The sequence below is a fragment of the Flavobacterium sp. CFBP9031 genome (assembly GCF_034044945.1).
Classification (GTDB): Bacteria; Bacteroidota; Bacteroidia; order Flavobacteriales; family Flavobacteriaceae; genus Flavobacterium.
Genome location: NZ_JAXCWF010000008.1, coordinates 173014 through 278646 on the forward strand (window position 1 = coordinate 173014; position 105633 = coordinate 278646).

Annotated in this window: 102 protein-coding genes (1 of these 102 only partly in view); 32 read left to right on the plus strand and 70 right to left on the minus strand. The window is 32.7% G+C overall.

Features of this window, described 5'->3' with window-relative positions; translation table 11 throughout:
- From SOM12_RS14815 to SOM12_RS14825, 3 genes are all read left to right on the plus strand, one after another.
- Positions 1-778, plus strand: partial view of a valine--tRNA ligase gene (locus tag SOM12_RS14815; RefSeq protein WP_320493988.1) — the end only. It extends 1856 nt beyond the left edge of the window; the window shows 778 of its 2634 coding nt (coding positions 1857-2634); its start codon lies beyond the left edge, outside the window; it ends in the stop codon at positions 776-778.
- A 177-nt stretch (positions 779-955) separates the two neighbouring features.
- On the plus strand, positions 956-1981 hold the full coding sequence (locus SOM12_RS14820) for a hypothetical protein (RefSeq protein ID WP_320493989.1): 1026 nt from the start codon (positions 956-958) through the stop codon (positions 1979-1981).
- On the plus strand, positions 1941-4292 hold the full coding sequence (locus tag SOM12_RS14825) for a hypothetical protein (protein ID WP_320493991.1): 2352 nt from the start codon (positions 1941-1943) through the stop codon (positions 4290-4292). Before SOM12_RS14820 ends, SOM12_RS14825 begins: the two co-directional genes overlap by 41 nt.
- A 56-nt stretch (positions 4293-4348) precedes the next feature.
- Here the strand turns inward: SOM12_RS14825 and SOM12_RS14830 are convergent, their stop codons facing one another.
- From SOM12_RS14830 to SOM12_RS14845, 4 genes are all read right to left on the minus strand, one after another.
- Positions 4349-5659, minus strand: a complete 1311-nt coding sequence (locus SOM12_RS14830; RefSeq protein WP_320493993.1) for an APC family permease — start codon at positions 5657-5659, stop codon at positions 4349-4351.
- Positions 5660-5799: 140 nt separating this feature from the next.
- Positions 5800-8028, minus strand: coding sequence for a TonB-dependent siderophore receptor (locus SOM12_RS14835; RefSeq protein ID WP_320493994.1), 2229 nt, complete (start codon positions 8026-8028; stop codon positions 5800-5802).
- A 285-nt stretch (positions 8029-8313) separates the two neighbouring features.
- The gene (locus SOM12_RS14840) at positions 8314-9039 is read right to left on the minus strand and encodes a DUF4198 domain-containing protein (RefSeq protein ID WP_320493996.1); all 726 of its coding nucleotides are present in this window, start codon (positions 9037-9039) and stop codon (positions 8314-8316) included.
- A gap of 144 nt (positions 9040-9183) precedes the next feature.
- Positions 9184-11502, minus strand: coding sequence for a TonB-dependent receptor (locus SOM12_RS14845; RefSeq protein WP_320493997.1), 2319 nt, complete (start codon positions 11500-11502; stop codon positions 9184-9186).
- A gap of 218 nt (positions 11503-11720) precedes the next feature.
- Here SOM12_RS14845 and SOM12_RS14850 point away from each other — a divergent pair, with 218 nt between their 5' ends.
- Positions 11721-12881 carry an MFS transporter gene (locus SOM12_RS14850; protein ID WP_095929814.1) on the plus strand — a complete coding sequence of 387 codons (1161 nt, stop codon included), beginning with the start codon at positions 11721-11723 and terminating at the stop codon, positions 12879-12881.
- 38 nt (positions 12882-12919) lie between these two features.
- Here SOM12_RS14850 and SOM12_RS14855 read toward each other — a convergent pair whose 3' ends face one another.
- The 7 genes from SOM12_RS14855 to SOM12_RS14885 all read right to left on the minus strand — a co-directional run bounded on the left by SOM12_RS14855 (position 12920) and on the right by SOM12_RS14885 (position 20576).
- The gene (locus tag SOM12_RS14855) at positions 12920-13573 is read right to left on the minus strand and encodes a hypothetical protein (protein ID WP_320493998.1); all 654 of its coding nucleotides are present in this window, start codon (positions 13571-13573) and stop codon (positions 12920-12922) included.
- 16 nt (positions 13574-13589) lie between these two features.
- A complete protein-coding gene (locus SOM12_RS14860) occupies positions 13590-14066 on the minus strand; it encodes a DUF6265 family protein (protein ID WP_095929816.1) in 477 nt (158 codons plus the stop codon).
- Between the two features lie 435 nt (positions 14067-14501).
- Entirely contained in the window at positions 14502-16811 is a 2310-nt protein-coding gene (locus SOM12_RS14865; RefSeq protein WP_320494001.1) for a DNA topoisomerase 3, read from the minus strand.
- 165 nt (positions 16812-16976) lie between these two features.
- Entirely contained in the window at positions 16977-17384 is a 408-nt protein-coding gene (locus tag SOM12_RS14870) for a DUF3592 domain-containing protein (protein ID WP_320494003.1), read from the minus strand.
- Positions 17385-17559: 175 nt separating this feature from the next.
- Positions 17560-17988, minus strand: a complete 429-nt coding sequence (locus tag SOM12_RS14875) for a copper resistance protein NlpE N-terminal domain-containing protein (RefSeq protein WP_320494004.1) — start codon at positions 17986-17988, stop codon at positions 17560-17562.
- 32 nt (positions 17989-18020) lie between these two features.
- Positions 18021-18515 carry an SRPBCC domain-containing protein gene (locus tag SOM12_RS14880; protein WP_320494006.1) on the minus strand — a complete coding sequence of 165 codons (495 nt, stop codon included), beginning with the start codon at positions 18513-18515 and terminating at the stop codon, positions 18021-18023.
- 153 nt (positions 18516-18668) lie between these two features.
- On the minus strand, positions 18669-20576 hold the full coding sequence (locus SOM12_RS14885; protein WP_320494007.1) for a S9 family peptidase: 1908 nt from the start codon (positions 20574-20576) through the stop codon (positions 18669-18671).
- A 514-nt stretch (positions 20577-21090) separates the two neighbouring features.
- Between SOM12_RS14885 and SOM12_RS14890 the strand changes: the two genes are divergently transcribed.
- Positions 21091-21462, plus strand: a complete 372-nt coding sequence (locus SOM12_RS14890) for a GreA/GreB family elongation factor (RefSeq protein ID WP_320494008.1) — start codon at positions 21091-21093, stop codon at positions 21460-21462.
- 88 nt (positions 21463-21550) lie between these two features.
- Here the strand turns inward: SOM12_RS14890 and SOM12_RS14895 are convergent, their stop codons facing one another.
- The 6 genes from SOM12_RS14895 to SOM12_RS14920 form a co-directional block, all read right to left on the minus strand.
- Complete coding sequence (locus SOM12_RS14895; RefSeq protein ID WP_320494009.1) at positions 21551-21823, minus strand: hypothetical protein; 273 nt, start codon at positions 21821-21823, stop codon at positions 21551-21553.
- 315 nt (positions 21824-22138) lie between these two features.
- The gene (locus SOM12_RS14900) at positions 22139-23233 is read right to left on the minus strand and encodes a serine hydrolase domain-containing protein (RefSeq protein WP_320494010.1); all 1095 of its coding nucleotides are present in this window, start codon (positions 23231-23233) and stop codon (positions 22139-22141) included.
- 388 nt (positions 23234-23621) lie between these two features.
- Positions 23622-24218: a hypothetical protein gene (locus tag SOM12_RS14905; protein ID WP_320494011.1), complete on the minus strand. Its 597-nt coding sequence runs from the start codon at positions 24216-24218 to the stop codon at positions 23622-23624.
- A 203-nt stretch (positions 24219-24421) separates the two neighbouring features.
- Positions 24422-24949, minus strand: coding sequence for a hypothetical protein (locus tag SOM12_RS14910; protein ID WP_320494012.1), 528 nt, complete (start codon positions 24947-24949; stop codon positions 24422-24424).
- 6 nt (positions 24950-24955) lie between these two features.
- Positions 24956-25372 carry a hypothetical protein gene (locus tag SOM12_RS14915; protein WP_320494013.1) on the minus strand — a complete coding sequence of 139 codons (417 nt, stop codon included), beginning with the start codon at positions 25370-25372 and terminating at the stop codon, positions 24956-24958.
- Positions 25373-25385: 13 nt separating this feature from the next.
- The gene (locus tag SOM12_RS14920) at positions 25386-25622 is read right to left on the minus strand and encodes a helix-turn-helix domain-containing protein (protein ID WP_111283324.1); all 237 of its coding nucleotides are present in this window, start codon (positions 25620-25622) and stop codon (positions 25386-25388) included.
- Between the two features lie 106 nt (positions 25623-25728).
- On the opposite strand from SOM12_RS14920, the gene SOM12_RS14925 reads away from it, so the two are divergent.
- Positions 25729-26058 (plus strand): hypothetical protein, encoded by a 330-nt coding sequence (locus SOM12_RS14925; RefSeq protein WP_320494015.1) that lies wholly within the window; start codon positions 25729-25731, stop codon positions 26056-26058.
- Positions 26059-26279: 221 nt separating this feature from the next.
- On the opposite strand, the gene SOM12_RS14930 is transcribed toward SOM12_RS14925, so the two are convergent.
- The 5 genes from SOM12_RS14930 to SOM12_RS14950 all read right to left on the minus strand — a co-directional run bounded on the left by SOM12_RS14930 (position 26280) and on the right by SOM12_RS14950 (position 29832).
- The gene (locus SOM12_RS14930) at positions 26280-27044 is read right to left on the minus strand and encodes a hypothetical protein (RefSeq protein ID WP_320494016.1); all 765 of its coding nucleotides are present in this window, start codon (positions 27042-27044) and stop codon (positions 26280-26282) included.
- Positions 27045-27803: 759 nt separating this feature from the next.
- The gene (locus tag SOM12_RS14935) at positions 27804-28058 is read right to left on the minus strand and encodes a hypothetical protein (protein WP_320494018.1); all 255 of its coding nucleotides are present in this window, start codon (positions 28056-28058) and stop codon (positions 27804-27806) included.
- Positions 28059-28218: 160 nt separating this feature from the next.
- Positions 28219-28806 carry a Swt1 family HEPN domain-containing protein gene (locus SOM12_RS14940; RefSeq protein ID WP_320494019.1) on the minus strand — a complete coding sequence of 196 codons (588 nt, stop codon included), beginning with the start codon at positions 28804-28806 and terminating at the stop codon, positions 28219-28221.
- Positions 28799-29410, minus strand: a complete 612-nt coding sequence (locus SOM12_RS14945) for a DUF5343 domain-containing protein (protein ID WP_320494020.1) — start codon at positions 29408-29410, stop codon at positions 28799-28801. The genes SOM12_RS14940 and SOM12_RS14945 overlap by 8 nt, the downstream gene beginning before the upstream one ends.
- A gap of 71 nt (positions 29411-29481) precedes the next feature.
- Positions 29482-29832, minus strand: a complete 351-nt coding sequence (locus tag SOM12_RS14950; protein WP_320494021.1) for a hypothetical protein — start codon at positions 29830-29832, stop codon at positions 29482-29484.
- A 291-nt stretch (positions 29833-30123) separates the two neighbouring features.
- Here SOM12_RS14950 and prfA point away from each other — a divergent pair, with 291 nt between their 5' ends.
- On the plus strand, positions 30124-31200 hold the full coding sequence (gene prfA / locus SOM12_RS14955; RefSeq protein ID WP_320494022.1) for a peptide chain release factor 1: 1077 nt from the start codon (positions 30124-30126) through the stop codon (positions 31198-31200).
- A gap of 543 nt (positions 31201-31743) precedes the next feature.
- Positions 31744-33075: a DUF5723 family protein gene (locus tag SOM12_RS14960; protein WP_320494023.1), complete on the plus strand. Its 1332-nt coding sequence runs from the start codon at positions 31744-31746 to the stop codon at positions 33073-33075.
- Positions 33076-33486: 411 nt separating this feature from the next.
- On the opposite strand, the gene SOM12_RS14965 is transcribed toward SOM12_RS14960, so the two are convergent.
- The 11 genes from SOM12_RS14965 to SOM12_RS15015 all read right to left on the minus strand — a co-directional run bounded on the left by SOM12_RS14965 (position 33487) and on the right by SOM12_RS15015 (position 40085).
- Positions 33487-33864, minus strand: a complete 378-nt coding sequence (locus SOM12_RS14965; RefSeq protein ID WP_095929839.1) for a hypothetical protein — start codon at positions 33862-33864, stop codon at positions 33487-33489.
- A gap of 29 nt (positions 33865-33893) precedes the next feature.
- Positions 33894-34253, minus strand: coding sequence for a hypothetical protein (locus tag SOM12_RS14970; RefSeq protein ID WP_008462338.1), 360 nt, complete (start codon positions 34251-34253; stop codon positions 33894-33896).
- 47 nt (positions 34254-34300) lie between these two features.
- A complete protein-coding gene (locus SOM12_RS14975) occupies positions 34301-34585 on the minus strand; it encodes a YtxH domain-containing protein (RefSeq protein ID WP_198856936.1) in 285 nt (94 codons plus the stop codon).
- Positions 34586-34643: 58 nt separating this feature from the next.
- Positions 34644-34796 (minus strand): lmo0937 family membrane protein, encoded by a 153-nt coding sequence (locus tag SOM12_RS14980; protein WP_141248143.1) that lies wholly within the window; start codon positions 34794-34796, stop codon positions 34644-34646.
- A 37-nt stretch (positions 34797-34833) separates the two neighbouring features.
- Positions 34834-35481, minus strand: coding sequence for a porin family protein (locus SOM12_RS14985; RefSeq protein ID WP_095929841.1), 648 nt, complete (start codon positions 35479-35481; stop codon positions 34834-34836).
- 34 nt (positions 35482-35515) lie between these two features.
- Positions 35516-36085: a DUF4142 domain-containing protein gene (locus SOM12_RS14990; protein WP_095929842.1), complete on the minus strand. Its 570-nt coding sequence runs from the start codon at positions 36083-36085 to the stop codon at positions 35516-35518.
- Between the two features lie 249 nt (positions 36086-36334).
- Positions 36335-38122, minus strand: coding sequence for a sensor histidine kinase (locus SOM12_RS14995; protein WP_095929843.1), 1788 nt, complete (start codon positions 38120-38122; stop codon positions 36335-36337).
- Positions 38123-38135: 13 nt separating this feature from the next.
- Positions 38136-38585 carry a response regulator gene (locus SOM12_RS15000; RefSeq protein WP_095929844.1) on the minus strand — a complete coding sequence of 150 codons (450 nt, stop codon included), beginning with the start codon at positions 38583-38585 and terminating at the stop codon, positions 38136-38138.
- Between the two features lie 21 nt (positions 38586-38606).
- Positions 38607-39158, minus strand: a complete 552-nt coding sequence (locus SOM12_RS15005) for a helix-turn-helix domain-containing protein (protein ID WP_095929845.1) — start codon at positions 39156-39158, stop codon at positions 38607-38609.
- 159 nt (positions 39159-39317) lie between these two features.
- On the minus strand, positions 39318-39503 hold the full coding sequence (locus tag SOM12_RS15010; protein WP_095929846.1) for a CsbD family protein: 186 nt from the start codon (positions 39501-39503) through the stop codon (positions 39318-39320).
- A 108-nt stretch (positions 39504-39611) separates the two neighbouring features.
- Positions 39612-40085 carry a Dps family protein gene (locus tag SOM12_RS15015; protein WP_095929847.1) on the minus strand — a complete coding sequence of 158 codons (474 nt, stop codon included), beginning with the start codon at positions 40083-40085 and terminating at the stop codon, positions 39612-39614.
- A gap of 152 nt (positions 40086-40237) precedes the next feature.
- Here SOM12_RS15015 and SOM12_RS15020 point away from each other — a divergent pair, with 152 nt between their 5' ends.
- The 3 genes from SOM12_RS15020 to SOM12_RS15030 all read left to right on the plus strand — a co-directional run bounded on the left by SOM12_RS15020 (position 40238) and on the right by SOM12_RS15030 (position 44326).
- The gene (locus SOM12_RS15020; RefSeq protein ID WP_320494027.1) at positions 40238-42421 is read left to right on the plus strand and encodes a DUF5723 family protein; all 2184 of its coding nucleotides are present in this window, start codon (positions 40238-40240) and stop codon (positions 42419-42421) included.
- Between the two features lie 112 nt (positions 42422-42533).
- Entirely contained in the window at positions 42534-43361 is an 828-nt protein-coding gene (gene pyrF / locus SOM12_RS15025; protein ID WP_320494028.1) for an orotidine-5'-phosphate decarboxylase, read from the plus strand.
- 164 nt (positions 43362-43525) lie between these two features.
- Positions 43526-44326: a helical backbone metal receptor gene (locus SOM12_RS15030; RefSeq protein WP_320494030.1), complete on the plus strand. Its 801-nt coding sequence runs from the start codon at positions 43526-43528 to the stop codon at positions 44324-44326.
- Here the strand turns inward: SOM12_RS15030 and SOM12_RS15035 are convergent.
- Together SOM12_RS15035 and SOM12_RS15040 are read right to left on the minus strand one after the other, a co-directional pair.
- Positions 44323-45243: a helix-turn-helix transcriptional regulator gene (locus SOM12_RS15035; RefSeq protein ID WP_320494032.1), complete on the minus strand. Its 921-nt coding sequence runs from the start codon at positions 45241-45243 to the stop codon at positions 44323-44325. The two genes, SOM12_RS15030 and SOM12_RS15035, sit on opposite strands and share 4 nt — an antisense overlap.
- A gap of 69 nt (positions 45244-45312) precedes the next feature.
- The gene (locus SOM12_RS15040; protein WP_320494034.1) at positions 45313-46323 is read right to left on the minus strand and encodes an aldo/keto reductase; all 1011 of its coding nucleotides are present in this window, start codon (positions 46321-46323) and stop codon (positions 45313-45315) included.
- Between the two features lie 973 nt (positions 46324-47296).
- Between SOM12_RS15040 and SOM12_RS15045 the strand changes: the two genes are divergently transcribed.
- On the plus strand, positions 47297-48790 hold the full coding sequence (locus SOM12_RS15045; protein ID WP_320494035.1) for a catalase: 1494 nt from the start codon (positions 47297-47299) through the stop codon (positions 48788-48790).
- A 174-nt stretch (positions 48791-48964) separates the two neighbouring features.
- Here SOM12_RS15045 and purU read toward each other — a convergent pair whose 3' ends face one another.
- The 8 genes from purU to SOM12_RS15085 form a co-directional block, all read right to left on the minus strand.
- Entirely contained in the window at positions 48965-49819 is an 855-nt protein-coding gene (gene purU, locus SOM12_RS15050) for a formyltetrahydrofolate deformylase (protein ID WP_095929854.1), read from the minus strand.
- Positions 49820-49910: 91 nt separating this feature from the next.
- Positions 49911-50630 carry a DUF4197 domain-containing protein gene (locus SOM12_RS15055; protein ID WP_095929855.1) on the minus strand — a complete coding sequence of 240 codons (720 nt, stop codon included), beginning with the start codon at positions 50628-50630 and terminating at the stop codon, positions 49911-49913.
- A 118-nt stretch (positions 50631-50748) separates the two neighbouring features.
- The gene (locus SOM12_RS15060; protein ID WP_320494036.1) at positions 50749-51312 is read right to left on the minus strand and encodes a hypothetical protein; all 564 of its coding nucleotides are present in this window, start codon (positions 51310-51312) and stop codon (positions 50749-50751) included.
- Between the two features lie 30 nt (positions 51313-51342).
- Positions 51343-51765 carry a cytochrome c oxidase assembly factor Coa1 family protein gene (locus tag SOM12_RS15065; protein ID WP_095929857.1) on the minus strand — a complete coding sequence of 141 codons (423 nt, stop codon included), beginning with the start codon at positions 51763-51765 and terminating at the stop codon, positions 51343-51345.
- Between the two features lie 135 nt (positions 51766-51900).
- Positions 51901-52776, minus strand: a complete 876-nt coding sequence (locus tag SOM12_RS15070; RefSeq protein ID WP_320494038.1) for a hypothetical protein — start codon at positions 52774-52776, stop codon at positions 51901-51903.
- Between the two features lie 172 nt (positions 52777-52948).
- Positions 52949-53818 carry a hypothetical protein gene (locus SOM12_RS15075; protein ID WP_320494039.1) on the minus strand — a complete coding sequence of 290 codons (870 nt, stop codon included), beginning with the start codon at positions 53816-53818 and terminating at the stop codon, positions 52949-52951.
- A gap of 247 nt (positions 53819-54065) precedes the next feature.
- Positions 54066-54407, minus strand: a complete 342-nt coding sequence (locus SOM12_RS15080) for a hypothetical protein (protein ID WP_320494040.1) — start codon at positions 54405-54407, stop codon at positions 54066-54068.
- A gap of 180 nt (positions 54408-54587) precedes the next feature.
- Complete coding sequence (locus SOM12_RS15085; RefSeq protein WP_320494041.1) at positions 54588-56150, minus strand: L,D-transpeptidase family protein; 1563 nt, start codon at positions 56148-56150, stop codon at positions 54588-54590.
- Between the two features lie 294 nt (positions 56151-56444).
- Between SOM12_RS15085 and SOM12_RS15090 the strand changes: the two genes are divergently transcribed.
- Positions 56445-59885 carry a methylmalonyl-CoA mutase family protein gene (locus tag SOM12_RS15090; RefSeq protein WP_320494042.1) on the plus strand — a complete coding sequence of 1147 codons (3441 nt, stop codon included), beginning with the start codon at positions 56445-56447 and terminating at the stop codon, positions 59883-59885.
- 145 nt (positions 59886-60030) lie between these two features.
- Here SOM12_RS15090 and SOM12_RS15095 read toward each other — a convergent pair whose 3' ends face one another.
- The 3 genes from SOM12_RS15095 to SOM12_RS15105 form a co-directional block, all read right to left on the minus strand.
- Positions 60031-61200, minus strand: coding sequence for a hypothetical protein (locus SOM12_RS15095; RefSeq protein ID WP_095953128.1), 1170 nt, complete (start codon positions 61198-61200; stop codon positions 60031-60033).
- Positions 61200-61577, minus strand: a complete 378-nt coding sequence (locus tag SOM12_RS15100) for a hypothetical protein (protein WP_095953129.1) — start codon at positions 61575-61577, stop codon at positions 61200-61202. Before SOM12_RS15100 ends, SOM12_RS15095 begins: the two co-directional genes overlap by 1 nt.
- 251 nt (positions 61578-61828) lie before the next feature.
- Positions 61829-62149 carry a hypothetical protein gene (locus SOM12_RS15105; protein ID WP_320494045.1) on the minus strand — a complete coding sequence of 107 codons (321 nt, stop codon included), beginning with the start codon at positions 62147-62149 and terminating at the stop codon, positions 61829-61831.
- Positions 62150-62333: 184 nt separating this feature from the next.
- Here SOM12_RS15105 and SOM12_RS15110 point away from each other — a divergent pair, with 184 nt between their 5' ends.
- From SOM12_RS15110 to SOM12_RS15120, 3 genes are all read left to right on the plus strand, one after another.
- Positions 62334-62744, plus strand: coding sequence for a helix-turn-helix transcriptional regulator (locus SOM12_RS15110; protein WP_320494047.1), 411 nt, complete (start codon positions 62334-62336; stop codon positions 62742-62744).
- Between the two features lie 206 nt (positions 62745-62950).
- Positions 62951-63394 (plus strand): hypothetical protein, encoded by a 444-nt coding sequence (locus tag SOM12_RS15115; RefSeq protein ID WP_320494048.1) that lies wholly within the window; start codon positions 62951-62953, stop codon positions 63392-63394.
- A 142-nt stretch (positions 63395-63536) separates the two neighbouring features.
- On the plus strand, positions 63537-65126 hold the full coding sequence (locus tag SOM12_RS15120; protein ID WP_320494049.1) for a T9SS type A sorting domain-containing protein: 1590 nt from the start codon (positions 63537-63539) through the stop codon (positions 65124-65126).
- Positions 65127-65218: 92 nt separating this feature from the next.
- Here the strand turns inward: SOM12_RS15120 and SOM12_RS15125 are convergent, their stop codons facing one another.
- The 5 genes from SOM12_RS15125 to SOM12_RS15145 all read right to left on the minus strand — a co-directional run bounded on the left by SOM12_RS15125 (position 65219) and on the right by SOM12_RS15145 (position 69657).
- Positions 65219-65605 carry a flagellar motor protein MotB gene (locus SOM12_RS15125; RefSeq protein ID WP_095929868.1) on the minus strand — a complete coding sequence of 129 codons (387 nt, stop codon included), beginning with the start codon at positions 65603-65605 and terminating at the stop codon, positions 65219-65221.
- 842 nt (positions 65606-66447) lie between these two features.
- Complete coding sequence (locus SOM12_RS15130) at positions 66448-66834, minus strand: secretion protein (RefSeq protein WP_111375919.1); 387 nt, start codon at positions 66832-66834, stop codon at positions 66448-66450.
- A gap of 363 nt (positions 66835-67197) precedes the next feature.
- Complete coding sequence (locus SOM12_RS15135; RefSeq protein WP_095929872.1) at positions 67198-67599, minus strand: DUF3244 domain-containing protein; 402 nt, start codon at positions 67597-67599, stop codon at positions 67198-67200.
- Between the two features lie 473 nt (positions 67600-68072).
- Positions 68073-68477 (minus strand): T9SS type A sorting domain-containing protein, encoded by a 405-nt coding sequence (locus SOM12_RS15140; protein ID WP_320494053.1) that lies wholly within the window; start codon positions 68475-68477, stop codon positions 68073-68075.
- Between the two features lie 814 nt (positions 68478-69291).
- Positions 69292-69657, minus strand: coding sequence for a DUF3244 domain-containing protein (locus tag SOM12_RS15145; RefSeq protein WP_095929874.1), 366 nt, complete (start codon positions 69655-69657; stop codon positions 69292-69294).
- A 450-nt stretch (positions 69658-70107) separates the two neighbouring features.
- Between SOM12_RS15145 and SOM12_RS15150 the strand changes: the two genes are divergently transcribed.
- The 3 genes from SOM12_RS15150 to SOM12_RS15160 all read left to right on the plus strand — a co-directional run bounded on the left by SOM12_RS15150 (position 70108) and on the right by SOM12_RS15160 (position 72625).
- Positions 70108-70980: an AraC family transcriptional regulator gene (locus tag SOM12_RS15150; RefSeq protein WP_095929875.1), complete on the plus strand. Its 873-nt coding sequence runs from the start codon at positions 70108-70110 to the stop codon at positions 70978-70980.
- A 165-nt stretch (positions 70981-71145) separates the two neighbouring features.
- Positions 71146-72015 carry an alpha/beta hydrolase gene (locus SOM12_RS15155; RefSeq protein WP_320494054.1) on the plus strand — a complete coding sequence of 290 codons (870 nt, stop codon included), beginning with the start codon at positions 71146-71148 and terminating at the stop codon, positions 72013-72015.
- Between the two features lie 88 nt (positions 72016-72103).
- Positions 72104-72625, plus strand: a complete 522-nt coding sequence (locus tag SOM12_RS15160; RefSeq protein ID WP_320494055.1) for a hypothetical protein — start codon at positions 72104-72106, stop codon at positions 72623-72625.
- A 65-nt stretch (positions 72626-72690) separates the two neighbouring features.
- On the opposite strand, the gene SOM12_RS15165 is transcribed toward SOM12_RS15160, so the two are convergent.
- The 3 genes from SOM12_RS15165 to SOM12_RS15175 all read right to left on the minus strand — a co-directional run bounded on the left by SOM12_RS15165 (position 72691) and on the right by SOM12_RS15175 (position 76924).
- On the minus strand, positions 72691-74466 hold the full coding sequence (locus tag SOM12_RS15165) for a T9SS type A sorting domain-containing protein (RefSeq protein WP_320494056.1): 1776 nt from the start codon (positions 74464-74466) through the stop codon (positions 72691-72693).
- Between the two features lie 160 nt (positions 74467-74626).
- Complete coding sequence (locus tag SOM12_RS15170) at positions 74627-75598, minus strand: TerC family protein (protein WP_320494058.1); 972 nt, start codon at positions 75596-75598, stop codon at positions 74627-74629.
- Between the two features lie 309 nt (positions 75599-75907).
- Positions 75908-76924, minus strand: coding sequence for a glutamine synthetase beta-grasp domain-containing protein (locus tag SOM12_RS15175; RefSeq protein ID WP_012024410.1), 1017 nt, complete (start codon positions 76922-76924; stop codon positions 75908-75910).
- Between the two features lie 429 nt (positions 76925-77353).
- On the opposite strand from SOM12_RS15175, the gene SOM12_RS15180 reads away from it, so the two are divergent.
- The 10 genes from SOM12_RS15180 (at position 77354) to SOM12_RS15225 (ending at position 87402) form a co-directional block, all read left to right on the plus strand.
- On the plus strand, positions 77354-79543 hold the full coding sequence (locus SOM12_RS15180; RefSeq protein ID WP_095929881.1) for a glutamine synthetase III: 2190 nt from the start codon (positions 77354-77356) through the stop codon (positions 79541-79543).
- 407 nt (positions 79544-79950) lie between these two features.
- Positions 79951-80832, plus strand: a complete 882-nt coding sequence (locus tag SOM12_RS15185; protein ID WP_095929882.1) for a hypothetical protein — start codon at positions 79951-79953, stop codon at positions 80830-80832.
- 113 nt (positions 80833-80945) lie between these two features.
- Positions 80946-81467: a hypothetical protein gene (locus SOM12_RS15190; protein ID WP_095929883.1), complete on the plus strand. Its 522-nt coding sequence runs from the start codon at positions 80946-80948 to the stop codon at positions 81465-81467.
- An 8-nt stretch (positions 81468-81475) separates the two neighbouring features.
- On the plus strand, positions 81476-81886 hold the full coding sequence (gene csgH, locus SOM12_RS15195; RefSeq protein ID WP_095929884.1) for a curli-like amyloid fiber formation chaperone CsgH: 411 nt from the start codon (positions 81476-81478) through the stop codon (positions 81884-81886).
- Positions 81887-81921: 35 nt separating this feature from the next.
- On the plus strand, positions 81922-82209 hold the full coding sequence (locus tag SOM12_RS15200; protein ID WP_320494072.1) for a CsgE family curli-type amyloid fiber assembly protein: 288 nt from the start codon (positions 81922-81924) through the stop codon (positions 82207-82209).
- Between the two features lie 16 nt (positions 82210-82225).
- Positions 82226-82630, plus strand: a complete 405-nt coding sequence (locus SOM12_RS15205) for a curli production assembly/transport component CsgF (protein WP_095929886.1) — start codon at positions 82226-82228, stop codon at positions 82628-82630.
- A 1-nt stretch (position 82631) separates the two neighbouring features.
- A complete protein-coding gene (locus SOM12_RS15210; protein ID WP_095929887.1) occupies positions 82632-83993 on the plus strand; it encodes a CsgG/HfaB family protein in 1362 nt (453 codons plus the stop codon).
- A 60-nt stretch (positions 83994-84053) separates the two neighbouring features.
- A complete protein-coding gene (locus SOM12_RS15215) occupies positions 84054-85550 on the plus strand; it encodes a carboxypeptidase regulatory-like domain-containing protein (protein ID WP_320494061.1) in 1497 nt (498 codons plus the stop codon).
- 154 nt (positions 85551-85704) lie between these two features.
- Positions 85705-86883, plus strand: coding sequence for an AIR synthase related protein (locus tag SOM12_RS15220; protein WP_320494062.1), 1179 nt, complete (start codon positions 85705-85707; stop codon positions 86881-86883).
- 162 nt (positions 86884-87045) lie between these two features.
- Positions 87046-87402 carry a hypothetical protein gene (locus SOM12_RS15225; RefSeq protein ID WP_095929890.1) on the plus strand — a complete coding sequence of 119 codons (357 nt, stop codon included), beginning with the start codon at positions 87046-87048 and terminating at the stop codon, positions 87400-87402.
- Between the two features lie 87 nt (positions 87403-87489).
- On the opposite strand, the gene SOM12_RS15230 is transcribed toward SOM12_RS15225, so the two are convergent.
- Positions 87490-88113, minus strand: coding sequence for a M949_RS01915 family surface polysaccharide biosynthesis protein (locus tag SOM12_RS15230; RefSeq protein WP_320494063.1), 624 nt, complete (start codon positions 88111-88113; stop codon positions 87490-87492).
- A gap of 137 nt (positions 88114-88250) precedes the next feature.
- On the opposite strand from SOM12_RS15230, the gene SOM12_RS15235 reads away from it, so the two are divergent.
- Positions 88251-90587, plus strand: a complete 2337-nt coding sequence (locus SOM12_RS15235) for a GH92 family glycosyl hydrolase (protein WP_320494064.1) — start codon at positions 88251-88253, stop codon at positions 90585-90587.
- A gap of 170 nt (positions 90588-90757) precedes the next feature.
- Positions 90758-91201, plus strand: a complete 444-nt coding sequence (locus SOM12_RS15240; protein ID WP_095929892.1) for a hypothetical protein — start codon at positions 90758-90760, stop codon at positions 91199-91201.
- A 166-nt stretch (positions 91202-91367) separates the two neighbouring features.
- On the opposite strand, the gene SOM12_RS15245 is transcribed toward SOM12_RS15240, so the two are convergent.
- The 15 genes from SOM12_RS15245 to SOM12_RS15315 form a co-directional block, all read right to left on the minus strand.
- Complete coding sequence (locus SOM12_RS15245) at positions 91368-93224, minus strand: peptidase M61 (protein WP_320494065.1); 1857 nt, start codon at positions 93222-93224, stop codon at positions 91368-91370.
- A 109-nt stretch (positions 93225-93333) separates the two neighbouring features.
- On the minus strand, positions 93334-93612 hold the full coding sequence (locus SOM12_RS15250; RefSeq protein ID WP_008462445.1) for a DUF2805 domain-containing protein: 279 nt from the start codon (positions 93610-93612) through the stop codon (positions 93334-93336).
- Positions 93613-93733: 121 nt separating this feature from the next.
- Positions 93734-94561: a sterol desaturase family protein gene (locus tag SOM12_RS15255; RefSeq protein ID WP_320494066.1), complete on the minus strand. Its 828-nt coding sequence runs from the start codon at positions 94559-94561 to the stop codon at positions 93734-93736.
- A 114-nt stretch (positions 94562-94675) separates the two neighbouring features.
- A complete protein-coding gene (locus SOM12_RS15260) occupies positions 94676-94915 on the minus strand; it encodes a GlsB/YeaQ/YmgE family stress response membrane protein (protein ID WP_095929896.1) in 240 nt (79 codons plus the stop codon).
- 43 nt (positions 94916-94958) lie between these two features.
- Positions 94959-95666 (minus strand): aquaporin Z, encoded by a 708-nt coding sequence (aqpZ, locus tag SOM12_RS15265; RefSeq protein WP_250835351.1) that lies wholly within the window; start codon positions 95664-95666, stop codon positions 94959-94961.
- A gap of 25 nt (positions 95667-95691) precedes the next feature.
- Positions 95692-96048 (minus strand): DoxX family protein, encoded by a 357-nt coding sequence (locus tag SOM12_RS15270; RefSeq protein ID WP_095929898.1) that lies wholly within the window; start codon positions 96046-96048, stop codon positions 95692-95694.
- Positions 96049-96135: 87 nt separating this feature from the next.
- Complete coding sequence (locus SOM12_RS15275; RefSeq protein WP_320494067.1) at positions 96136-97038, minus strand: EamA family transporter; 903 nt, start codon at positions 97036-97038, stop codon at positions 96136-96138.
- 222 nt (positions 97039-97260) lie between these two features.
- Entirely contained in the window at positions 97261-98385 is a 1125-nt protein-coding gene (locus SOM12_RS15280) for a peptidylprolyl isomerase (RefSeq protein WP_320494068.1), read from the minus strand.
- Between the two features lie 30 nt (positions 98386-98415).
- Complete coding sequence (locus tag SOM12_RS15285) at positions 98416-99492, minus strand: peptidylprolyl isomerase (RefSeq protein WP_095929901.1); 1077 nt, start codon at positions 99490-99492, stop codon at positions 98416-98418.
- 23 nt (positions 99493-99515) lie between these two features.
- Complete coding sequence (gene gldI, locus SOM12_RS15290; RefSeq protein WP_095929902.1) at positions 99516-100166, minus strand: gliding motility-associated peptidyl-prolyl isomerase GldI; 651 nt, start codon at positions 100164-100166, stop codon at positions 99516-99518.
- Positions 100167-100174: 8 nt separating this feature from the next.
- Positions 100175-101179 (minus strand): DHH family phosphoesterase, encoded by a 1005-nt coding sequence (locus SOM12_RS15295; protein WP_095929903.1) that lies wholly within the window; start codon positions 101177-101179, stop codon positions 100175-100177.
- A 130-nt stretch (positions 101180-101309) separates the two neighbouring features.
- Positions 101310-102554 (minus strand): voltage-gated chloride channel family protein, encoded by a 1245-nt coding sequence (locus tag SOM12_RS15300; RefSeq protein WP_320494069.1) that lies wholly within the window; start codon positions 102552-102554, stop codon positions 101310-101312.
- A 134-nt stretch (positions 102555-102688) separates the two neighbouring features.
- Complete coding sequence (locus tag SOM12_RS15305) at positions 102689-103072, minus strand: RidA family protein (RefSeq protein WP_095929905.1); 384 nt, start codon at positions 103070-103072, stop codon at positions 102689-102691.
- A gap of 150 nt (positions 103073-103222) precedes the next feature.
- The gene (locus SOM12_RS15310; protein ID WP_095929906.1) at positions 103223-103528 is read right to left on the minus strand and encodes a chaperone modulator CbpM; all 306 of its coding nucleotides are present in this window, start codon (positions 103526-103528) and stop codon (positions 103223-103225) included.
- The gene (locus SOM12_RS15315) at positions 103525-104445 is read right to left on the minus strand and encodes a DnaJ C-terminal domain-containing protein (protein ID WP_095929907.1); all 921 of its coding nucleotides are present in this window, start codon (positions 104443-104445) and stop codon (positions 103525-103527) included. The genes SOM12_RS15310 and SOM12_RS15315 overlap by 4 nt, the downstream gene beginning before the upstream one ends.
- A 294-nt stretch (positions 104446-104739) precedes the next feature.
- Between SOM12_RS15315 and SOM12_RS15320 the strand changes: the two genes are divergently transcribed.
- Positions 104740-105453, plus strand: a complete 714-nt coding sequence (locus SOM12_RS15320) for a hypothetical protein (protein WP_320494070.1) — start codon at positions 104740-104742, stop codon at positions 105451-105453.
- Positions 105454-105633: the final 180 nt, after the last annotated feature.

A 105633-nucleotide genomic window follows, 5' to 3' on the forward strand; every position in this document is an offset into this window, starting at 1 on the left:
AGCGAAATTACAGCAGACTTTAGTTGACATCGAAGATAATTTTGAGAAATACAGAATTTCAGATTCTCTTATGGCAATTTATAAATTGGTTTGGGACGATTTCTGTTCTTGGTTCTTAGAAATGATCAAACCTGCATACCAACAGCCAATTGACAGCGTAACTTTCGCGAAAGCGATCGAAATGTTAGAAAACAACTTGAAGTTATTGCATCCGTTTATGCCTTTCTTAACAGAGGAAATTTGGCAGTTAATTGCAGAAAGAACTCCAGAAGAAGCTTTAATTGTTTCGACTTGGCCAGAAGTTAAACCGTTTGACGCAAAATTAATTGCTGATTTTGAAAACTCAATTGAAGTAATTTCTGGAATTAGAACAATTAGAAAAGACAAAAATATTCCGTTTAAAGATGCCATCGAATTAAAAGGAATCAACAGCGAAAATGTTTCTACTTATTTTGATTCAATCATAACGAAACTAGGAAACGTTTCTGCATTCGAATATGTTTCAGAAAAAGTAGACGGAGCATTGTCTTTCCGTGTAAAATCAAATGAATATTTCATTCCGATTACGGGAAACATTGATGTTGAGGCTGAAATTGCAAAACTGACAGAAGAATTAAATTATACTAAAGGATTCTTGAAATCTGTTGAAGCAAAACTTTCAAACGAGAAATTCGTAAACGGAGCTCCAGAGAAAGTCCTTAATTTAGAAAAACAAAAACAAGCTGATGCTCTAGCAAAAATTGCTACAATTGAGCAGAGTTTGGCTGGTTTGAAGTAAGAAATCAAACTTAGTTTTAATACTAAACCCGACAGATTTTTAAAATTTGTCGGGTTTTATTTTGGTGTAAATCACATCAATTTTTTTATAAAAAATAAATCGGACTTTTATGATTTTTGTATTTCAAAAAGGTATAAATTTAATACGATTTTTCACTACCTAAATTTTCTTTTTCAAATGAAAAAAATCTTATTTTTTGCATCCATTTTGACTCTTTTTTTCTCTTGCTCCAACAAAATTGAGAATGTTGAGAAATCTTTTTATTACTGGAAAAGTAACAACTGGAGTTTGAATTCAAAGGAAAGTCAGGTTTTAAAAGATTTAGAAGTCAAGAAATTGTACATTAAGTTTTTTGAGATTGATCATAATGAAGCTTATGGAGATTTTCCTGTTTCCAAAACGTCTTTACATTTTTATCAAAAGGAAGCTTTTTTAATTGTTCCAACGGTATATATTAAAAATGAGGTTTTTAAAGATACGAATAGAGAAAGGATAGATACACTTGCCAAGAATGTTGCTTTTTTGATTAATAAATATATAAATGAAAGATTTGAAGGTGCTATTGCGGCAAAAGAATTTCAAATGGATTGTGATTGGACTTTGACAACAAAGGATAATTATTTTTATTTTTTGAAGAAATTAAAGGCAGTTTCAAAAAAAGAAATTAGCTGCACATTGAGATTATATCCTTATAAATATCCTGAAAAAATGGGTATTCCTCCAGTTGATAAAGCTACTTTAATGTGTTATAATTTGATAAACCCATTAGCGAATCATTCTAAAAACTCCATTCTAGATATAGAAGAATTAAAACTTTATCTCAATAAGAAAAGAAAATATCCACTCCACTTAGATATTGCGCTGCCCACTTATTCTTGGATGCAGGTATATAAAAATGATCATTTCTACAAAGTGATTTATGAGGGACAGAAAGAGGTTTTAAAATCTTTAAAAGAAATTAAACCTTTATGGTATGAGGTTACAAAAGATACGGTCGTCGATAATTTTTATTTAAGAATTGGAGACAAGATTAAATACGAAAATTTAACCTCAAAGAAAATTAATGAGGCAATTGAAGTCATCAAAAAGAATGTCGACTTTGACGCCAATACAACAGTAACATTATTTCATTTAGACGAAGAACAATTAAGTAATTATAGCAATGAAGAACTTTCTAGTTTTTATAGCAATTTTAGTAAGTAATAGCATTTTTGCTTGTGGGTTTTATCCGTTTGGGGAAGAAATCCGATATTCATTTTTTAACCCTTCGAATTTTAATTACTATTCTTATTCAGAATTTAATTATTCTTATAATTCATTCTATCCAAATATTGACGGAGTGTACCCGCAAGGTTCAATCGATGAGAATGAAAACCTTTGGATGAAATATTGTCGAAGTAAAGTTTCTATCGAAGCTATACGAAGCATTTTATATGATTTTAATGAAGAGGATATTAATGAAAAATCTTCGAATGAAATGCTTCTGTATTTTTATAAAACTAAAAATATAGAAGCCATAAATTATTTGAAATTTGCTAAAACCTGTGAATCTCTTAATGGAATGTATGGCGATCCATGGGAAAAAAAGGAAGGAGCTACAATGCCAAAGAGAAAAAATCTTATAGATAAAGCCATAAAAATTTCTAATAAGGTTAAAGATAAAGAAATCAAATTACGATATACTTTTTTGGCTATTAGACTAGCCTATTATAATAATGATTTGGAACAAATCAAATCATTGTATGATACTATTTTTAAAAACCAAAAAAAGAAAGATATACTTAATTACTGGAGTTTATATTTTAGGACATTTGCCGAAACCGATAAAGCCTTAGCAAATTTTTATGCGGCACAGGTTTTTGTAAAAGCTCCAGATAAGCGCTTTATGATTTCTCAGGTATTTAACTCTAAAATTTCATTGGAAGATGTTTTAAAGTATGCTAAAAATGATGAAGAAAGGGCCAATGTTTATTTTTTAGCAGGTGTAAAAAAGAGCGATCAAGCCTTGTTTTGTTTAGAGAAAGTCTATCAGTACTATCCGAAATTTGAAGGTCTTTCTTTTTTGCTTCTTAGAGAAATTCATAAAATTGAGGATTGGGTTTTTACACCTTATTATTCTTTATTTAACCCAGCAGTTTCAAAATATGACTATTGGTCAGAAGATGCAAATAATTCGATAAAAGATGTTTTAAATAGGGTAGAAAATGATAGGATTTACGCTGGCAAAGTGTTGCAATTTGTAAGCAACGTAAAACTTAAAAAAATTAATGACCCAATTTTATGGAAGTTAGGAAAGTCTTATTTATCATTTGTAACAAAAGACAACCAGAGCTGTTTGAATGAAATTGCCATTATAGAAAAGGAAATTCCGAAAACAGGTCCCCTTTATAATCAAATAAAAATTATAAAAGCATTAGCCTTAACTGCCAATCAGGAAAAAGGAAAAGCTGTCATTTTGGATGCAGTAAAACCAATTCTTCTTGAAAATAAAAAAAATAGAAAATTTTTATTTGCTATTGGAAGGGAATTAGAATACAAGCAGAATACATTGGATGCCGCTTTTTTATATTCAAAACTTAATGAAGTTGTGACAGAGCCTGCTGATTATTCTGAAAATAATACAGCAGTTTGGAAAACTTTAAAAAACAAAAGCAATTCATACAGGGATTTTTATTCTAATTACTTTGAATACATTGATGTGATTTATTCGCCAGAACAAGTGCGGGAAATAGTAGAAAGGATTGAAAATAAAAGAGAGAAGCTAGATTCGTTTTCAGAATGGAAACAAAGTTATCTTAAAAAAGAAATTCCAAGATTATACGATTTGATTGGAACAAAATACATTCGTCAAAACAATCTCAAACTAGCCTCTGACTATTTTGGTAAATTGGATATTGACGAAATTGCCAGTTATGCAGATTGTCTTTGGGAAAAACCAAATTGCAAAGAATCAGATATGTTTGATGTAAATCCGTTTTTTGTCCTTAAGTATACTCCTGAGTTTATTAAGCAAGAAAAGTCCTTTAGATTAAATAAAAGAAGCATTACGGAACATTTAATATCATATCTTAAAAAGGCTTCTAATCCGAAAGAAGTCAATAAGGACTATTATTATTTTTTAGCAGGGAATGCTTATTATAACATGACACAAAATGGAAATTCATGGATGATGCGCCGTTACAATTGGCATCATTATGTTGATGATACTCCATTTGAAGATGAGAAAGAATATTTTCAAGGTAATTTAGCACAGCAATATTATCTTTTAGCGTTAAAGCATGCTAAAACAGAGAAGTTTAAAGCTTTATGCTTGAGAATGATAGGAAGGTGCGAAAAAAACAAACTACAATATCAATACCCTGATGATTACAATAGCCAAATTGAAAATTACGATGATTTTCTTTTAAGTAAAAATAAATACTATCAGGATTTAAAATCGAAATATGCAGATGATTATGTTGATCTAATGTCTGACTGCAGTTCTTTTGAAGAATATTTTAAGGCGAGAAGGTAAAAAACAAAATCCCAATATTGAATTTCAGTATTGGGATTTTGTTTTGTTATAATATTTTACTTCTTCTTCAAAAACAAAAACAAAGGATAAGAAACTATCGTAATCGCAACAATAATAATAAAACTTTTAGGGTCACTGTAAATAAATCCTCCAAGTAATGCAATAGAAAATATAATCGCAATTATAGTTGTCCAAGGATACCAGAAAGAACGGTAAGGTCTTGGCAAATCAGGTTCAGAAGTTCTTAGTTTTAAAAGCGAATAATAAGCCAATCCCCAAACGATTATAGAGATAAAGGCAGCGAAAGAAAATAATACTTCAAAAGAGCCAATGCAAATTAAAAACAAACTGAAAAGAGAGGAAACCAATAGCGCAACAATTGGAGTTCCACCTTTGTTTACTGTTGTTCCTTTTTCGATAAAGAAACCGTCACGGCTTAATCCGTAAAGGATTCTTGGCGGAATCATCATAAAGGCATTCAAAATACTAATTAAAGAGAAGATCGAAATTACGGTTACAATTTTTGCACCACTTTCTCCAAAAAGAATTTTGGCAACATCGGCAGCAGCTAGATTAGATTTGGCTAAAGTTTCGATTGGCAAAACATGAAAAAATGCTGCGTTTACCAAAATATAAATGGCCACAACTAGTAAAACACCACTGTATAAAGATTTCGGAATATTTTTACTTGGATTATCATTTTCTTCTGCAAAAAAGCAAACGGCATTCCAACCATTATAAGTTCCAATAATGAGTTGTAATGATTTAAAAAATCCAAAAATAAGCCCGATTTGAAAAATAGAACTATCCGTTTTTATCGCTGGAACTTCAACTCCAGAATACATAAAACAAGCCACAACCAAAGCCACAAAGCAAATGACTTTTAGTAAACTGGTAATCTGCTGAATTACACTTCCGTTTTTTACGCCGCTTAAGTGCAGCAAAACAAATGCAACCAATAAAGAAATAGACAATACTGTCGAATAATTGGCTAATTGCGGAAATAAAATAATCGTGTATTCGCTAATTACGATGCAATAAAACGCGGGCGGAATAGCGTTTACAATATAATCGTACCAGCCAGAAAGAAAACCGGCATACTCGCCCAAAGCTCTTTTAATATAATTGTACGATCCACCGGCTTTTGGCAGCATTGTAGCCAATTCTGAATACGAATTTGCTCCTAATAAAACATACAAACCTCCAAAGAGCCAAGAAGCAAGAATAAGCCAGTAATTATTCAACATTTCTGCAATAGTTCCTGGCGTTCTTAAAATTCCAACACCAATTGTTCCGCCAATTAAAACGGCAATATTAAAACTAAGGCCTAAACTTTTTTGTAATTGGTTTTTTGTAGAATCCGACATTCTTGAATTGGGTTTTAAGTATGATAATTTCAAGCAAAAATAGTATTAATTGAATTAGTATTGAGCTTAAAATAAAAATCCCAAGATTTTCGAGTGAAACTGAAAACCTTGGGATAAAATCAAAACTCTAATTCAATATTTTAGAACTTGTAGCGCAAGCTAGTCATAACTTGACGAGGCGCTATTGGGTTCACACTATAATTTTCGTGAACGGTGTAATTTAATTCGTTTGTAATGTTTGATAATTTACAAAGGATTGAGAATTTTCTCCAAGTATATCCAACAGAGGCATCAATTGTAACATAACCTTCTAACGGAATTTCTCTATGGTAGATTCCATCAGGATATTTAGTAAGATCTGTACTGTATTGGTCATTCCAGCCTCCTAAACGATCACCGATGTAGTTTCCAACAGCTCCAACAGATAAATTTTTAAATAAACCTTCTTGTACCGTATAAAAGAAACTTAAGTTTGCTGTATTTGCTGGAGTTCTAACAAGACGATCGCCTTCAATAAAACTTCCGTTTAAACCAGATGTTTTAGTATAACGCATATCGTTGTAGCTGTAACCTGCAATTATGCTAAGTCCATCAATTGGTCTTGCAGTAACATCCACTTCAACACCTTTACTTTTAGTTTCGCCACTTAAAACTTTTACGTTTGTGTCTGTGTTTAAACTTCCATCAGCTTTAAATTCTGCAGTTTGAGCCAAGTTGCTGTTTGTAATTTGATATACCGTAATATTTGTGCTTAACAATCCTTGTAGGAAATCGGTTTTAATACCAGCTTCATATTGATCAATAATAGAAGGCTCAATTGGTTTTAAATCTGCTGTAGTTCCTGTGTTTGGAGTAAACGAAGTAGAGTAGCTACCAAAGATAGAAACCTCTTTTCTAGGCTGATAAATTAATCCAAATTTTGGAGAAAATGCATTGTCTAATTTTTTAGCGCCTACTGTAGGAACTGCATTTTCAGGCGTAACAGTTTGTTTTCCTCCAGCAAAAGTTTCTTTGTAAGTTGTAACTTCGGCTTCTTGCCAAGACCAACGTACACCTGCTAATACTTTAAACTTCTCTGTAATCGAAATTAAATCCTGAAAATAGACACCAAAACGGTTGGTTTCTGTTTTTGCAATTTGAGTTGCTCTAGCATCTGGAATATCATTTCTTTGTGTTGACGGATCAAAGTTGAATAGATTGATGGTATCATAATTTGCAGGATTAAATGCAAAAGTATAGGCTGTTGCAAACGAGTTTTCCCAGTCTGCACCTGTAAAAATTTGATGTTTTACAGATCCTGTATTAAAGTTTCCTTGAAGACTTAATTGATCTCCTAAAATTTGTTCTGAGTTGTCATTTTGAACCAAAGGTCTTGTCCAGTCTCCATTGTCTTTTACAGAAGATAATTGTGCTGTAGATTTCGAAGCTCTATCATAATTCTGGAAAGAAGAATTAAAGTTTAATTTCCAGTTTTTATTGAAATCGTGATTTAAGAGTACAGATGCACTAGCCGATTTTGTGTTACCATTAGACCAAAGTGCTCCATAAAAAGTATTTCTAGGCAAATCAAGAATTTGCGTGCCAATGATTCCAGTTCCAAAATCAGGTGTCCAATCTGCACTTAAATAATCTCCTTGTAGTGTAATTTGAGTTTTAGGATTAATGATAAAAAGCAACGATGGATTTACATATACACGTTTGTTTTTTACAACATCTCTAAAGCTTTCAGAATTCTCGTAAGAACCGTTAATTCTAAATGCGATTGATTTAGTAAGACCTCCGTATAAATCAAATGCTGGCTTATAATAAGAGTAGCTTCCAATTTGCATTGAAACTTCTCCGCCACTTTTAAATTGAGGTGTTTTGGTTACTAAATTAAGAATTCCTCCTGGCGCTACGTTTCCAAATAGTAATGCTGAACCACCTTTTAAGAATTCTACTTTATCTAAGCCAGAAACATCTGGAATTGATCCTGCATTATAACGGAATCCGTTTTTAAACATATTGTTTGCAGACATGTCATAACCTCTAGAGAAAAAAGATTCCTGCGCACCACCACGAGCAGAACCAACGTAAACACCGTTAGCGTTTTTAAGAACTTCGCTTAATCTAATTGCTTGCTGTTGTTCGATAATTTCAGAACCAATAACTTGTATGCTTTGTGGATTATCCATTGGTTTTAATCCAGAGCGAACCGCTGTTACGGGTTTTGGTTCTTTGGTTTTAGTAACAACTACTTCATTTAAAATTTCCCCTTTTTTATTCTTAACGGTATCGTTTACTGAAGAAGTAGATTCGGCGCTTGAATAATCTTGCGCATAAGAGGCAAAACTCAATAATCCTAATACAAATAGTAAATTATATTTCATGGTATTTATTTAGATTCAATAAAAATTATCGAATGCAAATATAAATAGACATATTCTTTAACAGGAAATTATGAACTGGATTTCTTACTTAAACCTTTCTTAGTCTTTTCTTAAGATTTGCTTAAGAATTTTCTAATGTTATTTTAATTTTGTATTTAAAATGAATTAAAATCCATCATAGGATGTTCTACAAAGGCATTTTTACAAAAAAAAACAGGGCTGGCTCATTTTTGAGTCAGCCCTGTTTCAATTGAAATTAAAACCTAAGAATGAGATTTCCTGAAGTTATTTTACAGCAATTTGGTAAGTTGCCATTTTCCAGATTTCATCGTATTTTTTTCCGTTATGTTCACCCGCAGATTTCTCTGTATGAGCATATTCTACCATATAGTTTCCAGACCAGATAGGAGTAAAAGAAAATTCTCCTTTATCATTTGTCCATAATTCTTTTTCCCACCCGTTCGGAGCGATAACTTTAATTTTTGTTTCTTTTGCGATAGCTCCATCATAAGAAGCTACTCCCGTGATTTTAGTATCTTTTTTTGCAACATCTGCTTGTTCTGAGAAGACAGCAATTTTATTTGTGTTAGATGTAATATTGTTTCCCGCAGCTTTATTTCCAACAACAACCGTTGCGCTAGAATTGTAGTCTAATTTCATTGTTCCGTAAACATCTCCAACGGTATGGTGCATTACGATGGTATAAACTCCGTCTTCGTCTGGTGTAAAGAAAGCTTGGTATTTATTGTCTAAAGCTTTAGAAGTTAATTTAGTTTCTTTTTTTGAAGGAGAAATTACAACTAACGAGAAATCCTTTAAATCAGAAAACCATTTATCAGCTTTTGTAATATCATTATCAGAGAATTCTCCAAAATAAACAGAAATTTCCTGAGCTTTTCCTTTCGTTCCAGTTGCTTTGGTTTCAATCCATAAAGCATGAGCAAAAAGCTGAGGTGCAGCAAAAAGCATTAGAAATAAAAAGCTTAGTGTTTTTAAAGTATTTGATTTCATAAGATCAAGTTTAAATTATTAGATGATATTTTTTACAAACATAAGTCTTATTTAGAATAATTAAAAATAAAACACAAAAAAACCTCGAAATTCATTCCATATTGAACAGATTTCGAGGTTTTAGAAATTATTTGAATAAGAAAACTAAAGTCTTACAGTTAGGTTTACTAAGAAGTTTGCTGGAGTTTGAGCCATTCCATAAGAATCCCAATATTTTGTGTTGGTCAGGTTGTTGAATTTAACTCCAAGTCTCCAAACGGGTCTGTCGTAAAATACTGTTGCACTATAAATAGAATAAGAAGGAGCATAAAAGCTTTCGTCTTCAAATTTATATTGTTTGTCTACATAATTTCCTCCAAAACCAAAGCCTAAATTTTTTAGTGTGTTTTGAAGTTTGTACGAAACCCAAAAATTCAGCACATTTTCTGGTGCGCCGCTAGCCTTGTTGCCTTCAATTAAAGGGTCAGACGATTTAACGATACGATTGTCATTATAAGCATAACCAGCCGTCATGTTTAAACCGTTTATCGGATTGGCAATGAATTCAAAATCAATTCCTTTACTTACTTGTTTTCCATCCTGAACATTATATCCGTCCGGTTTTGTTCTTGTAGCATTATCAATGGTAATGTTATAATAGCTTAGTGTTGTGCTTAATTTTTTATTGAAAGCTTCTACTTTTACACCACCTTCGTATTGATTGGCATAAACTGGTTTTAAGATTAATATTGATCCATCTGGCTGATTTACTGGACCCGAATTTTGAAAACCATTCATATAATTTCCAAATAAAGAAACCTGATCTTTAACTACTTCATAAACCAAACCTAATTTTGGAGACAAAGCAGTTTGGTTGTAACCCTCTGTATCTTCGATTTTTTTCTGAACAAAGTTATCCAAACGAAGACTAAGCATTACAGATAAGCGATCTGTAAAGCTAACTACATCTGAAGCATAAACACTAAAAGTCTGCTCATTTGGAACGCCAAATTGCATTTCTTTCAATTTTGGGTCTACATCGCTTTTTCGAATTGGTTCGAAATCTGTTGTTACATCAATTTCATCTAATACTTGTGTGGTAGCATATTTAAATGTTCCTTTTGTAAATCTGTAATTAATACCTGTTAAGAGTTTATGTTTGATGCTTCCTGTAGAAAATTCACCATTAATATTTTCTTGAAAATTGGTAAAATTATTATGAATTGGCCCAAAACGGGATACCATTCTTTGAACTTCTGTCGGCGATTTCCATGCAGTGTAGTACTGATAACTATGATCGACACGTTCGTCTACCAATGAGAATAGTGTGGTAGATTTCCAGTTGTCAGAAAGTTTATATTCTGCCTGAGCAAATATTTTAGGAGAACTTGTTTTAGCATCAAGATCATCTGCAAATAAGCTTGTTCTGTAATCTACTTTTAGGTCTGTTGGGTTGGTAAGTCCTGCCGCATACGAACGTCCGTAAGTCGGACGTGTGTTGTTGGTATTGAAAATCTCGGTGTCTAGACTCAGCGTTAACCTATCGGTTGCTTTATAAATAATGCTCGGTGCAAATAAGACCGTTTTATTAAAACCATAATTTAAGAAGCTGTTTTCAGTATTTGCCGAAGCGTTCATTCTAAACAAAACTTTTTTGTCCTGAGTCAAAGGCATATTAAAATCAACCGCAACGCGCTGTAGTCCAAAGCTTCCTCCTGTATAAGATATCTCTGTTTTGCTAGTTTCAAAAGGCTTTTTGGTAACCAAGTTTACAACTCCTCCAAATGAAGAAACAGAAGAACCAAACAAAGTTCCAGAAGGCCCTTTTAGCACCTCAATTCGTTCGGCATTATCAATTGAGATTGAGCTTCTCCCAGAAAGAGTCTCCATACCGTTTCGTGCATTTACACCCGTGCTGAATCCTCTAAAACTAATTTCAAGTCCGCCAGAAGGATATATTTTTGAGATTGCGCCCGTAGCATTTTGAACCGCGCTTCTTATGTCTACCGCAATTTGCTCTTGTAATAGTTCTTTGTGAATAACATTATAAACCTGAGGATTTTCCAGGTTCTTAAGTGGCATTCTGGCAACATAATCGGTTTTTTTTGATAAGTTGCTTTTCTTGCCATTTACGATAACTTCATTTAATTCCTTATTAGAAACCTTAAGCTTTAAATTAATTGTTGAGGTTTCATTTTCTGTTACTGTAACTTCAGTTTCTGCGGTTTCGTAACCTGCCAAAGATACTTGAAGTGTATAAGAATTGGCTCTTACTTTATTAAAATCAAAAGTACCATCGTCATTAGAAACAGTACCATATTTAGAGTTTTTAAGAATAATATTTACACCTGCAGCAGCATCGCCGTCTGAGGTAGTTATGGTTCCTTTAATTTTTCCGTGGTTTTGTGCAAAAACCGATAAGAATGAAAATAAAAAACTGATAGAAAATAGAAAACGTGTAGTTTTCAAACTGAGGTAATTCATTGCTATTTATTAATTGGTTTATAAATAATATTTATTTAGAATAAATAAAAACAATGCAAATGTAAAAATTAAAATAACTTTGACAATTTTATTTTTTGTCGTTTAGTTTTGAAATTGTTAAATGTTGATTATTGAGATAATTAAAATGAAATTCTTAGTTGATGTTTTAACGAGATAAAGTTTTAAAGCCTTAATTTTGCAATCTGAAAAATGACTTCATGATTTTACCATTCTTTAAAAAGATTCAAAATACGCCTAGAGGATATCGTATTGCCAATACTGTTTTTTTCTTCCTTTCTGGTTTTGGATATTCTTCGTGGGTTTCAAGAATTCCACATATACAAGCCCAATTAAAATTGTCTGAGGCCGAATTTGGTGCAGTTTTATTTGCTTTTCCGATAGGTTTAATGCTAACAATGCCTTTTACAGGAAAACTATTAAATAAATACAGCAGCCGTTATATCATGCTTCTTGGTGCGGTTATGTTCAATATTGCACTGTCTTTGCCTGGTTTGGCGGCATTTGTTTGGCAGTTGGTTATTATACTTTTATTCTTTGGGGCTTCTCGTAATATTTTCAATTTATCTATAAATGCACAGTCTCTAGAAGTGCAGAAACTATATCCGAAATCTATTATTACGCGTTTTCATGCCGTTTGGAGTATTGCCGTTTTCTCGGGTGCGGGATTAGGTTATGTAATGGTGACGCAGAAAATTGCACCATCGCATCATTTATTGGGAGTAAGTATTTTTATGCTGGCGCTAACGGCTTGTTTTTATCCGATGAGTATTCACAATGAACCTGTTCCAGTTAAAAAGAAGTTCTTCTCGATGCCGGAAAAAAATCTGGTAAAATTCTCTCTAATTTGTTTCGTTTCAATGGCTTGTGAAAATACCATGTACGACTGGAGCGGAATTTATTTCGAAAATATATTGAAAGCTTCTCCAAAATTAACCAGTGCAGCATTCGTGTTTTTTGCTTCGGCAGTAACGTTAGGACGTATATTTGGAGATTATGGCGTAATGAAATTTGGAACTAAAAAAATCTTGCTTTATAGCGGAATTTTAATCACAGCTGGTTTCGGTGTTTGTTTTATTTTGCCGTATGCCTACCCAACAATTTTCGGTTATGTTTTAATCGGATTTGGGGTTTCTTGCGTGGTTCCGTTAGTATTTAGTATTGCCGGAAGATCTTCAAAATTAAGCAGTGGTTCTGCTTTAACTTCGATATCAACAATTGGTTACCTCGGATTTTTATTGGTTCCGCCAATGGTTGGTTTTATCTCCGAGTATTTAAGTATGAAATGGGCGTTTCTTGTTATGGCGCTTCTTGGTATTCTGATGATTTTTATGGTGAATAAGATCGGCGAGAATGAGTAGTTTTTGTTTTTAGTTGTGAGAAGATTTAAAGATTATATTTAATGGTTTGTTGCTTTTGGAGCAAATTTAAAGAGTAAATATATAAAAGAGCCTTGAATTAGAATGTTTATTATATAATTTATAATCCAAGAACCATCCCAAATTTTTGGAATTAAACTGCATAGCCAAAACAAAAATATTCCAATACCAGCAAACATCAAACTTAAGATAAGCCCCATTGCGATTCTCTGTGAAAAAGAAGAGGTTCTATCTAAAAAGAACATCATAGGAATCATTATAATAGCTAAAAAATAAAATAAGATTGATGAGGTTAAATGGAATGCTGAATTTCTAGATTCAATTACATTTACTTTAACGTTATCATTTCTAGATTTATTTATAATGGTTTTATTTGAAGAAAAACTTGAGATATATTCTGAGAAGATCTCTATGATGTTTTTACGATTAACAACTTCATCTCTTAACTTTAGCATACTACCTTTTGTGGCATCATCGGCTTTAGTATCCAAAATTATTAAATTCAATTTCTGAATTTGTTCTATTTTATTACTGATTTTGTAATTATACGAAAATCCAACTAAGTTATCTACAAGTAAAATTCCCAAAAGGGAGAGTGTAATGATGGCTGCCTTCGAAGAGATTTTTTTTCTCTCATCAAAAACAAAGTCAATTAATTTATCAAAGAAAATCATAAATTAAGTAAAAAAATTATTTCTTCGTCATAACAAACTTCTCAGAACTTGGTTTTCCATTCAAATTCCCAGAAATTTCAGCTGTCAAAGTATTATTTACACCTTTTGTATACGTGATTTTTTGAGGATAATCGTGTTTCGGATTTTCAAAAATCAATTGTTGCTCTGTTTCTGAAGTAGAAGGGAAGAAGACCGGTTTGTCTTCGTTTTGCCCTTTTACTGTTGCTTTGTAAGTAAGGGTTTCGCCTAGCTGAGCCAAAACAATAGTTTCAAAATGCAAAGTGTCTTTCCCTTTTATAAAATAAGAAGAAGCACTGAAAGTACTGTCGTTTAGTTTTTGCCAATTTTCAGATAAAATGCCTTCAGGAGTTTTGTTTTCCCAGTTTCCAATTAACCAGTCGGCTTTTTTGATTTTATCTTTTTCTACGGTTTCTTTTTTCTGACATGAAACTGCGGCTAATACAAGAGCTAAAAGAGTAATTTTCTGAAACATATTTATGAGGTTTTTGATAGCACTAATGTATGAAAAAAATGTTTGCCACAAATTTCACAAATTTTCGCGATTTTTTTTTATATCTGCCACAGATTAAAAGGATTAAAATGATTTTTTTTACTGTGTGTTTTGCACAAGTTCTCTTTTTTTTATTTCACGCAGATTTAAAAAAGATTTAAGCTGATCCACGCAGATTTAGATAAATAAAAATCTAATTAATCTGCACAAATCTGCAAAATCTGCGTGAAATAAATTAGTGTAAATTTGCATAATTACTACGTCAGTCCCTTCGGTCGAGTCGTGGCAAAAAAAATAATCTGTACTAATCATTTTAATCTGTGGCAAATAATATAGATACAGTAATTTTCAAAAAAAAATCGTGGAAATTCGTGAATTGCTTCGCCTGTCCCTTCGGTCGAGTCGTGGCTAAAAAAACTAAACACTTGCACTCAAAATCGAGTAAACCAATTCCTTAGTTGGTTTTTGATCTTTTAGTTTTTCGCGAACTTCGTCAAAAGTCACTTTAAAATCACAGCCCGATTTATATTCTGCGCAACCATAAGCCGTTTTGCCTTTTAGGATTGTTCCTTTTTTACATTTCGGACAAACCAATGCATCTGAATTTTCTTTGGGTTCGGCTTTTTTATCGGTTTTCTTAGGTTCCAATTTTAGTTTGTAATTTTCTTCAAAACGAATTAAGCCTTCCACAGTTCCAGAATCGGTTTTAAAGCCTTTTATGTTTACTGTAGAACCTTTTTGAACCAATCGTAAATATTGACTTTCTGTGATTTTTTTATCATGAAAAACAAAAGGCAGTACAAAATCACAACCCGATTTATATTCGCTGCAGCCAAAGGCCGATTTTCCTTTCAGTATCTTTCCTTTTTGGCATTTCGGACAAGTTTCTGCTGAAATTCCAGAGGCTTTCTTTTTCTCTTTTTCTGCTTTCACAACAGGTTTCTGAATCGTTGCCGCATGCGAAATATTGGCGTGCTTGGTTTCGCTTCGAACTTCATAAACCAAAGCTTCAACCATACGTTTCATGTTTCTGATGAAGGCCGCTGCGGTGAAAGTCCCTTTTTCAATATCTTTCAATTGTTTTTCCCAAGTTCCTGTAAGTTCGGCCGATTTTACCAATTCGTTCTGAATCGTATCAATTAACTGAATTCCAGTCAAAGTGGGTAAAACTTGTTTTTTGTTTCGAACAATATATTGGCGTTTGAAAAGCGTCTCAATAATATTCGCACGCGTTGACGGACGACCGATTCCGTTTTCTTTCATTAATTCGCGTAAATCTTCGTCATCAACCTGTTTTCCTGCGGTTTCCATGGCACGCAATAAAGTCGCCTCTGTAAACTGATTAGGCGGTTTGGTTTCTTTTTGAAGAAATGAAGGTTCGTGTGGACCTTTTTCGCCCACAACAAAACTTGGCAGTAAATCGGGTTCTTTTTCCTTTGCATTCGGATCTTCAAAAACAACGCGGAAACCTTTCTTCAAGATTTCTTTTCCGGTCGCTTTAAAAGTCACATCGGCAGCTTTTCCAATAACTGTGGTATTGGCCACCAAACAGTCATCATAAAAAACAGCAATAAAACGTCTGGTAATAATATCATAAACCTGCTGCTGATTATGAGGCAGATTATTTTGAACTCCCGTTGGAATAATCGCGTGGTGATCGGTTACTTTTTTATCATTGAAAACCTTTGGCGATTTTTTGATTTTTTTTCCTAAAAGAGGCTGAGTCAATTCGGCATAATTGGTTAATTTCTGCAGAATTCCAGGCACTTTCGGATATATATCACCTGGTAAAAAAGTCGTATCAACTCTGGGATATGTAATCACTTTCTGTTCGTACAAAGTCTGTGCAATCTTCAATGTTTCTTCGGCAGAAAATCCAAATTTTTGATTGCAATAAACTTGTAGACCCGTTAAGTCGAAAAGCTTTGGAGCATATTCATTTCCGTTCTTCTTATCAACAGAGACGATTTCGAAATCACTTTCCTTGACTTTGGCTGCGATAACTTGTCCATCTTCTTGGTTTAGGAAACGTCCTTCTTCGTAACTAAAAAGCGTTTCTCTGTATAAAGTCTGCAATTCCCAATACGGCTGCGGTTTAAAGTTTTCGATTTCTCTAAAACGCTCTACAACCATCGCCAACGTTGGCGTTTGTACACGACCGATAGACAAAACTTGTTTGTAGCCGCCATGTTTTACAGTGTACAAACGTGTGGCATTCATTCCTAAAAGCCAATCGCCGATAGCTCTAGAAAATCCGGCGTAGAATAAATTATCGTAGTTGGCAGAGGGTTTTAAGTTTTCAAAACCTTCTTTAATGGCTTCTGTGGTAAGAGATGAAATCCATAATCGCTGAATTTCGCCCTTGTAATGCGCTTCGTTCATCACCCAGCGCTGAATCAATTCTCCTTCTTGTCCAGCATCCCCGCAGTTTATAACGACTTCGGCTTTGTCAAAAAGACTTTTAATGATTTTAAACTGCTTTTGAATTCCTGAGTTCTGAACCACTTTGGTTTCAAATTTTTCGGGAAGCATAGGGAGATTATTCAAATCCCAGCTTTTCCAATGCGGTTTATAATCGTTGGGTTCTTTTAAAGTGCATAAATGTCCAAAAGTGTAGGTTACAGCATAACCATTGCCTTCGTAATAGCCATCGTGTTTGGTATTGGCACCCAAAACAGATGCAATTTCACGCGCTACACTTGGTTTCTCAGCAATACAGACCTTCATTTTTTCTTTTCTAGTTGGACATGCGAAAGTACGGATTTTATGGGAAAGGGGCAAAGGTTATTAGAATGAAAGGATCAAAGGCTCATAAGAGCAAAGAGGCATAGGTTTCTTTTGGATTATTGCTTTTTTAATAATTTTATACTAATTAATTCAATCGAGAAAGGTCTAAAAAATATCATTATAGCCTAAAAGATTTCCTATTGAAATAGCAAGAAATACCAAGCCAATAACAGTTACTAAAATTACTGTACAACCATTAGACTGGTCTTTTATTATAAAATTTTCGGGTTCTTTAAAATTGTATTGAATTTTAATATTCTTGTTTATGTTTTCTTTATATGTTTTAAATTTATCTAAATCTGATGACGAATGGATAAAAGGTTTTCCTCTAAATGTTTTTCCATCAGAAGTTTCAAATTCAATGAGAGGTGTTTTAAAACCTTCACTATCACTTTCGTAAGAAACAATTTTACCAAAACACTCAATTTTATTTTTATTTAATTTGTTTAAAACTAAAAGAGTGTGAATAGAATAATAGGTGCATGCAATACCAAGCAATAAAAAACAAAGCACAGGTTTAAAAAACATGCAAATAACGAAAAGGATAAAAAAAGGCAAAGAAATTTGATTTTTCGGATCAAGTGTCATTTTGAGAAATACTTATTTTATTTGTAATTTTTCTGATTGTAATATTTTGATTTAAAATTACATACTTGTTTCTAAAATCCATTCTGTTTTCATAAATCGGCTAAACTTTAAAAATATCGATACTCTTCATCCAAAAAATTTGCGATTCTAAAAATTGAAGTTTGGTTTTAACAACCTTATTGCTTTTATCTCTCGGATTTTTAGCAATAAATCTAGCGGTTGAATTATTGAAATCTAAAGTATATTTTGAGTCGAAATCTTCTTTTTTGTTTGTTGAAAATGTAATCAGATTTTCTTTTGCACTCCATTTTCCTTTTCCGTATTTATTGTCTTCTGCTGAATTTCCGCCTTGGATTTTCGAATACGAATGAAACAGAAAAGTTCCGTCTGGGTTTAAAGTCAGTTTATATTCGATTGTATGTTTCTCTTTTTCAGAAAGTGAACGAGAATATTCGCCAACAAATTGATTGGATTGTGCGGATAAAGTTAAGGTGAGAATTAAAAGAAAAGAGGTAATTAGTGGTTTCATTGGTTTGGTTTTATTGGTTGTTATGCATTTTTTTAATTGTTAATCATCGGATCCAAATTAAGATCCTTATTTCTCAAATCTAATCCACCTTCGTAAACCGATTTTAGATTTGTGAGATAAAAATGCCAACCGTTGGAACAGCCCAATCTAATGTATTGTTTCGAATGATCATCTGTTGGAATGTTATAATGGCGAAGTTCTACAATCGTGTAATCGTCTTTCTGGCTTAGATTTATATCTACAAGACAGTTTCCTTCAAAAGTAAATTGCAATTGATCTATTCCATTGGCAGAAACGATTTTTCCTGACATAGTATCATCATACAAATACCAAAGCCATTCGTACGTATTATCCTTTTCTGCGTTTTTGTCTTTGCTTATAGATTCCTGATTAGCTCCAAAAAAAGATACTTTTTCGAGAAACCATTTTTCTAACTCATTCGCTTTTGTCCACGCATCATAAATGTCTGAAAGTTGAGCTTTAACGGCTATTTTTTTGGTGAAAGAAGTCCAATCGAAGTTTTCCATGATGGTTTATAGTATTTTGCGGTTAGCGAAAAGAGATCTAAAATTATAACATTGATTAAAACAAATGTAAGCTATTTCTTCTTACTTTTTATTTCAGAAAAAAAGCTGCAGAAAATGTTTCTCTGCAGCTTTTAATTTTACGCTTGATATTATTTATTTCTTTTGTTTCAAATGTTTGTCTAGGAATTTTTCCATGGCGCCATAAAAATCAAAACGATTGTCTTGATTTCTAAAACCATGTCCTTCATCATTTTTAACCATGTATTCTACAACGACACCACGTTTTTTCAGCGCTTCAACCATTTGGTCGCTTTCAGCTTTATTTACTCTTGGATCGTTTGCTCCTTGTGCAATAAACAAAGGCGTTTTTATTTTGTCTGCGTGTAATGCAGGCGATGCAGAGGCCAGCAACAAACTATCTTTTTTAGGATCGCCCACCATTTCATGAAACTGATCTAGATAAGGTGTCCAATAAGGCGGAATCGTATTCATGAAAGTAAACAAATTGCTCACGCCCACATAATCTACAGCCGCGGCATACAAATCGGGTGTAAAAGTGATTCCGGCAAGTGTTGCATAACCACCGTAACTACCGCCATAAATAGCAATTCTATTTGGGTCTGCAATGCCTTCTTTTTTCAGCCATTCGACACCATCGGTAATGTCGTCTTGCATTTTTTTACCCCATTGTTTAAAACTAGATTGCCAAAATTCCTTTCCATAACCGGTGCTTCCTCTGTAGTTCATCTGTAAGACAGCGTAACCACGATTTGCCAAGAACTGAACTTCTGGATTATAATACCAGCCATCTCTTGCCCACGGACCGCCATGAGGGTTAATAATGACAGGCAGATTTTTAGGTTCAACTCCCAACGGAAGCGTTAAATAGCCGTGAATTTCAAGACCATCTCTCGATTTATACGTAATAGGTTTAATATGGCTCATGTGTTTCTCTTCGATCCAAGGAAACGGATTCGCAACTTCTTTAACTTTTGTAGTTTTGAAATCGTATATATAGTATTTTCCTGGAGTTCTATCGTTTCCAGCCCAAACAATAGCTTTGGTTCTTGCATCGTCGTAGTTTACAATTTCAGTTTCGTAACCTTCAATCTGCTTTTTCAGATTGTTTTTGATTGCTTCCCATTCTTTATCAAAAAAATGTTCTTCTTGTTTTTCGGCTTCCCAAGTTACAGAAGTCAAGACTTGTTTTTTTCGATCGTAATTAACCGCATCTAAATCATATTTAGGGTCAGCAAACAATTCTTTTACATTTTTTTTGCCAATTGGGTCATATTCAACCAAAACCACTTTATCCTTGCCAATATTACTCAAAGCATAAATGTTTTTATTGTCTTTGTCAAAAGAAGCAGGAGAAAAGAAATCTTTGAAAGTTGTGGTAATAAGAGGCGTAAAAGGTTCTTTATCAGAATTTCGATAATTCCAAGTAATGTTTACACCGTCCGTTTTTGAAGCAAGACGGATAACGCCATTATTGTCTGTAACCCATCCGTCAAAATTTTCCTTGTTGTCGTAAAGAAGTGTCAGAGTTCCAGTTTCGACATTTAAAAGATAAGGATCAAAGTATTCTTTTACCCTTTTGTTGATTTGTACAATTAGTTCTTTTTCTTTGCCTGGAACATCAATTAGAGCGTCTATAATGTCACTTCTAACACCCGGAAAAGGTGTTAATGCTTTTAAATCGGTTCCATCTGTTTTTACCGAAAAGAGTTGGAAATTCTCGTCTCCGCCTACGTCTTGCGCATAAATAATTCGGTCACCTTTCCAGAAATAATTGAAAATGCTTCGCAAAGTGTCGTTTGTTACGCGAACCGCTTTGGTGTCGTTTACTTTCTGAACAAAAACGTTGGTTTTTCCTTTATAATCGGCACGATAGCTAAAGTAATTTCCGTCGGGCGAAATTTTGAAAGAGCTTTTTTCTCCATTCTTGAAGAAGGTCTTTACATCAATTAATGGGGCAGGTGTTTCTTTTGGTTCCTGTTTGCAGGAATTTAAAGTGATTGCCAAAAGAACTAAAATGGATAAAATGGATTTTTTAATCATGTTTGGTTTGTTTTTGGTGATTGATGAATTATAAAACTACTCTGGGAATATATTGTAATGGTATTGATAATCTGTTTTTTATCAACTCAAAAATAGGAAAAAGTTTGCAATATAAATGGAGTTAAATTATTTTGCTGCTTTATTGGATCGCACTAGAAAAATTAAAGGAAGTTCTCTAGACGCTTCATTTTTTTGTAAGATAAAAAAGGCGTATATTGCCAAAATAATTTGATATTATAATGGTCACTGCAAATTTTTATTTAATAAACAGTTCTTTAATGTGCTTAATGTGCACGTTATTGTATTTGCATGACGATACTTTCTTAAAAAACTCAAAAGAGTTTATTTCTTTAGCCCTGTCACAACTCTAGACAGGGGGATATTTTAGTATTTAATTTTTATTATTTAATCTCATTTTTATTCCGGATAGGATATCACTGAGTAGTTCGTTTTGCGTGCTATTCACTGAAGAGTTGTGTCCTATTTTAGAGAAAATGAAACCAACAAGAAAGTCATGTCACAAAATATAATTTTAACAACAGGAACATACGATTTAATTAAAGATCACGTAAGAAGAAAAAAAGTAACCGTACAAGAAGAAGAGCTTTTATTAGGCCAGCTAAAACATGCTACGCAAGTATTGCGAAAAAATCTGCCTGAAGATGTAGTTTCGATAGATCGAAAAGTTACTTACAAAGATCATATCAATAACGAAGAAAAAACAATTCTTCTAGTAGGTCCAGATAAAGCGAAAGCAAGTAAAAACAAAATTTCGGTTCTTTCAGACGAAGGGATTGCAATGGTGGGTTACAAAGAAGGTGATATTGTTGAATGGCCTGCTAAAAAAGGAAATCTCAAATTAGAGATTTTAAAAGTAGAGGAGTAGGTTTACTATCGTTTCGTTTTAAGTTTAGTAAAATCCCAAAAGAGTTTTTCTTTTGGGATTTTTTTTATGGATACTATTTTAGAATAATCTATTTCATTCCAGTTTCGAGATAATCTTCAAAACCTCCGTTGTATATTTTTTCGACCCATTTTTTAAAATCTGCCGTATTTTCAATTACATACGTTTTAGTATATTCTTTGCCAATATTTTCAATGATTTTGATAGTTTCTCCGTTTTTAATCCTTTCGTTTATTCTGTAAAGATTATTTACGCAGAATTTAAAAACTGACAAAGTATCGTATTCGCTAGAATTATTGAGGTATAAAATCTCTGTTTCAGCATTATAAAAATTGTATCCCATTTTAATTGAATGGTTTTTGAATTACGTATTAAAGAGAATGAGCAGCATTATGAAACCGCCTAAAAAAAGAACCCCAATCATATGATTTCGATTACTATTATCATCTTTTTTCTGGTTACTTCCGCTTGGTGACCAGAAACTTGAAAATGTTCTGAAATCATTGTCGTTGGAAAGAGTCCATAAATTATAACCAAGAAATCTCGCTGAAGCGCCCAAAAAACTCCAGAATAATTCGTCCTACTATTATTTGTTCAAAATCCATTTTAAGCGTTTCAGTCGAAGTTTTCCATGATTTGTTTTTTATTAATCCAACATTTAAAGCTGCATTTTTTTAGTGTTATTTGAAGCAATCTTTTTCTTAAAGACCTGCTCGTAATTGGCATCCATTAATTCTCCAATTAATTGAGGACTGTTGTGGTTGAGTAAAATTACCATTCCCCAATTTGATTTTTTATCGTAGGCAAATATGGTAGCACATCCCATTGTGTTTCCTGTTTTATAAAAATAAACATCGTCGGCAACTCGTTCCATCTGCTGCCCAAAACCTACTTCTCTTTCTGTATTTTTAAAAAACGTGGTTTCGGCAATTGCTGTTGCTTTTGAGATTTCACCATTATTGGACAAAATAGTTTTTAGCAATTTTGTCAAATCTGAAGTATTCGATTTTACAAGACCTGCGGGAGCGATTAAATAATTCCAGTTAAAAAAATCCTGCGGAACTCCATTAAATTCATAACCTGTAACTTTATTTTTTACATTAAAATTACTAGTCAGCGTATTTTCCATTTTAAGAGGTAGAAGCATTTTTTCTTTCAATATATCTTCAAAACTCTTTGCGTAGACTTTCTCCAATATCATTCCCATTAACGTATAACTGATATTAGAATAACGATAACTTCCGTAATCTATTAGTTTTGTATTTTCGTTTATTAGAGCATGAACACTCTCTTTGGTTATATCTAATGGCTGTTTTGGATTTATTTCCATTAGTTTTCTAAAATCAAAATTAGGCAGACCAGATTGGTGTGAAGCCAAATCTGAGATTTTGATCTTGCCTTTTATTTCGTTTGATAAGACATATTCTTTTGGCAGATAATCGTCTATAAAATCATCAATTTTAAGTTTGCCTTCGTTGTGGGCTTGCGCTACTAAATTTCCTGTAAGAAGTTTGGTAATCGAGCCAATCTCATAAATAGTATTTTCGTTTACAGCCTGTTTACTTTCTTTACTGATTTTTCCGTAGTTGAAAAAAGTAGTATTACCATTTTCTACAAATCCTACGCTCATCGCTATTTCTGGATTATAAGTAGCAATCGAACGAAAAATCGAATCAATTTTTTTTGCAGCTGTTTGTCCAAAAGTAGTTTGGGAAATAAGTAATAGCGTAAAAATACTGGTGGTTACTTTCATTGGTTTTTTTGAGATTAGTTTTATTTTTTAAGATTGTACAAAGGTTATTTTTGAACTTGTAAAGTAGTTATATTTTTCGAAATATAAGAGAATTCTGCAGCGAGTTAGTAAATTTGTTTTTGGTATTTTCTAATTTATAAATTTCTTGATAAAATACTGATTTAATGAGGGTTGTTTTTTGTTTATCCGCACAGTTTTGTCATTTCGACGTTAGGAGAAATCACACTAGTTTATCTACAAAGATTGGCAAATATACTTTGCGAAGTTTCTAGTGTGATTTCTCGTTCCTCGAAAGGACAAAACTAGAAGGAAATAGAATGAGAAAATAGATTTACTGAGTAAATTGCGTTCACGAGAGAAACGCTCGCGCTAGCAAGGGTTTTTAAGTTTAGTGCCCTAGATTTTTCTGAATCAATGAAAAGATTAATCCAACAGTCAAAATAATGATAAAGATAAGCCATCCATATCCTTGATAGCTTTTTATACTTTTATTTCCTGTATGTAATTTAAAATAGGATTTCGTGACGTTTTTTAAATTTTGTGCTAGTATTTCGTAATTCGATACTTCAAAAGAAGTAATTGTTATTTTCTTTAGTTCAAAAAATTCAACCGTAATTTGTCGGCCATTGTAAACTTCAATTCTACTAGAATCATGTGAAGAATTTATTTGGTGATTGCCTTCAGAAACCTTTTTTATATCGTCTAGTGAAACTTTTTTAGTTTTAAAAAGTAAAGGATATTCAATCGATAAAAATTCGTTTGTCAGTTCTACTTTTTTTGAACATAATAACATATATAAGCAACCTAGCGAGAAGAAGCAAAAGAGTGAAATTATAGTCCACATTGCTCCATAATCTGCTTTCTGATAAGATTCGACTTCAGGATTATATGCTAAATAAGCCAATGATAAAAAAAATAGCATTCCAAATATGCTGAATCCAATTTGAAGAAAACTTGGATTTGCAATTATTTTATTGTTATTCATTTTTAAATATGATGTTTAATTTTATCAAATACATGGAGTTTGTCATTTCGAGGAACGAGAAATCACACTCGTTTATCTACAAAGATTGACAAATATACTTTACAGAGTTTCTAGTGTGATTTCTCCTTACGTCGAAATGACAAAAGTAGAAGGAAAGAGAATGAAAAAATAGATTTCTTACGTAGGTTGTATGCATGCTCGCGCTAGTTTGGGGAATTTGTAATTTTTGATTTCAAAATAGAATATACTTCTTTAACCTTTAAGATGTTATATAATACAATGTCATTTTCACTAAGATTTAAACGTGATGATCCTAAAAATACAGGTTCTTTTTCTCCAATTACTAAGTAACCATTTCCATATGCATTTTCTTCAAAATTTAAAGTAGGAAAACAATTAAAATAAAAAGAATGTTCGATTAAATTTTTATGGTTTTTAATAATTAATCTTTGATTTGTAACGATATATTCCCATTTATAAGCAACTAAAAACCTTTTGTAAAAATTAACTATTAAAATAATAAGAACACTTGACATCATTACTAAAGGAATTAAATCAGTTATTGAGAACTGTTTATTAAACCTTTTTATATCATAAAAGATTTGACTAACAAAAAAAGAAAACATTACGATAATTATTAATTTTAATAAATCTTCAACTTTAAAAGGAAGATATTTATTTTTCTGTATCGAAAAATCGATATATTCGTCAGAATTTAGCTTAATTTCCATGTCTTATTACAATACAATTTTTCGCCACAATTTAATTGATACAGTAAACAATAGACCCAAAATAAAAAATAATAAAAAGAAAATAAGAAAGAAATCCCATTCTATTTTTCTTTGAAATAAATTTATTAGGATTAAAATTCCAATATAAAAAAGGGCATAAGTAAGACTGTTTAACAAACCTAGAACGAAACTATTTTTATCTTGCTTAAGAATAAAATTGCCAATAGAAATTTGGTAAAAACTAGTAAAAGCGATTATTATTAAGGCATATGTTAAGTAAGTTGTATTACTCAGCTGATAAGTTTCGCAAGCTATATTTGGTTCAGTAAAGAAGATTTGATTAATGAAAAAGAATCCCATAACAATTAGTGTTGTAATCGCTATCGGAATAATGGTTCCTAATATAGTTTTAGATGTATTCATTAATTTTTCGTGATTACAAATCCTTAATCAATTCACTTGGATGAATTTTTAGAGCTTGTGCAATTTTAAACAAAGTGCTTACTTTCATTTCTTGCGAGCCTTTTATATATTTTCTTAGACTTTCAACATCCATTTCTGCATCATGAGCAACCTCTCGTCTCTTGAATTTCTTTTCTTCAATTATATCTTTAATCTTGATTCCTAGGTCTTTTACAACTTCTGGAATTTCACTTTTTCTTTCTCTTTTCATAGAAATGAAATTACAAGTAATCGATTGTTTTTAAGTGAATGTAAAAAAGGGGTTGTATGTTACTGATTTTTTATATATTTGTTTTTAATTGTGAAATAAATCTTACATGAAAATAGAAATAGAAAATAAAGAAAGAGCCGCAGAATTGTTAGAATTAATAAATAAAGGAAGCTACTTCAGCAAACTAAAACCAGTTCCAAAAGAAACCAACTCGTATACAATACCGCTAAAAGTTTCTTCTTATAACGAATTAAATCTAATGGTTTCAGATTTGCTAAAAGCAAGTATTATTTTGCTTAATCCAGATGCAAACAGTTTGTCGAGTTTTACAAAAGACAATAATGTCAATGTAATGACTTTGCTTGAAATTGCCTTGCAATTATTGCCTGAGGATGAAATGGAGTTGTTGGATGATTTGTGTAAGGCGCAGTTGTGATTTTTTGAAATAAAAAAGCGCAATAAGTTTTTTAGACTTTTGCGCATATTTTTTATTTTAGAATAAAATCAAGTAAGTTATCTATGAAAATTTTGAGCCAATTTTTCTTTTTTTGTTTAGTCTCGTTCATTTTTAGAAATTATTACGAATTAATTTTTGATTTTGGTTTGATCTTGCGCACAAGCGAGAGCAAATTTTCAATTTAGAATATTTGAAACACGCTAAGATTCGTCTACAATCCAAGATGGATATTCATCTACATACACCCATTTATTATTTTCTTTTTTAATGAAAATAAAACTTCTACAAATCTTATTTTGACTGCAGTAAAAAGAAAATAAATAGCACCCTTTAGTTTTATTGTTGTTTAAAACCAATCGATATATTTTGGAACCTCGTGTACTGAATTCGTCTTTAGAGGTAAGATTTTCTTTTTCATATTTATAATAAGAATGATCTAGCTCGGATCTTAAAAATGTTTTGTCTTCACCTTTATAGTACACTTGTTTTTTAATCAAATCGATATATTCTTCACCAATGATTGTATCCATTCGTGCCAACTCATTGTATTTAAAATCAGAAAGTAAATATTGGTAGTTTTGTTTCCAATCGGTTTCATTCTTTAGATTGTTAGCAGTGGGAATATATTTGTAAGCAAATAAAGTATCGCTAATAAACACTTTTATTTTTTTTGTTTTTAAAACATTTGAAATAGAATCAGAAAAGTAATTTAAATGATTTAGATCTTTTTTAAGATCTTCTCTTTTTAGCGAATCTTCTTCCATTGCAATTCCCATTTCGAGCCCAAAAGCAGTAAGCTTATAGCCTTTTCGCCCTTTAAAAAAACTAGCGATAGAGTTTGGATTTGTGTCTAAATATTGACTAAGGGTTTGTTTAATAATTTCTTTTTCAGTCGTAAAGTCAATGGTTTGCGAATACGAAAAGTTGAAAAGAAAAATAAAAAACAAAAAGGAAAGTAGTTTCATTTAATTTTATTGAGTTATGAGTATCAGATTAGAAACTGTGCCTTTAAAGATTGGCTTATTTTTTCGTAAATATAAAAAAAAAGCTACATAATTTCTTGTAGCTCTTGTATTTGAGAATTGTTTTATTTCATACTGTTGCAAGCACGGATTGCAAATCTGCAATATCGGGTTTAGAACTTTGATTTGTTTTTTTCGACGCTGCGCAAATGTCTCCGACTTTGTGCCATTTTTGCTATCATTATATTTGAAAACAGAAACGTCTCAAAGTCTCTGACTTTAATATTATTAATGATTTAAATTAATTATTTTTAGAACAATAAGTAAAAAGTCGGGAGACTTTTGAGTGGGTTTACGATTTATAAGAAGCAAAAAAAACGCAAAGTCGGAGACATTTGCGTAGCGTTTTAGTTGAAGACTTCGTGGAGCGGGGAAATAAAGGTTTATCCTGTTTTACAAAAGATAATAATGTCAATGTAATGACTTTGCTTGAAATTGCTTTGCAATTATTGCTAGAAGATGAAATGGAGTTGTTGGATGATTTGTGTAAGGCGCAGTTGTGATTTTTTGAAATAAAAAAGCGCAATAAGTTTTTTAGACTTTTGCGCTTATTTTTTACTTTAGAATAAAATCAAGTAAGTTATCTATGAAAATTTTGAGCCAATTTTTCTTTTTTGGTTTGGTTTCTTCCATTTTTTCTATAACATGTTAAATATAGAATTTTGATTTTATTTGGATTGCAAATCAGTGCTATCGGGTTTTTTACAATGTGCCTTCTGAAAAATCTACTCTCGTCAGAATGGTACCATTTTCATCCTTCTCAAAATGTGCTACACCAATTAGCTCGGGAAAATCAGATGTCCAACAAGGAACTGAAACAATTTCGTCTTTACCAATTTCAATAGTTTTTGCTAATTCCATTGCTTTTTCCTCACACATTTTTTGCAACTTTGAGTAATCGTCGGTTGTTTTTCCACAACTTATTGAAATTCCATTACTACGATTTTCTTTCTTCATAATTTCTAATATTAGTTATAATTTTTCCTTTATTTAAATTCAAATTTTCCTCTGCTATGGCGAGCGTCTCGCTCGTGCCAATACAGTTTTTGAAATTGATTAAGATTGCGTTCACGAGCTGGACGCTCGCGCAAGCGGAGGGAGTAAGAATAACAAAATATTATAAGCCAATCACTCTATTCCAATCCGCTATATACATATATATTCTTTGAAACTCAGATGGCAATAACATTCTATTGTGTGCGATAAAATTTCGGGCTTTTTCGAGCTCTTCCATCCTTTGTTTTAGCCAATGTTGTGATGGAATTATGTTATCAAAATACATCCATTTTTCGATAATTATTGAAGCTAGCATTCCAAAATCTATGAATCCAAGTAAATCGCTTTTTTCTCCTTCAAGCCAAGAGTCAGCTAGAGCAGTTTTTTGTCTATTTTCTGCATGAGATCTCATCTTGACCGGAATTTTGTCCCACCAATCAATACCATCATTTTCAGATAAGGTACTTCTAATATATTCTCTAATTTCGTTTTCAAAACAATGTAAAACAGAATATAATCTCGACATTTCTAAAGCATCATTTCGACGAGAAATGCTAAAAGGTGATAATGCTTCAGAAAGTAATTGTTCTTCAGTATATTTAGAGTCTGCACCTATTTGAATTCCTGCACTTTGAAATTTTGTTGCTTCTGATTCAAACATCAAACCTCTAAAAAAAAAGTCTCGAATGTCTTTATGTTTATTACTCAACTAAATGTTCTTTAAGTGATTTAAAAATTGCATTGTAGACTTCAACATCTTTAGTTGCTGGAAGATGTATTTGAATATTATAGTGAAGTCCAAATGAAGATGATTTTACTACTGGAGATTCATTATTTTTTACTGGTTCATTATAAACTTCTTCAATTTTAATTTTTTCATTTTTTGGCTTTTCAAATTCTAAATCTGCAATTCCAAGTAATGAAAAAAAAGTTTTGGTCATCAACGCAGCTACAGGATCTTTAGCATTGTGAAAACTTTTAAATTTTCCTTGTATCAACTCCTTATCCTTTGCTGTGGGATGAGATTTGATAAGAAATATGTCTGAATAAGCTTCTTTTATTGCCTCCCCCATAATAGATCTTGATAATGAATGATTTCTATAATCATGATATCTTTTCGTTGGGGAACCATCAGATGAGAGAAAGCCTAATGCTTTCATAAGAGGAATAAAAGGTCTATGATTATTTGATTTATATCCTAAATCTTTAAGAATAGTGTTTGTAAATTTTTCTGGAGCTTGGGCATCGCGTATGTGATTGAAGAAATCAGGTAGAGTAGCATATGAATTGGTATAGGTAGATGGTAATCCCATGTTTTTATTATTTACATTTCTAAAAAGAAACAATTAATTAAATAGAAGAATCTGAGTATATTGATTTTAATTTATTCTTCATATATAGTAATTGTTTCATCAATATCGAGATCAGAATCTTTATCGTATTCCTCATAAATTATTACATGAAATCGCTTGAATAGTTCAAAAAAATCGTCTTTTGTTATTTCAAAACTTAAAGAAACAATGTGTGGTTTAGTACTAGTCGATTTCTCTTTATCACGACATATGATTTTTGCCGAAAAAAAATCGCTGTAACCAGAATAAAAACCAGCACCGAAAGGCTCATATTTTTCGGTATCAACTTTTTTTGAAGTTAGAAATTCTTTTAAATCTGTGTGGTCACTAATATCAGCTGCTGAAGTTCCAACGAAATCATTATATTGTACACTTGCTTTCATTACCTATTTTTATGTTAGTTTATTTTAAGTTTTTTCAAATTTAATTCCTTTAATATTATTTTACTTACGGAAAACCGTAATTAAAATGATAAATAAAAGATTCTGAGTTTAGACAAAATTTTAAAATATAAAAAACAAACATCGTATAAAATCTAAATCTAACACTACGTAAAAACCCCTGTTTTTCAAAAACAAAAAGAATATAATCCCCTTTAAATCCCTCAAAAAATAACCACTAGAAAAATCAATAAAAATTTTGTAATTTTGCCGTCCAATAAAAGGAATTAGAAAATGTTAGATAGACTTCAATATGTAAAGCAGCGTTTCGATGAGATTTCGGATTTGATTATTCAGCCGGATGTTATTGCAGATCAGAAACGTTATGTGCAGCTTAACCAGGAATACAAAAGTATTAAAGCGCTGGTTGATAAGAGAGAAGAATACATTCTTGTTTTAGCCAATATTGATGAGGCCAACGAAATTATTGCAGACGGAAGTGATGCAGATATGGTTGAAATGGCTAAAATGCAATTGGATGAAGCGAAAGAACGTTTGCCAGAACTTGAGGAGGAAATCAAATTTATGTTGATTCCTAAAGATCCTGAAGATGCTAAAAACGTAATGGTGGAGATTCGCGCAGGAACGGGTGGAGATGAAGCGAGTATTTTTGCGGGAGATTTATTTAGAATGTATACCAAATACTGTGAGTCACAAGGATGGAGAACATCTGTTGTAGATATGAACGAGGGTACTTCGGGAGGTTTCAAAGAGGTTATTTTTGAGGTTTCGGGAGAAGACGTTTATGGAACTTTGAAGTTTGAAGCGGGTGTTCACCGTGTACAGCGTGTTCCGCAGACAGAAACTCAAGGTCGTGTGCATACGTCGGCTGCTACGGTTATGGTTTTGCCAGAAGCTGAGGAGTTTGATGTTCAGATAGATATGAATGAGGTTCGTGTAGATTTCTTCTGTTCGTCTGGACCTGGTGGACAGTCGGTAAATACAACGAAATCTGCAGTACGTTTAACGCACATTCCGACAGGATTGGTGGCGCAATGTCAGGATCAGAAATCGCAGCATAAAAATAAAGACAAAGCCTTAATCGTATTACGTTCTCGTTTGTACGAAATGGAATTGGCTAAAAAGCAAGAAGAAGATGCTTCTAAACGTAGTTCACAGGTTAGTTCTGGTGACCGTTCGGCAAAAATTCGTACGTACAATTATGCGCAAGGTCGTGTAACTGATCACCGTATTGGTTTAACGCTTTACGATTTAGGAAATATTATGAATGGTGATATTCAGAAAATTGTTTCTGAGCTTCAGTTAGTTAACAATATGGAGAAATTGAAGGAAGCTTCGGAGGTTTACTAAATTTCTGAGATGCTAAGATACTAAGATTCTAAGATGCTAAGATTCTGAGTTGCTAAGGCTCTGAGTTTTTTCTTTTTGAACATAAAATATATTTAAAGCCGAACATTTGTTCGGCTTTTTTTATGGAAAAAATACCAAAGATTGGAAAACTTAAAACCTTAGTACTTCAGAATCTTAGCACAAAAAAAACATAGCCAGCGGTTTCAACCGCAGGAACGCAAAGAATTGGTTAAAGTTGCTAAGATTCTAAGTTTTTCTCTTTGAACTCAATTTATTTAAAGCCGAATATTTTGTTCGGCTTTTTTTATCGAAAAAATACCAAAGATTGGAAAAACCTTAGAATCTTAACATCTCAGAATCTTAGAACCTTAAAAAAATAAAGACCAATACTACACAAGAATCTTACGAAGTAAGATTTATAATACTAGTTTGTAAAACTTAGAACCTTAGTGGCTTAGCACCTTAGCAACTTTAGAAAAAATCTATTTTTTTAATTTTTTTGCCTCATATTTGCCCTATTAACCAACCAACTAACATTAATTTATGAAGAGAACTTTACTTTTATTTTGCTTCTTTGGAAGCTTTTTTTATGCGCGATCGCAATCGTATTTCGGATTCAGGGATGATAATTATGCCGGAATTCAGTCTGCATTATTTAATCCGTCCAATATTGTAGATTCGAAATACAAAGCCGACGTTACGTTTGCATCTGCCAGCGGAACGGGACAAAACGATTTGTACGGAATAAATATTATGGATGTATTAGACGGCGGTTACAATCTGGAGACCGACGCAAGCAAAAATTTTAAATCGAACAATAGAGGAAATTTCAATGTAGACATTATTGGGCCTTCAGTAATGCTTAATATTACGCCTGTACATAGTGTAGCGCTTTTTACGCGTGTGCGAAGTGTTACGAGTCTAGTGGGCATAAACGGACAACTAATTGATGAGGTGAATAAAGATGTAGATGTTTCCAATAGTTTTTTAATTACGGGCGGAAACCCGAACGCTGTTTCGAATTCTTGGGCGGAGATAGGAGCGAGTTATGCTACGGTTCTGTTCGATCGTGATGATCATTTTGTAAAAGGTGGTATTACTTTAAAGTATTTAATGGCAGGAGTAAACGGCTACATTAACGGAAATGATTTAAGCGTGGCTTTCAATAAAAACGATGCCAATCCTTTGTTGAGCGAATATTATTCGACAGGAACTATAAGAACAGCGGCAAGTTATGATTATGCTAACGGAAATGATCCTAAGTTTGATGCCGCTTCGGCTGGAGTAGGAGTAGATTTAGGTTTTACCTACGAATATCGTACAAACTGCCATTCTTGCGCAGGAAACCGTTACAAGTTTAAAGCTGCGGCTTCTATAACCGATATTGGAAAACTAAACTATAATAATATTGTCGAGAATACTTATAATATTACAGGAAGGGTAACACAGCAAGATATCGAAGATGCAGACGACATTTTTGAGTTTTTTGATTCGAACTATACTAAAGTATCTTCGAGAAAAGGGGTAAAAGCAAATCTTCCTACGGCTTTGCACACCAATTTGGACTGGAACATCGATCAGAGATTTTATGTGAATTTAAGCGGTGATTTCAATTTAGTAGATGCCAAAAAAGTAAACGGAACCGCAATTGCCAATTCGGTTACTTTTACGCCGAGATATGAAACCAGACAATTTAGTTTCTACGTGCCTGTAACCTATATGCAATACAGCGGAACTCAAATAGGAGCGGGTTTTAGAGCGGGTCCAATATTTATTGGTTCTGGAACTCTTTTCTCCAATATGTTTTCAAACAACTCAAAAGGCTGTAATATTTATGCTGGTCTAAAATTGCCTATTTATCAGGATTATAGATAGAGGTTCTGAGGTGCTAAGATACTAAGATACTAAGATACTAAGATTCTGAGATTCCGAGATACTAAGATTCTGAGATGCTAAGTTTCTTAGTTTATGAAATTGAAGACATAAAAAAACAGCATCTACAAAGTAGATGCTGTTTTTTTTATTTAAGATTAGTAAGATAGGATTATAAAATCTAAATATAAAACTTAGAACCTTAGAATCTTAGCAACTTAGTATCTTAAAAAAATATATATTGAAGGTCTTCACTCCATCAACCGTTTCCCCAAACACGTATGATGGAGTTAGACGCCTAAAAATACTCTCGTATATTCAAAACATTTATATAGATTCGAGTAAACGTATACTCCATTTTTTATCATTATTTCGCTAAACTTTTCCATAATAATTTAAATTAAGTTAAACAAATTACTCTCTAGATGATTCGTATTGTGATGATTCTTCTTCTTCTTCAGAAGAATCATGATGAGGTTTCGAAACCAGATTGGTTACAATAAGCTGAACAATCGAGCCTAAAACACCTTTAAACATTGAGTCGCCTTTACCGACAATAAATCTTTTGGCTAAATAACCAATTCCGATACTGATGGCAGATTGAGCGATGTGGCTTTTAAAACCAACCGTTTCGTTGATTTCTTCCACCGTGTTTCGAATGAGGTTAATGGGCTTTAAATTGTCTTTAATTTCATTAATCTCGTCTTTTATAGCACACCATTCTGTGTCCTGGCGAATTTCTAGTTCCTCAATTTTTTGATTTAACTGATCAATAGTGTAAATAGCCTCCATAGTTTTTTCGGTTTTTTAGGTTAATTAAATCAGTTTTTTGTTTCTTTTAGAATACTTGAAATGATAGTATTTCCAATAGGAGTTTTTATCAGTTTATGATGTGATTTTACAACCACAATTACCAAAATAAGATAAAATAGTGCCATGATAAAAAAGCCATAGTAATACTCTCCAAGTTCTTTACCAATCCATAAACTAATCCCGATATTTAGGAACAAAGTAAAAAATGCAACAACAATACCAATCGCTATCTTTGAAGCCAATGATGAAGCACCATCAGCAACAGAACACACTGTTTTTAGTTTAAGTAATTCTAAACTTGTTTTAGCATAGTTTTCTGCTTTTTCATAAAGATTTAAATTCTCGTTTGTTGTTGCATTTGGTTCCATGATATAGGGTTTTATGGTTTGAAAATTTCACTAATTAATTCTACTTATTAATAGTTTGATTTTACTGTTTTAACATCGTCTTTTAGCGTGTTGTAATCTTCTTTAACTTGGTTAAGTTTCGATTTTCCTTCTTCGATAATTTCTTTACCGTTTGAAGTAATCGTGTTTACAATGCCATCAAATTTTGTTTTTAGATTATCACCGTAATCTTTTGATTTATCTTTGATTTTTTTTCTTGTGTTTGATCCTTTGTCTGGTGCAAATAAAACACCTATGAATGCTCCCGCCGCTGCGGCTCCTAAAATTCCTAAAATTGTGCTACTAGTTTTCATAATAAATAATTTAATGGATTAATATTTAATAATTTGTTGATTTAATAAATTGTGATTTTTAAATTTCTCGACCTTTAATTAGTCGAAGCAGTACGGCAATAATGGCAATTACTAACAGAATATGGATTATGCTTCCGAAACTGTAAACAAAGAACCCAAGAGCCCAAAGTATCACCAGAATCACTGCGAGTGTATATAATAAGTTTGACATGGTTTTTTATTTTAGTGGTTAATAATCAGTTTTTCTTTTAGTTTAACTTATAAGAAAGGTATAAAGTCAAGTTGCTGTTTTTTGCATCAGGAAACGTGTATGTAGTTCCTGCAACTGTTCTTTCTTTACCTACAGTAGTTAAACCGTAATTGTAACGTAATCCAACGCTGATTGGGTTAAAATCTACCCCGACACCAGCAGAAAGACCTGCATCAAATTTGGCTAGATCATCTGTGTCAATGTCTTGGTCAAAATCAAAACTTCCGTCTCCGCTTACTTTAGAGCTTACTAAATAAGAAGCGTAACCACCGGCATGAATGTTGAAATTTTTAGTAACATTTACTCTAACCAAAAGTGGCACTTCTATGTAGTTCAATCTAAATTTTGCATTTCCAGATGCAAAAGCATTGTTGTATTCTAATTCTGAACCTTTTGTTGTAAACAAAATCTCTGGCTGAATTGCTACAAAGTCTGAAATAGGAAGTGTAGCATAAACACCGGCATTAAATCCGTATAAGATATTATTATCATCTACATCGTCTCCGCTTCCATATAAGTTAGACATGTTGAATCCTCCTTTTACACCGAATTCGGTATTTACATTATTGTCCTGAGCGTGCAGCATTCCAAATGATGCTGATAAAAAAAGTGTTAAGGCGCATAAAAAATTGGCTTGTAATTTCATAGTAAAAAATAATTAGTTAATAGATAATAGGCGTTTATTCATTTTGTTTTTTTATTCTTTCAGTCTCTCGTAAGAGTTTATATTGTTCTGGCAAAAATCTAAGAACGAGTTCCAAAATTTGTTTATCATTTGTTTCTCTAGAAATAGTCTCAAATAACTCAATCTGGTCGCATATGGCTTCTGTCATGGCGTTTAAATAGATATTGTTAAAATCATTATTGCTTGCGTCTATGAGGTTGTACAGGTCTCGTTTGTGCGTGGCGTTTATTTCAGTAATAACAATGAGCTTTGATGTGGCCAATTTGGCTATTTGATCCAACAATTGATTCTCTTGGAGTTCAATTCTTTTACTTAATTCCTGAACAATAACATCTGAACTTTTTTGTTGTGCAATTTGACTTTTTGAAATAATAGATTTGCTAATATTCGCCGTAGAAATAAAAAAGTAGACTTCTGTTTCTTCTCTTTCATTTTTTGCAAAAGCTTGATTCTTCAAAGTATTTTCAATCGGATTAATTTTTCTGCAAGATGTGATGCATAGTACCAATAAGATTAAGAAAAAGACTTTAAAATATGTCGCCTTCATGGGGGAAATTACTTTCATTATTACTTCTTAAAGTATTACATTACAAAGATGCTAACGAATGAAAGATTTTGCTTTACAGCATAAAAATGAATCGTTATATAATTCCCATAATAGATTTTTTTCAAGGGTTTATCCTTTTAAAATCAATGGTTTGTGAAGTTTGGGTTTGGTATAAAAAAAAAGAAATTATAGGTTTTTCTATAATTTCTTTTTCTGTTTTTCGATATAATGTAGGAGATTTTTTTTCTTACAAATAAAAATAAAATTTTAATCTGGTAGAAAGACCGTAAAGATAGAGCCTTTGCCCAAAGTGCTGTCGGCTACAATATGTCCTTTATGGTTCTCGACAATCTTCTTGCAGATTGCTAATCCGATTCCGGTTCCTGGATAATCTGTTTTAGAATGGAGACGCTGAAAGAGAATAAAAATGGTTTCTTTAAACTGTGGGTCAAATCCCATTCCGTTGTCTGTAAAAGTAATTTTATGAAATTTCTTTACCGACTGTTCTAATATTTCTGGATATTCTGAAGAACTTACTTTTTCGCTAGAAATAGATATTTCAGGTTCAACATCGGGCTGACTGTATTTTAATGAATTTCCAATTAAATTGATAAACAGCTGTTCGATCTGATACGGAATTACCGCAAGCTTCGGAAGTTTTCCAATGCGCTGAATAACGGCTTTCTTTTCTTCGATAGTTTCAGCCAGTTCAGATTCGGCATTATCCAAAAGTTCATTCAGATTCATTTTAATGAATTCCTTTTTGGTTGTATTCGTTCTGGAGAATAAAAGAAGATCGTCTATTAAAACACGCATTCTTTTTGCCGAACTTTCTATTTTGGTAATGTAATTTTTACCGCTTTCAGACATAACTTCTTTGTCGGCACTTGAAACTCTTGAAATAAAGGTTTGTATTTTTCGAAGAGGTTCTTGCAAATCGTGACTAGCAACATGGTTGAAAGAAGCCAATTCTTTATTGCTTTTTTCCAACTCTTTATTTCTTTCCTGCAATTCGATATTAAGAAGATGCTCGTCTGTAATGTCAAAGTTAATTCCGAGCAAGATTTTACTGCCTTGCTGATCGGTTACTAATTTACCCGTTGTTTTAAAGTAGCGCACTTCAAAATCTGGACGTATAATTTTGTAATATACAAACGGAAGATGTTTCTTTTCTATAATTCCGTCAATAGCTTTTGCTACTGCTTCCTTATCATCTGGATGAACATATTTTAAAAGTGTTGCTTTGTTAGGAGCAAAAGATTTTGGCTCAAGCCCTAATAATCGGAACTGGTTGTCTGAAAAATCTATTTTATCAGAATCCAGATCCCATTGCCAAGTGCTGAATTTACCAATATTTTCAGATTCAGAAATTAAACCTGTCGAAATAAGAAGTTTTTTATTGAATACTTTCAGTCGTTCAAAATCACGGCTAATTTGACGATAAGCCAGTAAAATAAAGCTCAAAGCGACTAGAAATAAAGAAATAGAAAACAGCGGACTTAAAGAAATCTCCGAATCGTAAATCTTTAGTCTTTTCTTTAGGAAATCCTTTTCAATGTCGTTCATTTCGTCCACCTTAAAACGGATATTTTCCATTAAAATACGGCCGCCAAACATATGATTGTCCAATTTTCTTTTATCGTATGTTTTTGGATCGCTGTATTTTAGGCAATTTTCAAAAGAAACAAATCGTTGGGTAATGAGTTTGAAAAGTTTCTGGAGATTTTCCTGCTGTCTCGGATTATCGGCAGTGAGTTTTTTTAAGGTAATAAATGAAGTATTTACCTTGTCTCGGGAATATATGTACGGAGTCAAAAAACGGGCATTGCGAGTGATAATGTACCCTCGCTGGCCCGTTTCTGCATCTTTTATAGCCGACATTAATCGTTCGAGCTGAATGTTGATTTCGTAAGTATGCATAACCAGTTTGCTTGATTCATTCAAGTCCTGATTATGTTTGTAAGCAATTGAAGAAAGAAATAACAGAATGAAAACTGCGATTACAAAAATAACTCTCAAAGAGTTTGAAGAATTAAAATTTGGTATCCACTTCATTATTGGAATGCTTTTATTTTAGTCGCAGCAAGAAATTATCACGGTTTAAACCAGAAGTATGATAATGCCAGTTTACGGTCACGACTTCATTAATTATTTTTTTCAGCGTATTGAAATCGCTTGGCTTTTTGATGTAAATATTGGCGCCTTGAATAAAGGTATCTTCAATATCTTCTTCGGAAGAAGAAGTAGAATAAATCGCAATGATTATATCTTTTAAATGGTCCGTTTTTTTGATTTCAATCAAACATTCTTTACCTGTTTTCTTAGGCATGTTTAAATCTAGAAACAAAATATCTGGAAGTTTATTGTCTTTATTCATTAAATGATCCATAAGCTGCATCCCGTCATGAACAAAATTTACATTCGTTTGTATCTTTATTTCTTCAAATGCATCTTTAAAGAAAAGACGGTCATCTTCATCATCATCGGCCAATAAAATGTGTAATGCGTTTTTTTGCATTTTAATGTGGTATTTGGGTTTTTATTTTAAATTTTCTCTTCGTTTCTTAATAATTCTCTGAAAAGCAGACGGAGTAATTCCGGTTGTGTTTTTAAACTGCGTACTCAAATGCGCGACACTCGAATAGTTTAGTAAAAAAGCAATTTCGGTCAAACTCATTTCGTTGATAATAATCAACTGTTTTGCTCTTTCAATTTTCTGTAAAATAATAAAGTTTTCAATAGAAGAATACGTTACTTCTGAGAAAACATTAGATAAATAACCGTAACTGTGGTTTAACTTTTCTGCCAAAAATACAGAACTTTTATAATTATTGTTGTCATCCATGAAAACAAGTTCGATGATTGCATCTTTTATTTTTTGGACTAATACACTTTTTTGATTTTCAACTACTTCAAAACCACACGGAGCCAATTTAGTTTTTAAATTATCCAATGCTTCAGCATCAAGATTGTCTTCAATCTCAATTTCGCCAAAACCCAGAGTTGTAAAATTTATGTTGTTTTGTTCCAGATTTTGTTTTAAATAAAGAGAGCAAATAGTATTGATGTCGAACTTTATAAATAGTTTCATTTTATAGAAATTTGGTTAAAGATACTTATTTTTTTTGGTGTTTTTGCTTTTAAATGGTATAGAATTACACGAAAATGTGATTTTAAAATAAATTTTTCAAAAAAATACCGTCTAATATTTTCTTACTAGACGGTATTTCCCTGATTGAGTTGCAAGGATTTACAATTCTGACAGGATCTGATGAAATTCTTCTTTTGTTTTTCCCAGTTTTTGCTGAAGTCTTCCGTACATTTCGTCTTCTTTTCCTTCAGCGAACATCAAATCATCATCTGTTAGAGTTGCAAACTTTTGTTTCAGTTTACCTTTCAGCTCATTCCAGTTTCCTTTTATTTCGGTAGTATTCATGATATCTCTTTTTATATATTATTGTATTGTAAAATTGCAAATTATCAATCGGCTTTATGTTACATTTATTTTTCTGACTGTTGCATAATTTTCATTTTTTTGTCTTTGTTACTCCTGATATCTTCTCAGAATCCAAGCCATTTTTTCGTGTTGTTGCAACAGTCCTGTTACAAAATCGGCAGAACCTACATCATTGGTTTCGTTTTCAAAAACCGGAATATAATCTCTAAATTCGGTTACCAGCTGTTCATGGTTTTCTAAAAGTTCAGACAACATAGTTTTTTGTGAAGCATATTCTTTTGGAGATTCTTTTAAAGTAGAATTATCTATAAACTCTTTCATTGTCCCGATTGTTTTTTCGCCCAACTGATTAATGCGTTCTGCAACTTCATCAATATTGGCTTCCAGAATTCTATATTGTTCTTCAAACAATTTATGCAATTCCATGAAGCTATTTCCAGAAATATTCCAGTGAAATTTTCTGGTTTTTACATATAATGTCATTTCGTTAGATAAAATTGTTGCTAAAATAGACGCGCTCTTTTTTAAATTTTTTGGTGTAATTCCAATATTTGGGCTCATAATTATCTGTATATTAGGTTATTCTCAAAGATACTTTTACAACCCCATCTTTTCTTATATAATTTATCAGAGAAATTACATGAATTCAATGTTTTTTTAACCCTTTTAGGTTTTAATTATTGTAGTTTTGCGCCCATCTAAAACTAAATTTAATGAGAAAACATTTACCAATTTTACTTTTTTTAATTATTTCTTTTACCGCAAAATCACAATCCTACCTAGGCTATTTTCATGACAACTATGCGGGAGTTCAAAGTGTTTTGTTCAATCCAGCTTCAATTGCAGATTCACGTTTTAAAACAGACATTAATTTATTTTCAATTAGTGGTGCTGTAGAAAATGACTTATATGGAGTTAAACTATTTGATGTTTACAAAGACGGATATGATTTTGAAAGCCAATCAAAAGTTTCTGCAAAAAATGCCAACAATGGATTGGCAAATTTTGATATTATGGGGCCTTCTTTTATGTTTAATATTGCGCCAAAACATTCTTTGGCTGTTTTTACAAGAGCAAGATCTGTTTCTAATATCAGAAAAATTAACGGATACCTTATCGACCAGGTAAAAGATGGATTAGATCAGTCTGATAGTTTCAATTATAATTTAGGAAGTCCAAATGCAGCATCTCATTCTTGGGGAGAACTTGGAATTTCATATGCCGCAGTTTTGTTTCAAAAAGACCAGCATTTTTTAAAAGGAGGTTTAACGGCTAAATATCTTCAAGGTGGTGTAAATGCCTATGTTCACGGAAAAAATGTGAATGTTGCTTATGTTGAAAACTCTGCAGATCCAAAAGAAGGTTCTTTAATTTCAAATGGAGAAGTTACGGTTGGAGGAAGTCAAGATTGGGAAGCAAACGATGATTACGAATTTGATTCAAAATCACGCGGATTTGGTTTTGATTTTGGATTGGTTTACGAATGGAGACCTGACTATGATCAATATGATCTTAAAAAAGCAAAACCAGCAGATAATAATTTTAGGGATTTAAATAAATACAAATTGCGTTTCGGTTTATCGGTAACAGATATCGGATCTATCAATTATAAAAACTCAAAAGTTGACACTTACAATGTAAACGGAGTAGTGACGCAACAAATGATTGATGATGCTGAAGATTTGTATGATTTCTTAAATGAACATTATACCAAAACTTCAACTTCAAAAGGAGTAAAAACAAATCTACCAACTGCTATTCGAGCAGATGCAGATTGGAATATGTACAATAAATTCTATTTGAACCTTAACGGAGATATTAATCTTGTTTCTGGCAGTAAACTGAATGGTTACGGAATTGCAGATCGAGTTACATTGACGCCACGTTACGAAAGTAGATGGTTTAGTTTTTATTTGCCAATGACTTACATGGAATATAGCGGTATGCAGGCTGGAGCAGGATTGCGTGCAGGAGTATTCTTCATTGGTTCTGGTTCTATTTTGAGTAATTTAGCTTCTAGCAACTCTAAAGGAGCTGATTTTCACTTAGGAATGAAGATTCCAGTTTACGAAAAACAATTTAAAGATACAGACGGTGATGGTGTAATTGATAAAGAAGATGCTTGTAGAAAAGTTGCGGGTCCTGCTGAAAATGGTGGTTGCCCTTGGCCAGATACAGATAAAGATGGTGTTTTTGACAAAGATGATGCTTGTGTAGATGTGGCTGGACCAAAAGAAAATAAAGGTTGTCCTTGGAAAGATAGTGACGGAGATACTTTATTGGATAATGTAGATGCATGTCCTACAATTGCTGGTCCTGTAGAAAATAAAGGATGTCCATGGCCAGATACTGATGGAGATGGGGTTTTGGATAAAGATGATGCTTGCCCGAACGAAGCAGGTGCAGCAGAAAATAAAGGCTGTCCAGAATTAGACGCAGATAAGGATGGCGTTTTGGATAAAGATGATGCTTGTCCAACAGTTGCTGGTCCAGCAGATAATAAAGGTTGTCCAAAAGTGACTAAAGAAACTTTAGCGCAGCTAAAAGTAGAAGCAAGATCTATTTTCTTTACAACTGGAAAAGCAACTTTAAACGATGCTAAAAAAGGAGAAACTTCTGGAAGATTAGATGCGATAAAAGAAATCTTAAGAAATTATCCAAATGCAAAATTTACTATTAACGGACATACAGATAATGTTGGGAATGCAAAAGCAAATCAAAAATTATCTGAAGCTAGGGCAAAAGTAGTGATGGATCTTTTAATCGAAAAAGGTGTAAATCCAGAGAATTTAACTTCTAAAGGTTATGGTTCGACAAAACCTGTAAAATCAAATAAAACAGCTGCAGGAAGAGCAGAAAACAGAAGAACAGAAATTGTTTATTTAGGCAATTTGTAAACGCTTCTGAAGATAAAAGTAAAAAGCCATTCTTAATTGAGTGGCTTTTTTTATTTTTGCATACTTTTTAAAAAGAATTAATTCTTTGAAATAGAAGAACTAAAAATACAATATGACAACACAACAACTACACGAACAAATTCTTCAAAAAAAATCATTTTTATGCGTTGGTTTAGATCCTGATCTGGCTAAAATTCCGCAGCATTTATTAGAAACCGAAGATCCTATTTTCGAATTTAATAAAGCGATAATCGATGCAACGCACAATCTAACGGTTGGATACAAACCAAACACCGCTTTTTTTGAAGCATACGGAATAAAAGGATGGATGTCTTTGCAGAAAACAATCAATTATATCAACGAAAATTATCCTGATATTTTTACAATTGCAGATGCAAAGCGTGGAGATATCGGAAACACTTCTAGCATGTATGCGAAAGCTTTTTTTGAAGATCTGAATTTTGATAGTGTAACTGTTGCCCCGTACATGGGAAAAGATTCTGTAGAGCCTTTTCTGGCATTCGAAAATAAACATACTATTATGTTGGCTTTAACTTCTAATGAAGGTGCTTTCGATTTCCAGACTTTAAATACTAATGGAAAAGAATTGTACAAACAAGTTCTAGAGACTTCTAAAACTTGGAAAAACAGCGAGAACCTGATGTATGTTGTCGGTGCAACAAAAGCAGAATATTTTACTGAAATCAGAAAAATTGTTCCAGACAGTTTCCTACTAGTTCCAGGAATTGGCGCTCAAGGCGGAAGCTTATCTGAAGTATGCAAATATGGAATGAATGATAAAGTTGGTCTTTTGGTAAACTCTGCAAGAGCTATTATCTACGCTTCAAAAGGAACCGATTTTGCTGAAAAGGCTAGAGAAGAGGCTTTGAAAGTACAGCAGGAAATGGCTGAGATTATTGGTTTAAAGTTTCAGGTTTAAAGTTTCAAGTTTACTTTGAACATAATTTAACCGCAAAGTTCGCTAAGATTTACGCCATGAACGCAAAGTTATTTTCTTTGCGTGCCTTTGCGAAAAACCTTTGCGAACTTTGCGGTTAAATACACAACAACAACTTTAAACGTAAAACCTGAAACAAATAAAAAATGAAACAGTTAAAAGATCAAATAGGAAACGTTCATACTTTTGAAACTGCTCCAAAGCGTATCATTTCGCTAGTTCCATCGCAAACCGAATTATTGTATGATTTAGGTTTAGAAGAGAAAATTATCGGAATAACGAAGTTTTGTGTTCATCCGTTTCATTTTAAGTCGATTAAAAAGATTGTTGGAGGAACCAAGAAAATTCACTTTGAAAAAATAAAGCTTTTAGAGCCGGATATTATTATCTGCAATAAAGAAGAAAACACACTGGAGATTGTAGAACAGTTAAGTGTAATTTGTCCTGTGTGGGTTACCAATATTGTTACTGTCGAAGATAATTTCCAGATGATTTCAGATTTCGGGCAGTTATTCAATTGCAGAACCGAAGCGCAGAAATGGAATGACAAATTGACTTTCGCTTTAAGCGATTTTAAAAATTATATTCAGGATATAAAAGAAAAAAAAGCAGCCTATTTTATTTGGAAAAATCCATACATGGTTGCAGGAAAAGATACCTATATAAATGAGTTGCTAAAACTAAATCATTTTAAAAATATCTACGAAGACAAAGGTCGTTATCCTGAAATCGAATTAAAGAAAATGCGTTTAGAAGGCGATCCTGATATTGTTTTTCTTTCATCAGAGCCATATCCTTTTAAAGAAGAAGATGCTTTCGAAATAGGAAGGTTTACACATCACGCCAAAACCATTTTCGTTGACGGCGAAATGTTCTCTTGGCACGGCAGCAGATTGTTAAAGGCTTTCCCTTATTTTAAATTACTGCACGAAAGATTGAAGAATTAGTTAAATGAATTTCTAAACTCTAAAGGTGAAACTGTGGTTTTACTTTTGAAAAGCTTATTAAAAGATTGAGGATGTTCGAAACCTAATTTATAAGCAGTTTCACTTACACTCAAGGTAGTTGTGGTAAGAAGTTCTTTGGCCTTTTCAATAATTTTATTATGAATATGATGTTGTGTGCTTTGTCCTGTCAGCGAGCGCAGCATATCGCTCAGATAATTTGGCGTAACATTTAATTGTTCTGAAATATACGCGACAGTTGGTAATCCTAATTGCTGTACTTTGTCACTTTCAAAATATTCAGAGAGAAGAAGTTCCAGTTTAGTTAAAAGAGTATTGTTTGCATTTTTTCGGGTAATAAACTGTCGGTTATAAAAACGATTGCAATAATTAAGAAGCAGTTCAATATGCGAAATCATTACATCTTGGCTGAAAGCATCAATAGAAGACAGATATTCTTGTTCGATATTCTGCATAATTCCTGTAATCATCGTTTCTTCTTTTTCTGAAAGATGCAATGCTTCATTAACAGCATAAGAGAAATAACCATACTCTTTTATTTTTTTTGCCAAAGCATAACTCTGAATAAAATCAGGATGAATGACTAACATTGAGCCATATACAGAAGAATCCATTGGAACTTCTGTCGAAATAATTTGGCCCGGCCCCATAAATGTCATGACACCTTCATCAAAATCATAATAATTTTGACCGTATCTCATTTTTCCTTTAAATCCTCTTTTAATTGAAATTGTATAGAAGTTATAAATGACACTTTTTAGATTATTATCAAAATGACAACTTATATCTCTCAGATTTACAAAGCTTACCAAAGGATGATCTGGCTTTGGAATTCGTAATAATTGATGTAATTCTGAAATAGAGGTAATGTTATACGGAGTATGATCTTCTTTCTTCATGGCTTTAGGTTTAATACAGGAAAAGCTGTCATAAAGATAACTTTTCCTGTAGATTTTTTTTCTGATTTCTTATAGATTAACAGATTTCATTCCAGATTCATCATAACGATTTCCGGTAATTGTTCCAAGAGGAATAATGTTTTCTAATCTGTTCAATTCTTCAGTAGTCAGGATAAGCTGAGAAGCCTCAATATTTTGCTCTACATATTTTACTCGCTTTGTACCCGGAATGGCTAAAAATCCTTTAGATGCAATCCATGCCAAAGCCAATTGCGAAGCAGTAATTTTTCTTTCGTCGGCGATAAGTTTTATTTCATTTAAAAGTTCAATGTTTTTATAAAATTGTTCTCCTTGAAAACGAGGAATTGATCTTCTAAAATCATTTTCGGCTAAGTCTTGCGGATGTTGTATTTCTCCCGAAATAAAACCTCTTCCTAGAGGTGAATAAGCTACTACACCAATTTGAAGTTCTTCTAATGTTTTTATAATTCCGTCTTCTTCAATGCTTCTTTCAAAAAGGGAATATTCACTTTGAACTGCCGTCAGAGGGTGAATGTTGTGTGCTTTTCTTATGGTTTCAGAAGAAGCTTCAGAAAGGCCAATATAGCCAACCTTTCCTTCTTTTACCAAATCAGACATTGCCTGAACTGTTTCCTCTATTGGAGTATTAGGATCAACGCGGTGCAGGTAATATAAATCGATATAATCTGTTCCAAGATTTTTAAGAGAACGTTCTACTGCCTTTTTTACATATTCTTTTTTGCCATTAAACTGCCAGGTAAGTTCTTCGTTGTCATTAATTTCAAAACCAAATTTTGTAGCAATTATGTAAGCGTCACGATTTCCTTTTATAGCTTTTGAAATCAATCTTTCATTTGCCAATGGACCATATAAATCGGCCGTATCTAAAAAATTACCGCCTAATTCAAGTGAACGATGTATTGTTTGTATAGATTCAGTTTCGTCTGCTTTACCGTAAATATCATTTCCTGCAATCTGGCTCATTCCCATGCAACCTAAACCAATATTAGGAACAACAAGTCCCTGATTTCCTAAATTAACTTTTTTGATAGTACTCATAATTACTGTTTTAATTTTAAATCAAAATTGATTTAGCAAAGATCCGTCAGTATTGCTTTTATAAAGTATCTAAATCTCGTGTAGTTGTATCCAAAATGAGCCAATGTTTAAAAGATTGTGTTTTTTACCGCAAAGCACACAAAGAATTACGCAAAGTTCGCAAAGTTTTTAAGGCAAAGCTTTGCGAACTTTGCGTTTTATACTAAACCTCTTGAGTAAAAAAGCTTAGCGCTCTTTGCGTTAAAATATGCTCAAAGTAAAGCAACCTGAAACAAAAGAAAACATGAAACCTGAAACTAAACTTATATAAAAAAAAGAATGCCGACATCTCGAAGACGCCGGCATTATTTAACTAACCAAAACCAAAATAATAAATAACCAGTTTATTACATTACAAATGTCCGACATAAATCAATTTTATGCTGTTAAGATCTTGTTATTACTTTGTTGGATATAAGTTAATGTTGAAAAGATTGAGTTTTTTTTAACCGCAATCCCGATAGCTATCGGGGAGCAAAGAATTACGCAAAGTTCGCAAAGTTTTTTTTTACAAAGCTTTGCGAACTTTGCGTTTTACAAAAAACCTCTTAAGTAAAAAACTTTGCGCACTTTGCGTTAAAATTATACTCAAAGTAAAGCAACCTGAAACAAAGAAAACATGAAACCTGAAACAAAACTTATATAAAAAAGAATGCCGGCATCTCGAAGACGCCGGCATCATTTAACTAACCAAAACCAAAATAATAAATAACCAGTTTATTACATTACAAATGTCCGACATATATCAATCTTATGCTGTTAAGGTTTTGTTATTACTTTGTTGACCATACGTTAAGATTTGTCAAACCGCTGTTTTGAGCTTTCTGCACTGTTAAATAAAATTTGATTATTAAAATATAATAACAATCAATTTTGCTTATGAATATGGTAAAGATAAGTTTGTATATTTGATAAAACATTAAAAATCAGCAATATGGAATCAAGCAAAAAATTAACAACTGCAACAGGAACACCCGTTCCAGACAATCAAAACATTCAAACAGCTGGCCCTCGCGGCCCCGTTTTATTACAAGATTTTTGGTTCTTAGAAAAAATGGCTCATTTTGATCGAGAAGTAATTCCCGAAAGAAGAATGCATGCCAAAGGATCTGGGGCTTACGGAACTTTTACTGTTACGCACGATATTACTAAATACTCAAAAGCAGATTTGTTTTCTGAAATTGGTAAAAAGACAGAAATGTTTGTGCGGTTTTCAACTGTTGCAGGAGAAAGAGGCGCTGCTGACGCCGAAAGAGACATCCGTGGTTTTGCCATGAAATTTTACACAAACGAAGGAAATTGGGATTTGGTAGGAAATAATACGCCAGTTTTCTTTTTTCGTGATCCAATGAAATTTCCTGACTTGAACCATGCTGTAAAACGTGATCCAAAAACCAATTTAAGAAGTGCTGATAACAATTGGGATTTTTGGACTTTACTGCCAGAGGCTCTCCACCAAGTTACGATAGTAATGAGTGACCGTGGAATTCCGAGATCGTATAGAGAAATGCACGGTTTTGGAAGCCATACTTTTAGTTTCATCAATGCGCAAAACGAGAGACATTGGGTAAAATTCCATTTAGTTTCGCAACAGGGAATCGAAAATCTCTCTGATGAAGAAGCTGCTAAATTGGTGGGTGGAGACAGAGAAAGCCATCAAAGGGATTTGTTTAATGCAATTGAAGAAGGTAATTTCCCGAAATGGAAAATGTTTGTTCAGATTATGTCAGAAGAACAGGCGAGAACATATCGTTTTCATCCATTCGATTTGACTAAAGTTTGGTTAAAAGGAGATTTTCCGTTAATTCCAGTCGGAGAATTCGAATTGAATAAAAATCCAGAAAATTATTTTGCAGAAGTAGAACAGGCAGCATTTAATCCAGCTCACGTAGTTCCAGGAATTGGTTTTTCTCCAGACAAAATGCTTCAAGGACGTTTATTCTCTTACGGAGATGCGCACCGTTACCGTCTAGGAGTAAACAATTACCAGATTCCGGTAAACGCTTCTAGATGTCCGTATAACAGTTTCCACAGAGATGGAGCAATGCGTGTTGATGGAAATTATGGCGGAAGAAAGCATTACGAGCCAAATAGTTTTGGCGAATGGCAGGATCAGCCAGAAGTAAAAGAACCGCCATTGGCAATTTATGGTGATGCTTATGCACATAATTTTAGAGAAGACGATAACGATTATTTTACTCAGCCAGGACTTTTATTCAACTTGCTTACAGAAGAGAAAAAACAGCTTTTGTTTAAAAATACAGCGGGTCAAGTAGGAGGAGCGCAGAAATTTATTCAAGTGCGCCATATTAGAAATTGTTACCAAGCCGATCCAGCTTATGGTGCAGGTGTAGCAAACGCTCTAGGAATGACAATGGATGAAGTAAATGCTTTTGATGATCCTAGATTGGCGATTAAAGCAAGATAAGTTTTTTTTTTAGGTTCTAAGCTTCTAAGATGCTAAGCTTCTAAGTTGCCAATCTTTGAGCCTATTATAAAGTAAAAGAAAACCCGACAGGTTTTAAACCTGTCGGGTTTGTTATTTCACACAAAGATTATAAACTTAGAACCTTAGAACCTTAGTAGCTTAGCATCTTAGAATCTAAGAAAAAACCACCGTCTTATTACTGTAAACCATTGTTTTTCTTTCAGCATGCAGTTTAATTGCTCTTGCTAAAACGATGCGTTCCAAATCACGTCCTTTCATGATAAAATCTTCTACAGAGTGAATATGAGAAACCCTTGCAATATCTTGTTCAATGATCGGACCTTCGTCTAATTCTTCTGTTACGTAATGGCTTGTTGCACCAATAATTTTTACCCCACGTTTAAAAGCCGAATGATACGGTTTCGCACCTGGAAAAGCAGGTAAAAACGAATGGTGAATATTGATGATTTTATTTTCGTAAAGCGAAATCAATTTTGGAGTCACGATCTGCATGTAACGCGCCAAAACAATAAAATTGATTTGATATCTTTTCAAAAGTTCTATTTGTCTTGCTTCTCCTTCTTCTTTGTTGTCTTTTGTGAAAGGAACATAGTGAAAAGGAATATCAAAACGCTCTGCAATTGAACGTAAATCGTTATGATTGCTAATAATCATAGGGATTTCGACCCCTAATTCATCAGCACTATAACGACCCAAAATGTCAAACAAGCAATGATCGTATTTAGAAACAAATAAAGCCATTTTAGGTTTTTGCTCCTGATTGTACAAATCCCAAGACATGTCAAATTTGACAGCAAGAGTTTTGTTAAAGTCTTCTTTAAAACTTTCAACTGTGATAGTCGAATTTTCGAATTCACATTCCAGACGCATAAAAAACACATTTTGTTCTACGTCCACATGCTGGTCGATATAAGTAATATTTCCTCCGACCTTAGCAATAAAAGTAGTAACTGAAGCAATAATATTCTTCTGATCTTTGCAATGAATGAGTATGGTAATTTTTTGCATTTCGTTTTTTGGTTAATCGGTTAATCGATAATTTGTTTAACCGTTTGTTCGATTACACGAATAAACGATTAAACATTTAAACAGAATAAAACTATTTTCCATCTTGCAGAGCAAAAACCTTTTGTAATAAAGGTGTTGTTCTTGCAGAAATATTGTTTCTAATTTCTTTTTCTTCAACAGCAATCATTTTAAAAACACCAGTAAGAGCTTGATTGGTTGTGTAATCAGTCAAATCTGGATTTACTTTTTTTACTAATGGAATTGTGTTGTATTTGTTTATAATTTTTGTCCAGACAGCATCGGCTCCTACTTTTTCGAAAGAGCTTTTAATTACAGGATTAAATTTGGCATATAATGAAGTTGTTGTGCTTCCTTGTAAATAATTTGTTGCTGCGTTGTCGCTTCCTAAAAGAATGTTTTTAGCATCTGTAAAACTCATGTTTTTTACTGCTGTAACAAAAATTGGGGTAGCTTCCTTTACGGCATCTTCTGCAGCGCGGTTCAGCATTTTGATTCCTTCATCTGCAAGAGAGCTTAAACCTACTTTACGCAGGGTTGCATCTACTTTTTGTAATTCTTCTGGCATTAAAATTTTTACAGCTTCATTTTTATAAAAACCATCTACTGCGGTTAATTTACTCACTTGTTGTGTAATTCCTTTATTTAGCGCTTCTTTTAAACCTGAAGCAATATCAACAGTTCCTGAACTTGGAATCTGAGATGCAATTTGAGGCAGTTGATTTAGGGTCTGTTGTACCTGTGCACAAGAAGTAAGCGAAAATGTAACGGCTAATAGTAAAATCTTTTTCATTTAGGGTTTTTGTTTAAGTTTCAAAAATACTACTTATTCAAAAACAACGCCACAATTTTATTTAAAGCAAAGTAACATTTTGTTGTAAACTTAACATAAGCGAAATTAGGTCTCAAAATTACGGCCAAGACATTCGAATATTAAACTCCCAATAGGTTTTGCTCGAAATGTAAATAGGTTTAGGCTGTTCTATAGGTGCATTATTGGCATTAAAGTAACGAACACGAATAATTTTTTCGCTAGAGTCATCTTTCATGCTAATGTTTCCTTCTGCATCATCAATGAGTTTTTTCTTTTTTAGATACAAGTCTGGTTTTTCAATTGTATATTCTGTGATAGCTTCACCGTTCAGTTTTAAAAGACATCCAATTAGATTTCCATTTTTGTCAAACGATTCAATTCTTTTTAGAAAATTGTTTTCATAATAATATATTTCAAAAGCGATACTGCAAGATCCTTGCTGTAGCTTATTATTATGCAATCGGAAACGAAGTATTTGGTTTTTAGCATTTGTAAATTCAACATATCCATCTCCATGTGCGTCAATATTCTTATTCAATATTCTCGAAGGTTTTGAGAATTGTTTGATTTGATTGGCGTAAACTTGGTAATTTTTGGCAGATTGTGCAAAAGAAGAGATACAAACTAAAAAGAATATGAATAGACTAAAAAAAGATTTCATTTAATAAATTTTACTTGGTCAAATCTATTTTTATTTTTTCAATAAATCTATTTTCTCATCTGTATTTTTAATATAAACCGACATTTCAGAGTATTTCCAAGTACCTCTTTTTTCGCCTACAATAAATAAAGTTCCCTTGCCTTTCGGACCTTTCAACGGAACCTGTACATCGCAAGTTCGTACCTCATTATGTGAAGTGACGGTTCCAGAAACCATTCCGTCTGTTTCGACAGGCGAACCGAGTTTTTCCACTACGAGTTTATTATTCTCTACAGCTATCATAGATTCTTTATAGGCTTCCGAATCTTTAAGAACCGAAGTTACTTCATAGAAAATTCCTCCAATAAATAAAGCCGCTAATACTAAAAGCGTCAAACATCCGCTGGGAATAAACCATTTCCAGTTTCTGTTTAGCCAGCTCTGTCTTTGTACTAACTCGTTTGAATCTTCCATAAATTTAGTTTTAGGTGAAATTGATAAAGCTAAAATAAGAATAAATTTAATTGATATTCAGTGTTTTATATTAAATAAAAAATCACCTTATAAATTTTACAAGGTGATTTTTTTAAATTACTATTATTTAAAAACTTATCTGTTACTAAAAGCAATTTCTTCTAAAGCTTTTGGATTACTAATTGCTTTGCTGACATCTTGTTTTTTCATGTCATCATTATCTCCAGTTCCAGTACATAAAGTAAGTTCTTTTGGCATTATCGGTTTCTTATCGAATATTGTTGCAAAAAGCAATGCTCCTTGCAAATAACCGCCATCATTTAAAAGATGTAATGTGTTTTCTCCGTAACGGAGGTTATCTTTATTCCCAACTAGATATTTATAATCGTTTTTACCATTATATGCATCATTGACTGCATCGCCCACTCTTAGCAAACCTGAGTTTTTTGTTGTTTCCACAACAGCAATTGCATTTTTACGAATTTCGTCGAAATAATCTTTGTATTCTGAATCGGTAATAGGCAGTGGAGACATTCCTTCATAGATATAAAATGCAGCATCAGGACTGTTTTTGCGTATTTTATCTGTAATCATTTTTACATTTGCCTGATATTTATCTAGTTCAGCCAAAGCTACAGGAGTAGATTCCTGAATAACTACATAATCATAATAGTTGCCATCTTTGTCGGTTTTGGCAAAGTTTTCATCGGCTTGTTTTTTATGATCTGCATAAATTTTTTCAACAGAAACGCCCATAGTAACCAATTGATCAATGATCATTGGCTGATTGTTCGCTTTACAAATTTCACCAAACAATACTGGAGAACTTACAAAAAAATCAGTATGGCTGTTTCCGATAAATAATATTCTTGGACTTCCTTCTGCTTTTGGAGCTTTAGGATGTGCCATTTTCTCTGAAGTTGCTGTCGAATTTTCAGTAGAAGTCGTTTTGTTATTGCAAGCTGAAAAAAGGATTGCAACAATACCAAATACTAAAAAGTGTTTTTTCATTGTAATTTTAATTAAAAAGGTTCACTATTTTTTTAGATAAAAAAAATTTTGGCAAATCTCTTTTTAATCGACAACAATTAGGACCTTGATAAGTTTTAAAAGTGTTAGTTTAGGACATTAAATTGTGCATTGAGAATTTGATATGAAATCCAATAAGCAGATTTAAGCTAATTTATCTATTACTAAAAGCAATTTCCTCCAGAGCCTTAGGATTGGTCACTGCTTTTGCTACTTCTTGCTTTCTCATATTGTCATTATCACCAGTTCCCGTACTTAAAAGAAGTTTTTTAGGGATAATTGGTGTTTTATCAAATATTGTAGAATATATTAAAACGGCCTGTAAAAAACCGCCATCGTTTATAAAATGAAGAGTGTTTTTGCCGTCACGGAGATTGTCTTTATTACCTGTTAGATACTTATAACCGCTTTGGCCTTCATATGCATCTTTAACAGCGTCACCTACTCTTAATACACCTGCATTTTTAATAAAAGCGGCAGCTAGAATGGTATTTTTACGTAGTTCTGTATAATAATTATTGTATTCTGAGTTTGCATAAGATAAGGGAGACATATTTTGATAAACATAAATTGCGGCATCTGGGCTGTTCTTATGTATTTTTTCTGCAAATAATTTCAAGTTGTCTCTATACTTAGAAAGGTTTGTTAGTGCAATTGGTGTCGATTCCTGAATTATAACATAATCATAATAGTTTCCATCCTTATCTATATTGGAAAAATTTTGGTCGGCCTCTGTTTTATTAGTGAAATAAACTTTATTGAGCGGAACACCTATTGTTATCAGCTGCTGAATATTTATATTTTGATTATTGGCATTACATAATTCCTGAAATAGAGTGGGACTGCTTACAAAATATTCCATATGACTATTTCCAATAAATAATATACGTGGAGGACCTACGGCCTTTGGCGGTTTAGGTTTGCTGATACCGTCGGAAGTAATTGAGCTTTCTGATTTGAAATTATTACATGAAATAAGGAGAATTGAGACAATAAGACTAGAAATTAAAATGTATTTTTTCATTGTTGATTTTCTATTAAAAAAGATTTGCAAATCTCTCTTTAACGCATAATCATACCAGTCTCAATAGGTTTTAAAAATAATAGAATAAGACAAAAAAATCACCTTATAATAAATATAAGATGATTTTAAATTTTGTACTAATAAGCATTAGAATCATTTTGTTCTCAGGATGTAGGCTTTCCTGTTACTCTGATACTTTTTTATTTTCAAATTGTACAATTAAAAATTTATGGGACAAAAAAGGTGTTTAAACGTACTGTACACAGTATAAATTGGGGTTATTGATTGGATTAATCTGTTTTAAATTGGCTAAAATATACTGAGTGCAATCTTTACCGCCAAATGTCAAATAGAATAAGGATTTTGAAATGTAAGATGGCCTTAACAGAAGTGCGCGCCAGCCAAGCGTTATATTTTTAAAGAAATGTTTTAATGCGTATTTAATTGTTTTTTCGTCAGGACGAATAAAATAAATAGTGTAGCCTTTAAGTTTTGTCATCAGATTTGGAAACATTACAAATCTTCCGCCTTGTTGTATCAATAAATTTATTTCAAACAATGATAAACCTTCAATATTTTCTGTTTTCATGATCTATTGTTTTTAATTTAATGCTAGTGGTAGTATTACGATGCAAAGTTGCGACAGAAATAAAAATATAAAAGGCTTTAAAAGTTTTAAAACTAATAACTTAAGACATTTTTTAAATAAAAAAATCGGAAACTCAACTGAATGAATTCCCGATTATTATTTTATGTATGTCGTTTTGTATTAATTTACAGTAAGAGACAATTGATTATTTAATTCTGCATCTTTTTCGTAAACATCTTGAAAGAAACCAATTTCTCCGTTTTCATTTACCAATGAAGTAAAATAAGTAATGAAAATTGGTACTTTTTTAGATAGTTTAAAACTGTTTTCTACTTTACCCGCCATCGCTTTGTCAATTTTTGCCTGATTCCATTCTGGATAATCTTTCAGCATGGCAACAGCCAATTCTTTTGCCATTTTTACATTAATACATCCGTGGCTGAAAGTTCTTTTTTCAAAATCGAACAGAGTTTTAGATGGCGTATCGTGCATATAAATATCATCTGGATTTGGGAACATAAATTTTACCAATCCTAAAGAATTATCTGGACCTGGTTTTTGTCGTACTTGACCATTAACCATTTCCATGTTTTTCTCTGCAAGATAATTTGGATCTGCAGCAATTTTAGATCTCAACTCGTTTTGTACAATACTTTGTGGTACTGTCCAGTAAGGGCTAAATACGATTCGGTCAATTTCTCCATTAAAAATGGTTGTTTTGGTAAGAGGAGCTCCAACAAAAACACTCGATTTCAATACTACTTTTCCGTTCTTAACATAAAACAATTCATAAGAAGGAACATTAACCAAAACATATTCATCTGTGGCAGCAATTTTGTCCGAAATCTCACGACATCTTTCCATGTTAAGTTTTAAAGTTGCCACTTTATCTTCAAGCGGAATATTCATTTCATTAATATGCTCTTCTGCTAGAATATAATTGGGTTTAAATCCGTTACGAACTTTGTATTTCATCACAGCATCCATCAATTCACGATCATAAACATCACTTTTAGAATCTGTTTTCAAATCTCCTAATAAATACAAACGAGTTCTAACTTGCGAAATAGTGTTTGAAACCGCATCTGGACGTAACTCTTTATAAGGAGACTCTGCCGGAACAATAGGTTTGTATTTGCTAGATTTTTCTAATCTTTTGTATTTTTTAAGAGCATCTTGCAATTTGTAATATTGGTCAAATTCTACTTTTTCATTTGATGCAACTGCTGTTTTTTCTTCCTCTTCTAATGTGCTGTAGTTTAAGAAATCTTTTAGCATAGTATCATAAGCCAATTTTTTCTTGTCGGCATTGCTTTTTTTAGTGTACACTATATATAATGAACTCAAAAGCATATCTGCATCAGTTTGAGAAAGTGTACTTTTATCTGATGAAGTACTAAACAATTGGTCTATTTCTTTTTGATAAGGAATAATTAAATCATTTGTTTTTTTTGCTTTTTCATACAAAGCAGAGCCAAACTCGTTGATTTCGTCTTCGTCAAACCAGATTGTGCCAAGAGTTCTAGTTTTGTATAATGACATGACATCAGATTTATATCTTTTCAAATCTGAATATCTTTTGAAGAAATCGTTCGAAATTTCGTTTACATCATTTTGATTGTGGTAAACGGTTAAATGATTTGAAGCTTTTTTATATTTAAAACTATTGTTTTCAATTCTGTTAAAAGAAAATACAAAAAAACTCAAACTTAAGATTACGGTGAATGAATAAAATGTTTTCATTTTTTTAATTTTTACGTTATTACTTTTCTACGTAAGTCGTTGGTAAAAATTTGGGGCTTTTCTACAATGCTAAATTACTATGGGAGTGCTCAAAACGTGTTTCCAGATTTTATTTAAATGTTGCGAAATTGCCATGTCTTTAAGCTTTCCTTAACTTATATCAATTAGTATCAAGAATTATTACCTTTATATTGAAGAAAAAATATTTTCTTTTTTATTAACATAATGCTATTTGGCTAATCAAATATTAAAATAATTTGTACATTGGTCGCTTAAAATTATCATATTCATAAAATGGAACAACAAATACCATATATTCCTAAAAATAAAGTAAGAATTGTTACCGCTGCTTCACTTTTTGACGGGCATGATGCCGCCATCAATATTATGCGCCGTATTATTCAGTCAACAGGGGTTGAAGTAATTCACCTTGGTCATGACAGAAGCGTTGAAGAAGTGGTAAATACCGCTATTCAAGAAGATGCCAACGCCATTGCAATGACTTCGTATCAAGGCGGACATAATGAGTACTTTAAATATATGTATGATTTGCTTCGCGAAAAAGGAGCGGGGCATATTAAAATTTTCGGAGGCGGAGGTGGAGTAATCCTTCCAAGTGAAATATCAGAATTACATGAATATGGTATTACCAGAATTTATTCTCCTGACGATGGCCGTTCTTTAGGACTTCAGGGAATGATTAATGATTTGGTGCAGCGCGCCGATTTTCCTATTGGAGATAAACTAAACGGAGAAATCGATCATATAGAAAATAAAATTCCAACCGCAATTGCCCGTTTAATTTCGGCAGCAGAAAATTTCCCAGAAATAGCAAAACCTGTTTTTGATAAAATTCACGAAAGCAATGCTACTTCTAAAATTCCAGTTTTAGGAATTACAGGAACGGGCGGTGCCGGAAAATCTTCTTTGGTTGACGAATTGGTTCGCCGCTTTTTAATTGATTTCCCAGAAAAAACAATCGGATTAATTTCTGTCGATCCTTCGAAGAGAAAAACAGGAGGAGCACTTTTAGGAGACAGAATCCGTATGAATGCCATTAATAATCCTCGTGTTTATATGCGTTCGCTGGCAACTCGTCAGTCGAATTTGGCTTTGTCTAAATATGTAGCCGAAGCCATTCAGGTTTTGAAAGCAGCAAAATACGATTTGATTATTCTGGAAACTTCAGGAATTGGACAGTCTGATACCGAAATTATGGATCATTCTGATGTTTCTTTATATGTAATGACACCAGAATTTGGAGCGGCAACACAATTGGAAAAAATCGACATGCTTGATTTTGCCGATTTAGTGGCTTTAAATAAATTTGATAAACGTGGCGCATTGGATGCTTTACGCGATGTAAAAAAACAATATCAAAGAAATCACAGTCTTTGGGATAAAAGTCCAGACGAAATGCCAGTTTTCGGAACGATTGCTTCGCAGTTTAACGATCCTGGAATGAACACGCTTTATAAAGCGATCATGGATAAAGTGGTCGAAAAAACGAATTCTGAATTGAAATCGACTTTTGAAATCACTAAAGAAATGAGCGAGAAAATCTTCGTGATTCCGCCACACAGAACGCGTTATTTATCTGAAATTGCAGAGAATAATAGATCTTATGATGAAATTGCGCTTTCGCAACAAAAAGTAGCGCAAAAATTATACGGAATTTTTAAAACGATAGAATCTGTTTCTGGAAAAGTTCCTCAAATTAATAAAGCAGGAATTGATGATTCTTTTGTTTTAACAGCAGGATTTCAAGAACATGACGAAAATAGAATCTTTTTAAATCTTTTACTAAATCAATTCGATAAAGTAAAAATGGACTTAGATCCGTACAATTGGGAAATTATCCTGAATTGGGATGAAAAAGTAGCGAAATACAAAAATCCAGTTTACTCGTTTAAAGTTCGCGATAAAGAAATTAAGATTGCAACGCATTCTGAAAGTTTATCGCATTTACAAATTCCGAAAATTGCTTTGCCTAAATATGAAGGTTGGGGCGATATCTTGCGTTGGAATTTACAGGAAAATGTTCCTGGAGAATTTCCTTTTGCTTCGGGATTGTATCCGTTTAAGCGTGAAGGCGAAGATCCGTCAAGAATGTTTGCGGGCGAGGGCGGACCGGAAAGAACCAATAAACGTTTTCACTACGTAAGTGCAGGAATGCCTGCAAAACGTCTTTCGACAGCTTTTGATAGTGTAACTTTATACGGAAATGATCCAGATTTGCGTCCGGATATTTACGGAAAAATTGGAAATGCCGGAGTTTCAATCTGCTGTTTGGATGATGCTAAAAAACTATATTCAGGTTTCGATTTGGTTCATGCATTAACTTCGGTAAGTATGACGATTAATGGGCCTGCGCCAATGTTGTTAGGTTTCTTTATGAATGCCGCAATCGATCAGCAATGTGAGATTTACATTAAAGCCAACGAATTAGAAAAAGAAGTTGAAGCTAAAATCAACAAATTATATAAAGAAAAAGGAATCGAAAGACCGAAATACCAAGGTGAACTTCCTGCCGGAAACAATGGTTTGGGATTAATGCTTTTGGGCGTTACGGGAGATCAGGTTTTGCCTTTGGAAGTTTATAACGAGATAAAAATCAAAACATTATCGCAAGTTCGTGGAACGGTTCAGGCCGATATTTTAAAAGAAGATCAAGCGCAGAATACTTGTATTTTCTCAACCGAGTTTGCTTTGCGATTAATGGGCGACGTTCAGGAATATTTTATTACTAAAAACGTTCGTAATTTCTATTCGGTTTCGATTTCAGGATATCATATTGCCGAGGCAGGAGCAAACCCAATTACGCAGCTGGCTTTTACGCTTTCAAATGGTTTCACTTACGTGGAATATTATTTGAGCCGCGGAATGAGCATCAACGATTTTGGTCCGAATTTATCATTTTTCTTCTCGAATGGAGTAGATCCAGAATATTCTGTAATTGGTCGTGTGGCGCGTAAAATTTGGGCAAAAGCCATGAAAAACAAATACGGAGCCAACGAAAGAGCACAAATGCTGAAATACCATATTCAAACTTCTGGACGTTCGTTACACGCGCAGGAAATTGATTTCAATGATATTAGAACAACTTTACAGGCTTTATACGCCATTTATGATAACTGTAATTCATTGCACACCAATGCTTACGATGAAGCGATTACAACACCAACAGAAGAATCTGTACGTCGTGCCATGGCGATTCAGCTGATTATTAATAAAGAATTAGGTTTAGCCAAAAATGAAAACCCAATTCAGGGTTCATTTATCATCGAAGAATTAACCGATTTAGTTGAAGCAGCGGTTTTACAAGAATTCGACAGAATTACAGAAAGAGGAGGAGTTCTAGGTGCAATGGAAACGATGTACCAGAGATCTAAAATTCAGGAAGAGAGTTTGTATTACGAAACTTTAAAACACAACGGCGATTTCCCGATTGTTGGTGTAAATACATTCCTGAGCTCAAAAGGTTCGCCAACGGTAATTCCGGCAGAAGTAATTCGTGCCACCGAAGAAGAAAAACAATATCAAATTACGATGTTGGATAATCTGCATAAATTCCACGAAGAAAAAGTAAACGAACATTTAAATACGTTACAGCAAGCCGCTATTAAAAACGAAAACTTATTCGATCATTTAATGGAAGCTACAAAGGTTTGTTCTTTGGGTCAGATTACTTCGGCGTTGTTTGAAGTGGGGGGGCAGTATAGAAGGAATATGTAGATTTTACTATTTTATATCTATAGATAAAAACCTCTCATATAATGAGAGATTTTTTTATAATATTTTAAATTATAGTGACGAAAAATATAATGAAAGAGTTACTGTATTCGAGAGGTTTTAATAAAAAAAGCTTCTTAGTCGAAGCTTAATTTTTCTTTTTATAATCAACCATATATCTTTTAATTTCTTCGGATTTGACTATAGTTTCAGGGTGATAAAGTGTCTTAATTATAAATAAATATTCTTCACTTCCTAAATTTACTAAATCTGTTTTTAATTTTTCTAGAAGTGAAGTTTCAAATTTTCCTTTAAGCGGGCTTTCATCATCATTGGGAATAATCTTAAATGAAGGTTCTTGTGCATCTATATCGATCTCTAAAAATCTTCCAGTTATTTCTTCTACATCTTCAATAATATCAAATGATTCCTCAACAACAGCCTTTGCTTTTAAAGCTTTTTCCTTATCTAATGAGCTTCTTTTTAATTCGTGTGTCAAAGGATGTGCAAAAACTGTATTCAAATCAGCATTATTTTCTATGATTGCTTTTATTATTGATTTATAATGCTTTATATATTTTGTATCTTTGGTTCTTCCTACAATACTTTCAAAGTCCTCTGTTTTTTCTGCATTTAACAAGTCGATTAAAATTAACATGGCCTCGTTTTCTTTTTCTAGAAAAAGATCTTTACTATAGTTAAGTTCAATTGTTATGCCAAGAGAACTATGTCTTAGGTTGGAAAATGCAAGAATTTCATCAGCATTCCTATTGTCAAAGCCCACTAAATTTTTAATAATTTCAACTAAAGGGGTAAAAACTTTATATAAAGCATAAGGTTTTATGCTTTGAATTAAGTTTTGACTATGTAAATAAAAATCAAATACAAGTTTTTGTCTTTTAATAGAGTAATCTATAATCTCATATTCACTAATAATTTCTTCATCATCATAATCTAAAAAATAATTTAAAGCAGAGAATTTATATTGCGATTCTGTCGAAGGTATCAGAAAAGATTCTAATGACATTCCACTATAAAGAGAAAATTTTATTATTATTAAGCAATTATTTTCAGGTTCTTCAAATACGTCTTTAATAAATAATGATTTTGATACTAAAGATTTAAATTTTGACTCTGAAATTTGAACGTAAGCTCTAAATTCACTTTCGTCATCACTTTCGATTAAATAGCTCAAATACCTATTGCCTATCTTGTCACGTTCCAGCAATAAATATGGTACATCTGTAAACTCCAATGAATCAATAACCTCGAAATCGAAGTTTAGTCCATCAATACTATATTTTTGATTAATTTCCATCAAATTGGAGTTATGGTTACGGGTGGGAAATTATTATAATTCCAAGAGTCATAAAGCCACACACTATAATGACCGTTTGATTCTTTAAATTCACAAACTCCATGTGAGTTATCAATAATATATTTACCAATATGGGTACATTTTTGGAGAGTTGTAGACCGTTCTACTGCAGAAATTGCATTTTCTATAGAGTCATAAAATGACAAAGCATAAGCTTTACATAGAGATTTATATCTTATATTTTCTGGATAAAGCTGATAATAGTTTTGAAAATCTGTCTCTTCAGGCTCGCTATTATTTAACACTCTATAAACTTCTACTTTTTGCTCAATTGCATTTTTTGGAGGACATCCAGAAGGTAATTCATTTTTCCACATATAAAAAAGAATATAATCTCAAAGATATATAAAAAATGAATTAATAAAATATTTTCCTACTTTATTTCAAATTCTGTAATTATTTAAAGATTAAAGGATCACATTGTTGTTAAGATTATGATTTCATATATAAAAGTTTATTATTGCAAATATAGGTTTTTATTAGGGCGTCAAAGTTAATGATTTTTATTAAGTTGTAAGTTGTCTTTATTTTGTTCTTATCTCTTGATTTTGAAAACTATAAATAAAAATCAATTTTCGGAACGAACCTCCCCCACAAACCCCAAAAACTCCATTTCATCCATAGGAAACAGATGCAGAACCGTTTCTAAAATAAGACTCACATTAATAGTCGCACTTTTATCTTTTTTAGAAAAATTATGCATGTCGTTATCAAGCGCCAGAATGCATAATTTAAGTAAATCGGTAATAAGACAACCGAGTTCTAAATAATTAACCACTTTAACTTTTGCGGTATAAGAATTGGCTTCATTGGTTGGTTTTAGCGTTGTAAAATACTGAGCGGTTAATTTTTGTAGTTTTTGTAGCTTTTCTGTTTCGTTTGTTTCCATAAGGCGTATATTTTTAAATGATTTACTATTATAAATTTATTATAAGAAAAATTGTACTTTTGTTTGATTCGGCGAAGGAAGAGATAAATTTTGCTGTATCCATTCATTTTTTGTCGTATCGCACGGCGTAAAATCTGTTTTTTACATTTTACCAATTTTGAGACTTTATTATTATCTTTGAATTATGAGCACACTAACAAAACCAAATCATATAGGGCGAAAAATAAGCCGTATTCGTGAACTTCGAGATATGAAGCAGGAAGCTTTGGCACAGGCTTTAGGAACAAATCAGCAGGCGATTTCGGCTATGGAAAATAGCGAAACCATTGATGACGAAAAACTTGTTGAGGTGGCAAAAGCGCTTGGTGTATCGGTTGAAGCTATCAAGAATTTTTCGGACGAAGCTGCAATTAATTATTTCAATACTTTTAATGATACGAAAGATAGTAATGTACATTTTGGAAATCATTGCACTTTCAATCCGTTAGATAAATTAATGGAAACGGTAGAAGAAAATAAAAAACTTTACGAGCGTTTGCTTCAAGCAGAAAAAGATAAGATTGAGTATTTAGAGAAATTGCTAAAAGATAAATAGTAAGCTTTTTAAGAATATAGAAACCTCTCAGAAATGAGAGGTTTTTTCTTTTACAAAAAAAATATCGTTTTACGTCTTTCCTCAATTTAGAAGAAATTTGTTTGTATATATTAGCAATCAGAAAAATAGGGCTGAAAAGCTTTCGCCGAAAGGCAAATAAATTATAAAAACCAAAAACTATATCTAACTTCAGAAATTAATTTTAAATGAAAAAAAGCATTTTTATTTTAGGATTGCTATTTATTACAAGCTTGAGTTTTAGCCAGACAAAGGTTAAGCAAGATATAAAAGCAACTAATAAGGCGGAAAAGAAAACATATGACCCGAAACTTTTTGGGTGCTGGAAAGGCTCTGAAATGGGACAACAGCAAGAAGGAGTAAATAAATATTGGGTGTCATGTCGTTTTGAAAACGGAACAAGTGTCTTACTTTTTGTTGCGATGTACGAAAACGGTAAAGTCGATCAAATTACTGAAAATGGTAAATGGTGGGTTGAAAACGGAAAGTATTATGAACTACATAACTATGATGGCGTAATAGATGTTTATGATTATCAAGTTACAGATCAAGGTGTTAATTTTCAATCTATTGAATTAATGGGAAAAAAGGACAATACTTATAAGTTTACCGATTATAAAATATCGGATTAATTGAAATGATAAGGTTGTGGAACTATTATCGTAAAAACAAAAAGCTTTCAGAAATGGGAGTTTTTTTGTTTTTAAGATTTTTCTGTAGTCTGTTTTTGATAAAAGTATATATTTACATTTCAGTTTAAATAAATATTAATATATGAAAATAAAATTACTCCTAATTTTTTTCGCATTTGCAATTATAAAGATTCATGCTCAGCAAAAAATATACGATTTTACAAGCTATGCATGGGGATTTAAGCAATTTAATGGTAAGCTGATATTTGGAGCAAGTGAAGTCGATACTGGTGCCGAAATATGGCTGAGTGATGGAACTACTTCAAATACAAAACTAATAAAAGACATATATCCGGGTTCAGAATCTTCGATTGAATGGACGTTAGCAGGAAGTGCAGAAATTAATAATAGTTTATATTTTATTGCAAAAGATGAAAGCTCTGCTGGAGAAATTTGGAAAACGGACGGAACCGAAGCTGGTACTGTAAAAGTAACAAGCTTTATTAAAGGTAGAGTTTCTAAGCTTACAGCCGTTGGTAATTTGATCTATTTTTTAATTAAGGAAGATGATAAATTACAAGTTTGGAAAACCGATGGGACAGCAGCGGGAACGGTATTAGCTAAAGATAACTTACCTTGTGTAAATACTCCAACTTTTCAGGGGAAATGTAATGACACTTTTATATTTACATTTCAACCGTATGACCCAGATGGCCCTTATGGAACAAGTAATTCTAGAGTTTGGAGGAGCAATGGTACCTTGGAGGGTACTTTCCCGATAACACCTTTAATAGATGGAAACGGATCTGACTCTGCAGGGACGCCAGGGTTGACACAATATATTGAACATAATGGGAAATTATATTTTATTAGCAGATATTATCTACATGAAACAGATGGAACAATTGAAAACACCAAAACGATAGGAAACGTTTGGAATGCGCAATTGGATTTGGTGCAGCATGGAAGTGCTATTGAGGCAGGAAACAATTTATATTTTATGTTTTTTTCTGCTAATTTGAACAAATTGTCAATATGGAAATTTGATTCGGTGAATAACAATATAACTGAAATATACAGTAAAATGAGCAACCACTATTTTCCTCCTTCAAATTTTTCTAAAACAGATACTTCGTTGCTTTTTTCTTCAGCAAATGAAACAGGAAACGCTTCTTTAATGTCATTAAATCTTGCTGATTATACAGTAACAAATTTAGGAGAACTGTCAAAGGATATAGAAAAGCCTTTTATTTTTATAGACTTGGTAGATACCTCTATTTTTTCTAAAATTAATGATAACGAATATTATATAGCATCAATAGATAAGGATCGATTTACAAAGGGATATATTTTTAATTCAAAATTAAATTCCTTGCAGCAAATTAGTGTATTGGACAATGTAATAAGTTTTGTTTCTTTTAATGACTATCTCTATTATGCAAAAGATAATGCATTATGGAAGTATGCTAATAATTTAAGTATTCCATTAATAGAAAATAAATCACCATTAGTTTTTTATCCAAATCCATCAAATGATTTTATAAATGTAAAAGCTGAAAATAACGTTAAGATTGAAAGTTTCCAAATTTTTGATTTAAATGGAAGATTACTAATTAGTGACGAATTGGGTTTAAATGATAAAATTGATATATCTAAATTAGGCCAAGGAGCCTATTTACTGAAAGCAAAAGTTAATGGAGCTTTAATCTCAAAGAAAATAATTAAAAAATAGATTTCTAGGGTTTTCATCACTAATTATGGAAACGTAATAAAACAAAAAACCTCTCATTCCTGAGAGGTTTTTTTATATCAATTCAAGCTTTATTAAACTTTGCTTTTTATCGAAGTTTTTGGTTTGCGTTTTAATTTTTCAATCAGGGCATCAGCTTTTGCATTTTCAGAAATAGAACGTAATGATTCTGCATAACGGTAATAATAAACGGGATCTAGATCGGTTGTTAAGGCAAATAATTCGCTGTACCATTCGGCTGCTTTTTCTAGTTCGCAATTTGAATACGATGAATTCCCCAATTTTTGAAATAAATCTACCGACTTGTAGCCTTTTGCTGCAACCTTTTCATAGGTTCTTATGACATCGACATAGGCATATTTTTCGCCGACTTTATCGGTTTTATAATAAGTTTCGTTTTGCGCAGACGCACGAAATGAAAATACGATAAACAATACTAAAATAGCTAGTTGTTTTTGCATAGGTTTAGTTTTGGTTGTGGTATTTAATCGTATTCTTAATTGTTTTCGAAAATCTTTTTTTGCTGCAAAAACAGCTTTAAGCAATTATAAACTTTAAAATTCTGTATTTATTATATATTTAATGTGCTTTTTGATGTACAAATATATGGAAATCAAGAATATGAACTGCATTTTAACGATGTTTATTCAGTTTTGTCGATTATATTCCATTTTTGTAAATAATTGATTTTGTATGATTTATATATTTTTTTGAATGAAAAACGATTTTAAAACATAGTTTTTCATTTACAGAAAAAATATCATTTAACTTTATATCAGTTAAGGTTTTGAAGATGACGATACAGGAATATTAAGATAAAATACAGGCTTTACAAAGCGAAAAAAACAAGACTACATTTTCTGATAATGCTGATGTGGAGCTATGCATTCAAAAAATAAAAAACAAAACGACAGAACTGTCTTTTACTCTTACTGAAATATTTCAAAAGTCAAATTCTGAAAAGACGATCATAAATAAGGATATATTAAAAAGGTTTTCAAATCATTTAGGTTTGTTGTTGTTTTTAGAAGAACAAGAATCTGGAAATATATGTTTTGCAAACAGCGATGAAGTGCGTCCAGAATATCGGCAAAGTTTCAGACTGATAGATTTTTTAGATTATACCTATGCTTTTATGCATTCTTTGGTATATCAAGAATCACAAAAAATAATAATTTCGTCAGAGTCAGTAGTTTTTTGGAAACTGGTAAAAATTGGTTTGAGTTTAAGAAATGATAAAATCTAAAACAAAAAAAGCAGCTCCTGGTACGGGCTGCTTTTCTAATTCTTAGGGGGCAAAAAATTAACGACGGAAAGATGGACTCTGGTTAACAGATTGGTCTAACTTTACAGTCTTTACTTTTTTAGCAGCGACTTTAATTTCGTGTTTCGCAACTTTGTCGTTTGCTTTCACTTCTAAAACATACGTTCCAGCAGGAAAACTTTCTAAACTAATTGTTTTAGAAACTTCTAATTTGTCTGCTGCAGATTCTCCCGCATAAAGTAAATTGTGATTTTCGTCGTAGATAGAGAAAGATGCATTTTCTACAGTGTCTAAAGTAAAGCTAACTACTTTTCCATTTCCTGTTTTGATATTTAAAATGTAATCACCTTTTCCATCAATGGCGTAGGTAAACACAGTCGCTAAAAAAAAGGCAGCAACTAAACCAGCTTTGGTAAATTTTGTCATGTTTTTTTTAAATTGTTAATTACTAAATGTGGAACGCGTAAAACTACAAATACAAATTTAATTTTTAGCAATAAATTAGCATTTTTAAACGCTTAAGTTATTGAATTGTAATTATTTCGGTATTTTGTTTGAACTATGTACGTAAATACTGGGCTTTTGGATTTATTTTTAGAAAACATTTTTTAACACTTAAAAATCAAAGAGTTGAATTAATAAGAATAATTTTCAGAAATTTTCTGTTTCATCATCTGTTTTAATTCTTAAACAAAAAAAAACAGCTCTGTAACCACCACGAGCTGTTTCTTATAAGCGCAATTTTAAAATTTTCTAACCTTAATTTATACCTTTTTGAAGTATAAAATTTTAGCGTGTAGCAACACTTGTGTTTTTAGCAAAACCAGATTTGTAAACAGAAGAAACTGCATTTCTCGATAAAGATGCATTATCTCCTATTGTAATTTCATATTTTACTCTTTTTACACTGTCTTCTACTTCTAAATAGTAAGTTCCCTCAGGAAATTCTTCTAGACTGAAAGTTCTTAAAATTCCATCTTTTCCAGATGCGCTTTCAGAGTAGATTAAAGTTCCGTCCTTGTCATAAATAGCTAAATTGGCTTTCTGTACTTTGTTAAGTGCGAAAGTGATCAGTTTTCCATTAGCTTTTAATACATGAAGATTAAAATCTCCATTTCCATCAATTGCGTAAGTGCTTATTCCTGTGAAAAGCAACGCTGCTACTAAACTCAATTTTGCAATCTTTTTCATGGTACTTAGTTTTAAATTAATAGTTCTAATTCTCTGATGCTAAATTACTTATGTAATACCTGAAAAAGCGCAACTGTGTTTTCCTATTTCTATGCTATATTCTCATTTACGAAACCGTTATAGGTTAAAACATGAATTATTTTTAATGTTTTTGTTAATTCAGTTATTATTTTTTAATGTTTTGCTTGATTTTAAGTTTACAATGGATTAAGGATTTCTTTACAAAAACGAAGTGAGTTTTTAACCTCAAAGTACGCTAAGAATTATTATACAAGAGGTTTATAAAACGAAAAAGTTCGCAAAGCTTTGTGGAAAAAACTTTGCGAACTTTGCGTAAATCTTTGCGGTAAAAAACTTTGTGGTAAAAAAAAACAGCTCTATAACCACAAAGAGCTGTTTTTAAAACTTTTGAAAGTTTTTAAACTTACTAACTATCTAACCTCACTTTTATACTTTATGAAAGCATAAACTTTTTAGCGTGCTGCCACGCTTGTATTTTTAGCAAAACCTGCTTTATAAACAGAAGAAACTGCGTTTTTAGATAAAACAGAAACTTCGTCGGTTATAGTGATTTCGTATTTTGCTTTTTTTGTATTGTCTTCTACTTCCAGGAAGTAAGTTCCTTCTGGAAACTCTTCTAGGCTGAAAGTTCTTAAAATCCCGTCTTTACCTGAAGCACTTTCAGAATAAATTAAAGTTCCATCTTTATCGTAAATTGCTAAGTTGGCTTTTTGCGTTTGGTTAAGACCAAAAGTGATTTGTTTACCATTAGCTTTAATTACATGCAGATTAAAATCTGCTGTTCCATCAATTGCATATGTGCTTATTCCTGTGAAAAGCAATGCTGCTACTAAACTCAATCTAACAATCTTTTTCATGGTATTTAGTTTTTAAATTAATAGTTCTAATTCTCTGATGCTAAATTACTTCAGTTGTAAGTAAAAAATCAATACTATATTCTCCAATTTATATGCTATATTCTCATTTACGAAACCGTTATAGGTTAAAATTTGAATTATATTTATCGTATTTGTTAATTCGGTTATTATTTTTCAACGTTTTTAGTGATTTTTAATTTACATTGAGATAACGATTTCTTTAAAAAATGTAGGAATTATAAAGATGCTAAGGTTCTAAGATGCTGAGATTCTAAGTTTTTTATTTGGATTGTGCCTTTGCGGTAAAAAAATTGCGTGAATCTAACCGCAAAGTACGCTAGGATTTTTAGTATGAGGGATTATAAAAAACGCAAAGTTCGCAAAGCTTTATCCTAATAAAAACTTTGCGAACTTTGTGTAAATCTTTGTGAACTTTGCGGTAAAAAAACTGCGTGAATTTAAGCGCAAAGTGCGCTAGGATTTTTAGTATGAGGGATTGTAAAAAACGCAAAGTTCACAAAGGTTTTTGGAGTAAATTTTATAGAATAATATCCTAATATAGCTTTGCGAACTTTGCATTTATATGCATGATCTTTGATAAAAAAACTTTGTGAACTTTGCGGTAAAAAAAATCTTTGCAGTTGAAAACTCAAAAAGTAAAGAGCAAAAAAAAACAGCTCAGTAACCACAAAGAGCTGTTTTTAAAACTTTTGAAAGTTTTTAACTTACTAACTATCTAACCTCACTTTTTATACTGTATTAGAGTATAAAGTTTTAAGTGCCGTGAAGAATTGCACTTAACCTTAATATTTTCTTAGTTAACAGAAACTGTACCTTTTGAAGATAAAACAGAACTATTAGCGTCAACAGTGATATCGTATTTTACTTTTTTGAAGCTGTCGGCAACCTCTAAAATATATTTTCCTTGAGGAAATTCTTCTAAACTGAAAGTTCTTAAGATTCCGTCTTTACCAGAAGCATTCTCAGTATAGATTACATTACCATTTGTATCAGATATACTAATAACTGCTTTTTGTAATTGATTAATTCCAAAAGCAATTACCTTGCCATTTCCTTTTAATACATGAAGATTTAATGCTTCATTTCCATCAATTGCATATGTACTCATTCCTGTTAGAAGTACTGCAAATACTAAACTTAATTTCATAACCTTTTTCATATTCTATAGTATTAAATTTTTTTCGTTCATTTCTCTGATGCAAAGTTATAGCAGCATGTGTGGTATTTTAACATCTATATTTTCCAATTTATATGCTATATTCTCATTTACGAAACCGTTATATGTTAAAATTTGACTTTAATGTTGTGTTTTTGTTAATTTGATTGTTTTTATTCAAAGTTTTTAAAAAACTGAATACTTCTTAAAATTTCTATTTTTCTTACAAATTTTAACATATTGGTATAAAATCGAGTTTTAAATAAGATAAATAGAAAAAAAGTGAAGAAAAAAAATAAGACCCTAAAAAAAAGGCGAATTTGATATAAATTCTTCAGCGTTAAGAACGTTATTTTAATGTAAAATTCGCATTTACGAAACCGTTATAGGTTAAAATTTAAATTATTTTAGGTGATTTTGTTAAATTTGCTATTATTTTTTAAAGAAATTATCATGAAGACTATTGCCCCAGCTCTTGAAGTGATAACTAACTCATACGGAAGTTCTTTTACCTACGCTAAACACGCCGAAAAGACCAATAGCAAAGCTCATTTATGGCACTATCATCCAGAAATTGAGTTGGTCTATATAAATGGTGGGGCAGGAAAAAGACAAATAGGAAGCCATGTTTCTTATTATACCAATGGTAGTTTACTTTTAATAGGAGCTAATTTGCCGCATTGCGGTTTTACAAATGAGCAAACAGGAAATACAACGGAAACCGTTATCCATATTAAACCTGAATTTTTAGGAAGCGACTTTTTTGTTGCGCCCGAAATGAAAAAGGTGCAGAATATTTTGAAACAAGCTAAAGGCGGAATCGCTTTTGGAGGTGAAACGAAAAAACGTATCGGTAAGAAAATTGAAATGATGGAGAATGAGCCACCATTTCAAAGACTTATAACACTTTTGAGTGTTTTAGACGAACTGGAATCGGCTGAGGAATATACCATTTTAAACGCCGACGGATTTTCGATGGAATTGCAAACGCAGGATAATGACCGTATGAATGTGGTTTTCAATTTTGTAAAAGATCATTTTCAGGAATCTATCTCTATAGATGAAGTTTCGAGTCTGGTTAGTATGACTACGCCTTCTTTCTGCCGTTATTTCAAGAAGATATCCAATAAAACATTTACTGAGTTTGTAAATGAATATCGTCTCGTGCATGCTTCAAAACTTTTGGCAGAACAGCCAATGAGTATAAATGAAGTTTGTTATGAAAGTGGTTTTAATAACTTCAGCCACTTTAGTAAATCGTTTAAACAATACACCGGTAAAAGTGCTTCGCAATACCGACATGAGCATAAGATTATAATCAGCTAGTTTTAGCTTGAGTTTTTTTTAGCCACGAATTCACGAATTTTATTTAATATTAATTCGTGAATTCGTGGCTATCTTTTTTTACTCCAAAGCAAGTCGGATTTTTCATATATTTTATTCTGAAAAAAGTTATATTTACAAACCCTAATCAGAAAAAAAAATATCAAAATGAAGAAATTTAAAATGCTATTGTCTGCATTTTTGCTTTGTCTTACCACCATGACATATGCTGCAAAAGTAGACACACTTCAAATTGCCAGTACCGCAATGGGAAAAACCTATAAAGCAGCGGTAGTTTTGCCAAATTCTTATGCAAAAAGTAAAACGGCTTTTCCTGTAATGTATCTTTTGCATGGTGCTTACGGACATTTTAGCGACTGGCTTAAAAATACTCCAAACAAAAAACTGGTTCACAATCTAGCAGATCAATACAATATGATTATTGTAATGCCAGAAGGGGAGACGTTTAGTTTTTATATTGATAGTCCTGTAAATAAAGAAAGTCAGTTTGAGACTTTTATTACACAGGAAGTAATTCAGAAAGTAGATAAAACTTATAAAACAATTGCCAACAAAAATGGTAGAGTTATTACAGGTCTATCTATGGGCGGACATGGCGCATTGTACTTGTCTGCCAGACATCCAGAATTATTTTGCGCAGCAGGTAGTATGAGTGGGGCAGTAGATATGAGTACGATGCTTAACAGAGATTCTTCTGCACAGGTTGTAAAATTGATGCAGCCCGTATTTGGAGACAAAAGCGGTAATACAGAATTGTACGAACAAAATTCTGTTTTAAGAATGGCTGATAAATTAAAATCAAATAAGCTTCCTTTAGTGATAGATTGTGGTGTAGACGATTTTTTAATCGAGCCAAATAGAGAATTGCACAGAAGATTGGTTTATAACAAAGTTGACCACGATTATACAGAACGTCCAGGAGCACATACTTGGGATTATTGGGAAAACTCACTTCCGTATCACGTATTATTTTTTAATAAAATACTAGCTAGAAATCAGGTGACTGTGAAAAAATAAGGACATTTTTATGGTAAAATAAGCCAAATCACTTTTTTTGGTTTAATTTTTGGAATACCTTTATATATAATCCTTAAAAAAAATAATTATGAAAAAGATACTTACCTTATTTGCAGTTATCGGTTTAATTGCATTTTCTAGCTGTGAAGGACCAGAAGGGCCTCCGGGAATTCCAGGTGAATCAGTAGCTGCTGAAGTTATTGATGTAAATAATGTCTCGTTTGATGCCAATGGAAATGGTGGTGTTAGATCTTTTGGTTTTACACTTTTTCCAGGTGATGTAGTTTTGGCTTACAGAGCAGATGGAGTTAGTGCAGGACGTACTGTTTGGGTACAAATTCCAGAATCACACTATTATAATGATGGAACCTTATTTTTTACATATAAATTTAATTTTACTCTAGTTGATTATGAACTTTATCTTCAGGGTTTTGAGTTAAATACTGTGCCTGCTGATTTAAGAACTGGACAAAAATTCCGTATAGTAGTTGTACCAGGCAATGATCCTGTAAACACTAATAAATCTGTTAACAAGTCAGATTATTCAGATTACTATGCTGTAATTAAAAAATATAACATTGATGATAGTAATGTTAAACAAGTAAATTAATTTTAAAATTGATTTAGAAAAATATAAAAAAAGGAAATCGAAAGATTTCCTTTTTTTATTTATTATTAAATTTTTATAAATGTAAATTGTAAATTAACTCTTCTTCCATTGTTTGTAGTTTGAATATTTATAAAATAAGTACCAGTTACTAAGGAAGAAATATCTGCACTTAATAAGTTTGGATTAATTATAGAAAAACTACTATTAAAAGTTATACCGGCTATATTTGTTATGGTAACTGTGCTATATGATAAAGAAAAAACAGCGTCTTTATCTTCAATATTTATAATTGAGTTTGCAGGATTTGGGTAAACAGTAATAGATGATGATGGAGATCTTTCGTATGATGGACTTATGATTACTTCATTGCTATAAGATATCTCACCTCCAACGTAATAATTTGTTTCTGCTATTCGTCTATAGCTATATTCTTGAATTGAAGTGCTTCCTCTTGAATTAGTTACATATTCTAAAGGGGCAGGTAGGTAGTCTTTAGAAGTTGCTCCTGGAATATTTGACCAATTACTTACGGTCTCTCGATTGTTAATAGGTCTTTTTTGCCATTGATAAAATAATTCTGTGTTTTTGCTTGAAATTGCAGTAGAGCCAATAAGTGATGTTGGTTTTTCTATTTCTTGTGGAGAGATTATTTTAAGTTCTTGATCACAACAAATAGTGTTGTTATTTCTTATTGTCCTGATGACAATTTTTAGGGAATTACTAGAAATTCTTAAATTTTGATAAATGGCTATTCTTCTTACTGATAAGAAATTGTCTTTATCGGTTCTGAGATTAGGTATTTTTGATGAGCTCAAAGTTCTAGAATTCTCATTAGGTATGGTGATCCATGAATACGGTGCTTCAGCCGTTGCGTATTCCCATTCATATGTCTGTATATTAACATATGTATCGCTTCTTTTTGGTACATTTGAAGGGTTTTGTAAAGTATTTAAATTTATAACTGAAGAGCTTCCATTTATTTCTTTTAGATTTGACATTGTCAATTCTGCATAGTTGTTAACGTCTGTTGGAGTGTCTGATAATGATATTAAATTTGAATCTAAAGGTGAAGGAATAACTGTAATGGTGACAACATTACTTTTGTTTGGAAATTCTCCCCCATAAATATAGCCTAAACTTCTTTGAATGGAGAAAGTGCCAAGTTGTGTTGTATAGTCAAGACTTAGAGTTTTGTTTATATTGTCTAAGCCTATCAAATTTCCAAAATATGTCCATCTAGAATTTATGCCGTATGGTTCTCTTTCGTATGGATTAAGGTATTGAGATCCTGTTATAGGTTGTGGTTTTTCTCCTAGTCTTACAGTTTGGTTGCAGCATAATGTATTGACAATTTTTGTTGGGTTTGGCGCATCTGCAGGAGGATTAAGAGTTGTGCCTGAATTCATAGTTGGGTTTTTAATTATCGCTATATTTGAGCTTCTATAAGCTGTACCGGCAGGATTTTTATATTCTGCAAAAATAAATCCTCCTGAAGTTAAGAAATCATTCCAAAATAAGTTTATTACAATGCTTCTAGTGGCAATTTTTCCACCACCAAAAAATAGAGTACCGCTATCTCCGCCACTTGCGACATTGGCGTTTGTGACACTTAGATTAGAATAATAAATCTTTAATGTTCCATAATCAGTAACAGCAACATTGCTTGGAATATCAACTTTAACGTTTAATGAGATGGTTGAAGTTGGAACAGAAGCTAAATTGATTGGGCCAGTATTTACATTGGTGTTATTTACTACTGTAGGTGTTAAGGTAACGGTTTGTGCAAACATTAAAGCATTCAGCATGAATGTTGCAATGAGAAATAAGTAATTTTTTTTCATGATAATTATTTAATTAAAAAGCCTAAAATAAATATTTATGTGTAATTTCTTTAAATTTAAATATTAAATTATAGGAAAAGTAATAAAAAACAACTTATGGTTATAAAAAAAGGAAATCTTACGATTTCCTTTTTTTATGAATATATATGTTTGAAACTAATTATTCTTCGCTTGACGAATCATTTAAAACTTTTTCTGGTCCGAATTTAAGAGAAACTAAGATTCCTACTAGAAGAGATAAAGCAATAAATCCTAAAGAAGCCCATTCTGGAACATGGAAGAAATCGTGTAAAAGCATTTTTAATCCAACAAAAGCCAAAATTGCTACTAAGCTGTATTCTAAATAACTGAATTTTGCCAGCATATTTGCTAAGAAGAAGTACATAGAACGTAATCCAAGAATGGCAAAAATGTTCGAACTGAATACTAAAAACGGATCTTTGGTAATAGCAAGAATTGCAGGAACACTGTCTACAGCAAATAAAACGTCCATTACTTCAATAACAATTAAAGCTACAAATAGTGGAGTAGCTGCTTTTTTTGCCGTTTTGGTTGAAATGAAAAATTTCTCGCCATCTGTCTCTGATGTAATGGGTATAATTTTGCCTAATGTTTTGTAAATGAAAGAATCTTTTGGGTGAAAATCTTCTTCTTCTCCAGAAAAAAGCATTTTTATGGCGGTAAATATTAAGAACACTCCAAAGACATACGTTGTCCAAGTAAATTTATTGATCAGCATTACTCCGAAGAAAATCATCAATCCGCGGAAAACAATAGCGCCTAATATTCCCCAGAATAAAACACGGTGCTGATATTTTTGCGGAATTTTAAAAGAAGCAAAAATAATAGCAATAACAAAGATATTGTCAACACTCAAAGAAAGCTCGATTAAATAACCGGTAATAAACTTCATTGAAGCAACAGCAGGTTTGAGATTATCTGGATTGTCGATATAGTCTGTGGTGTATAGCCAATAAATTACTCCCGAAAATAGGAAAGATAAAGTAACCCAAACCAAGGTCCATTTGCTGGCTTCTTTTGTGCTAATAATATGAGGTGTTTTGTTAAAGACACCTAAATCTAAAGCAAGAATAAAAACTACAGCAAGTAAAAAGAGTGACCAGACTATCATAATAATTTTTTTAATGATTTACAAAGATAAGTTTTGATGTTTAACTTAATTAATTTAAAAATTAAATTAATCCTAAAATTAAGTAATATTTGTTATTTATAAAGTGTTAAGTATTATAAAGTTATGGAATTTTTGAATTTTTTAATAGTTGTTTTAGAGTTGGTTTTATGGATATCTCGTCTAGTTTTTGTTATTCCTTGTTCTTCGGAATGAAAAACAGTGCGGTTAGTTATCCAGAATCAAATTGACGCAAAAAAAAAGTGCCAACAATTATGATGGCACTTTTTAGAATATAACTTAAGCTTTGAATTATAGCGCTGATTTAACAGTTTTGATAATTCTTGCAGCAATTTTGTAAGGGTCTCCGTTTGAAGCTGGTCTTCTGTCTTCCAACCATCCTTTCCATCCTTTTTGAACAGTCATTAAAGGAATTCTGATAGAACATCCTCTGTCTGAAACTCCATAAGAGAAATCGTGAATAGAAGCTGTTTCGTGTTTACCAGTTAAACGTTGGTCGTTGTAAGCTCCGTAAACTGCGATGTGCTCAGCAGTAACAGGACGGAAAGCTTCGCAGATTCTTTCGTAAGTTGCTTGGTCTCCACATGTTCTTAAAACTTCGTTAGAGAAGTTAGCGTGCATTCCAGAACCATTCCAGTCAGTATCTCCTAGAGGTTTTGGATGATATTCAATATAGTAACCATATTTCTCAGTCAAACGGTCTAATAGGTAACGAGCAACCCAGATTTCATCTCCAGCTTTTTTAGCACCTTTAGCAAATAATTGGAATTCCCATTGTCCGCAAGCAACCTCCTGGTTGATTCCTTCAAAGTTGATTCCAGCAGCGATACATAAATCAGCATGCTCTTCAACTAATTTTCTTCCGTGTGTGTTTTTTCCACCTACTGAACAGTAGTACATCCCTTGTGGAGCAGGGTACCCTCCAACTGGGAAACCAAGTGGAAGTTGGGTTTTAGTATCCATAATGAAATACTCTTGTTCGAAACCAAACCAAAAATCATCATTATCATCATCAATTGTAGCTCTACCGTTAGAAGGGTGTGGAGTTCCGTCTGCGTACATAACTTCAGACATAACTAACCATCCATTGATACGAGTTGGATCTGGATAAATTGCAACAGGAACTAAAAGACAGTCAGAAGAACCACCTTCAGCTTGTTTAGTTGACGAACCATCAAATGACCAGTTTCCAAGTTCTTCTAATGTTCCTTTGAAGTTTTCATGTTCTTCAACTTTAGTTTTACTTCTAAGATTTTGAGTTGGTTCATATCCATCTAACCAAATGTACTCTAACTTAATTTTAGCCATAATAATATAAATTAATTTTTTTGTTTTTTTTCGTTGGGTCAAATATAGATTTATTTTTTTAGTCCCAAAAATTAGGGGGCTATTTTGTTTTGCGAAGTATAATTTTTTGGATAAGCGCAATTTTGTGAGGGGTATATTTTAAAAAAAGCAATTTAAGTAAGCTTAAAAAAATAAATTCGTAATAATTACGGCTCATTTTTGAATTTATGAGTTAAGAAATTATGAAAAAATGTTTATTTAATCAATAATACCGTACAGTTTTGTTATATTTCTATGATTTGAATTCATTATTCTTCGAAAAAACCGTTTTATGTTGAAAAATCATTGACTAAAAATCTATAATTTATATTCTAAACAGGCTTATTTATTGTTTATATTTGTTGCTTCTTTTTTAATGAAAATTAGTACGAATTTAAAATATATATAACCATGTCAACATTACGTTTTCAAGCTTTACAACAAGCTTCTAACAGAAAGCCGGTGCATTTTGAAGAAATTGGCCGAAAATCAAATCTTTTTGGTGCAAATGTGTTTAATGAAAAAGCAATGAAGCAATATTTAACTTCAGATGCATTTAAAGGAGTAAGAGATGCTATTCAGCATGGTACAAAAATAGACAGAAAGCTTGCCGATTATATTGCTATGGGAATGAAAGAGTGGGCTCTTTCTAAAGGAGTGACTCATTATACACATTGGTTTCAACCATTAACAGGAACAACGGCAGAAAAACATGATGCTTTTTTTGAAACTTCTTATGACGGAAGCGAGTCTGTAGAAAAATTTGGAGGAGCACAATTAGTGCAGCAAGAGCCAGATGCATCTAGTTTTCCGAATGGAGGAATCAGAAATACTTTTGAAGCCAGAGGATATACTGCTTGGGATCCGACTTCTCCAGCTTTTATATATGGTACAACTTTATGTATTCCAACCGTATTTATTGCTTACACAGGTGAAGCTTTAGATAATAAAATACCTTTATTAAGAGCATTGTCTGCAATTGACGAAGCTGCAACAGAGGTTTGTAAATATTTTGACAAAAACGTAAAAAAGGTAACTGCAACATTAGGATGGGAGCAGGAATATTTTTTGATTGATAAAGCACTGGCAAATTCTCGCCCAGACTTAATGATGACAGGAAGAACTTTGTTAGGTCATACGTCTGCAAAAGGCCAGCAGTTAGACGATCATTATTTCGGATCTATTCCAACTCGTGCTCTTACTTATATGAGAGATTTAGAGCAAGAATGTATGCTATTGGGTATTCCGGTAAAAACACGTCATAATGAGGTAGCACCGAATCAGTTTGAATTAGCTCCGATTTTTGAAGAAACGAATTTAGCGGTTGACCACAACTCTTTATTAATGGATGTGATGCAGAAAGTTGCGGAACGTCATGACTTTAAAGTATTATTTCACGAAAAACCATTTAAAGGAGTAAACGGTTCTGGAAAACACAATAACTGGTCGCTGGCTACAGATACAGGAGTTAACTTGTTGAGTCCGAGCAAAACGCCAATGAGCAATTTACAATTCTTGACTTTCTTTATTAATACAATCAAAGCGGTTAACGACAACGAAACTTTATTAAGAGCCTCTATCGCAACAGCAAGTAACGACCATAGGTTAGGAGCAAATGAAGCCCCGCCAGCAATTATGTCTGTATTTATTGGAGCGCAATTAACTAAGGTTTTATCTGAATTGGAAAGCGTAACAACAGGAAAACTTTCGCCAGAAGAAAAAACAGATTTGAAATTGAACGTTGTTGGTAAAATTCCAGACGTATTATTAGACAATACAGACAGAAATAGAACTTCACCTTTTGCTTTCACTGGAAATAAATTTGAGTTTAGAGCTGTTGGATCCAATTCAAACTGTTCGAATGCAATGACAACTCTGAATGCGATTGTAGCAAAACAGTTAATTGATTTTAAAAATGAAGTAGAGAACTTGATTGAAAATAAAGACATGAAAAAAGACGATGCAATCTTTAATGTCTTAAGAGAATACATCAAACAATCTAAAAAAATTCTTTTTGAAGGAGACGGTTATAGTGATGCTTGGGAAAAAGAAGCGGCTAAAAGAGGTTTGAGCAACTTTAAAACTACTCCAGAAGCTATTAAAGCTAAGGTTTCTAAACAAGCTTTAGAATTATTTGAACAATTAGGAATCTTTAATCATGTAGAAGCAGAAGCTCGTTACGAAATCGAATTGGAAGAATACACTAAAAAAATCCAAATTGAAGGAAGAGTTTTAGGAGATATTGCTAGAAACCATGTAATTCCAACAGCAATTCGTTACCAAAACACTTTAATTGATAATGTAAAAGGGTTGAAAGAAATTTTTGCAAAAGAGTTTGAGGCTTTAGCCAAAGAACAGATTGTTTTAATTAAAGAAATTTCAGGTCATATTGAAGGAATCAATTCTAAAGTATTGGCGATGACTAATGAAAGAAAAAAAGCAAATCAATTGACCGATGCTCAAAAAATGGCAGAAGCATATTGCAATAATGTAAAACCTTATTTTGATGAAATTCGTAATCACTGCGATAAATTAGAATTATTAGTAGATGACGAAAGCTGGACATTGACCAAATATAGAGAATTATTGTTTACCAAGTAATTATAATAACAATTTGTTAAAGCCTGTCTCAAAAAGACAGGCTTTTTTTTGAGATTATACTAAAAAAAAGGTTTGTGAAGAACTTTTTTGCTACTTATAGCCCCTTAAATGTAAAGAAATTGTAATAAGTATCTTTTTTCCTATGAAAATTTTTGCGCATTTGGGCAGTTCATCGAGATAGTATTACAGTTCATCGAAAAGAGGTTAATATCTTGTAAAATAGGTATTTATACGTGAGCTGCTTTTGGGTAAAGTTTTCTAATTTTGGTCGTGAAGAAAAGAAAATAGATTTAAAATTTGTTTTCAAAATGATAGAATAAGCCCCCCACTTTTCCTCCCCGGGATTATAAACCTACAGAAGAACCTACATAATAATTTGTATTAATAACCAATTAAATATATTTATTATGAAAAAAGTAATTTTAAGCATCTCAGCGATGCTGTTTGTAGGATTTGCTGCTGTAGCGCAGAACACATCTAATGTAGGTCAGATAGGAAATGGTAACAACGGTATTGTTGGCCAAAACGGAACTTTAAACAGTTCAAAAATTACACAAGTAAGCCCAGGTGGAGCGGCTCCAGCTTCTGACGGAAACAAATCAGAAGTGTATCAAGGTATTCAACCAGGTTTATATGCTGCAGTAAGTAATAAAGCTGAAGTAGATCAAAACGGAAAGAAAAACGTTGCATTTGTTTCTCAAAGCAATAAAAACAACCAAGCTTACCAAACTCAAAAAGGAAATGAAAACGATGCTACAATCTGGCAAGATCAAATTGCTGGACCAGCTTCTGCGCTTAACGGAGGAGACAAAGCATGGCAAACTCAAACAGGAAATAAAAATAAAGCTACAGTTGACCAAGGTACAACAGGAAATGAATATCCAGCTCCTGGAGGTGTTTTCACTGCTAGTCAATTGACTGCTTTAGGTTCTGTATCAATTCCATTTGCTCCTAATGGAGGCAATGAGGCTACTCAAACTCAAACTGGAGATTACAATTTGGCTTATGCAAGTCAAGGTGGTACAGGAAACAAATCTTGGCAAACTCAAACTTCTCCAGCAGGAACTACAGACCCAGCTAAAAATATTTCTAGACATTTTCAATATGGAGATGGAAATGAGTCAAAAACTGTTCAAAATGGAATTAGAAACATTGAGAATACATTACAAATTGGAAACTTGAATACTTCTGATGTAAAACAAACTAATGCTGCTGGTGCTGGAAACCAACAAGTAGGATTCTCTTTTGGTAATTCAAACCATATTACTGTGACTCAAACAGGACTATAAATTTATAATTCTCTTGAGAAGAAGAATATAATAAAATGAGATAGCCTTTATCTATTAACTAGGCTATCTCATTTAATTTCGATTTTAAAAAATAAATCTAAAAAAAAATAAAAATGAAAATTTTCATTTTAAATATTGTTTTACTCCTTATCTCCTCAGGGCTTTATGCCCAGCAGAAAGAAGATAATTCTGAGTTTAAAAACTATAGTTCATCCGTTTTTAATTCTAAAGAAATGGCAATGAGTATAGTTTCCGGCTTGGATAAAAAAGCTCAAAAGGATTTAAATCAAAACCTCCAATCTGGAATACAGATACAGCAGATTGGCGATTTAAACAAAGTGAATGCAGCTTTGAAATCTAATGACTTAAAAGTTTCTGTTAAGCAAAATGGAGATAGAAATGATGTGCAGTTAGATAAAAGTGCAAACTCTATTACGCAAAGTGTTATTCAGCAAGGAGATAATAACCGACTTTTTGATTATACATTCAAAACAAATTACGATATAAATATGCAGATTGTTCAAAAAGGCGACAATCAAAATATTCAAAATATTGGAACCAATTCCTTGTCAAAGAATATGAAAATTACACAAACAGGAAATGGAGCTTCAATAATTCTTATAAATAAATTATAAATAGCAACATGTATTTTTTTAACAGACATATCACGATTCTATTTTTATTTTTTTCTATAATTTTTTATGGACAAGTTCCTCAAGATAAGATAAAAGCAAAAATAGAAATTGAAAAAATAGAGGGCAATGTAAAAATAACCGGTACAGCTGAAAACATGACAGATGTAATCAGGAGTGCCGCCTATAGATTGTCTGTGATAAAAAATAATGATAGTAATAGTAATCAGTCTAAGAATGAACAGGTTGGTGTTTTTACCTTACAGCCAAACGAAAAACAAAAATTATCTACATCGCAGATAAATCTGCTTGATACTGATGAGGTAATTATTATGCTTTTGTTTTATGATGAAGATAAACAAATAATAGCAAAAGATCGTGTGGTTTTGGGTGAAGAAAAAAAAAAGATGAGCCAGTTGTAATAATCCCTGATGAAGGTTTTGAATTACGTGGCATTATTACTGACGACACCAAAACGAAAATGGGTAAAGATTTCTATGACAAATATTACTATAAATATAATGCGATTGGAATAAATGCTAAGAAAATAGTAACCATAGGTGAAGAATATAGTTTTGCCAGAAATACAGCGATATCTATCACTATAGATAATGAGGTCATTTATGATTTTTTGGTTAGGCCAGACGACGAATATTTAGAAGCGGCTGCAGACGAAGCTGTAAACACAACCTTTACTTATTTGAAAGAAAAAGAAAAAGAACGCAAATATTTCACTCAGTATTAATTTATTTATCAAAGACATGAAACTTATAGCAACCTTAATATTGTGTCTGCTTTTATCTCCATCTGTAAATGCTCAGGCTTTTGTTTACAAACCTGTAAACCCTGCATTTGGTGGCGATACGTTTAACTATCAATGGCTTTTAAGCAGTGCTGAAGCTCAAAACAAGCAGAAAGATAAAACAGCTGTCACTCCTACACAAACTGATTTAGAGAAGTTTAAAGCCAATTTAAATGCTCAATTATTAAATCAGATTTCCAGTCAACTTTATAAACAGCAATTTGGTACAGATGGCATCAAAGAAGGCTCTTATACTTTTGGGAGTTATTCGGTCGATGTATTTCCGTCATCAGATGGTCTTACTCTAAATATTTTAGATACCAATACAGGAGAACAAACACAAGTAATCATCCCAAATCAATAACATGCGAATCCATTACTACCTATTTATTGTATTTGGGTTACTTCTTACTGGCTGCGGCGCTTATTATAACCAACCCACTGGAGTTCAAAAAGCTGTTTTGGGAGAAGGTACGCCCGCTACGTCATTATTAAAAGATCTGCCAAAACCCAAAGAACAAGTCGTCGTTGGTGTCTATAAATTTAGAGACCAGACTGGACAATACAAACCTCAGGAAAACGGAAGCAGTTTTAGTACTGCTGTGACACAGGGAGCCACTTCTATATTGATAAAAGCGCTGGAAGATTCTAAATGGTTTATACCAATTGAGCGTGAAAATATTGGAAACTTATTGCAAGAACGAAATCTAATTCGTGCAACTCGTCAGGAATATATAAAAGATGCAAATCCGAATGAACCGCAATTAACACCTCTATTATATGCTGGAGTGCTGTTGGAAGGAGGTATTGTTTCGTATGATTCTAATATTATCACGGGCGGATTTGGTGCAAGATATTTTGGTGCCGGAGCATCTGTAAAATACCGTCAAGACCGTGTAACAATTTATTTGAGAATGATTTCGACTTCAAACGGAAAAATTCTAAAATCAGTTTATATATCAAAAACTATTTTGTCGCAGGCAATTGATGAGAGCCTTTTTAGATATGTCAATTTTAAAAGACTTCTCGAAGTAGAAACGGGATACACTACTAATGAACCGGTACATATGGCTGTTACAGAAGCTATAGAAAAGGCTGTTGAATCTTTGGTTTTGGAAGGAATAAAAGATAATGTCTGGGAAGCTGATGCTCCAAAATGGGAAGTTGATAATTTACTGAAAGCTTACGCCGAAGAAACCAAAACTGCCGATGTAACGGGTTTATATGATAGAGTGCTTGAAAACAGAAGAAGCAAATTTGCCATAGAACTTTCTGGCGGTGCTACTTTAATGGATGGAGATTATCGCGATCCGTTGTTAAGACCTTTTGGACGTGGAGCCTTGAAATGGATGATTTCTCCAAGTTTTACAGTAAGCGCTTCTACCAATGTTGTAAACCTCGCCAACAAAAATTTACTAGATGTCGGGTATATTACCTACGATCTTAATATGGAATGGATCATTCTTCCTAAAGATCGCCTTACGCCATTTTTATATGGAGGAGGAGGATATGGAATGAATCGGAAATTTGAAAATACCTACGGTAAATTTCAATACGGTGCAGGCTTAGAATATATGGCATCAGATCAGATAGGTATAAAATTATTTGCTGAACAAAATATTAATTTCAGTGATAATGTCGATTATATTGTTGCAGGAACCCGAGATGATTACTATTACAAATTTGGTCTAGGGCTAACTTTTTACTTTGGAAAAAAGAAAAAATAATTTGAATAGTTAATTATCAGAAATTATAACGTTGAAGTTAAATTTAAAAACAAATCAAAAATGAAGTATTTATACCAAATTGCCAGTGTACTTTTTTTATTGTTTTTGGTTTCATGCAGTGAAGAAAAAATAGGGGAACAACTTAATGATTATGGTACAATCACAGGGAAAGTTGTTTCTGGTGATACTTTTGAGCCAATGGAAAATGTGAAAATACTTTCTAGTCCAGCCACGAGTACCGTGTTTACAGATGCAGAGGGGAAGTTTACACTTTCTAATGTGAAAGTAGGAGAATATTCAGTTCAAGCTCAAAAAGATGGATATGTCGCAAAATTTGAAGCTGTTACCGTAACTAAAAATACGACCTCAGAAGTTGTTTTTGAACTCAAAAAAGCAACAGCAAACAATAAGCCTCCAACAGTTCCTGTTTTGGTTAGTCCAGTAGATAACAGTACAGGTCAGGCTGTTTCTTTAGACTTAACCTGGACGGCTACCGATCCAGATAATGACGCACTTACCTTTAAGGTCACTCTTAGAAATGACAGTAATGCAGAAGTAAAAACTTTTGAAGCCATAAAGGAGAAAAAACTTTCACTGACGGATCTTGTATATGGTATAAAATACTATTGGCAAGTTGAAGTCACCGATGGAGTTAATACTCCTATATTGAGCGCAATTAGCGCTTTCTCAACTCTTAATTTTCCAGCAACAAGGCAATTATTCGTAAAAGGGATTAATGATAATAATGTGATTTTTACAGCTGATGATGCTGGGAAACAATATCAATTAACTGGGTCAGATAAAAATTCGTGGCGCCCTCGAAGAAATAATCAAGTTAAAAAAATTGCTTATATAGCCACAAATGGTTCAAGAAATGATATTTACACCATGAATTTTGATGGTACTGGAGCAAAAAAAATTACTAGTTCAGTATCTATAGCTGGATTTAATTCAGATTACGTTGGATATTCATGGAATGCTTCAGGAAGTGCATTAATTTATCCAAATTTTGATAAGCTGTATAAAATTAATAATGATGGAAGTGGTTTGACTAAAATATTTCAAACGCCAAACGGTAAATTTATCTCTGAATGCGATTGGAGTGCTGATGAATCAAAAATTGTGTTGAAAGTAAATGATGCAAATGGATATAATGTTGAGATTTATGTTATTAATATGTCAGGCACTGTAATAGCAAATGTTATTTCTGGGCAAGCTGGAGCTTTTAACGGCTTGAATTTTTCGATTACAGGACAAAAAATAGTATATTCTTGGGATGTTTCAGGATACGAAAATGCAAATTATCGTCAGCTTGATTTAAGAATTTATGAATATAGTTTTACCACAGGAACTTCTACACCAATTTTACTCGATAAAATTGTAGGAACAAATGATTATGATGTTCGATATTCTCCAAATGAAGCCGAAGTTATTTTTGTAAATACCTCTAATGATGGTATATCAGAAAAAAAGATTTATAAAGCATTAGTTAAAAATACCACTGATAATGTAAGGACATTATTGTTCACAGGAACCTCAATGCCAGATTGGGAATAAGAAATAATAAACCAACCTTTAATAACCAATTTTATTTCAGGAGATCGGCAGAATATATAATTCTGCCGATTTTTTTATCAATCAAATAATCGAATAAGGCAAAGAATTAAAAAAAGGGATTATCTTTGCTGCACATCAACACAAACTAATTTTCATGAGTTCAGATTCTAGCAAAAGATATGCACAAAGAGGTGTTTCGGCATCAAAAGAAGACGTACATAACGCTATAAAAAATATTGACAAAGGTTTATTTCCGCAAGCTTTCTGTAAAATTGTTCCTGATTATTTAACTCAGGACAATGAGCATTGCCTTATTATGCATGCTGACGGAGCAGGTACAAAGTCATCTTTGGCATACATGTACTGGAAAGAAACTGGAGATCTTTCGGTTTGGAAAGGAATCGCTCAAGATGCCCTAATCATGAATATTGACGATTTATTGTGTGTTGGTGCAACAGATAATATTTTGCTTTCTTCAACTATTGGAAGAAATAAAAACCTGATTCCAGCTGAGGTAATTTCTGCAATCATTAACGGAACAGAAGAATTAATCAACGAGTTAAAATCATTCGGAGTTACCATTCATTCAACAGGAGGAGAAACTGCCGATGTTGGAGACGTAGTTCGTACTATTATTGTAGACTCTACCGTAACAGCTCGTATGAAACGCAACGATGTTGTAGATAATGCAAACATTAAAGCGGGAGACGTAATTGTTGGTTTGGCTTCTTTCGGACAAGCAACTTATGAGAAAAGCTATAATGGCGGAATGGGAAGTAACGGATTAACTTCTGCACGTCATGACGTTTTTGGAAAATATTTGGCTAAAAAATATCCAGAAAGCTACGATGCAGCAGTTCCAGAAGAATTAATTTATTCTGGACAGGTTAATTTAACAGATGAAGTTGAAAACAGCCCAATCAATGCTGGGCAGTTAGTGCTTTCTCCAACTAGAACCTACGCGCCAATTATCAAGAAAATTTTAGATAAATATACTCCAAATGATATTCACGGAATGGTGCATTGCAGTGGAGGAGCGCAAACTAAAATTTTACATTTTGTAAAAGATTTACACGTTATAAAAGACAATTTATTTCCAGTGCCACCATTGTTCAAATTAATTCAAGAACAATCAAAAACAGATTGGAAAGAAATGTATCAGGTTTTTAACTGCGGTCACAGAATGGAGCTTTACGTTCCAGAAAGTATTGCACAAGATATTATCGAAATTTCGAAATCATTCAATGTTGATGCGCAAATTGTAGGTAGAGTAGAAGCATCTGATTCTAAAAAGCTTACAATCACAAGCGAATACGGAACATTCAATTATTAAAATAAATTAACCGTATAAGTGATATAAGTTCATTTTAAACTGACAGATTTGATTGTCAGGCTGAGCGAAGTCGAAGCCTTATTTTGATTTGACAGTTTTCAATTTCACTCAGAAAAGTTTATACTTTCTTATATCACTTATATGGTTTAAAAATATTTAACTATGTACGAATTACTTTTTTGGAAATATCTAGATGAAATCTACCTGAACAATCAGGAAGTTTATGAAGCTCTTGTTGAAAAACAAGAAGTGGAAGGTCTGGCTGAACTTCAAGTGGAAGTAATCGTAAACAGAATAAATTCAGTCTTTTCTGAATGGGAAAGAGTGGATGAAAACAGCTGGAAAAACTCAAAAGGAAAAGGTGCATTTCAAGTTGTTACTACACCCCAAAGCATAAAAATTGACTGCTACGGAACAGAAGGAAAAACCATGAATAAACTAGTAGATATTATGGAAGAATTCAAATGTCCGCTTTACGACCCACAAGTTCCGGAACGTTACGATGAAATGAACGAGTAGATAATTGTTAGTGGTGAATTGTTAATTATTAATTATTAATTAAGAATCAACATCAATCATTAACAATTTACAATTCACAATTAAATTCTATCCATTCTTCAAAAGCAAATCCTGCTCTTTTCTCATTTTTTCAGTCAATTGATTGATGTACGTTTTTATTTTCTGCGGAAGCGTATTCCAATTTTGATCTTTTTCAAAACTTCTGCAATCATCTAAATCACATTCAACCGCGCGGATCACATATTTTTTGTTTTTATAAACCGTAATAATTTTTACGCGTCTTATATAGCCATCTTCATTGCGAGTTCCATAAACAATAATAGGTTCAATATAACTGTCGCCATCAATATCTTTTGTACTGCAATATTTTGTCCAGAACCAAATGTTTGTTTCTTTCGGAATAGTATTTTCAAGCAAATCATTAATTCGCCATTTTTCTAGAAATCCACCGTGATCATTGACTACGCAAATGGCTTGTATTTTGGTATTTAAAGTGTCTTTTTTAGAAACTGTTTTCTGATTTTCGCCCAAAACCAATTCGTAAACACCTCCTTTATCACTAAATTCAAATGCTTTATAAATAGGAAAATCAGTGACGTTTTCAAGCTCTCGTTTTGAAATTTCTTGTTTGGTCAATTTATAGCTTTCTACTTTTTGACAAAAAACAAATGTCGAATAAAAGGAAAGTAGAAATACAATATATTTTTTCATGTTTACTGTATATTTTTAGTACATCAAAGATATTTAAACCTTTTGAGTCCTGCTAAATTTATGTTTTTTAAAAATAGATTTTGTTGTACTTTTCAATACTAAAAAAACAAAGAGGATTTCTAAGAAAAACAATAAAAATGATTAAAACAAATTGCAGTAATTTTCTTCTGGGAGTATTGGTTTTGGTACTTTCTACTAATAATATGATAGGACAGAAGAAGGCAGGAGAAAAACGAAATTTAATTCAATATGTTGATCCAATGATTGGAACAGCAAAAATGGGACATACGTATCCAGGCGCAACAGTTCCTTTCGGGAGCGTGCAATTAAGCCCAGAAACAGATACCATTGCTTACAGTTTAAATGGAAAATACAACGGAGAAGTTTATAAATACTGTGCTGGTTATCAGTATGAAGATAAAACGATTGTAGGTTTCAGCCATACTCATTTCAGCGGAACTGGACATTCCGATTTAGGTGATTTCTTAATTATGCCAACAACTGGCAAACTGCAATTGAATCCTGGTGTAGCATCAAAACCGTTGTCTGGTTATAGATCTGCATTTTCACATTCGACAGAAAAAGCAGAACCTGCTTATTACAGCGTTTTTCTCGAAGATCATAAAATAAAAGCAGAATTGACAGCGACAACGCGCGTGGGAATGCATCAATATACTTTTCCAAAATCTAATGAAGCACATATCATTTTAGATCTGACTTCAGGAATTTACAACTACGATAAAAAGAATGTTTGGACATTTGTTCGTGTAGAAAACGATACTTTAATAACCGGATATCGCCAAACAAACGGATGGGCGAGAACTAGAACGGTTTATTTTGCAATGTCTTTCAATAAACCAATTAAAAGTTACGGACAAGCTGCTCAGGAAAAAAGCGTTTATAGAGGTTTTTGGGGAAGATTCGATCAAACGAAAAACTTTCCAGAAATGGCGGGTCAGAATCTAAAATTGTTTTTTGATTTTGATACTAATGAAGGCGAGAAAATCAAAATCAAAATGGCACTTTCTCCTGTAAGTTCTGCCGGTGCATTAGAAAATATGAAAAAAGAAGTTCCAGATTGGGATTTCGAAAAAGTAAAAAAACAAAGTCAGGAGGTTTGGAATAACGAATTGAATAAAGTTCAAGTAGAAACCATTCAAAAAGAAGATTTGGTTAATTTTTATACCGCAATGTATCATGCATTTTTGGGACCAACAGAATACATGGATTTAGATAAAAATTATAAAGGTCTAGATATGAATGTGCATAAAGCGGAGAATTTTACCAATTATACCAGTTATTCACTTTGGGATACGTATCGTGCTTTGCATCCGTTATTTAATATTGTGCAGCCCAAAAGAAATGCCGATATGGTAAGTTCTATGTTGGCACATTCAGATCAAAGTGTTCATAAAATGCTTCCAATTTGGTCGCATTATGCCAATGAAAACTGGTGTATGATTGGATATCATTCGGTTTCGGTTGTGGTAGATGCAATTGTAAAAGGAAATATTAGTTTTGATGCCGAAAAAGCGCTTCAAGCTTGTGTAAATACCGCAAAAGTGCCGTATTACGATGGTTTGGAATTTTACATGAATAAAGGGTATGTTCCAGAAGATAAAAACGGTGCTTCGGTTTCTAAAACTTTAGAATATGCTTATGACGATTGGGCAATTGCACAAGCAGCTAAGAAATTAGGAAAAACAGATATTTATAATGAATTCATTACTAGATCGAAAAACTATAAAAATGTCTACGATGAGAAAACGGGTTTCATGCGTCCGAAATTGAATGACGGAACATTCAAAAAAGAGTTTGATCCGCTAGATACGCATGGGCAAGGTTTTATTGAAGGAAATTCTTGGAATTACAGTTTATACGTTCCGCAAGATCCTGCTGATATGATTAAATTGATGGGTGGAAATGAGAAATTTAAAGTTCGTTTAGATTCTCTGTTCAATATGCATCTTCCAGACAAGTATTTTGAAAATACTGAAGATATTACAAGAGACGGAATAATCGGAAATTATGTTCACGGAAACGAGCCTTCTCATCACGTAGTTTATTTGTATAATTGGACAGATTCTCCGTGGAAATCACAAGATAAAATTAGAATGATCTTGAAAAAAATGTACAGAAATGGCGCTGACGGTTTAGGAGGAAATGACGATTTTGGACAAATGAGTGCGTGGTATATTTTTAGCAGTTTAGGATTTTATCCAGTTGCTCCAGGTTCTGACGAGTATGCACTAGGAAGTCCGTTGATGAAAAATGCTATTGTAAATTTAGAAAATGGAAAAACTTTTGAAGTGGAAACCGTAAACCAATCTGATAAGAATGTATTTGTGAGTAAAGTTCTCCTTAACGGAAAACAATTGGAAAAACCATTTTTAAAACATGCCGATGTTATCAATGGCGGAAAGATTACGTTTTATATGAGCAGTAAGCCGAATAAGAAGCAGTATCAAAATTAGTTTTGCATTTGTCACCCAGAGCGAAGTCGAAGGGCTTTCTAGCTCAGATAGGGCTTCGACTACGCTCAGCCTGACAACGGTAATATTTTTAATTAGTGAAAATTTGTGCAATTCGTGGCAAAACAACAAAAAACTTCACGAAATTTGCACTTCAAATAAAGACAATCGATATGAAGATCAATTTAAAATCAGGAATAGAGAAACTGCTTTTCGGAATGAAGCAGAATGATGTAACAGCAGCTTTAGGAAAACCTGATAAAAACTATAAAGACGAAGACGACAATGTGATTTTTGTTTATAATGCACACAAAATCAGATTGACATTTTATCAGGAAGAAGATTTGAAATTAGGTTATTTAGTAGCATCAAGCAATGATTTAGAAGTTTTCGGATTCAAATTAATCGGAAGAAAAATTGCTGACGTAAAGAAAGATTTTGCTGCAAAAGGAATCACAAAATTCAATCAAGAAACATTTGATACTTTTGAAAATTACTTCAACGAAGACAACTGGTTTATCCTTCAAACAGAATTTGATGAGGTTGTAAAGTTTGAAATTGGAGCAATCATCAATAGTAAAGATGAGTTTGATTGGAAATTTCCAGTGAAAAAATAACGTATTTTTTTGTCATCCTGAGGAACGAAGGATCACACAAGAAACTCCGCAAAGTATGTCGGACAATCTTTGGCGATTTACGAGTGTGATCCTTCGTTCCTCAGGATGACAAACAAAAAAAAACGACAATCACTTGTCGGTTTTTTTTTATGTCTTTAAAAAGAAATTATCCTTTTAACCATGCATTTTTAAGTTTCTCTTTTGAAGCATCTGTAGCTTTAAAAGTTTCTGTTTCTTCAAATGGTAGTTTTACAGTTCCTTTTATGGTTTCTTCTTTAGTTCCACGTTTTACTTTAAGTGTAATAGGATCATTTTCTTTCCAGTTTTCACTTTCTGTAATTAAATCATAAATGTTATCTAGGTTGTATGATTTATTGTTTACAGCTAAAATTTTATCGCCACCTTTTAAGTTTAGGTTTTTAAAGAATGCAGTTGACTCTGATTCCGGACGAACCGCGATTTCTTTTGTTGCTTTATCAATAGTAATGTAAGGAGTTTGTCCTTTAATGAACGGATTTCCAGCTTTTTTCTCGTTTGCTTTTGTAACACCAACTTTTGCTAGATAAAAATCGTAAGGAATTGGAGTAGTTCCAGCAACGTATTTATTTAAAAAGTCACCAACTTCAGGATAAGTCAAAGAAGTGATTTTTGCGAATAATTCATCGTCATTAAAAGGTTTTTCAACACCATATTCATCAGATAATTTATGCATTAAATCCAAAATTCCTCTTTCTCCATTGCTTTTTTCTCTAATGATAATGTCGATACACATACCAATTAAAGCACCTTTTTGGTATACATTTAAATATTGATCTTTATAAGGCTGATCCAATACATTTTTACTCATTACAGTAAACGACATTGTATCATCTAACTGTTTAGATTGTGCAATCTTGTCTGCAATACGCGTATAGAATTCAGCTTCGTCAATTAAACCTTGATTAATTTGGAATAAATTAGCAAAATATTCTGTTACACCTTCGTACATCCATAAATGTTCAGACATTTTTGGTGCATTGTAATCAAAATACTGAATTTCTTTTGAGTGAATAGTTAATGGCGTCACAATGTGGAAGAATTCGTGAGAAACTACATCTTTTAGTGTTTCTACCAATTTTTCTTTTGGCATTGATTCTGGTAAAACTACAGTTGTAGCGGTTGGGTGTTCTAAAGCTCCAAAACCGTGAGCATCGTCTTTAGCCATGCTTGAAAGGTATACCAAAACAGTATATTTTTTAGTAGAATTTACTTTTCCTAAAAAGTTTTTCTGTGCGGTCATCATAGTTTTCATCTCTGGAGTAATGCTCTCGGCAGTATATTTTCCGGTAGGAGAGTACACAGCAATTAAGATGTCCATTCCGTTTACATTAAAAGTAGTGTAATCAGGTTTAGAATACATAATTGGGTTTTCTACCAAAATAGCATAACGAGAAGTGGTAAACACATCAGAAGTATTGCTTGCATCTTGATCTGTCATAGAAGTAGCTCCCCAAAGTGTTTCAGGATGTGTGATCGTAACTTTGTACGGAACGTCTAATTTATCTTGAAAATACCCTACAAAACCATGAGTGTTAACCATGAAATTTTTTCCTGCATCGATGTTTGTTCCTGCTGGAGAAAAAACATCGTCATTTCCAAATCCAGTTCCTTTTTCTGTATCGAAAGTATCGTTTACCAGATAAGTAATTCTTTTTAGTGTCTTTGCGTTTGAGATAGACCAAGAATTATCACCTAATCTTTTTACAGTAAGAGCATTTCCTTTAGCATCAAAAGCTTTAAAATCTTCTGAATATTTTCCATAATTATCTGTAGAATAAGTACCAGGAACGGTTTTAGGAATACTGTAGGTAATTTCATCAGTCTTAATGGCTGGTGGCGTAACGGTTACCAAGACCTTATCGTCTTTAACATCGGTTAAATTGATATTAACTTCAACTATATTGCTTTTCGCGGCTCCAGTGCTACCTGTTTTACAGCTCCAAAAAGTTACCGCTAGAGCTAAGGTGTAAAGTATTTTTTTCATTTTTATATGTTTAGTTATAGTATTTGACACAAAAAGTACCGAAAAGTTACTAAAAAATCACATTATATTTACAGATAAAAAAAAACTCCTGAAAAACAGGAGCTTTATTTTAGTCTAATTTATTCTTGATATAATATTTTCCGTCCAAATCTTCATCAAAATCATCTATTTTAACTGGTTTTGGTTTTGGTTTATTTGCAATTGCCTTCTTTTTCCACATCTCAAATTTTTCAAGAGGCATTTTCTTTTTCATGATGTCCAGGACTTCTTTTTCTGCCAATCCAAATTCTTTCTTTATAATTTCAAATGGATTTCTTTCTTCTAAAGCTAACGAAACAAGTCTTTCGGTTTGTTCCGGAGTTAATTCTTTGCGGCTACTCTTTTTCATCTCGTGAAAATTAATTCAAAATAGGGTGTTAATTATTAATAGATTGATTTTCAATTTCTGTATCAATATTAAAAAAAAAAATAATAAGTTGGTTCAGTAAAGTTCAATTTTTTTAATGATTTTAACTGTTTTTGAAGGATCGTGATTTTTGAAATGGAATTTTTAACAGATTCTTCAATTCATTGTTTTCTTCAGACCGCATATGAGTGTCTACACCATATATAAGTTGATCTTTAGGTAAGTAAGTAAAGGTTTTAAAAAGTCTGTCCCAAACAGAAAAAATATTGCCATAATTGCTATCTGTATAAGGCAGCACATAATGATGATGCACTTTATGCATATTTGGCGAAACAATAAAATAACTTAAGAATAGATCTAATTTTTCGGGAAGCGAAATATTGGCGTGGTTAAATTGTGAAGCAACAACCGATAAGGATTGATAAAGAAAAACCATCCACATGGGTGTCCCGATAATTAAAACGCCTAAAGTGGTAAAAATAAAACGGACTACACTTTCTCCAGGATGATGTCTATTGGCAGTTGTGGTATCGATCCAAGTGTCGGTATGGTGCACCAAATGAAACTGCCAAAGAATTTTTACTTTGTGTTCTACCAAATGAGCTAAATAAGCTCCTATTAAGTCCAGAAGCAGTAAGCCAATTATAGTATATAGCCAGATAGGCATTTTTGGAAGCCATTGCAGAATTCCAAAATTATGTTCGATTGTCCAAGCGGCAGTCCGTATTAAAATAAATGCAAGAATAAAATTGACAACAATTGTAGTGAAGGTAAAAAAGAAATTGATACCTGCATGAGGCCATTTTTTATATTGCATTTTAAACAAAGGAAAACTGTTTTCAATTAGCCAGAAAATAGTAATACCGCCAACCAAAATCAAACTTCTGTGCGAAGAAGGAATCGTAGAAAAATAATTAATAATGTCATTCATGATGCATAAATATTTGAATTAATTAAAGATTTCTTTCGGTTTTATTCCAATAAAAAAGAGAAAACCAAATATAAATATATCTGATTTTCTCTTTAGAAATTATTATTTAGGATATTATTTTTTGATGAGGCTGATTATAAATAATAAAACCCACGCACCTGCTACAGCAATCAGAATCTGCCACAGAAGGCCGCCGCCTCCAATGCCAAGTTTTCCAGCAATCCATCCTCCGATAAATCCGCCTATGATTCCGACAATAATATTGCCAATTAAACCAAATCCGGCACCTTTCCAGATTTGACCCGCTAGCCATCCAGAAATGGCACCTATAAGTAAGAAATATAAAAATTCCATATTTTTATTTTTTTGATGATGTTTTGATTTCTTTTTTCAGTTATTATGCTTCTGCGTGATTTTGAAGCAGTGTTTTATAAAGAAAACCTGCGGCTAATGCACCAAGAATAGGGGCAACCCAAAACAGCCAAACCTGTGATAATGGCTCTCCGCCAACAAAAATGGCTTGAGATAAAGATCTCGCTGGATTTACAGAAGTATTCGTAATCGGAATACTGATTAAGTGTATTAAAGTTAACGCCAAACCGATTGCGATTCCTGCAAATCTGCCATTTGCAAATTTATCAGTTGCTCCTAAAATCACTAATAAAAAGAATAATGTAAGTACAAATTCTGCAATGAAAGCAGACTGTAAGGAATAGCCATCAGGAGAAAAAGCTCCAAAACCATTAGATGCAAAGGCTCCAGCTTTTGTACTGTCAATTGCAAAACCAGCTTTTCCAGAAGCTATTGTATATAAAGTTCCTGCTGCCGCAACAGCTCCAACACATTGTGCAATGATGTACGGAATAAGATCTTTTGCCGAGAATCTTCCCCCAGCCCACAAACCAAAAGAAACAGCGGGATTAAAATGGCCGCCCGAAATATGGCCAACAGCATAGGCCATTGTAAGTACTGTTAAACCAAAAGCAAGCGCAACACCAGCAAATCCGATTCCTAAATTTGGAATTCCCGCTGCAAAAATTGCGCTTCCGCATCCACCAAAAACAAGCCAATAAGTTCCAAAGAACTCTGCAAATAATTTTTTCATAATAAAATAATTTAAATGGTTAATGTTAGAATGTATATTGGTAAGCCCAATAAATTAAAACAATTTGTAAGGGCAAACGTACAAATAAAATCCATAATGGTAAACCAAATCCTGCTTTTTTATTTTGAAACATATACAAATTGGCAGGAAAAATAGCAATTAATAGCATTATAATTCCCCAGGCGGCAATTTGTGTTGTAAAAGGCAGGATTAGAAAGATGCCTAGAATAATCTCAGAAGCACCACTTAAAATATTTATTAATTTGGGGTTTTTAAATGCGGGCGGAATGATTTTTATGTACATTCCAGGTTTTCTAAAATGATTTAGACCAGCAAGAATATAAAGGAAAGCCATTAAATATAAATGCCAAGGTAAAATCATGATATTTAATTGTTTATCACGAATTTATAAAAAAATTAACAATTATTGCATTACAAGACTTCTTTTTTTGAAAGTATGTATTTTGGGCTATTTTTTTGACTTGAAATTTACATTCATAATAATTATGGCCAGAATAATCAATACAATGCCGACCCATTGAGAAAAGATTACTTTTTCGTTTAATAAAACATACGCCATCATTACAGAAACTGGCAGTTCTAGGGCAGAAACAATACTTCCTAGTCCAATTCCAGTTAACGGAAAACCTGCAGTCATTAAAAGTGGCGGAATTATGGTACCAAATAAGGATAATACAATTCCCCATTTAAGGAAGATTTCCATATTAAAGGCCGTAACCTGTGTTGCAAAAGCAAACGAAAATACAATAACAGCGCCTCCTAAAAGCATATAAAGACTTCTTTGAGCAGAAGAAATTTCGGTTGCTACACTATTGGCAGTAAACATAGTTGTAGTAAAAGATGCAGCAGCAAGCATTCCCCAAACTAAACCTCTCCAGTCTAATTCGATATCGTTATTGATAATATTAGTGGCTAAAACAGTTCCAAAAAGCACTATTAATACCGCAATGACCTTTTGTTTTGAAGGCAGTTTTTTTTCTAAAATCATTTCAAGCAAAACACCCATCCAAACGGTTTGCATCAATAAAACGATTCCGATAGAAACAGGAATGTATTTTACCGCCAAATAATAAAATAAGCTTGTCATTCCTAAAGAAGTTCCAGCAAGCATTAAATTGAAAATATTTTTACGAGATGCTTTTACGGCAGGTTTGTTTTTGTTTTTAATACGCTGAAAAAGATTGATTGCAAGAATACCTAGAATTCCGTATATAAACTGTGAGGTCGTTACTTCTGCAGTTGTGTATCCTTCAGAATAGGCCATTTTTACAAAAGTTGCCAACATTCCGTAAGTAGTTGCTCCCAAAGCAACAAGAAAAACACCCTTTAATACATTATTTTGCGACGTCATAAATTATCTGTTTTTAAAAAATTAAGCCGGCAAAGGTAAGCTATTTTGTTTAGGATTCTCTTGTACTATGTTGAAAATAATGATTTAATTGCAATAGAATTGATTTTTAAAGGCTTAAAATAAGAATTCTTTAAAAAGATAAACGGCAAAAAATAGAAAAGCCATCAAGAATAATTCTGATGGCTTTTTATATCTATAAAGAATAAATCTTCTCTTTTCTAATTACTTAGGCTGGTTTTGATACGTTTCAATTTCAAAAATCAAAGTAGCATTTGGAGGAATCACTCCGCCAGCACCTTTTTCGCCATACGCTAAATTTGAAGGTAAAAAGAAAGTCGCTTTTTCTCCGTCTGTCATCATATCAAGAGCTTCAAGAAAACCAGGAATCATTCCCTCTTTTTTACCAACTGTAAAAGGAAACGCTTTGTATCCGCCTTGCGCATCTCTATTGGCATCATATTTTCCATATGCTTTTGCTACTGGAGCCATGCTGCTGTCAAATAAGTTTCCGTCTTCAAAATACCCAGCGTAGTGAAAATAGATGTTAGAACCTTCAGCACCTTTAACGCCAGTACCTTTTTGAGTGATTACATATTTTAAACCAGAAGCTGTTGCAGTTGCTTTTGCTTTTAAGTCTTTAAAATAAGCTGCTTTTGCAGTTATTACTTTTTTTGCTTCTTCTTTTTTAGCCGCTTCTTTTTTTACATCATCGCTTAAAACTTTTAGAGCATCAAATTTCTTTGCAGCAGCACCTTTGCGTGTAATAACAATTTTTGTCATTACATCGTCTTGAACTATTTTATTTACATTATCCATTCCAGACACTACGTGGCCAAAAATAGTGTGTTTTCCGTTTAACCAAGGAGTATCTTTGTGTGTAATGAAAAACTGGCTTCCGTTTGTTGCCGGACCAGAATTTGCCATAGCAAGAACCCCGCCTTTTTCGAATTTTAAATCGTCTACAAATTCATCTTTAAAAGAATATCCTGGACCTCCAGAACCATTTCCTTCTGGATCACCACCCTGAATCATGAAATCGTTAATTACTCTATGGAATTTTAATCCGTTGTAAAATGGTTTTCCTTTAAGAGATGCTTTAACGTTAGGATTTGTACCTTCTGCCAAAGTAATAAAGTTTGCTACTGTAACAGGTGCTTTTACATACTCTAAAGAAAGAACAATGTCTCCTTTTGTAGTAGAAATTGTAGCGAAAATCCCGTCGCCAGGATTTGCCGCAGCAGCTGCTGTAGTTGTAGGTTTCGCTGCTGGTTTTGTAGCAGGCTTTTTAGTTTGAGCTTGTATATTTACTATTGCTAAGCAAAATAAAAATAGAAATTTAAATTTCATTGCTTTTAAAATTTTAAGTCTTTAATTCAATTACTGTTTGTCTGAAATCTGGATTTCGAAAATAATATTAGCGTTTGGCGGAATTACACCTCCAGCACCAGTTGCTCCATAAGCTAAGTGCGATGGAATAAAAAGAACTGCTTTGTCTCCATAAGACAATTGCTCAACTCCTTCAATAAAACCAGGAATTAAACCATCTTTTTTACCAGCTTGAAATTGAATTGGTTGGTAGCCGTTTTGCGCTGCTCTTGCAGGATCAAATTTCCCGAATGGTTTTGCCACTTCTTCAATGCTAGTGTCAAATAAAGTTCCGTTTTCAAGGAAACCAGCGTAGTGAATGTAAATTTGACTTCCAATAGCAGGTTTCTTGCCACCTCCTTTTTCTGTAATTACATATTCTAAACCGCTTGTAGTTTTAGTTGCTTTTGGTTTTAGAGAAGCGTAATAATCTACTTTTTCTTTTTGAGCTCCAGCATATTTTTGTTGTTCTTTTGCAATGTCAGCAAAATAGTCGTGGAATACTTTTGCAGCATCAAATTTTTTCGCTGCTTCACCATTTCTAATAATAGTTACAGCAACGATATTGTCTCCTTGAACAACTTTGTTTACTACTTCTTGATCTTTTGCGCTTACCACATGACCGAAAATAGTATGTAGGTTGTCTAACCAAGGAGTTTCTACGTGAGTGATAAAAAACTGGCTGCTGTTTGTTCCAGGTCCGTTATTTGCCATTGCTAAAACTCCAGCTTTGTCAAATTTTAAATCTGAAAATTCATCTTTAAATTTATATCCAGTATCTCCAGAACCAGTTCCTAATGGATCACCACTTTGAATCATGAAACTTTCAATTACTCGGTGGAATTTTAAACCGTCAAAAAAAGGTTTCTTTTTTAATTGTTCGTGCGTTACAAACTCGTTTTTACCTTCAGCTAAAGTCACAAAGTTAGCCACTGTAATAGGTGCTTTTTTGTAATCAAGCTCTACAATGATGTGACCTTTGTTTGTTTCGATATCGGCATATAAACCATCAGGAAGATTACTGTGGTCATCTTTACAAGAATAAAATGAGCCTACGGCTATTAGTAATAATAAAATACTCTTTTTCATTTTAAGATGTTGTTTTTATTGAGTTAATGTAATGTATCTTTTTTAGCTGGCGCTACAGGTTTTGCAACTGCAGGTTTTGGCGTTACGGCTGATGGCTGAGCAGCTGGTTTTGCTGTTTGTGCCGTAGGATCTGGAACAAAATTTCTAAGCGTTACTGTAACGATTAGAGATTCGTTTGTGCCAATTTTTTTATTATCTCCGTGATACCCATAAGCCATATGCGATGGAAATAAAAACGTAACAGTTTCGTTTTTATGCATTCTTTTTATTCCGTCGCGAAGCCCCATCATAATGTCTTGTTTGTCTACATAGTAAGTTTGAGGACCAAGATCTGATTCAGAATAAATGACATTGCCTTTTATATCTTTTACTTCCATATTAAAGTAAGCAATATCTCCTTTTCTTGGAGCTGCAGTTTCATTTGTATTTCTTTCGTCATAATAAAACCAATAGCCTTTTGGAGTAGCATAATATTTTACTTTCGGATTGCTTTTGATTATTTTCTTAATGACATCTTCTTCGTTTGCCACTAATTTTTTGTTTCGGTCAGCCGATTTTTTCATGAATGTTCCCGAAGCACTAGAAATGGGTCTTCTGGCTTCTTCATGATGCTTACAGCTGCTTAACAAAACTGTAAAAAGCAAAGTGTAAATGCTAAGTTTTAGGTAGTTCATGATTTGGACTATAATTTTAGTTTTTTTACTAAATCTTCAAATTTATTAACTGTTTCTTGCATCGAAACTTCAGATCTTCCGCCAGCTGCATTACTATGTCCGCCACCGTTGAAATGATCTCGAGCAAACTGATTTACATCAAAGCCTCCCTGCGAACGGAATGAAATCTTGATAATCCCTTCGTCTTTATTTTCGATAAAAATAGCAGTAAAAACAATATCTTTTATACTTAAGCCATAATTAACAATTCCTTCGGTATCACCTTTAACATAATTAAAAGAATCTAACTCTTCTTGTGTTAACGTCGTATATGAAGTTTTATGATTTTCAAGGATCTTCATGTTCTGCAAAGCACGTCCTAATAATTGTAATCTGCTGAAAGAGCTATTGTCAAAAAGTAATACAGGAATCTGAGTGTTTTCAACTCCTAAATCAATTAATTCAGCTATAATTCTATGTGTATTTCCTGTTGTGCCAGGAAAACGGAAAGAACCAGAATCGGTTAAAATACCTGTGTAAATGCAAGTTGCAATGGTTTTGTCAATATCTTCTTTTTTATTTAAGAAAGTGATAAAGTTATAGACCATCTCGCAAGTAGATCCGTATGAAGTGTCTGAATAGGTATAGGTAGCATAATCATCAGGTTTTTGATGATGATCGATCATAATGAAAGTCGCTTTTAGCTTTGCTAAAGTATGCTCCATTTCGCCTGTACGGTGAAAAGCATTAAAATCAAGTGTGAAAATGATTTCAGCTTCTTCTAAAATCTGTGTACAGATTTCGGTTTCTTTTTCGAATATTTTTACGGTTTCAGATCCTGGAAGCCAAGCTAAAAAATTAGGAAAATCATTCGGAGCAATTACTGTTGCCTGATGATTGTTTTTAATTAAAAAATGGTATAAACCTAACGTTGATCCCATTGCATCGCCATCTGGTCCTCTGTGCGGAATGATGACAATTTTCTTTGGAGTGGCGAGTAATAATTGAATCGCTTGAATATCTTGTATTTTCATAGTGTGCGAATTTACATTTTTTTAATGTAATGCTGAAAATAATTTTAGTGACCAGTTACAGTAGTCAGTGGTCAGTTTTTAGTGTTCAGTTGCAGTTCTCAGTTTTCATCACAGTTTGGAATTTGAGATTTTAAAAATTGGAATTTAACCTTTGGTATAATTTATATTTAGCCCCTTTTACAATCTGTGATTTGTAAATTCCGACAGAACCAGAAGAAAAATAAGCAATTGTACAGGCAATTGCGATGAAAATTCCAGGAGCAATTCCGAATAATTCCATTCCCATAATCGTACAGGCAATAGGAGTGTGGGTTGCACCCGAGAAAACAGCAACAAATCCGATTCCTGCTAAAAGCGCAATCGGCATTGGAATTACGGTCGATAAAGTACTTCCTAAAGTCGCACCGACAAAAAATAGCGGCGTTACTTCGCCTCCTTTAAAACCAGCTCCTAATGTGAATCCGGTAAATAAAATTTTTAGCAGAAAATCATACCATTGGTTTGGATTCGAAAAAGAATCGACAATTACAGGAACTCCTAATCCAGAGAATTTTGTAAATCCGAAACCAGCAATGGCAATAGCCAAAACGACTCCACCAATTACAGGACGAAGCGGAGGATATTTAATGTTTTTCGAAAAAAGTGAACCCCAAAAATGTGTGCTTTTAGAAAATAATAATGCTGCAAATCCTGATAAAACTCCAACAATTAAAGTGAAAATAATATTGTTTAAACTAAGTTCTGGAACAACAGGGATACTGTAATGTGTATGTTTTATTTCCCAGAATTCTACAGTAAAATAGGCCGCATAAGCCACTAAAAAAGAAAGTAAAATGCTTTTAAAATTAATTTTACTGAAGTATAAAACTTCTAAAGCAAAAATAGCTCCCGCAAGAGGAGTTCCAAAAACAGAAGCGAAACCTGCACTGATTCCGAGAATAATCAGAATTTTTCGTTCTGAATTATCAAGTTTGAAGAATTTTGTAAACTGATCGGCAATTGCGCCTCCCATTTGTACCGCAGTTCCTTCTCGTCCTGCAGATCCTCCAAATAAATGTGTTAATAATGTTCCTAAAAGTACTAAAGGAGCCATTTTAAACGGAATAACTTTTTTAGGATTTTCGTATTCTTCCAATAAAAGATTGTTTCCTTTTGCAACTGATTCTCCCCAATAATAATAACTCAATCCCACCAGAAATCCGCCGAAAGGCAAAAGCCATATAATCCAGTTATGCTGAATTCTAAATTGTGTCACCCATTCTAAAGAAACTAAAAAGAAAGCAGATGCAGAACCTGAAAGTATGCCTATTAAGACACAGATAAGAATCCATTTTGGAAGAGAAAGCAGAAAATGTTTTGGATTTAAGGAAGTCATTAATGAATTCTAAAAGTTTGCCACGAATTTCACGAATTTTCACGAATTAAAAGATAAAAAAATATTTTAAATCCATTAATCTCTGGCAAAAGAAAAAAAATAATGAAAATTCGTGAATTCGTGGCTATAAAAAATTACTGAACAACAGCAGTAAATTCTATTTCAACCAAATATTCTGGAGCAACCAGTTTACTGATTTCATAAAATCCTGTTGTTGGTTTTATATCTTTAAAGAAAGCAGAGTGTGCTCTTGCCACTTCTTCAAAAGTAGAAACATTGGTAGTAAAAATTCTAGTTCTAATCACATCTTTCATCCCCACATTTAAATCTTCTAAAACTTTTTCAACTCGCTCCAGAATGTTATAGGTTTGAGCATAAGCGTCATCAGCTTTTACTTTTTCACCGTCAACAATGGCTACAGTTCCAGAAACTTCAACAATATTGCCAATTCTTACGGCACGGCAATATCCCATTTTGTCTTCCCACGGCGATCCGGTTAAGATGTTTTCTCTTTTCATTTTTTTAGTTTTTTGCGAATTTGTCTATACATTTTAAAAGCAAATTCAGGTTAATTAAAGATGCTGCAATTTAAGAATTATGGTTCTGAAAGGAATAAAAAAAAGCTTGAAATCAATTCAGAAATTCAAGCTTTTTTGTGATATAAATCGTTATTCGGTTTCTTTTTCTTCGTAAAGGCGAAGCTTGTTTTGTACCGTATTTAAATTTTGCTGCAAGGCTTCAATTTTATTTAAAAGATTTGCAATGGCGTCAATTCCTTCTAAATTAATTTTGAGATCGTAATGCATTCGAATCATTTTTTCAACTGTAGGAAGCTGTTCTGGTTCTAGAAATTCGTCATTTTCTTCTGTAATAATATGAATGAGACCATAATTATTAAGTTCGGTAATAAAGGTGTTTTCAATTTCGTGATAGATACAAAACTGTTTGATCTGTATTAAGTTTTTATTTTTCATGACTTTCTAAGTTTTGCTAATTCTTCAAATAACTCTTTTTCCTTATCAGAAAGTTTTGTTGGAATTTTGATGGTATAAGTGATGTATAAATCACCAAATTGATTTTCTTTTTTATAAACAGGAAATCCTTTTCCTTTCAGTTTCACTTTGGTTCCCGGTTGTGTTTCTGCTGGAACTTTAATTTTTACTTTTCCATCAAAAGTATTGATATACGTTTCTCCTCCTAAAATAGCCGTATACAAATCAATTGGCGCCTCAGCATACAGATTATTTCCTTCACGTTTAAAATCTGAATTATTAGAAATGATAAAAGTGATGTACAAATCGCCGTTTGGTCCGCCGTTTACACCTGGCCCGCCATGATTCGGAATTTTGATAATCTGCCCGTTTTCTACACCAGCCGGAATCGTAATTCGTATATTTTTGCCGTTTACAGACAAGTTTCGTTTATGTGTTGTGTAAGCTTCTGCTAGATCTAATACCAGTTCGGCATTAAAATCCTGGCCTCTATATTTAGATTGCGATCTGCTTCTTCCTCCGCCGTACATCGAATTGAAAAAATCGGAGAAATCGCTTCCAGAATATTCTCCATCTCCAAAACCAGAGAAATCGCCTTCAGAATATTGATAACCGCCTTGCTGTCTGCTTTGCTGCTGGTTCGGATCGTAGCCTGCTTTTTCAAATTCTTCAGCATGTTTCCAGTCTTTACCGTACTTATCGTATTTTTTTCGATTTTCAGGATTGCTTAAAACTTCGTTTGCTTCATTTATTTCTTTGAATTTTTTCTCGGCTTCTTTATCATTCGGATTTAAATCGGGATGATATTTTCTAGCCAGTTTTCTATAGGCCTTTTTGATGTCTGCCTCGGTAGCCGATTTTGTAACATCCAATATTTTGTAGTAATCAATATAATCCATTTTGCTGTGATTTATAAATGGTAAATAAAGTCTTCAAGGTAAGAATAAGTTGTTAATAATCAAAATGCTATATGCTTTTAAAAAGTAAGTCTTTGGAATTTGTAATTTCTAAAATTGAAATTTATTTTTTATGAAATAAAAAATTTTGGCAGGTTTTTTGATTCCAAAAATTAGCTTAATTTAATGTTATAAAACTCCTAAAGTTGCAGCACCTAACTAAATTATACTATTTTTGTGAAGCTGGACTTTTGATTTATATTAATTATAAAAGGCGATTCGATAATACTTTTTTCAATGAAGCACATTTTATTTTTCATATTATTTTTTACTGCGATATCTGTATCAGCTCAAATTGAGTCTAATACTAAATTCAAAGCAATTCCAGGGGGAAAGTTTACTACAAAGCCCAAAAAGACTCCGATTCCTGAAGTCAAAGACCCGCAGGCAGATTTTAATGATATGCCGGCAATTAAAACGCCAAATGTTTTTGAAAATACTACTATAACTCCAAAATCAAAATTTCAGATTGGAGAAGAAAAAAGCAAATTTACCATGTCTACTGAAACCGATTTTGCTAATCCCGGTGACCGATATGTAGCAAAAATGGAAAAAGATTTAGATAAAAGTTTGAAAGATGCTGGTTTACGAGAAGGACGCGGCGTGTTGGTAAAGAGGAATATTTCGTTGGGTGATTTTAAAACGAAATCAGAATATTTTATAGTGAAGTTTCGAGATTTTGGAGCAATTGATGGCGATTTAGTAAAAGTATCTTGCAATGAAGTTGTGGTAAGAGACCGAATTTTGCTAGATTCCAATTTCCAGCAAGTAAAAATCAATCTTGGACAAGGTTTTAATAAATTAGATTTTGAAGCTTTAAATATAGGAACGCTTGGAGGAAACACAGCAGAAATACAAGTTTACGACGATAAAGGCAATCTAGTAACCAATGATTACTGGGATAATCTAGCAGCAGGTTTTAAAGCGTCGATAGTGGTAACGAAAGAGTGATTTTTTTAAGATGCTAAGGTTCTGAGGTTCTAAGATACTAAGTTTTTTTTTCAGAAGCTTAAACACAAACAAAAAAGGAGATTCTATTTTGAACTGCCCCCAAAAAGTTAGACACTATTTGGGGGCATTTTTATGGAAAGAAAAGTCAAGTACAATTGTGAATTTAAACTTCGTTGTGTA

Coding starts and splice junctions, on each gene's coding strand:
- SOM12_RS15285 (WP_095929901.1), bottom strand. CDS start 99,492: ATGAAAAAGAGTATTTTATTATTACTAATAGCCGTAGGCTCATTTTAT.
- SOM12_RS14880 (WP_320494006.1), bottom strand. CDS start 18,515: ATGGAAAACTTCGATTGGACTTCTTTCACCAAAAAAATAGCCGTTAAA.
- SOM12_RS14840 (WP_320493996.1), bottom strand. CDS start 9,039: ATGAAATCAAATACTTTAAAAACACTAAGCTTTTTATTTCTAATGCTT.
- SOM12_RS15295 (WP_095929903.1), bottom strand. CDS start 101,179: ATGAAAATACAAGATATTCAAGCGATTCAATTATTACTCGCCACTCCA.
- SOM12_RS14920 (WP_111283324.1), bottom strand. CDS start 25,622: ATGAAAAGAGAAAGAAAAAGTGAAATTCCAGAAGTTGTAAAAGACCTA.
- SOM12_RS15095 (WP_095953128.1), bottom strand. CDS start 61,200: ATGGAAATTAATCAAAAATATAGTATTGATGGACTAAACTTCGATTTC.
- SOM12_RS15175 (WP_012024410.1), bottom strand. CDS start 76,924: ATGGCTAAAATTAAGTTAGAGTACATTTGGTTAGATGGATATGAACCA.
- SOM12_RS14995 (WP_095929843.1), bottom strand. CDS start 38,122: ATGAAGTGGATACCAAATTTTAATTCTTCAAACTCTTTGAGAGTTATT.
- SOM12_RS14945 (WP_320494020.1), bottom strand. CDS start 29,410: ATGGGATTACCATCTACCTATACCAATTCATATGCTACTCTACCTGAT.
- SOM12_RS14835 (WP_320493994.1), bottom strand. CDS start 8,028: ATGAAATATAATTTACTATTTGTATTAGGATTATTGAGTTTTGCCTCT.
- SOM12_RS14960 (WP_320494023.1), top strand. CDS start 31,744: ATGAAGAGAACTTTACTTTTATTTTGCTTCTTTGGAAGCTTTTTTTAT.
- SOM12_RS14965 (WP_095929839.1), bottom strand. CDS start 33,864: ATGGAGGCTATTTACACTATTGATCAGTTAAATCAAAAAATTGAGGAA.
- SOM12_RS15115 (WP_320494048.1), top strand. CDS start 62,951: ATGAAAAAAAGCATTTTTATTTTAGGATTGCTATTTATTACAAGCTTG.
- SOM12_RS15040 (WP_320494034.1), bottom strand. CDS start 46,323: ATGAGTACTATCAAAAAAGTTAATTTAGGAAATCAGGGACTTGTTGTT.
- SOM12_RS14985 (WP_095929841.1), bottom strand. CDS start 35,481: ATGAAATTACAAGCCAATTTTTTATGCGCCTTAACACTTTTTTTATCA.
- SOM12_RS15235 (WP_320494064.1), top strand. CDS start 88,251: ATGATTAAAACAAATTGCAGTAATTTTCTTCTGGGAGTATTGGTTTTG.
- SOM12_RS14825 (WP_320493991.1), top strand. CDS start 1,941: ATGAAGAACTTTCTAGTTTTTATAGCAATTTTAGTAAGTAATAGCATT.
- SOM12_RS14975 (WP_198856936.1), bottom strand. CDS start 34,585: ATGAAAACTAGTAGCACAATTTTAGGAATTTTAGGAGCCGCAGCGGCG.
- SOM12_RS15035 (WP_320494032.1), bottom strand. CDS start 45,243: ATGAAGAAAGAAGATCATACTCCGTATAACATTACCTCTATTTCAGAA.
- SOM12_RS14915 (WP_320494013.1), bottom strand. CDS start 25,372: ATGAATACATCTAAAACTATATTAGGAACCATTATTCCGATAGCGATT.
- SOM12_RS15045 (WP_320494035.1), top strand. CDS start 47,297: ATGGAATCAAGCAAAAAATTAACAACTGCAACAGGAACACCCGTTCCA.
- SOM12_RS15310 (WP_095929906.1), bottom strand. CDS start 103,528: ATGAAAAATAAAAACTTAATACAGATCAAACAGTTTTGTATCTATCAC.
- SOM12_RS15000 (WP_095929844.1), bottom strand. CDS start 38,585: ATGCAAAAAAACGCATTACACATTTTATTGGCCGATGATGATGAAGAT.
- SOM12_RS15105 (WP_320494045.1), bottom strand. CDS start 62,149: ATGGAAACAAACGAAACAGAAAAGCTACAAAAACTACAAAAATTAACC.
- SOM12_RS15065 (WP_095929857.1), bottom strand. CDS start 51,765: ATGGAAGATTCAAACGAGTTAGTACAAAGACAGAGCTGGCTAAACAGA.
- SOM12_RS15090 (WP_320494042.1), top strand. CDS start 56,445: ATGGAACAACAAATACCATATATTCCTAAAAATAAAGTAAGAATTGTT.
- SOM12_RS14860 (WP_095929816.1), bottom strand. CDS start 14,066: ATGTTTCAGAAAATTACTCTTTTAGCTCTTGTATTAGCCGCAGTTTCA.
- SOM12_RS15230 (WP_320494063.1), bottom strand. CDS start 88,113: ATGAAAAAATATATTGTATTTCTACTTTCCTTTTATTCGACATTTGTT.
- SOM12_RS14895 (WP_320494009.1), bottom strand. CDS start 21,823: ATGGGATACAATTTTTATAATGCTGAAACAGAGATTTTATACCTCAAT.
- SOM12_RS15225 (WP_095929890.1), top strand. CDS start 87,046: ATGTACGAATTACTTTTTTGGAAATATCTAGATGAAATCTACCTGAAC.
- SOM12_RS15060 (WP_320494036.1), bottom strand. CDS start 51,312: ATGAAATCTTTTTTTAGTCTATTCATATTCTTTTTAGTTTGTATCTCT.
- gldI (WP_095929902.1), bottom strand. CDS start 100,166: ATGAACTACCTAAAACTTAGCATTTACACTTTGCTTTTTACAGTTTTG.
- SOM12_RS14855 (WP_320493998.1), bottom strand. CDS start 13,573: ATGATTTTCTTTGATAAATTAATTGACTTTGTTTTTGATGAGAGAAAA.
- SOM12_RS15245 (WP_320494065.1), bottom strand. CDS start 93,224: ATGAAAAAAATACTTTACACCTTAGCTCTAGCGGTAACTTTTTGGAGC.
- SOM12_RS14950 (WP_320494021.1), bottom strand. CDS start 29,832: ATGAAAGCAAGTGTACAATATAATGATTTCGTTGGAACTTCAGCAGCT.
- SOM12_RS15005 (WP_095929845.1), bottom strand. CDS start 39,158: ATGAAACTATTTATAAAGTTCGACATCAATACTATTTGCTCTCTTTAT.
- SOM12_RS14890 (WP_320494008.1), top strand. CDS start 21,091: ATGTCACAAAATATAATTTTAACAACAGGAACATACGATTTAATTAAA.
- SOM12_RS15160 (WP_320494055.1), top strand. CDS start 72,104: ATGAAAAAGATACTTACCTTATTTGCAGTTATCGGTTTAATTGCATTT.
- SOM12_RS15075 (WP_320494039.1), bottom strand. CDS start 53,818: ATGAAAAAATACATTTTAATTTCTAGTCTTATTGTCTCAATTCTCCTT.
- SOM12_RS15275 (WP_320494067.1), bottom strand. CDS start 97,038: ATGACGTCGCAAAATAATGTATTAAAGGGTGTTTTTCTTGTTGCTTTG.
- SOM12_RS15020 (WP_320494027.1), top strand. CDS start 40,238: ATGAGAAAACATTTACCAATTTTACTTTTTTTAATTATTTCTTTTACC.
- SOM12_RS15155 (WP_320494054.1), top strand. CDS start 71,146: ATGAAGAAATTTAAAATGCTATTGTCTGCATTTTTGCTTTGTCTTACC.
- SOM12_RS14865 (WP_320494001.1), bottom strand. CDS start 16,811: ATGAAGGTCTGTATTGCTGAGAAACCAAGTGTAGCGCGTGAAATTGCA.
- SOM12_RS15305 (WP_095929905.1), bottom strand. CDS start 103,072: ATGAAAAGAGAAAACATCTTAACCGGATCGCCGTGGGAAGACAAAATG.
- SOM12_RS14970 (WP_008462338.1), bottom strand. CDS start 34,253: ATGGAACCAAATGCAACAACAAACGAGAATTTAAATCTTTATGAAAAA.
- purU (WP_095929854.1), bottom strand. CDS start 49,819: ATGCAAAAAATTACCATACTCATTCATTGCAAAGATCAGAAGAATATT.
- SOM12_RS14875 (WP_320494004.1), bottom strand. CDS start 17,988: ATGAAACCACTAATTACCTCTTTTCTTTTAATTCTCACCTTAACTTTA.
- SOM12_RS14845 (WP_320493997.1), bottom strand. CDS start 11,502: ATGAATTACCTCAGTTTGAAAACTACACGTTTTCTATTTTCTATCAGT.
- SOM12_RS15190 (WP_095929883.1), top strand. CDS start 80,946: ATGAAAATTTTCATTTTAAATATTGTTTTACTCCTTATCTCCTCAGGG.
- SOM12_RS15170 (WP_320494058.1), bottom strand. CDS start 75,598: ATGATAGTCTGGTCACTCTTTTTACTTGCTGTAGTTTTTATTCTTGCT.
- SOM12_RS15185 (WP_095929882.1), top strand. CDS start 79,951: ATGAAAAAAGTAATTTTAAGCATCTCAGCGATGCTGTTTGTAGGATTT.
- SOM12_RS14820 (WP_320493989.1), top strand. CDS start 956: ATGAAAAAAATCTTATTTTTTGCATCCATTTTGACTCTTTTTTTCTCT.
- SOM12_RS15015 (WP_095929847.1), bottom strand. CDS start 40,085: ATGAGCCCAAATATTGGAATTACACCAAAAAATTTAAAAAAGAGCGCG.
- SOM12_RS15055 (WP_095929855.1), bottom strand. CDS start 50,630: ATGAAAAAGATTTTACTATTAGCCGTTACATTTTCGCTTACTTCTTGT.
- aqpZ (WP_250835351.1), bottom strand. CDS start 95,666: ATGAAAAAATTATTTGCAGAGTTCTTTGGAACTTATTGGCTTGTTTTT.
- SOM12_RS15215 (WP_320494061.1), top strand. CDS start 84,054: ATGAAGTATTTATACCAAATTGCCAGTGTACTTTTTTTATTGTTTTTG.
- SOM12_RS15100 (WP_095953129.1), bottom strand. CDS start 61,577: ATGTGGAAAAATGAATTACCTTCTGGATGTCCTCCAAAAAATGCAATT.
- SOM12_RS14900 (WP_320494010.1), bottom strand. CDS start 23,233: ATGAAAGTAACCACCAGTATTTTTACGCTATTACTTATTTCCCAAACT.
- SOM12_RS14980 (WP_141248143.1), bottom strand. CDS start 34,796: ATGTCAAACTTATTATATACACTCGCAGTGATTCTGGTGATACTTTGG.
- SOM12_RS15165 (WP_320494056.1), bottom strand. CDS start 74,466: ATGAAAAAAAATTACTTATTTCTCATTGCAACATTCATGCTGAATGCT.
- csgH (WP_095929884.1), top strand. CDS start 81,476: ATGTATTTTTTTAACAGACATATCACGATTCTATTTTTATTTTTTTCT.
- SOM12_RS15250 (WP_008462445.1), bottom strand. CDS start 93,612: ATGAAAAAGAGTAGCCGCAAAGAATTAACTCCGGAACAAACCGAAAGA.
- SOM12_RS15205 (WP_095929886.1), top strand. CDS start 82,226: ATGAAACTTATAGCAACCTTAATATTGTGTCTGCTTTTATCTCCATCT.
- SOM12_RS15085 (WP_320494041.1), bottom strand. CDS start 56,150: ATGAAAACATTTTATTCATTCACCGTAATCTTAAGTTTGAGTTTTTTT.
- SOM12_RS15180 (WP_095929881.1), top strand. CDS start 77,354: ATGTCAACATTACGTTTTCAAGCTTTACAACAAGCTTCTAACAGAAAG.
- SOM12_RS14905 (WP_320494011.1), bottom strand. CDS start 24,218: ATGAATAACAATAAAATAATTGCAAATCCAAGTTTTCTTCAAATTGGA.
- SOM12_RS15135 (WP_095929872.1), bottom strand. CDS start 67,599: ATGAAAAAGATTGCAAAATTGAGTTTAGTAGCAGCGTTGCTTTTCACA.
- SOM12_RS15125 (WP_095929868.1), bottom strand. CDS start 65,605: ATGCAAAAACAACTAGCTATTTTAGTATTGTTTATCGTATTTTCATTT.
- SOM12_RS15300 (WP_320494069.1), bottom strand. CDS start 102,554: ATGACTTCCTTAAATCCAAAACATTTTCTGCTTTCTCTTCCAAAATGG.
- SOM12_RS15080 (WP_320494040.1), bottom strand. CDS start 54,407: ATGAAAACAGAAAATATTGAAGGTTTATCATTGTTTGAAATAAATTTA.
- SOM12_RS15260 (WP_095929896.1), bottom strand. CDS start 94,915: ATGGAATTTTTATATTTCTTACTTATAGGTGCCATTTCTGGATGGCTA.
- SOM12_RS14935 (WP_320494018.1), bottom strand. CDS start 28,058: ATGAAGAAAGAAAATCGTAGTAATGGAATTTCAATAAGTTGTGGAAAA.
- SOM12_RS14885 (WP_320494007.1), bottom strand. CDS start 20,576: ATGATTAAAAAATCCATTTTATCCATTTTAGTTCTTTTGGCAATCACT.
- SOM12_RS14990 (WP_095929842.1), bottom strand. CDS start 36,085: ATGAAAGTAATTTCCCCCATGAAGGCGACATATTTTAAAGTCTTTTTC.
- SOM12_RS15070 (WP_320494038.1), bottom strand. CDS start 52,776: ATGAAAAAACACTTTTTAGTATTTGGTATTGTTGCAATCCTTTTTTCA.
- pyrF (WP_320494028.1), top strand. CDS start 42,534: ATGACAACACAACAACTACACGAACAAATTCTTCAAAAAAAATCATTT.
- SOM12_RS15320 (WP_320494070.1), top strand. CDS start 104,740: ATGAAGCACATTTTATTTTTCATATTATTTTTTACTGCGATATCTGTA.
- SOM12_RS14830 (WP_320493993.1), bottom strand. CDS start 5,659: ATGTCGGATTCTACAAAAAACCAATTACAAAAAAGTTTAGGCCTTAGT.
- SOM12_RS14910 (WP_320494012.1), bottom strand. CDS start 24,949: ATGGAAATTAAGCTAAATTCTGACGAATATATCGATTTTTCGATACAG.
- SOM12_RS15315 (WP_095929907.1), bottom strand. CDS start 104,445: ATGGATTATATTGATTACTACAAAATATTGGATGTTACAAAATCGGCT.
- SOM12_RS15145 (WP_095929874.1), bottom strand. CDS start 69,657: ATGAAAAAGGTTATGAAATTAAGTTTAGTATTTGCAGTACTTCTAACA.
- SOM12_RS15130 (WP_111375919.1), bottom strand. CDS start 66,834: ATGACAAAATTTACCAAAGCTGGTTTAGTTGCTGCCTTTTTTTTAGCG.
- SOM12_RS15280 (WP_320494068.1), bottom strand. CDS start 98,385: ATGAAATTTAAATTTCTATTTTTATTTTGCTTAGCAATAGTAAATATA.
- SOM12_RS15140 (WP_320494053.1), bottom strand. CDS start 68,477: ATGAAAAAGATTGTTAGATTGAGTTTAGTAGCAGCATTGCTTTTCACA.
- SOM12_RS15240 (WP_095929892.1), top strand. CDS start 90,758: ATGAAGATCAATTTAAAATCAGGAATAGAGAAACTGCTTTTCGGAATG.
- SOM12_RS15210 (WP_095929887.1), top strand. CDS start 82,632: ATGCGAATCCATTACTACCTATTTATTGTATTTGGGTTACTTCTTACT.
- SOM12_RS15220 (WP_320494062.1), top strand. CDS start 85,705: ATGAGTTCAGATTCTAGCAAAAGATATGCACAAAGAGGTGTTTCGGCA.
- SOM12_RS14925 (WP_320494015.1), top strand. CDS start 25,729: ATGAAAATAGAAATAGAAAATAAAGAAAGAGCCGCAGAATTGTTAGAA.
- SOM12_RS14930 (WP_320494016.1), bottom strand. CDS start 27,044: ATGAAACTACTTTCCTTTTTGTTTTTTATTTTTCTTTTCAACTTTTCG.
- SOM12_RS15010 (WP_095929846.1), bottom strand. CDS start 39,503: ATGAATACTACCGAAATAAAAGGAAACTGGAATGAGCTGAAAGGTAAA.
- SOM12_RS14850 (WP_095929814.1), top strand. CDS start 11,721: ATGATTTTACCATTCTTTAAAAAGATTCAAAATACGCCTAGAGGATAT.
- prfA (WP_320494022.1), top strand. CDS start 30,124: ATGTTAGATAGACTTCAATATGTAAAGCAGCGTTTCGATGAGATTTCG.
- SOM12_RS15270 (WP_095929898.1), bottom strand. CDS start 96,048: ATGATTTTACCTTGGCATTTATATTTAATGGCTTTCCTTTATATTCTT.
- SOM12_RS15030 (WP_320494030.1), top strand. CDS start 43,526: ATGAAACAGTTAAAAGATCAAATAGGAAACGTTCATACTTTTGAAACT.
- SOM12_RS15120 (WP_320494049.1), top strand. CDS start 63,537: ATGAAAATAAAATTACTCCTAATTTTTTTCGCATTTGCAATTATAAAG.
- SOM12_RS15255 (WP_320494066.1), bottom strand. CDS start 94,561: ATGAATGACATTATTAATTATTTTTCTACGATTCCTTCTTCGCACAGA.
- SOM12_RS15110 (WP_320494047.1), top strand. CDS start 62,334: ATGAGCACACTAACAAAACCAAATCATATAGGGCGAAAAATAAGCCGT.
- SOM12_RS15150 (WP_095929875.1), top strand. CDS start 70,108: ATGAAGACTATTGCCCCAGCTCTTGAAGTGATAACTAACTCATACGGA.